Below are 114,976 nucleotides of genomic sequence, written 5' to 3'. Positions count from 1 at the left end.
TTGAGGCCCGTGGAGCTGTCGAAACAAGCTGCCCCCACGAGTCGTCTTTATCCAATACGTGGTAAGAACCTGGAACAACAGCGATACCGTTGCGTTGGAACTCTCCGGAATCCACTGCGTATGTGAGGATCAGTGCTAAGAAAACGATAGCGAGAAGAATGAGAGATGGATTTACCTGCTTAGCAGGACGATGTATCGAGTCTTCGCTCAAACGTGAACAATCGCTTGGCTGAGTCGCAGACGTTTTAGTAGTTTCAATCATTTTGTTGAACCCGAATTGGTGCGCAACGCGTGCAGGTGGGGGCAGAAATGCAAGGTGCACTGGCGAGCTTTGGCTCAGGCCAGAGAGCAAAGTCGGATTCGTTTGATCTGGTGGGAAAGAACGATGCGAAGGTCGGCATGACGGCGCTCTCATAATTGTTTTTGTGATGGCCCTGAAGGGCATACGGCGGACACTAAAACAATCGAACACCGCTCACAACGCTATGAGTGATACGGGTTGGGGTATGCAAAACGTGAGAGTCAACACCCTCAACCGATGCGAGATGCCACTTCGATCAGTCGCTCTTTAAGGTGTTCAGCGAAAACGCTGACTGCCTTGGAGCGTGGCAGGTCATTGCGAAAAATCAAACCGAAACGGTACGGCAAGGGTGGCGTCAGGGGCCGAGTGATTATGGGCAAATCGGAGAAGTCGTTGGCGAGCAATGCATTGATGATGGACACCCCGACCCCTTGAGCAACAAAGGCACAGGCGGCGCTGACGGAATGCACTTCAACCCGAACCTGGGGCGTGATCTGCGCGCTGCGAAAACGCTGATCCAGTTCGGTACGAAGGTTCCGTTGGCGCCCTAGCAGCACCAGAGGGACGTCCCTCAAGTCCTCGATCCGAAGTTCGGCGCTCTCGGCCAGCGGATGGCCCACCGGCAGGACACAAACACCTGCGGTTTCTAGCACAGGCTCAACATCGAAACCCTCTAAGTCAGTGGGTAGTCTGACAAAGGCAAAATCAGCCGTACGATCCAGTACTGCTCTTTCAAGCGTGTCATACGATCCAGTCAATAGCTCGATGACGACGTCTTCACGATCTTTCAAAAACTCTGCCACTATCTGAGGCAGTAAGTGCTGGGTCATGCTCGTGGGCACCGCGACCTTGAGCAAGGTGCGACGGGAGCGTCCCACTCGCAACTCATCGGCAAGCCGCTGTACACGCTGAAGGTTTTCCACCAGCCCTGATACCTCAGTAACAAACTCCTCCGCCTCTGGAGTAGCAGTCAATCGCCCCTTGCGACGAAGGAACAGCGCAAACCCCAGTGACTCCTCCAACTGCCCGAGCAGTCGACTGACCGCCGATTGCGATAGCCCCAGCCGAGTGGCAGCACCGATCGTAGAACCGGTCGCCATGATCGCCTTGAAGGTTTCGAGCTGTTTTAGGTTCAACGGATAACTCCACAGGTTGGTTTGGGGCAGCACAGCACATTTCGCATAGCCCGATGCGATTCACTCATAACGTTGCGTGTTGATTTAACGCCGATTAGTGTCCGCCACCAAGCGCTCACCAGTCCAGAGGCGCAACAAAATCAAGATTAAAGCCGACCATCTTACTGCTGCCAAAAACTATAACACCCAGCTGAGGATCCTTCATGCGTACACACATTCCGACCACCGCATTAGCTTGTGCTGGTTCTTTGATATCGATAAGCCCGGTGGTAATTGCGCAAGGGTTTTTCGAGGACTCTCATGCAAGTCTTTCTATGCGCAACTACTACTTCAACGACGACTATCGCGATGGTGGTAACGACCGTCGGGAATGGGCGCAAGGCTTCCTGCTGAACATGCAGTCAGGCTATACCCAGGGCATCGTCGGCTTTGGTGTGGATGTGCTGGGACTGTCAGGCCTCAAGCTTGACTCAACACCAGAGCATGCTGGCACAGGCCTATTACCAGTGCATGATGATGGCCATGCTGCTGATGAGTTTTCCAGTCTGGGATTGACCGCGAAAATAAGATGGGGCGACGCACTTATTAAAACCGGAACACTGCTACCCAAGATCCCCGTACTGGTCTACAACGACGGCCGTCTGCTACCGCAGACATTTCGTGGGAGTCAGATCGAATACACCGGCATCGACAAGCTATATCTCCATGCCGGCCACTTGGATGAGTTCAAGGCGCGTAATTCCACCGACAGCGTCGATATTTTCCCGCAAGGCTACACCGGATCCAAGGGTACGGATTTTGATTTTGGCGGCGCGACCTACTCTTTCACCAAGGATCTCAGCGCAACTTACTACTATGGCGAGATGCGGGAGTTTTACCAGCAGCAGTTCCTCGGCCTGGTCTACAAACTTTCGGTCGGGCCCGGCAACCTGACCACCGACTTACGGTATTTCAACAGCGCGGACGTCGGAGCCGCACGCAACGGACAAGTCGAAAGCGATATGTTCAGCGGCCTACTCACTTATCGGCTACAAGGCCATGCATTGAGCCTCGGATACCAGAAAGTTTACGGCGATACAGCTTTGCCCTACGCGAGCGTGAGCACGGTGTACTCGTTCTCGAATGCAGGGGTAGGAAAATTCATCCAGCCTGGAGAACAAACCTGGATGCTGCGTTATGACTATGACTTCGCGCCGTTAGGCATCCCTGGGTTGAGCTTCATGACGCGGTACTACAAGGGTGCCGACGGAGACTACAAAGGTCTGCTGGCGCGTGAGCACGAGCTAAACACCAACCTCAAGTATGTCGTCCAGGCGGGCAGCCTCAAAGGCTTGGGAGTAGAGTATAGAAACGCTGTATCACGCTCGACCTACGCCAGTGATCGAGACAACAACCGCTTGTACATAACGTACACGTTCAATCTCTGGTGATTCAAAACCGTGATGGATCCGCCTCGTTCTGATGAGTGTGCCCGTCTCGGTAGTGGGCAGCTCCAAGCAGGCGGGCTTTTATGTATCTGCTAGGCTTTCCTCATCATCCAGAGAAATACTATACCCGCACTTCCCGACGACCCACCACCTGCCCTATTAAACCGATTGAACCAAGACATAAACACACTGGGCTTGCTATCGAAGAAATTGGAGTCTGGATCGATTAACGCAATCGCTAACGCACTAGTAGGACTGCAAGTAAAAGCCAACTTCTGAGTCAATTGAATCTGAGGCGGGTTTGCGCTACTACCCACCAGGTTCTGCGCTTGTTGACTGTAACACTGTCATCAGAAACGACAGCGCTCATGATCATTCGCACCCAAAAACGCCATGATGGCACGATTATTTCTGGCTATAACCCATACAACGCCGATACCCCATGAGACGCTTCTCTCAGGTAACAACGATGGAATATGAGATGTTTTTTGTCATTGATCTCATGGGTACGTTCGTCTTTGCCCTGAGTGGCGCCGTGGCGGCCATTGACCGAAAACTGGATATTTTTGGGGTTTTGGTCATCGCCTTTGTAACAGCCTGCGGCGGCGGGGTAATTCGCGATCTATGTATTGGTGCCCTACCACCCGCCGGTCTCATCAACCTCGAGTACTTGAGCGTCGTTGCGCTGGCGGTCGCCTTGGCCGCCTTTTTCCAGCATCTATTACTCAAGCTGGCCCAACCCACCTTGTTCTTCGACGCCGTAGGGTTAGGTTTTTTTTCTGCATTCGGCGTTCACAAAGTCTATGCCCTCATACCGAACATAGAACTGGCCCTCCTGTTAGGTGTTATTACCGCAGTGGGCGGCGGCATTATCAGGGACGTGCTGCTCGGGCGTGTACCCGTGGTATTGACCAAGGAGATATACGCCTCCGCGGCGCTGCTGGGAGCACTAATCCAACTACTCGGTGAGTTACAGGTGATTGATCATCAAGTGGCGCCCTGGGCTGCAATTGCGCTCTGTACCCTGATACGAATGCTGTCGTTGAAATACCAATGGAACCTGCCCGCGATCAAAAAAAAATCGTGAGCCGACCCTATAACCGATAAAACATCAGCGGGAACGTCACAGAACGATTTTTAGTCAAAGGGACTTACCATTTTGTAACTATTAGCTTGATTGGAGGGGCAGATGGAAACTTTGGCTCGTAAAGAAAGCATGTCAAAAATGTCCGGCGATATTCGCAAGGTGCTGCCGACCCTTGAGGCAATATACAAAGATCTCCATGCCCATCCTGAGCTTTCGATGCAGGAAACCCGTACGGCGGCCATAGCGGCCTCGTTTATCAAGAAGTTAGGGTATGACGTCCACGAACAGGTTGGTGTAACTGGCGTCGTCGGCCTATTGAAAAACGGTGAAGGTCCCACGGTCATGCTACGTGCCGACATGGACGCCTTGCCAATGGCCGAAAAGACTGGCCTACCTTATGCCAGTCAAAAGAAAGGACAGACCGCTGAAGGAGACACGGTGGATGTGGCACATATGTGTGGTCACGATCTGCATGTTACGTGGTTGATGGGCACCGCACAGTTGATGGCGGATCATCGTGACTTATGGAGCGGTACCTTGATGCTGGTCTTTCAGCCTGGCGAAGAAACCGGGAAGGGAGCAAAGGCCATGATCGACGACGGAATGATTGATCGTTTCCCAAAGCCGGATATCATTTTGGGACAACACGTCATGGTTGGTGAAGCAGGTACGGTTGGACATCGTGCTGGTGCTATTCTGGCGGCTGGAGACAGCCTGCATATCAAACTGTATGGCCGCGGTGCCCACGGTTCCATGCCACAAAATTCAATTGATCCAGTGATCATGGCCGCGGCGACTGTCATGCGCCTGCAAACAATTGTCTCCCGCGAATTATCGCCTCTGGAAAGCGGGGTTTTGACCATTGGCGCTCTGCAGGCCGGGACCAAGGAAAATATCATTCCAGATGACGCGGTCATCAAACTGAACATGCGTACCTATGATGAAAATGTGCGCCGCAGGATGCTCGACTCGGTACATAGGATCTGCAGCGCGGAATGCCAAGCCTCCAACGCTGACCATCCGCCGGAATTTACCACCATTGACAGTTATCCAGTCACCGAAAACGACGCCGTCGCCACTGCCCAACTAGCGCAAGCTTTTGATGATCACTTCGCTAGTCGGTCATATGAAACTGCGCCGGCATCGGCCAGCGAAGACTTTAGTATTTTCGGGCGAGAGTGGAAGGTTCCCTACGTTTTCTGGTTCGTAGGAAGCACCGAAAAGTCGATATGGCAGCAGGCCTTATCAAACGCTAACATCAATCAAATCCCCTCTAATCATTCATCGAAATTTAATCCACAAATACATCCAACTCTTGAGACCGGATTGGAAACGATGCTGGTTGGAGCACTGACTTGGCTGAATGCGCCCTCTTGAGAACAGTGGGAATATGCGCCTGAGCACCCGTGTATCAAAGACAGCATTTCATTGAATCGCCCCTTGTTTCGTAAGCACCTTCCAAAAAATGCGGAACACATCCCCCCTTTTTCGCAGGCATAAAAAAACCCCGCAGACCGTGATCTGCGGGGCTTTCGAAGGTGGAGGCCGAAGCCGGAATCGAACCGGCGTGGGCGGATTTGCAAACTAGACCGGGATTATCGACGCCTGTTGTGCTGAACATTGTTTTTCGTTCCGGTATTTTACAGGACACGACAGGCTGAAAAGTGCAGGCTAGAAGGGTTGGATTTTGGGTTCCGGAATGGTTTTCTGCCCGCTGGGAAGACCTGCCGCTCGCGATTTTGAATGCCCTGGATTTAGTGAATTTATGTTTGATGAGTATTTGAAACGATGGGATCTGACCATTGATGGTGATGCTTTTGCCTCACTGAACGGCAATCTGCTGCCCGTTCGCCAACGCGGCATACCCGCGATGCTGAAAATCTCGCAAGTTGTTGAGGAACAAGCTGGCGGCTTGCTGATGGCATGGTGGGACGGCAAGGGTGCTGCGCCCGTTCTTGCCCATGACGACCAGGCTTTGCTGATGGTGCGCGCACAGGGCCCCGACTCGCTTGTGCAAATGGTCAGTTGTGGGAGGAATGACGAGGCCACTCGCATCCTGTGTAGGGTAGTTGCCCAACTGCATGCACCAGTTGCCAAGCCGATCCCCACTCTGGTTCCACTGGAACAATGGTTCGAAGCGTTATGGGACGCGGCAGCGATGCACGGCGGTATCCTTGAGCACTGCGCAAGAACCGCACGCGAACTCCTGGCTGCACCGCGTGATATCACAGTACTGCATGGCGACATCCATCATGGCAATGTTCTTGATTTCGGTCCGTCAGGCTGGCTCGCCATCGATCCAAAGGGGTTGTACGGCGAGCGGGGGTTTGATTACGCGAACATCTTCTGCAATCCCGACAGTGAAAGTGCCCTGGCTCCGGGATCGTTCGCGCGTCGAATAGAAATCGTGGCAAACGCTTCAGGCATCGATCGCCTGCGACTGCTGCAATGGGTACTCGCGTGGGCGGGATTGTCGGTCACCTGGATGCTTGAAGACGATGTTGAACCAGGCACAAATCTCGGGGTGGCTAAACTGGCTGCAGCGGCCCTCGGCATCGGTGATTAGTCAGCTGCGCGATTCATGACAGGCTATTCGATTTCATCGGACAGCACTTCCTGACCAATGTGGCACCCAGCATAAAGCGGGGGCCACACCGCAAGAACGACCGCTATTAATGGACTGTTCCCTCACGCAACGTCAAAACCCCAAGCAAGTCGCATCCCTCCTGCAAGAGCAACGCTGATGCCTCACAAACACAGCTCAAATCATGAGGATGGCTACTGTTGCCGTTCATAAGCGACAAGCATTGCAGCAGGTTTTTTGCAGCCCTTATGCGCTGGTCGGCACAGATCAGCAAGGCAGGAATCGAAGCATGGGTATCAATGAACAAAACGCTAAAACCATCAGGGTTATCGGTTTGTGGCAAATAGTGCGACATAGGTATCTCCTAGATGAAGTTTTACCGTCTTGCCTGCTTGCACACAGACAAAAAGGTGGCGGCTGCACGCGGGTGTGCAAGACCGGTCTAGGAACCCGGCAGATCCGAAGATCTCCCGCGTGCAACCGCCAAAACGCCGACCGAAGGTACTGATCCTACTAGGCGAAATGACAAGTTGAAATCCTAGTCACAGGCTTGCACACCTAATCGCTGATGAAGTCGGCGATGGCTGGAAATGTATGCAGCCTCCTTGGGATATGACAATAGCGATCCGCCAAACCCAGATGAATCCTACTCAAACGAGCGAACCGTCTGAGTGGATCAATTCTGTCTGCTGGGTCGCACCGGGTATCTTGTTCAAGGTGTCGGCAAGACTGGATGCAGTGACACTTCCACTATCTGACCCTGCCATACACCTTGGCGGCGACGCGCAATAACCAGGCAATCTCCCGTACCGGTTGCACTCGCCACCAGATCCCCACCTGGAGACCAGAACGCGCTGCGCCCTGCACAGGCCCAGCCTCCAGAAGGGCCGCCGTGATTGGCCATCAATACCCCCATCGAATGCTCTTTGGCATAGCCCTGCAGCAACTCGCTGTCGCGCGCATAACCGTTTTCACTGATCAGCACGCTGGTCGCATACACACCTGCACCCTTAAGTGCGGCGGCATGGGCGTGGCTGGGGTGGGTAAAGTCGGCGCAGATAGACAGAGCAACGCGCTCAGATCCGATTCCCAGCAACGCGCCACCATCGCCTAGCGTGAACACAGCCTCTTCACCCGAGTGAAGGTGCTGTTTGGTATAGGTTGCCTGCGAGCCGTCAGCGGTAAAAACTAATGCTCCGATCATGATGACGTCACTACCAGGTTGGCGCAGCGGCAGCCCAACGACAGTTGTCATTGCCAAGTGCCTGGCCAGCTCGCGCAACGGCTGCAAGATTTCCGCGTCAGGTGCTTGCGCAAGCTCACGGGCGAGTGACGGCTCATAGCCAGTCAGGGATAACTCCGGAAACAACAAAAAATCGACGCCATGCTTAGCGGCGAGCTCCATTAGCTGAATATGGCGGGCAATATTGGCGTTGAGGTCGCCTGATGCTGAGCAATACTGGGCTGCGCAAATATCGAGATTTGTCATCAAGCCTTACGTCATTAAAAGGAGGGGCCAGGGATCTTGAGTGAGGATTCAGCATTTTGGGAAGCGGCATTAAAGCTTAAACCCAGCACAAAGCATCCGGCAGTGCAGGTTGTCGTACTTGAAAAGTTAAATCTAGGAGCAGGCAGAACCCTAGCACCCCATTCTCGCTCATAAAATAACGCAAGCCATTATTAGTAAAAGATAAATTATTTTATTCGGGGTGGTAAAATCAGCAGTATTTCGTGCATTGGCAAACAGTAAACCATGACCTTCAGGGTGGGTTTTGCGCATTTTTTGCCCCCCTACCCTCCAGCTTTTGGTTACTGCCACACAAAGCCGATGAGCGCTGAACTGTCTGCTTTCGGCAGAAGAGGAAATCAAGGCCAAGCCAAGAGTGCAGGCGTAGAAGATGGAGAATTTACCCAAAATAGCATTCGCGCCTTGGCAAACGATAAACCGTAGCCAACAGGCTAGATTTGCGCCTGCTGTCACATCTGCACCAGTAATTTATCCTCCTCTTACAGCCAATAGATGCGTAAATCACTACAGTTAGAAATGTAGGGATGGCCGTCTACTAAAGAAGCGGCGACCGTCTGTCTGATATGCTTGCTCGTTACAAAAATGTAGTGACATAACGGTGGCACATTTGGTCAGAGGATATAGAGTCAGCGGATAGACCCATCCGAAACTCGAGCACCAAAAGACCAGAGCACGCCCAAGAGGGCAAAACAATGAAGCGTAACCAACAGCATCACCGTCATGACCCGTATTCTAAAGAGGTCATGCTCTCCCTTACCTTGCGAGTATCGTTATATTGTGCAGAGGTTGCGGCCGTACCGAGTGTTGAGTCGGACAGTAGCCTAGAAACCACTAATAGCGAGAGATATGTTGCTGAAAACACAAAGATTCGCACCGCAATTAAGGAAGCTATTGTCAGCTTAAATGAGCTTAATGACTTTGTGTTTGACGCAGGACGTACCATGCTCACAAACATGCCATCACGGCATATGATAGAAGAAGAAAGATTTTCCGAGGTAGCCTGCACATTACGCGCGTTAGAATCAGTAATAGCTAAGAAGGCAGAGCTGTATTTAAACTTGCCAACCATGAGCGACGAATACCTAGCGCTACGGCGTAATTTGGCTACTACGCGCTCGCGGACAGCCCAGAATGCTATGATTCTTAAACAGATGATTCACGTCCCGGAAAGCTACGAGAGCTCAATAGATATGAAAGGGTTGGAAGCATTGACTTCCATTTCGACAGAACGTCTCCATCTTCTCATGGGCTAACGCAGTATGACGTTAATTGTCGAGTATAGCCCAGACACATACGATGATTTCTTTAAGGACGTTTTGTCCACTCATCCTACTATCTTAAACTCTTTACGCGACGACTTTCATACTTATATCGCGTCAAATAGAATGACCCTACCTACATATTTCGGGTGTGACGTGCCTTACACACACCCACATGAAGCTTATATCACGGGCTTGATGCACATCCACATAGCTATCCCTCCATCGGTGTTTCCTACGAGCAAACCTCAGTTTGACCGAAAGTGCCCTCTAGGCGACCCAAATAAAGATGCTGCATTGGTGTATGCTCAAGGGCTATACGATGAGGACAGATACGTTCTCATCGCCATGCTTCACCCTGGCGCCCACGACAAAGCCCGTACCGAAAGAATAATTAAACAACTAGCAGGTGTAGCAAAGCGCTTTCGCGATACCTATTAGCTTAATTAGATACTTACCGTAACAGCTTACTTCAAACCCTTTAGCTTTTGCATCCCCCATCAGCTTCTGTACAACTAGCCTTTCTCTACTACCCCCCCTTTACGAAAAGAGCAGCTTACAAATCGAAATTAGCACAGTAGCTTGCAATACACACAGAAGTAATTTAAACCCTTTAAACATAGCCGCCATTTCTGATCCTCGCTGCAATCGAACAGCCATAGATACATACAGGTGCGCAATTCGTCACGCAATCCTTGAGCAACTCCAAAGGGTCTGCCGGACAAATAGAGTACACTTTATTTACTGAACCAACACAATTTAACTTCAAGGGTCTATTTCAACCAAAATTGTGACAATCTAAAAGTAGTTTAAACCAGACCTTCGTAGCTGGCTAGTTGCGCCCTGGGGCAGACGCTACTTAAACTTCACCTGGCGCTGGAAAGATCAGCCACCTCATTACAATAGAATAGCAATGATGGCTTGACCCAACGAAGCCATTCCATCAGATGCAGAAAATGTAGCGCCTCGATAGGAGGCGCGCGAGGCTAGAGGTGTTATTCCGTACTAGCGTCCAACTGGATCATCTTCAGGGTTGATAGGTGGCCCTTCCTCATCTGGTCTGCTCATCGGAGTTTCCGCGGGCGGGGTGATCGCAGAAGGCATTACTTGCAGTAAGTGCTCAACAGACGATTCCGGCTGTTCCTCTATCACCTCAGCAGGCGGCGGGGCAACAGGATTGGCTGTCCGAAAAATTGAATCGACCAATCGGCTTCCCGCTCCAACTACCTTTGCAAGAACCCGAAGCTGCTCGCTACACGCAATATTTTCGGTTGGTGATGGGTAGTTTAAAGTGTGGTCAACTTCCCCCCAGATCTCCTCAAAAAGCGTTCGCACTTGAATCTCACATACAACGTCTGAGTCGATTTTTGGACGAATGACGTAATGCAAGCTTGTGTAGTGGCTCTCTTTTAATTCCGTGTGAATCTCTAATTTCTTAAAGAACTCAACCGACTCTGGATCCCAAGTATATGCTTTCGGAGGTTCAATCAGGCACCAGTCATTGCTGGTTTTTTTTAAGAGCTCGGCGTGCAATGCAGTAAACTGCTCCTGGTGAAGCAGTAACACTCTCACCCCGGACAGATCAGTAAGACGTCGAAACATGTCTTCAGCATGCGGCTGATCGGGTAAATCGACGAGTTTCCGGACAACTTTTTCTTCAAGGTGCAGACGATCTTTCAAGCGACTTTTTACGGAATGAATAGTAGGAAACGAACATCTTGTTAACTTGGGATGCGTTTCAAACCACGAACGAACTGTCGTCATAAATATTGACAATTCATGATTTATTTCATCATACCGTTCAAGACAATGCTTAATAAGCGGTTCGGCATCTTTCATGATCAGCCCAACCTTTCAATTCTTGTAAGCAGATCTTTAGAAAACGCCGTATATTTTTCTAAGGTCGCTTCGAAAACCCTCCTACTACCCATTACTGTGCTTACGTCATCCCCCAGATTTTCCTTGGAAGGGACCTTCCACATTGGGACATGATACTTTTGTGACATCCCTGTCAGGGTATTATGAGTGTGCATGATTGCCGTTCCACCAATGGGCTCACTCAGAATATCTTCTGGAATTACATTCCTAACAGATTCAGGAACACACGTCATAATTTCGTTTGGGATCTGAAGCGCGTAGTGGTAATGCGCTTTGGCAAGCTCCCATGGCTGGTTACCAGCATATTTTTTTGCGTTATATATGGTAAAACCTAACAGCTTCACAAAATCCTCAGGAAAATTTTTGCGTTTTTCTTCTGAAAGCAAATGAAATATAGTACTGAATTGCTTTTGCCAAACAGAGAGTGCGCTGCCGAGGTTTCGGATTCCATATAATGAAAACATGTCTGGGGCGCAAGGAATTATAAAGCCGTCGGTTGTGGATATAATAACTTTGTTCAACGCACCGATGCTGGGCGACGTATCCATAATTACGTAATCGTATCCATAAGCAGCAGCGTACTCCTCTGCAAGCTTTCTGATTCTCGTAATTGTTCTAATCGCGAGGGGGTCGCCTTGATACACATCACTCCACCGACTTGAAATCTTTTCCTCGTACAAGTGCATTGTCAACCTGCCCGGTATAAGATGCAGATTTGGCGCAAGGGCAACAGGTGGCGGAAGGACGCCAATCTCTGCTGTACCTTCTTGTGTTGGAGTTAAAAGGTAATGAATCGATCTAACATTTTGATTTAGTCGTTCAAACTCATGATCCGAACATTGCTCACGAGTAGCTTTAAAGTCTTCAATGTATGCATTTTCTTTAGCCCAAACTTCCATAAGCCACTCTTGGGGCACTGACAGGGTTGAAATGTTACATTGAGGATCCAAATCTATAATAAGGATTTTCTTCCCCATTGCCGCAAGCGCGTGCGCCAAGTGAAATGTGAGAGTGGTTTTGCCGACCCCGCCTTTGTTATTAAATATTGAAATCGTTTTCATATTGACCCTGTGATCGACTGCAAATGCATGATGGCGAAAAGCCGCATAGAAGACCATACGTCTGAAAATTGTGCAATGAGCGTGCTATATCAGCCACTGCGCTTAAGCATCTTCCCCAGCGTCCGGCCGATCGAATACCACCCCTCCTATCTACAAGACACCCGCCAAAGTTGCTGCATCTGCGTTGTGTAGCTCTGACTCATTATCTCCCTCCTCATTCCCCAATCGGGATTTCTCGGCACACTTGCAGCACGCAGAGTACCCCCTCCCCCAGCGACCATTGATTTCATCCAGCACACCCACAACCCGGGATGCTTCTGCCGGTTGGTTAACGGCAAAAAGATCGTCCGAAAACTCACCAGGCTGCCGAAGGTCCAGCAGCAACACCTCTGCCTTGCTGTATTTGAATCCAGGTTGAAATATATGGTCGAGCGCATCCACTGCAGCCCTTGTCAGCAGACGTACATCGTCTGTGGGGTAAGGAAGCGTTACCACCACTCCCTTTGCGTATTTGGCTTCATTAGGATTGATCATGCCGGTGCGGATACTGACCCGAACCTTTTTACAGTAAGACTTCGGGGGCGCGCAGCTTCTCCGAGGCGCGCATCATGTAGGTGGCCACCGCCGCTTTTATTAGTGCCAACTCAGTCAGTCGTTTGCCGAACATGCGGCTTCAACAGATTTCCTGCTTTGGCGGATCGGGCTCGTCCAGCTCAAGACAAGGTGTTCCGGCCAACTCGCGAGCAGTCTTCTCAATAACGATGCTGAATTTCTTGCGCAGCGTCCACGGATCAGCCTTGGCCAGGTCAATAGCAGTACGAATGCCCATTGTCTCAAGGTGCAAGGTCATTCGCCGCACTACTCCCCACACCTCAGACACAGCTGTATTGCGCAGCACCCAGTTGCGCTCGAAGTCCTCGCAAAGATTCACGACCCCACCGGTTTGTGCCTGCAATCGCTTTGCAGGATGGTTGGCCAACTTGGCCAGGGTTTTGGTATGAGCAATCCCTACACCGACCGGGATGCCGGTACATTTAAATATGCGGCTGCGTATTTTCGGCCCATAGCCGAATCGTCAGCTATGCCGATCAGGTCAGCGAATGACTCATCTATGCTATAGATCTCCACCGCCGGAACCATCGCTTCGATCAAGCTCATAACCCGCTCGCTCATGTCGCCGTACAACGCATAGTTGGATGAGAAGGCGACAATGCCCAGCTTCTCCAGGCGATTCTTGATCTGGAAATACGGCTCGCCCATTTTCACGTGGGGTTTCGCGTCATAGCTGCGAGCAATCACGCTGCCATCGTTGTTACTCAGCACCACAATGATCAGCTGGCATAGAAACTGTTGCAGTCTATGAGCGCGAAAACTGGATCTGGCTTAATTGCCATGGCTGCGCACTATGTGAGTGATCACTCCCCAAATGGAAAGGTCGTTGCCTTCCAGCACATGTCGGTCTGGGTATTTCGAGTTTTCAGACTGGAGAATGACCCTCTTTTCTCGCATGCATAGACGTTTGCAAATCGGATCGTTGTTGAGCAGCGCGACAACCACATTGCTATGGACAGGTTCAATTGAACGATCAACAACAGCCAGATCCCCGGAATAGATCCCGGCGTCCTGCATGCTATCGCCATCGATTGATACCAGGTAAACGTGAGGAGCACGGATGTTCAGCACTTGGTCTTACGAGATGTGCTTCTCGATATGGTCTGCTTCAGGGGACGGAAATCCGGCTGGAACCTTGAAAGAGCAAAGAGGTAGGCGAGTGCCTCCTTCTGCAATTGGACCCTGAGAAGTGAAGATCATGACGCACACCTTAAGTTAGCTGTATGAATATATAGCCCGCTGCGGCGCGTGATTCACGTCAATTCATCTGTAGGAGTTTTCGACGATAGGAACACCCTGAGCACTTCAAGCTACGCTTCCTTCAGGCCCCCTTTGCAAGAGGTCAAAACGATGTGCGGACGATTTGTGCAGTATCAGAGCATGTCTGATTATCTGGAGGTTTTGGCGCCTGACCGGGTCGTCATGAGCGGGTACGACAATCAGCCCAAAGGTCGCTACAACGTCGCTCCTGGCACGCGTGTCAGCATTCTTCACGGCGGAAATGAGGGACTACGTATTGATCCCGTCCACTGGGGCTGGGCGCCGTTCTGGGCCAAGGGCAAACGCCCTGACCCGATAAACGCCAGAGTGGAAACAGTCACAGCCGGAAGGTTTTTCAAACAACTCTGGCCCAAAGGCCGGGCCTTGGTCATGGCTGACGGATGGTATGAGTGGGTCAAGGATTCGGATGATCCTAAGAAGAAACAGCCCTATTTCATTCGCCTGAAATGTCAGGAGCCAATGTTCTTGGCGGCGCTGGCCGAGGTACACCCAGGGCTGGAGCCTCATGAAGGGGATGGGTTTGTGATTGTCACTGCTGCCAGTGATCAGGGGATGGTCGACATTCATGATCGACGGCCTGTGGTTTTCAAATATCAGCACGCTCGTGAATGGATGGAGAGCGACCCTGATTCAGTGGAAGCAGAAGGACTACTTTTGAAGTGTTGTCAGCCCACTGAAGATTTTGAGTGGTTTCCCATAAGTAAGATTGTGGGCAATGTGAAAAACCATAGGCCCGAATTGATTAAGCCGCTTGTTTGATACCGTTTCATCCTTCCCCTAACTCCGCATTAGAAGGCCCTGCTTGGAAGTGCCAAATAGCGGTGTGACTCGTTCTTCATAATCAGGTAAAGGACCCACCGTGACCAGATCGGGGATGCCCATTGCGTTGCACCAGGTCAGGAACTCATTGGCCGCCGCGTATTCGGATTGCGGATGTTGGCGGTGAAAACTCCAGAAAGCGCAGCTGCGCCTGCTCGCCCGTGACGATTGCTGACAGACTCACTGGCGAGGAGGAAGCTAGCAGCTGGCTCACGCCCGCATGACCTTATTCCAGTCGATCTCGTGCCCAGCTGCTTGCAGCTCACGTCCGAGTGCCTGCCTCCAACTATTGCCGTCCATGGACTCCCAGACTACACCGGCAAAATCACTGGGGATCTCTACGATGCCACGCTTCAGCGCACAAACCTTGTCGCGGCCGAGGCGCCCTAGGAAATAACCTAACTCCAACAAGACGTTCTGGCGAGCACGTGGCTCGAGAGTGCCGCCCTTGGCACACCCCTCATCGTCGGGCGTCAGCAGCACTACGGCAAAATCCACCTGCCCGTGCGCTTCGACCTTCTCCATAACCGTCCGGCCCTGGTTGGCTTGCTCGTGCAAGATGATGGGGTCAAAGCCCAGCTGCATTAAAAAGCGGGCCACGGTTTCTCGTGCACCTTCATCATGCCCATGAACTATAAAAACTCGTCTTGAAAGCGATTGATGCTCAAGGCTAACTACCGGCGATAGTCGTTGTAAATCTTCGCAATCAGCTAGATCTTCCTCCAGAGTCCTTTGTCCCTCCGTCAACAAAGCAATAGCTCTCGCAATGCATTTTTCCGCGTATTGGGGGTAGTAGCTGTGATCCCTAATGCGGTTTAACGTGGGCTGCAAATGGCATGCAGAGTGGAAGCGCATAAAGCAGAGGTTCCGTTTCCGAAGCATCTCTCCAATGTGTCTTCGATAGCAGCTCCGAGAGCTCGGAGTGCCGGAGAAGGCACATTTGTTAAAACACGCACATCAAAGGCCTTCAGCTCAGTAATGCGGTCATCCAAGCGAGCTAGCCCTCGCTTTATTTGGTCAGGGGTTGCTTGAACCATCGGAGCGAATCCTTTCTCTAGCAATATTTGATAAGGACATTATCAAATATAAAGCCTATGCCTACGGCCAAAAAGAAAATTATTCCAATAAAAATGATTAATCATTACTAGCATCATAAATTAATCATTGCATGAATCATATAACGCCGATAGTCTGTGCCCATACCGACTGACCGAGAGCAGCAACGATGAGCACCTACTGGCGTAAACAATTCGAACATAACTTCATCGCCACCGAAAAAAATCTCGGCCTGGACGACATCCTCCAGGAAGCGCAGGACGCCTATTTGGGCTGGATGGGGGCTTCGCTGATGGCATTTCATGGCGAAATTGATCCAGCCAAACTCGATGCTCTGGATCAGATTTTCAATGGCGAAATCCCTATGCGAATGGCGGCCAATGATTGCTTCGACTACGCGATAAATGGGCGACTCAGACTGGCCAAGGATGGGACCGAGCAAAACCAGATGAATGATAGCTGGGGTCGCCTGGCCACTGTGGTGCTCTCCGCCCGGCCGGCTATTGAAGTGTTTTCGCCACGCATCCGAGGCAGGGAAATGCTGTTACCGACAGGACTCGAACACATCCTGCTCCATGCGCTGATCAGAGCCCGTCTCGACCTGGATACCCATCCGAAATTTGCGGATGAAGAGGCGCTACCGATGTTCTTGTCCGGGGAGGACAACATCGGCTACCTGACGCTAAAAGAGATCGCCCAGTTGGGGCAGATGTCCGAGCGGGCCGTGCGCAATGCCGCCCAACCCACGGCGGCGGATCGGCTTTACACCCGCAAGGAAAAAAACCAGACGGTGGTCGATGCAGATGAGGCGTTGCGCTGGTTGAAAGGTCGCCGGGGCTTTGTCGCCACTCGGGCGGATTAACACTCACCCACCCAACGCTCACTCGCCCATCGCCACAGGACTTCACCATGAGCCTCGAACAGTTCAGCCATTTGCTTTACGCCTCCACCCACAATTTCGCCACACTGCCATCCGAACTTTTGCTTGCATCAGAAGGTGGCCTGCAAACCTTCTATGCGCCCTTCGATCACATTAATACCGGTGCACGCGTCGTGCTGTGCGGCATTACACCTGGCTTACAGCAGGCCAGCCGCGCCTTGGATGAAGCGCGACAGCAGTTGCGCAATGGCGCCTCCATAGAGCACGCCAAACAGGCCGCCAAGGAAACGGCCAGCTTTGCCGGGCCCATGCGCAACAACCTGACCAACCTGCTTGATCACATCGGGCTGCATACGCTGCTGGACATCGATAGCTGTGCACGACTGTTTGATACGCAACGTCATCTGGTGCACTACACCTCGGCACTGCGCTACCCGGTCTTTCTCGATGGTCAGAATTACAGCGGCAGCCCCTCGATCCTCAGCCGCCCCAGTTTGCGCCATCAGGTCGACACGCACCTGGCTGAGGAGATTCGGGTACTGGGCCCGCAGTGCCTGTATATCCCGCTCGGCCCCAAGGTCACCGAGGTCTTTCAGCACCTGCAAGCTAAAGGCCTGTTAAAAGCCGAGCAGCTCTTGGATGGCCTGCCCCATCCCTCCGGCGCTAATGCGGAACGGATCAGCTATTTCCTCGGCACCAAGCCCCGAGAAAAGCTGTCGAGCAAAACCAACCCTGTGGTGTTGGATGGGGCCAAGGCGCGGATTTTGGCCAAGCTTACGACCCTACGTAGTGAAGGTTTCATGAGCTGAATCTGAGATCAACTCCCTGGAACAGGGAAGTGTTTCGACTGCAGTACGTTGTAGTAGTCACCGCCTGAGGTGGGGCGGAAGTACCCCTCTCTCTCGTCTCGCTGGGTTTGCCCAGCTTACTGCTCAGCAGTCCAGGCGGCCCTGTCTTCAGGGTCGCTTTTTTTGGTACGTCCATCTGGCAAGTTGCACGTACCTGCGACAGGGTTATGCGACAACTATTACAGGCCCCAAAAAACGGGGCCACGGCTTGTGTCGCAGCAGTTAGAGCGTTTGGTGGCCGGACTGGATGTTGACGCATCCAGCCTCGGTCGATCCTTTTACTTTGTGCCTGATACTTCTTTGGCATAGGCCTGACAGGCCTGCAGCGCGATCAATCCTTGGTCGCCGTCGCCGGTGATTCCGATAATTCGTTGAGCATGCGCCGGGTCAAGTTGGGCTCTACGGGCGCCATAAACCACGCCGCCGGTGCGGGTGGCGGTTTGCACTCCGTCACAATCAGTTGCGGTGGCGTCGAGTTGGACTGACAGCCGCAAGTCAGCAGTAGCAAGGCGATCACGCAAGCGTGCATGTTTGGTTTTTTCATCGGAAAGGGCTCGGTAATAGGCTTTTTCGCTGGCTACCAACCATTGCTCCAGGGCGAGGCGCTTGCTCTGCTCTGCCAGTACCAAAGCGGAGTTGGCATTGGCCAGACTTGTGCGCTCGGTTTGGTGGGCAGCTTCCTTGGCGGCCAGTCGCTGGCCGTAGGCGTTGGCCTGCCACGCCCATGCGGTCCACGCGCTGCCCGCCATCAGGGCAAGGATGATCAGCAGCGCTCCGCCCCACTTCACTGCATTGATCTTCACGCCAAGACCTTGAGTGCCCGGGCGTACAGCGCCTGCTGATCGGCGACGCCGTTCTGACCACCGTTGATGTGCTGGGTGATTTTGTTGAACTGGCCCGCATCGGCCAAGGTATTGAGTCCCTTGGTCACCCAGAACCATGCCGCTGACATACAGGCGTGTTGCGGCATCTCCAGCAACTCGGGGTGCGCCAGCAAGTTCAGGCCCAGCGCTTCACCGCACGCTGCGTAATTGGCGCGGCCAGTGATCTGGATCAGACCACGCCCCCGATACCTGAAACCATTTCCAGGCATGGTGTTGCCCAGAGCGGTACGTCCCTCATATCTGGCCTGAGCAGCGGTCGGCCCCCATACCTCTTTCAAGTACCGGAGCTGAACAGACTCATGCCCTATCTGGGCGATAAACGCTGCTATCCGTTTGGTACCAACAATCTGGTACCGACTCATCGCTGCATTCAGGACAGGAACGAAAACGCCAGCAACTGGGCCGGCGTTTGGTGGTACTTGAAGCAGTTGCTTCTCAGTAATGGCCATACAGCTTCTCCACATTGAGCCCCTGTAACTCAACCGCGATCATCATAAAAACGCGTTCGGCAGCGAAATTATTTGCCGGATAGTTCCTACAAGACTTCAAGAGCCAAACCATAGATACGAGCAATGACTCGAGTTTAATTTGCGTCGGCATAACACCTGTATGGGTACAAATTTGATAGGAAAGCACCAATGCACCGTCCACCGAGTATTCTTTTTCTTATTCCATACTTTGGAACTTGGCCGTTTTGGATGCCGCTTTTTCTCGAGAGTTGCCGACACAACCCTGACATTCAGTGGCTCATGTTCAGTGACTGCGACCAGCTGGATAACCTACCTGCCAATGTTTGTATCGAACCCACAAACTGGGTTGAATACTGCCAATTGGTTTCACAGCGGCTCGGTATTAACTTTGCACCTTCTTCGCCATACAAACTGTGCGACCTAAAGCCAGCCTTGGGTTTCATCCACGCGGACAGGCTGGAAGGTTTCGATTTTTGGGCATTCGGCGACATTGATCTGATCTACGGAAATCTCCGTGAGTACTTCACTGAAGCCCGTCTGGCCCGATATCACCTGTTATCGACCCATGAACGGAGAGTTGCAGGCCACTTGTGCCTGATTCGTAACACTGCCAGGGAAAGAGGGCTGTTCCAGCACATCAAGGATTGGTGTGAGCGCTTTGCTGACAACGAGCACTATGCGCTGGATGAAGGGGCTTTCAGTCGCGTGTTTTTGTGGCGTAAAAATCTTCCAGATCCTTTGTTCAAGTTCTTGGGAAATTTCAATCCTAAACGTCGTCGCAGCGAATTCGCTGAAGCTTTCAGCACTCCCAATGGCTGTATTAAATGGCACGATGGCAGCGAGGATTTCCCGTTGCAATGGCGCTGGCACCAAGGTCGTTTAACAAATGACCGAGATGGTGACCGTGCTTTTCCGTACTTTCATTTCGTCTGCTGGAAACGCAATGAATGGCAGGAGGTACCAAAACCATCCTTTGAGCAGGTAAAAAACTTGGCACTTAAACAACAATGGGCCATAGATGCGGCAGGCTTTCATTGAAAGATCATTGCATGAGGGCGCTGATCTTTTAATTTTAATACTTGATCACATACAGCAGCGCCACGCTCCTCGGGCGTGACTCATTCCCTCCCTATGTCGAAACATTTACATCATGGCTATGGTTGGCAACAGCCGAAACCGTAACTGCGTGGGTATGATCAGGTGCGTCCGCAATAGTCACCGAGTGGGTGTGATCTGGTGCGCCATCCGTAAAAATTGAATGAGTGTGCGCACCAGCCGCTCCTGAGTTCTGCGAAAGAGAATTCTCTACTGAAAAGTGCCCTGCACCATCCGAATTTTGAGTTTTGAGATTTCCTACGCCCAATCAGGAGCTGTCTGAATTGCTCAGTTGACCCACATTTCTTAACTTTCCCTTCCAGCGCCAGCATCCATGGCAGAAAGCTAAATCCTCGGGTATCAAAAAGCAGACCAAGCGCTGCCCTTCCCCTTGCAATAGTGCTTATCCATGAACAGTAATTTCAGAACCGATATCAACGCGCTGCGTGCGTTAGCCGTTGTGGCGGTCGTTTTATTCCACTTCAAAATTGCAGGCTTTGACGGGGGATTTGTAGGGGTCGATGTATTTTTCGTTGTCTCTGGTTTTCTGATGACGCAGATCATCTGCGGCGGCTTGGCGCAGAATCAGTTTTCGCTCGCAGGGTTCTATGCATCGCGACTCAGGCGCATTGTCCCTGCCTTGATCGGTCTTTGTTTGGCGGTTTTAGCCTTCGGTTTTATCTATCTACCGCTCGATGATTTTCGAGGTGCCATCAAAGCCATAAAAAGCAGTCTGTTATTTGCGTCCAATTTTTCATTTATGGCCAAGGGCGATTATTTCGACGCTCCGCAACAAGCCAACTGGCTACTCCACACCTGGTCTCTGTCGGTGGAGTGGCAGTTTTATATGATCTACCCGATCTTTCTCATGGTTTGCCGCAAACACCAGGAAGAGCAGAACACAAAGCACGCGCTGGTTATTGTCGGTCTGATTTCCCTGTTCGCATCGGTCTTTTTGAGCCGATCGAACCCATCCTTTGCGTTTTACATGCTGCCCACCCGAGCGTGGGAGTTGATCATTGGCGGGCTGGTTTTTCTGTACCCCATACGTCTCAACAGCAAGACCGGCAGTTGGCTCGCTGGGGTTGGAATTGCGTTAATTCTGCTCAGCATTTTCATCCTGTCGGAGCAGAATGCGTGGCCTGGTTATTTGGCTTTGCTGCCGGTGTCGGGTACCGCATTAATTCTTACCGCCAATAAGCACAGACTACTCAGCGGGTTCAAACCCGTGCAGTTTATCGGCACCATTTCTTACTCTGTCTATCTGTGGCACTGGCCGTTCGTGGTGTTCCTATACCAGTGTGGGCTGCTGAATAACGGACTTTATGTGTTGGCTGCAATAGCTCTTACATTTGTCCTAGGTACCCTCTCGTTTTACTTGGTCGAGTCAAAGGCTAAGAAATCTGACTTTAACTTCACGACGATTCTTAAATACTCGTCTGTCACCCTCGCAACGGTCGGCGTATCGGCTATTACCGCCTCGATCGCCAAGGACTACCCAAGCTCCCGGTTTGCTTATGTGGATCTTGGTCAACCTGAATACACCAGCAAAATGTACTCCCGTGAGTGCTACTCAAACCCATATGGCGCGGCAGACTGCATGCTTGGCAAAGGTGAGGTATCTGCCATTTTGTTTGGCGATAGCCACGCGGAATCAACCGCTGCAGCCTTCCAACCAGAAAACTCAGGCGCCGCATTACTCTGGGCACGAGGGGGGTGCCCGACATTATTGAATTTTGAAATGAACGATAAGGAACTGCAGAGTGCTTGCCGTGCCTTCAATGCTGACAAGGTTGAGGCGTTAAAGAACTCATATGCGGGTGTACCGGTCATCCTGTTCAGCCGCGCAGGGCTTTACTCGACCCAATCCAGAACCAATGGTTACAGCGTTTACTTCAATAAAAAACAGCAAACTGCCGAACAATCATTTGCTGAAACTTTCTCTGCCGAGTACGCGAATACGGTATGTTCCATTGCTCACAATCACCCGGTTTACATCGTCAGACCTATCCCCGAAATGCCTTTCAACGTGTACAAGGGGCTGAACCTCAACCAGCGAATCTTCGCGCAAAAAAGCGATATCTCCATCCCGGTTTCGGATTATCAGCAACGCAACCGTATCGCCAATAAGGCCATCGATCGAGCTGCGCGGCAATGCCCTGTCAAGGTACTGGACCCTACGCCTTACCTGTGCCCGCGGGGACAATGCATGGGTTCAAAAAATGGCCAGCCGCTGTATTACGATGACAACCATCTGATCGATTTCGGCAACGCCCAGCTTATAGGCTTGTTCGCCAATGTGCTGACAAAGGGTTGATGCCACTCGCTGCGTCAGTACTTGATCACATAGAGCAATGCCACGCTCCTGGGGCGACTCTCATGACCACCCGACGAAGAAACAGTCACAGCATGAGAGTGGTCCGGCACGCTATTAACGGTGACTGCATGAGTATGGTCAGGAGCCAAAGCTATGCTCACCGTATGAGTGTGATCCGGAGCCGCATCGGTGGTGATCGAATGACTGTGCGCTCCTGCAACGTTGGTGTACTGGGTTCCATATACCGAAGCACCACCCCCAAAGTAACCACTATCCAGGTTAGTCAAACCCATCGTAAGGCCGTGCCGGTGATCGCCATCAACGGTGGTCCCACCACTATGAGAGTGACCGCCCGCTACGCCCACTGTTGCCTGATGCCCGTGCCCGCCTGCTTCTGCAGCACTCGCCTCATGCTGGTGCCCACCTGCTGCTGCGGTCGAGGCTTCGTGACTGTGCAAAGCATTTTGCCCCTCCTGCGCACTCCCCAGCTCCCGGCCCGGATCAACACCACGCTCGTCATCCCAGCCCCGAACAAACTCCCCCCGCAGGTCCGGCAGCCCGAAGGTGGTGCTGCCATTGCCAGCGCCAAACCGCGTACCGATCACATCAAACAGCGCAGCATATTGCGTGCGCGAAACCACGGCACCGTTGCACTTAAGCCAACCCAATGGCGGCTCATCAGTGGCTACAGTTTTAACGTCCCCTACATCTGCGCCAGCCGCCAGGCCTGAGAACTGGCTCCAATAGGCGCTGTTTCCTGATGCCGGATCGCGCGCGCCACCATTGTTGGGGCCGCTTGGCTGCAGAGCGACATACAGATGGCCGTCAGTCGAGGCCACAAACGAAGGTGCTTGTGCCGCACCTGGGCCGTGATAGTCGATTTGGTCTGACCATGCCAGACCAGCAGTTTTGTTTACTACCTCCAGTAGTGAAGTAATCCGGAACATCACCTCATTGAATTCAGCCGAGTTCACCAGTCGCTGAAAGGGCCAACCCAAGCCGATGGTGGTCAGCCCGTTCACAGGATCACGGTAGGAAACCCCCGGCACCGGATTGGCCGGGATATTGGTTTGCGCATCCTCGGCAAAGATGCCAGGCGATAACGGGCGATCAGTGTTGGCCATGTAGATTTCTCCGGACGTAAAAAAACCGCCTTTTATGGCGGCTTCTGATGAACATTGAAGTCCTGTTGGGGCAATCAGTCTTTCATCTCGACGAGCACCTGCTTGAGCAAATCAGCTGTTGGCAGTTCCCCATTCACTCGAATGCAAGGCACATCCAACTGACTGAGCCATCGTTCATGCCGGGGTCGGCTGCGGCCTCCCTCGGTGCCCGCTTCATAGCTCTGCGCCCAGGCGACAAATGCCTGGTGATTGGCATGCATATCCCCACCCGGTAGCACACGATCACCATAGCTGCGCAATTCACGGGCCTTCAGACGCTCAATCCTGACGGCGGTTGGCGTCTCGATAAAAACGACCAGCTCTGCACGCTGAATAATTTCGTCCCCCCAGCCATCCATTGCGCTGGAAACAATCCACGGACCTTCAGCAAGCCTGTTGCTCAGCAAGTTGACACGCTCTGCAGGAGGTCGTGAATGTACAAAGGGAGGGTCGGTCGGGAACCAGTAATAATCGTCGACATCAACGTGAGGGACCTGAAGCTTTGCAGCCAGGGCCGCACCCAGTGTGCTTACCCCTGAGCCCGATGCACCACTTATGTAGATTCGTTTTGTCACGCTACATGGACTCTCTTACATGCTGCCTGTGGTTCTACCACAGCCTTGAGCCTGAGTTAGCCCGCAGTTTCAGGGGTATGACTGCCGCGCATGGAGCACACTGACCACTTCTATTCGATCGGGCGTAGCTCGGTACACAATGACGTAATTGGGGTGAGCAACTATTTCCCGTGTTCCAGCTATTCGACCAAGCGGATACAAATAGGGATGGGCTTTCACCGGGAGTAACGTGGAATCGAAGCGAGCTTTCAATCGGCGAGCAGCGCCAGGATTTTCAGCAGAGATGTAGGCCATGATTTCAAGCAAATCTGATATTGCATCGTCCAGCCAAACCACGGAGCGCATCAGGATTTTTCTTGCGCTTTGCGTTCAGCCTCCCGGATCACAGCATCCACTCGCGCCATCACCTCATCATGCGCTACGCCCGGTCCAGGACTGTCCAGGCTGGCCTGCACTTTTTTCCGAAACCATTGATCGTACTGAGCGGCCTGCTCTTCGGTCTCGAACTCGGACACGATGGGGGATATTTTGAGGCTCATCAGGGCTCTCCTGTGTTGATGACTGCCACTTTACCCCTGTAATCATTGAGTGTCGCCCCGTCTGGACGAAATGCACGTGGCCCATTTACCCTGAAACAAACCGAATCACCACAGTGACAGCCCCGCTATCCACCGCCCCACTCCCCATATCCGGCCCAAACCCGTTCCCGGGTCGCAGGATGATCCCCACCACCCGCGCCCCTGCAGGCAACGGCAGCAAATACTGATGATCAGCACGGGTGTTGCTGAACACGCTGGTCAATTCCTGCAGCAGATAACGGGGAATGTTGTCGCGCACCAGCAACACGCCTTCCAGCGGGCCGATGCGTTGCAGACCACAGTCGATACCAAACGCCTGACGCACAAACCACAGAATCTCCGGCAGCGAGCCATGCCGGGTATGGTTTTTGGCGATCTTGCCGTAAATGCGCAGGCGGAATTCATCGTCGTCGGCCAGTCGTTGACCGTACGACGGCACGCCTGCCAGCCACACCGGCGCGTTGTCCGGCGAACCCGGTACATCATCGGCACGCAGCCATTGATCCTCGCTACGGCTGACCACTTCGCGGCTCTGGCCAACGATCCGACCCAGCACGTCCAGTTGCTTGCCCTGCGCCCAACGCAGATCCCGGCCGATCAGCGTATCGAGCAGGGTGTCGTACAGCACCTGGGCCTGATCAATCTGCGCCTGTAATACTCCGGCACGCACCGTGGAGCGTTTTAGGCTGTAGAGCTGTCGATCACAAGCTTGTGCACTCAGGTCGCGGCCAAACTCGCTCTGATAGTCAGCCCGACTCATAGCAAGTTGACCTTGATCCGCGCCGGGTCAAACGAGGCCCAGGCATTCCAACTGATAGGAATATCGTCAGCAGACAAAACGCCTGACTCGGTACCGATGCGAATCACCCGCAACGCATGCCCCGGGACGCTGTTGATCGGTGTGTATAGGCGTGGCGCAACTACGCTTTCGCCCGGGACAATGCCGTCTTGATCGTAACCAGCCGTCACCGGAATGCCGAGTCCCGGCGCGCCAAAGCGTGAGTAGATGACGATGGCGTCGGCGATCCGCGCACCATAGTCATCTGTCAGTTCTCCGTCGCCCAATGACTGGATATCGATCTCGACAAATATTGGCACTTCAGTGGGCCGCACCCACTGCACCGGATAGGTATCGCCCAGATTGTCGGTGACCACAAACAGCGCGTTGCCGTACCACTCGTTCAACGCCGGGGAGCGTTCCAGCAGCACTCGGGCCACGTCCTTGTCCTCGCCGCCGACCACCACGGCGGCAATGGCCTTGGGTGGTATGCCGCGACTGTCCGTTACCAGGGTGTTGTTGATCAGCACCCGCACAAAGTCGACACCCGGCACATTGCGCAGGTTGGCGTAAATGGCTTCGACGGGCGAGCTGGCCGGGGCCATGGTCGATTGATCGCGGCGTTGGCGTAAGAGCGGGTCGCGCTCTTCGATGGCGCCCGGCACCGCTGACGCCGCGTTGCTGACAGCGTTCCAACCCACCACCGGGGTCAGGATCACGCTGAGCTGGCCCGGCATCGCCGTGTAGGCGCCCTTGTCTTCGGTGAGGGCGGTCACACTGCCCTGCCCTTCATGATCCAGTGTCACATCAGCCTGGGTAATCCACACGATCTGACGCTGCGCATCACTGACCCGCTGTCCCTTGCGGATGACCGTACCGGCCACACCTGTGAGTTGCAGTTGTACGGTCGAGGGTTTGCCCTCAGCCCGCTCAATGCCATTCAGGCGTACCAGACCGGACAAAGCCGCACCCGTTGCCGCGTCCGGATCGAACTGGCTGAACACGTTGTGCAGCAACGCCCACAGATCACCCACCGCCTCCAACGGGATCTTGACCACCTGCATGGCCGGGTCGGCGGCGGAAAAGTCCGGTTGCAGACGTTCCCCCGTCACCGGGTCCTGGATCAGCGCCAGCGCCGCACTGGCGTCGGCCAGCACATCGGCCAGACGCTTGATTTTAAGGCCATCGGGGGTCACGCCGTAGTCAGCCATTGAATACCTCGGACAGGGTGACGGTTTCATTGCGGCCCAGCAGGACTTCCTGCTCATTGGGCTGGGTTTTGATGATCACAAAGGGGTTGCGTGAATGGTTGGTCAGTTTCATGGGGGCGAGACTCCTCAAATGCCGTCGACATAGCGCCATGACAGTGGGTGCTTGATATGGGTGGGGCCAAAGATGTATTCGGCATACAGCTTCACGCCATAGCCCTGGGGTTGTGGCTCCAGCACCTGAAAGGTCAGTGGCATGGGCATCCACAAAGTTCTTTTGTTAAGGGTCGCGGCCGCCATGCGTGCGGTTTTGCCCGCCCCCGCGTCATCCAGATAACGCACCGGCACAATCTTCAAGGGCTGCTTGGTGCGGGTGGTGTAGAGGTTGGCTTTCTCGACGTATTCCAGCACCGAGATATCACTGTTCTGACTGACGCGCTGGGTCACAATCTGCCCGTAACGCTTGGCCGGGATCAGCAAGGTGCCTGCCAGATGCACGGTGTTCGATTGCAGCCAGACGCCGGTCAGGGCGTCGTTGACATCCGCCAGAATCTCGTCCGGATCTTTCTCCGGCCATTCGCTGGACGTGCCCGCCTGGTTGAGCGATGCGGGAGCAACCGGCACGCCCGGCAACTCGATCAGGCCGTTGTAATCCACCCTGTCCTCGCCATACCAGGTCACGCCTTCGATATGGCGCTCACTGCCTTCGCGCATCGACTCGCCCAGCTCGGTAAACAAACCGGGACCCTCGACACCGAACTCAATGGCCCGTGCATCCTGAATATCGAAATCAGCCCCCACGCCCGAGGCTTCCAGCGGGATGGTGACTTTATCCAGCGCTACACCCACGGTGGGCACGTCATTGGCCAGGCGCGCACGGAACTGGCCACGGCCCGAGCGATCGCGCACCAGATAGCTGGCAGCCCGGGCACCGGGATTGATGGACGTGTCCACGCACTCGGCCGGGATCACCTGACTCCAGAGGATTTCCGGCAGCTCGACATCCTCAATGCCGGAAACGATCTGCTCGAAGTTGCTCTGTACGATGTGCATCGCATTGACGCGACCGTACTGGAAGCTGTTGTTTTGGATTCGCATGCTGCTTTTCTCCCGGCCAGAAACGCGAAAACCCGCACAGGGCGGGTTGTTCGAGGGGCTGGCTGTTGATCAGAGGTTGATAACGGCCAATTGCGGACCGACCTGTTTATGCCAGGTCACCCCGGGCCATGCCAGCAGGCCCTCACCCGCCACGTTGGTAAAACAGCCCACCGGCAACCGGACCTCGTTGGTGGCATTGATGGCGACATACACCGGGTCGCCGTGGGCAATATTCAGCTCTTCTGGCTTGCTCACTAACACCAGCACATTCAGGCCAGGCTCGATCACCCCCACCAGGGATTTTTCGCTGAGAAAAGCCCAGCCATGGGCATCCACTTCGGCGGCGTAGGTGTAGGCAACGATGCCCACCAGTTGCGCAGCCGTGGAGTCGGCCAGCGGAGCCTTGATCGCGTAGGGGTTAAGCTCAAACTCATTGTGATTGAGCGTGCCCTTGACTACCGCCCGGCCCACGTACACATCGGTTTCGCTGACGAAGCTGGCGTGGGGGTCGCGGCTGACGCTGCGCATATCGGCCAGTTGGCCGGGAAAGCCCGCCACGCGGGCGCTGGGGTAGCCGTTTTGCACGGCAGGTCGGCTATTGCGAGTGGTCATTGTCTGGCTCCATAGAGTTTGTCGAAGCGTGCGCGGTTGTCAGCCGTGTTCATGGCCGACTGGGTCATCGCGCCGGTCTGCACCCGGCTGCCGTTGACCACGCGCTTCTGTCCCGGGCTATGGCGCAGACCTTCGTACAGACCGGCGACAAAATTGACGTCGGCCAGCTTGTCTGCCGGGATCTCGGGCAAACCGTTCTGGGCCCGGACGCGGGTCACAACTTCAGCACGCAGGGCATTGCCACTGAGCGCTTTCATGTCGTCGGGCAAGGTCTGGCAGTTCATCACCTGCGTGGCCTCCTCCCGCTGGTTGACGATGTCCTGCGCCGCCGTTTCCACCGCTGCCGGGGACATGGCCGCTTCGAGCTGCTCCTTGATCGATTGCAGTTCGCCGGTGACACGGGTGTAGTTGGCATCGGCTTCGTCTTTGGCCGCCGTGATGGTCTCCAGTTCAGCCAGCAAACCTTCAAGTCTGGATGCATCCGCGCCCGCGTTTTCGGATGCCTGCTCGATCTCCTCGACCGCTTGGGCGTCCTCTTCGTTCATCACTTGGATGGTCTTGCCGTTACGCAGACGCACCCGGATCGGATCAGCCATAACGGCCTCCTGCTGCTTGGGTTGTGTGGGTTTGGTGTTGAGAATCCGCACATCGTGGCCGCCACGCCCGGCACCAGCCGGGAGCAGCGCAACATGGTTGTAGCGGATCTGGGTCTGCCTGCCGACGTAGCGCTGACCGTCGTATTCGCCCGGTTCAGACACGCCGTCGGCGTCATAACCTGACGACACTTCCGAGACTTGCCGGGTCTTGATTTTGTCGATGGCGACACGGTCAGTGATAATCAAGTCAGCCAGCAAATAGGGCTCCTCAACCACTGGCGCACCAGCCACGTAACCGACAATGATCCCGGCTTGCGCCTGCGCGTCTTCAATCCAGGTGTGCTGATCGATCACCACCGGCACGCCTTCCAGACTGCGCAACGAACGAGATTCCGCCAGGCTGTCGAGGGCGACCAGCATGCCGCCGGAACCTGTACGCGCTCCACCGCGTCAGCAGAACCCTTGAAGCGTTCCGGATACAGAATGTGGATTTCGGTGATTTCGTTGTCGAACACACGGCACAGGCTTTCGGCCAGCGCCGTGGAAGCCCGCTGCACCCCGCGTTCGACACGGGACAGGTTGCCGGAATCCACGGCATCACCCAGTTGCGAAAGACGGGCCGAGACGTCGGCCAGCGTCCAGTTCCTGGCAATACGAGCACGCTTTAACGGAGTCATGACTAAGCGCCTTGAGAAAAAAGACATAGCCATTTTGCGCATAGCGCAAATCAAGCGCAAGCAAAATTTGCGCTATGCGCTTTGCGTGAAATGCAGATGACTATGAGAATCAAGTTATGGATATAGGAAAAATCATACGAGACGCGCGCAAAGCCAAAGGCTGGACGCTCGACGAACTCTCAAGTCGGATCGAAACGGACTCTGGCAATCTTTCACGCCTCGAGCGCGGCAAACAATTTGCCAGTAAAGATCTGCTGAATAAAATCATGACCGTACTGGATCTGGAGCTGGTTCCGGCTTACGACACAGCTGTGGGTTCTGAGGGCACACTCTCGCACGCTGCAGGCAAGAGCCAAAGAGACTCCCACGCTAATGTGGAAATCTCCAGAACAGTATTTCCTAGAACAAATTTGTATCCATTAATTGACCCCGACATGGTTAAAGCGTGGGCAGAATCGCCTGGTAACCTTAAACCGGACGATACCCACATGTACCTAGAATCTACTGAAGATGCCGGGGAGCGTGGATTCTGGATGGTTGTTAAAGGCGATTACATGGCCTGTAATGGCAATCCAAGCTTTCCCGAGGGTTCCTTGATCCTCGTGAAGCCCGAGTCTGAGCCCATCAGCGGCAAATACTATGTTGTGATACTTGAAAGCGGTGAGCAGACCTTCAAGCAGTATGTCGTAGACGCAGGCCACAAGTACTTGCGCCCTCTCAATCAAAACTATCGGACTATCGAGATAGACGATACCTGCCAGTTCATCGGTCGGGCGATTGATACAAAAATGACAGGCTTGTAACCCACCTGCTTAAAAGGAGCCCGCCTCGTGCGGGCTTTTTTACGTCCGGATTTTTATTTATTTGCGCTTGACGCAAACCACATTTTGCGAATAATGCAAATCATGAGTGTGCGCAACACGCAAATTTTACTCGAAGCGCACACCCTTCCCAAGTGAAAAGGTTTAGCGAGGTCGAACCTTGATCGACCCACGGGTAAACGCGACAACAGTCGTGCCTCGACCCGGCCGGAGCAGCATAGAACCACCGCCAACGCCTGCGCCGCCAGTACACCTGGCGAGGCGCTGCCATTGCCCTCCTTTTGTTCACTTTCTGGATTTTGGCCAGTTCGTACGCCAGCCAACTTACCCAATGACCATCACTACCCCGGCAACACCCCCTGCACACCAATCAACACGTTGACACCTACCCATCAGGAGAACTTGTCATGGTTAACCCGAAACTGATGCACCTAACCGCCTCACTGCTGGAACAACAGCCTGCCTTTACCGTTGGCGATATCGTCATCTTCAAGGAGGGTCTGGCAAACAAGCGTATCGAAGGCGAAGCCGTTGTCACCGAGCTGCTTGATCCTCTGATCCTGGCCGCTGGCGAACACCCCGGCAGCCCCTACTTCCGCGAACCTATGGACATGAAAGTGTCCTACCTGACCCCGGATGACGAGCTGATCGAAGCACATGTTGATTCACGGCGCTTCAGGCTGGCCTGATTCCCTCCCAAAGGCCGAGCCCTGCTCGGGCTTGGCCAACACACTCCAATTCGGAGGCGCCCATGAATACCGTAAATCAACTCACCTACTTCAAAGACAGTGGTCTCCCTCAGCCGGATTGGGACGATGACTACGCCAAAGACAACTGGTTGATCGACGCTGCTGAATCCTTGATTCACGGCGCGGACATCAACATCCAACGCCGCTACCGTCGAGCCCAAGGCGTACCGCACGCCCAGTTCCTGACCGCCGTGCAGATGCACTTGATCGACCGCCAGATAGCCGGTGAAGACAACGAAGACTGGTTCGCCCAGTTGGTAGTCGATGCCGCGACCGGAGCCCCCTGCAAAAGGGTTGCACTGCGGCTGTTGGGAGAAAGCCAGCACACTCACGGCATGCTGTTCGAAATCGCCGAAAAACTGCTCGAAACTCTGGCCCACGACGCTCTTATCGCTCAAGCCGAAGACAACGAACTGTAGCTCCACCCCCTCGCACACACCTTTCGCCACTGCGCCTTGCTGCGCGACAGGAGACAGCCATGTCCGCAAATACCCGGATCTGGGACCAGGTCAACACCACCGATCCCGACGCCACCAAGAGCTACACCGGCATGGGCGGTTTCAAGGGGACCGCCATCAAACCCACCTACCTGATGCGCAAAGCCACCGAAGTATTCGGTCCCTGTGGCGAAGGCTGGGGCTGGACCGTGCTTGAAGACCGTTTCGACGAGGGCGCCCCGCTGGTTGCCCCTACGAAGGAATGGCCCGAAGCACCCCGGATCAACGCCAAGCTGCACACCCTGAAAATCGAACTCTGGTACCTCGGCAAGGACGGCCAGAAATGCACGGTGCAGCACTACGGCCACACGCCCTTTGTCCTGCTCCAGGCCGGGAAAATCATTACCGACTGGGAAGCGGCTAAAAAGTCCCTGACCGACGCTATCGGCAAATGCCTGCAGCCTCTGGGGTTTGCTGCAGACATCCATATGGGCATGTTTGACGACCCCGCCTACATCGACACCGTGCGCAGTGAAATCGAACTGGAAAAGGCCGACGACAAAGACGCTGAAATGGCCCGGCAGAAACTGGAACGTGTGGATTGGTTGAATCGCTCTATCGAACTGCTGGCCAGCGCCGTCACCCTGCACGAACTGAATATCCTCAATGTACGTTTTGTACGCGAAGCCACCCGGCGCAGTGAACCTAAATTTATTGCCCGCCTGACCCGCGCATTTGAACAACGCAAAGCCGAACTCGCCACCCCCAAGGAGGACGCAGCATGACCCAGCTCTATGCGTTGACCGGTCAACTGGCCGAACTCCAGGCACTGCTCGACACCGACGACGAAAGCCTCAAGGAAGCCCTGCAAAACACCATGAATGAAATCCAGGGCGAATTCGAGATCAAGGCCGACAGCATCGTCAAACTGCGGCGCAATATCGAAAGCGACGTGGATGCCATCGACAAGGAAGTCGAACGCCTGAACGAACTCAAGCGCATCAAGAAAAACAGCATCAGCGCAATCAGCGACTACCTGCGCCGAAACATGGAAGCCGCCAACCTCAAGACCATCAAGCGCCCGCTGTTCACCATCACCCTCGCGTTGGCGCCCGAACGGGCAATCATCGACAACCTGGATGAAATCCCCGATGAACTGGTGGTGGTCAGCAGTGCCGTAGACCCCGACAAAAAAGCCATCCTCGCCCGGCTCAAAGTCATCAGAGACCACAACGCACAGATCCGTCAGCGCATGGCGTCTGGCGAAGACGTCGAGGCCGAACTGCTGGAACAACCGGCGTGGGCGCACCTGGAACGCGGTGAAAGCTCAATCCGGATCAAATAAGGAGGCCGCATGGCACGCGGAATCAACAAAGTCATCCTGCTCGGCACCTGCGGACAAGATCCCGTTGTCCGCTACCTGCCCAATGGCAATGCCCTGACCAACTTCAGCCTGGCCACCAACGAACAATGGACCGACAAAAAGTCCGGCGAAAAGGTCGAGCGCACGGAATGGCACCGGATCGTGCTGTTGGGGAAAGTGGCCGAGATTGCAGGGGAGTATTTGCGTAAAGGCGGTCAGGTTTATATCGAAGGAAAATTGCATACGCGGGAATGGCAAAAAGATGGCGTTCGCCGATTTACCACCGAGATTCTGGTGGATGGTCGGGGGACGCTACAGTTGCTGGGCGAGCTAATTGTGCAGTAGAAAGCACAAGCACCTTCACCTGCAGAATGCTGATTCCCCACGTCACTATAAGAGGGAACCCCCAATGGAGAGCGAACTCCTCACCCACGAAGAACTCATCGAAATCACGGGCTACAAGTCCACTGGATTTCAACGTCGCTGGCTGGAAGATCATCTGTGGCACTACGTCGAGAGCCGCAGAGGTCGCCCGCTGGTGGCGCGTGACTATGCGCGCATGAAACTGGGCATCCCCTTCCCAACCAGGACCGAACCACAGCCAGCACCTGCAACACCGGCATGGTCGCCTGATTTTTCCAAGGTGAGCTGATATGCGCCCCAGGAAAACAGAAAACCGGGATCTGCCACCCAATGTCTACAGGCGTAAACGCAAACGCAAAAGCGGCAAGGTCTGGATCGGCTATTACTACGAAACACCGTCAGGCAAAGAGATCTCGCTGGGTACGGATTTTGATCTGGCCCGCTTGAAATGGGCTGAACTGGAGTCCCAGGAAAAGCCGCTGGATCTTCGGACCATGAAAGGCATTTTCGCCCGCTATGTACGCGATATTCTGCCGAAGAAAGCGCCGCGTACCCAAAAGGACAATTTTGCCGAACTGCGCAAACTCAGCGCGGTGTTTGATGACGCCCCCATAGACGCAATTACCCCGGCGATGATTGCGCAGTACCGCGACAAACGCTCCGCAAAAACACGGGCCAATCGTGAAATCGCCCTGCTCTCGCATATTTTCAATATTGCCCGGGAATGGGGCCTCACGGAAAAGGCCAATCCCTGCCTGGGCATCCGCAAAAACAAAGAGCGGCCTCGTGACTATTACGCCACCGATGCTGTTTGGGCTGCGGTTTATGCAGAGGCTGTACCTGAACTTAAAGAAGCGATGGACCTGGCTTACCTGACTGGCCAGCGCCCAGCCGATGTTCTGGCGATGCGTCAGGATGATATCGATGGTGATTTTTTGCTGGTCAAGCAAGGTAAAACCGGCAAGCGCCTGAGAATCCTGCTGAAGATGGATGGCCAACTCAACAGCCTGGGCCTGCTGATCGAACGCATGATTGAGCGCAATAAAAAGCACATATCGCTGCACTTTATTCTCAATCAATACGGCAAGCGGGTCTCGCAGGAGATGCTGCGCAATCGCTGGGATGACGCCCGCAAAACTGCGCGACTCAAAGCGATTGATGGCAAACAAACCGAATTCGCGGCGCAGATTGCGCGTTTTCAGTTCAGGGACATTCGGCCAAAGGCCGCTTCGGAGATCGTCAGTGTGGCGGACGCCAGCCTGTTGCTGGGGCATTCGGAGGAAGGGATCACGGAGCGCGTTTATCGCCGTATCGGCGCTATCGCCAAACCCGCGAAATAGAATAGTTTCGGAACTCCACCCCCAAAAGTTTCGGAACTCTTCACTTTTTCGAAGCCATAAAAAAACCCCGTAGACCAAGGTCTACGGGGCTTTCGAAGGTGGAGGCCGAAGCCGGAATCGAACCGGCGTGGGCGGATTTGCAATCCGCTGCATAACCATTTTGCTATTCGGCCAATTGCGCTTGAAGCTTCGTGAGAAACATCAAAAACAAGAGTTTGTTACTGCGACTTGTCGCTACAACCATTTGATTCTTCAGCACTTCAGGTAGTTGCCCCGGGCTGATGGCGCGCATTATGTACTAGAAGGCTGAAGCTGGCAACCCCCTGAATTCTAATAATTTTTAGTTATTTTTCTGCCACGGGTTTTCAGATCACGACATTGCGTACAAACCGCAATGTCCCCTCGCCTTCGTTACGGTAGGCATGGGGTCGGTTGCTGGCGTACATATAGAACTCTCCCGCGCTAAATCGCAGTACCTGTTCGTCCATGACCAGGGTCAAACAACCTTCGAATACGTAGAGCTGCTCGCTCCAGCCTTCGGCATCTGCCTGGGAGTGGTATTCCTCTCCCGGCTCCAGGGTCCATTCCCACAACTCGACTTCGCGGGTGGCGGTGGCTTTGGACAGCAGGACGGCTTTGCTCCCCGCCTTCGCACCTGTCCAGGCCACTTCGTTGATGCGACTCGGGTCAGGTGAGCCCGGGGCCTGGATCAAATCACTGAAGGCTACGTTCAATGCCTCTGCAACTCGGTCAAGGGTGCTCAGGCTGACGTTCTTTTCGCCAGCCTCTATAGCCACCAGCATTCGCCGACTCACTCCGGACAGTTCGGCCAAGGTGCTCTGGCTCAGGTGCGCCAGCAATCTAAGGCGCCGTACGTTCTGACTGACGTGCTGCAAAACCGACGCACGTTGTGAATTTTCTTTGGGCACTATATTGCTCACCTTGTGGGACTGCGCAGTATACTGCCCAGCTTTGACGCATTGTGCGTCTCCATTCCTGTAGCACGCAAGGTTGCGACACCAATGAAATTTACCCGATTGCTGCCTTTGACCTCTCGCTTCAGTAAAGCGGAGTGCGTGCTGATTCTGATTACAATGGTGTGGGGCATCACCTTTCTGTTGGTGCAGCATGCACTGACAGCGAGCGGGCCTATGTTTTTTGTGGGGCTGCGCTTTGCCGCGGCTGCCGGCATTGTCGCTCTTTTTTCCATTCGCAGCCTGCGCGGCATTACGCTGTTCGAGCTCAAGGCGGGCATGTTTATCGGTGTCTCGATCATGCTCGGCTACGGCTTGCAAACCATTGGCCTGCAGACCATCCCAAGTAGCCAGTCCGCCTTCATTACCGCGCTTTACGTACCCTTTGTACCGCTGTTGCAGTGGCTGGTGCTGGGGCGCAGGCCCGGTTTGATGCCGAGCCTGGGGATCATGCTGGCCTTTACCGGGCTGATGTTGTTGTCCGGCCCAAGCGGCGCGTCCCTGGATTTCAGCCCCGGGGAGATCGCCACGCTGATTAGCGCCATTGCCATCGCTGCCGAGATCATTCTGATCAGTGCTTACGCAGGCAAAGTCGATGTTCGCCGGGTAACTGTCGTTCAGCTCAGCACGGCGTCAATTCTGGCGTTTTTGATGATTGTGCCGACACAAGAAGCCATTCCTGACTTTTCATGGCTATTGTTAGCCAGTGCGGTTGGCTTGGGCGCTGCCAGTGCGGCGATTCAGGTCGCGATGAATTGGGCCCAGAAAAGCGTTTCGCCTACCCGCGCCACTCTTATCTATGCAGGTGAACCGGTCTGGGCTGGCATTGCGGGGCGTCTTGCAGGTGAGCGCTTGCCCGGCATTGCGCTGCTTGGCGCGGCATTGATTGTTGCAGCGGTGATCGTGAGTGAGTTAAAAACAAAGGGTAAGAAGCTCGAAGAGCTTGAGCAAAAGCAAGGCGACCAAGCCTGCGATTAAAAACTGCAAGTCTAAGACGCAGTACGATTTTTTACTTAGAAGCGCTTACACGAGGAGAGAACTGTAGGAAACCCAACCGGTTATCGACAGACTTTGTAGGATTCAGCCACAGGTTCACTGTTGGTGATCTGCAACTCGCCACGTATGATCGCTTACAAACTCCTGCAGATTAGAAGCCTATGTCCCTGATAGTTCTACTGCTTCTGCCCTTCGTCGGCAGCTGTCTGGCGGCTGTTTTGCCGCACAACGCACGTAACAGTGAATCACTGCTGGCCGGTCTTATTGCTTTGATCGGCACTGTTCAAGTAGCCATGCTCTATCCACAAATCGCCCATGGTGGCGTCATTCGTGAAGAGTTCATGTGGCTGCCCAGTCTCGGCTTGAATTTTGTCCTGCGCCTGGACGGATTCGCCTGGCTGTTCTCGATTCTGGTGCTTGGCATCGGCACGCTGGTGTCGCTGTACGCCCGTTATTACATGTCCCCCGAAGACCCGGTTCCGCGCTTCTTTGCGTTTTTCCTGGCGTTTATGGGGGCCATGCTCGGCCTGGTACTGTCGGGCAATCTGATTCAGATCGTGTTTTTCTGGGAGCTCACCAGCCTCTTTTCATTCTTGCTGATTGGTTATTGGCACCACCGCTCGGATGCCCGACGCGGCGCTTATATGGCGCTGATGGTCACGGGCGCCGGGGGGTTGTGTCTGCTGGCGGGGGTCATGCTGCTTGGCCATGTCGTCGGCAGCTATGATCTGGATGCCGTGCTCGCGGCGGGCGACAAGATCCGCGCCCACAGCCTGTATCCAATCCTGCTACCCCTCATCCTGATCGGCGCCCTGAGCAAGAGTGCGCAATTCCCGTTTCACTTCTGGCTTCCCCATGCGATGGCGGCGCCAACCCCTGTATCGGCTTATCTGCACTCGGCAACGATGGTTAAGGCCGGGGTCTTTCTCCTGGCTCGTCTCTGGCCTTCCCTGTCGGGCAGCGAAGAATGGTTCTGGATTGTCAGTGGCGCCGGTGCCTGCACCCTGGTGCTGGGCGCTTACTGCGCGATGTTTCAAAATGACCTTAAAGGCCTGCTGGCCTATTCGACCATCAGCCACCTGGGGCTGATTACCCTGCTGCTGGGCCTCAACAGCCCGCTGGCCGCCGTGGCTGCGGTGTTTCACATCCTCAACCATGCAACGTTCAAAGCGTCTCTGTTCATGGCTGCCGGGATCATTGACCACGAGAGCGGCACACGGGACATTCGCAAGCTCAGCGGCCTGTTCAAGCTCATGCCCTACACCGCGACCCTGGCCATGGTGGCCAGTGCCTCGATGGCCGGGGTGCCGCTGCTGAACGGGTTCCTGTCCAAAGAAATGTTCTTTGCCGAAACCGTGTTCATCAATTCCACGGCCTGGGTAGAAATCGCCCTGCCGGTCATTGCGACCATCGCCGGCACGTTCAGCGTGGCCTACGCCCTTCGCTTTACCGTGGATGTGTTCTTCGGCCCGCCTGCGACCAACCTGCCACACACCCCGCACGAGCCTCCACGCTGGATGCGCGCCCCGGTCGAGCTGCTGGTGTTCACCTGCCTGATGGTGGGGATTTTCCCGGCACAAACCGTCGGCCCGCTGCTCGCCGCCGCTGCACAGCCGGTCGTGGGAGGCGAGTTGCCCGAGTACAGCCTGGCCATCTGGCACGGGCTCAATGCTCCGATGATCATGAGCCTGATCGCCATGTCCGGCGGTATCCTGCTGTATGTGCTGTTGCGCAAACAGCTCAAGCTCGATCGTTTCCCGTACCCGCCGCTGATCAAGTACTTCAATGGCAAACGCTTCTTCGAACGCAGCCTGGTGGTGATCATGCGCGGCGCGCGCCGGCTTGAACGACGCATCAGCACCCAGCGCCTGCAAACCCAGCTGTTCCTGTTGATTCTGGTTGCCGTTATCGCCGGGCTGATCCCGATGTTCTACAGCGGCCTGAGCTGGGGCGATCGCCCGAAAATACCGGGCTCGATTGTCTTTATCACCCTGTGGCTGCTGGCGATTGCCTGCGCACTCGGCGCCGCCTGGCAAGCCAAGTACCACCGTCTTGCAGCCCTGACGATGGTCAGCGTGTGCGGCCTGATGACCTGCGTCACCTTTGTATGGTTCTCGGCGCCGGACCTGGCCTTGACCCAACTGGTGGTCGAAGTCGTGACCACCGTGCTGATCCTGCTTGGCCTGCGCTGGCTGCCACGGCGTATCGAAGAGGTCTCGCCACTACCGGGCACTTTGCGCAAGGCGCAGATCCGTCGTTTGCGCGACTTGCTGCTCTCCACGGCAGTGGGTGGCGGCATGGCGTTGCTGTCTTACGCGATGCTGACACGCCAGACCCCCAACGACATTTCTTCGTTCTACCTCAGCCGGGCACTGCCTGAAGGCGGCGGCAGCAATGTGGTGAATGTGATGCTGGTGGATTTCCGGGGCTTCGACACCCTGGGTGAAATCACTGTTCTGGCCGCCGTAGCTTTGACCGTGTTTGCCCTGCTGCGTCGCTTCCGCCCCTCCAAAGAAAGCATGCAGCTACCTGCCCAGCAGCGACTCCTGGCCAAGGACGTGATGACCGATTTGGTCAACCCGCGTAGCGCCAGCGATACCGCCCTGGGCTTTATGATGGTGCCGGCCGTGCTGGTGCGTTTGCTGCTGCCGATTGCCTTTGTGGTGTCCATGTACCTGTTCATGCGCGGTCATAACCAGCCGGGCGGCGGCTTCGTCGCAGGCCTGGTGATGTCGGTGGCGTTTATCCTGCAATACATGGTTGCCGGCACACAGTGGGTCGAGGCACAGATGAGCCTGCGGCCGTTGCGCTGGATGGGCACCGGGCTGTTGTTTGCAACATTGACCGGACTGGGCGCAATCCCCTTGGGCTACCCGTTCCTGACCACTCACACCTTCCACTTCAGCGTGCCGCTGTTGGGCGATATCCATGTGGCCAGCGCCCTGTTCTTCGATATCGGCGTGTATGCGGTGGTCGTCGGCGCAACCCTGCTGATCCTCACGGCACTGGCTCACCAGTCCGTACGGGCCCATCGCCCGAGCAATCAGCTTGCCCCGCTGCCTGCCCTTCAATCCGCGCTTGCCACCAAAGAAGGAGCCGCCTGATGGAAGAAGTCATCGCCATTGCTATCGGAGTATTGGCCGCATCGGGCACCTGGCTGGTTCTGCGTCCGCGAACCTTCCAGGTGGTCATGGGCCTGTGCCTGCTGTCCTACGGTGTCAACCTGTTCATCTTCAGCATGGGCAGCCTGTTTATCGGCAAGGAGCCGGTGATCAAGAACGGCGTCCCCCAGGACTTGCTCAACTACACAGACCCATTGCCCCAGGCTCTGGTGCTGACCGCTATCGTCATCAGTTTCGCCATGACCGCGCTGTTTCTGGTGGTCTTGCTGGCCTCTCGGGGCCTGACCGGTACCGACCACGTAGATGGCCGGGAGCCTAAAGAATGAATTTGATGCCGCACCTGATCGTCGCCCCCATTTTGCTGCCACTGCTCACCGCAGCCTGCATGTTGATGCTGGGCGAGAAACACCGACCGCTCAAGGCACGGATCAATCTGATCTCGACCCTGCTCGGCCTGGGCATCTCCGTAATGTTGTTGCTTTGGACCCGCCAGCAAGCCATTCCGGCTTCGATTGGCGTTTACCTGCCCAGCAACTGGGAAGTGCCGTTCGGGATTGCCCTGGTGGTTGATCATTTGAGCGCCTTGATGCTGGTGCTGACCGGCATCATCGCCATCAGCGCCCTGCTGTTCGCCATGGCCCGCTGGGACCGCGCAGGAGCCAGTTTCCACGCGCTGTTCCAGATCCAGCTGATGGGCCTGTACGGGGCCTTCCTGACCGCCGACCTGTTCAACCTGTTCGTGTTTTTCGAAGTGCTGCTGGCCGCTTCGTACGGCTTGATGCTCCACGGCTCGGGCAAAACCCGGGTGTCTGCGGGGCTGCATTACATCTCGATCAACCTGCTGGCTTCTTCCCTGTTCCTGATCGGCGCGGCCTTGATCTATGGCGTCACCGGCACGTTGAACATGGCCGATCTGGCGCTGAAGATTCCCCTGGTGCCTGAAGCGGATCGCGGATTGCTGCATGCGGGCGCTGCCATTCTGGCTGTGGCCTTTTTGGCCAAGGCGGGCATGTGGCCGCTGAATTTCTGGCTGGTGCCTGCTTATTCCTCGGCCAGTGCGCCGGTGGCAGCCCTGTTCGCAATCATGACCAAAGTCGGGATCTACACCGTATTGCGCTTGTGGACCCTGCTGTTTTCCGGGCAGGCCGGAGCATCGGCGTACTTTGCAGGCGACTGGCTGATCTACGGCGGCATGGCGACCATTGTCTGCGCAGCCATTGCCATCCTCGCCGCCCAGCGACTGGAGCGCATGGCCAGCCTGAGCATCCTGGTTTCTGCCGGTATCCTGTTGTCGGCCGTGGGTTTCGCCCAGCCCAACCTGACCGCCGCCGCGCTGTTCTATCTGATCAGCTCCACCCTGGCCCTGAGTGCGCTGTTCCTGCTGGCCGAGTTGATCGAGCGTTCGCGCTCCTCGGCCGATCTGGTGCTCGAAGACGATGCCGAACCACAACCGAGTCTGACCGCCACCCCGCCGCCGCGCGGCAGTAACCTGGACGATGAGCAAAAAGTCGTTGTCGGCCAGATCATTCCCTGGACCATGGCCTTCTTGGGGCTGAGTTTCATTGCCTGCGCCCTGCTGATTATCGGCATGCCGCCGCTGTCCGGGTTTATCGGCAAACTCGGCTTGCTCAACGCCCTGCTCAACCCCCTGGGCCTGGGCAACTCATCGGACGCGCCCATTTCGACGGCGGCCTGGAGCCTGCTGGCGTTGTTGATTCTCTCGGGGCTGGCGTCATTGATTGCCTTTTCGCGCATGGGTATCCAGCGCTTCTGGACGCCCCTTGAGCGTGAGTCACCGATACTGCGCCGCATCGAATGCCTGCCCATCGTGTTGCTGCTCGGGCTTTGCGTTGTGCTGACGTTCAAGGCCGAGCCGGTCATGCGTTATACCCAGGCCGCCGCCGACACCCTGAACAACCCGGAGCGTTACGTGATGGCCGTGATCGGCACCCGTCCGGTGCCAAGCCCGCAAGCCAAGGCGGCAGCACAGGAGGTACAACCATGAAGCGTCTGTTCCCTGCTCCCTGGCTGTCCCTGGCGCTGTTGGCGCTGTGGCTGCTGCTCAACCTGTCCCTGAGCGCTGGCAACCTGCTGCTGGGGGCCGCGCTGGCCATTCTGGCGCCACTGATGTTCGCGCCGTTGCGACCGTTGCCTGTGCGCATTCGTCACCCACGGGTGATCATCAAGCTGTTCTTTCTGGTGGGCCGCGATGTGGTGCTGTCCAACATTGCCGTGGCCTGGGGCGTACTGCGGGCTGGCAAACAACCGCCACGCTCGCGGTTTGTGAAAATCCCTCTGGATCTGCGTGATGCCAACGGCCTGGCGGCCTTGTCGATGATCACCACCGTAGTGCCCGGCACCATCTGGTCGGAACTGGCGCTGGATCGCAGCGTGCTGTTGCTGCACGTGTTCGACCTGGAGGACGAAGCGCAGTTTATCGAGCACTTCAAGACGGCCTACGAACGCCCATTGATGGAGATCTTTGAATGAGTGCCCTGCTCTCCAATGCCATCCTGCTCAGCCTGTTTATCTTCAGCCTGGCAATGGTCCTGACCGTGATCCGCCTGTTCAAGGGCCCGTCGGCCCAGGACCGGGTTCTGGCACTGGACTACCTGTACATCCTGGCCATGTTGATGATGCTGGTGCTGGGTATCCGTTATGCCAGTGACACTTACTTTGAAGGCGCGCTGCTGATTGCCCTGTTTGGCTTTGTCGGCTCTTTTGCGCTGGCCAAATTCCTGCTGCGTGGCGAGGTGATCGAATGAATAGCGTCAGCGAGTTGTCGCTCTGGATCGAAATACCGGTGGCCCTGCTGCTGGTACTCAGCAGTCTGTTTGCCTTGTGCGGGGCCATCGGGCTGCTGCGCCTCAAGGAGTTTTTCCAGCGCATGCACCCACCGGCTCTGGCTTCGACCATTGGCGCATGGGGTGTTGCACTGGCATCGATCCTGTACTTCTCCGCACTTAAATCGACCCCGGTCTTGCATGCCTGGCTGATGCCGATCCTGCTGTCCATCACGGTTCCGGTGACCACCCTGCTTCTGGCCCGGACCTCGTTGTTCCGCAAACGCATGGCGGGTGAAGACGTACCGGCTGAAGTCAGCAGCGGCGGGCGCAGCGAAAACGGCAGCTGAACAGCCAGACCTGTAGTCGCTGACGAGGCACGAGGCTGCGATAAGGGCCGAAGGACCTTCAAACGCCGGGGCCGCTGCGCAGCCCATCGCAGCCTCGTGCCTCGTCAGCGACTACAATCGGTATCACATCCAGCCCAGCCAGCTCCAGTACGTTGCGGCAAACAGCAGCATCAGCAAGTACCCCACCGCCGTCACGATCAACCCGACCTTGGCGAACTGCTTGGCCGTGAAGGTCTGGGTGCCCAGGCACACCATGTTCTGCGGCGCGTTGATCGGCAGGATAAACCCGTAGCTGACCACAAAGCCCAGCAACATGGTCATGCCCAGGCGGTTGAATTCACCCGGCAAGGTTTGCAGCACGGCGATCAAGATCGGCAATAGCGCCGAGGTCAACGCCGTAGCACTGGCAAACCCCAGGTGAATGAGGATCAGGAAAGCCCCCAGGATTGCAAAAATCCCCACCGGACCGACCTGATCCAGACCGGTGTTCGCCACCACCTGCGTGCCCAGCCATTGCCCGGCCTGGGTGGTCAGCAGCGCGGTCCCCAGGCTGATCCCGACCCCGAACACGATCACCGTGCCCCACGGAATACGTGACTGCACATCTTTCCAGGTCATGACGCCAAATCGCGGCAACAGCAAAAACACCAGGCCGGCATAGGTGGTCGAAGTGGTATCAAAGCTGTGCAGTTTGCCCTCGGTGGCCCAGGCCAGCAGCAATGCGATCGAGACCCCCATCAGACGCTTTTGCGGCCCGGTCATTGGGCCCAGCTCTGCCAGTGATTGTTCGACCGCCTCCTTGCCGCCGGGAATGCTGTCGCTTTCCGGTGGCAGCAGTTTAAGCACCACAAACAGCAACACTGCCGACATGATGATGGCCCACGGCGCACCGGCGATCAGCCAGTCGAGCCAGTTCACCCGGGCGCCCAGCATTTTGTCCATAAACCCCACGGTCAGCAGGTTTTGCGCCGCGGCCGTTTGAATCCCCACGTTCCAGATACTGGTGCCCTGGGCCACGACAATCATGATCCCGGCCGCAATGTTGGAGCGCTTGTCCACGCCAAACGCCAGGATCACCCCCATCATGATCGGTACCACGCATGCACTGCGGGCCGTGGCGCTGGGCACCACCAGGCTGAGCAGAATGGTGACCGCAATCGCGCCCAACAGAATGCGCCGGGTGCTGGTGCCGATGCGCGACAGCGTCACCAGGGCAATGCGTCGGTCCAGGCCGGTATGGGTCATGGCTGCGGCGATAAACAACGCACCCGCTACCAACGCCAGGGCGGCATTGGAAAAACCGGTCAGGGCCATGGTGATACCGGCCGATGTGCCGTAGAGCTTTGAGGGGTCTGCCAGGGTGGGCGCCATGCCGATCAAAAACGCCATCAAGGACGTGATCATGATGGCACTGGCTTCGTACGACACCGCTTCGGTGATCCACACCACCACGGCAAACGCCAGAATAGCCAGCATGCGATGGCCGGCCACCGGCAAGTCGGCGGGCAATGGCAGCAGCAAAATGCCGATCATCACCAGGACCGCAATCACCAGGCCTATGGGCAGTTTGGCTTTTGCCGTAGCAGGCGTGGGGGTGGTTGCAGGTGCATTCATGGCCAGTTCCTTGTGCTGGAAAACCCGTGGAGCATAGGCCAAGGAAGCCCGGAGGATGTTGATACTCGTCAGGTGAGCGGCAAACCCTGTGGGAGCGGGCTGGCTCGCGATACAGGCGCCTTGGTCTTTCAGTCAATGCGCGTCGTTGCCATCGCGGGCAAGCCCGCTCCCACAGGGTTGTGCCTACCGTTACTGGATCTTGTAGTGAAAGGTATTGCGCACCCCCGGTACGGTCACGGCCTGACCATCAATCAACCGCGGTTGATAACGGAATGTCGCCGCCGCCACCAGTGACGGTCGGATAAACGCGGGATGGCAGTTGCCCACCACTTTGGGGTTGTCGACCTTGCCTTGCGGGGTCACCGAATACTCGACCGTGCAATCACCCTCAATGCCCTTGTCCAGTGCCCGCTGCGGGTAATCCGGGGCTTGCTTGCTGATGGGCAGGTATTGGCGCACATCCGATGCCGCTGCCGCCTGTTGCGCTCGCCTGGCGTTATCTGCTGCCACACGGGCCTGCTGCTCCGACGCTTCGGCCAGCGCTCGCTGGCGCTGAACCTCAACCTGCGCGGCTTTTTGTTGTTCCACTTGCGCCTGTCTCTGCTCCTCCACACGTTTGCGCGCAAGCGCCGCCTGTTCCAGTTTGCGCGCCTGTAACTGCGGGTCCACTTTAGGCTTTACCACCTCGGGTTTTGCCTCAACCACCGGCGCAGGGGCTACCACCGGCAGCGGCTCGGGCGCAGGTGGCGCCGCAGGCATTTCGGCGGGCAGCATCACCAGCCGGGTCTTCAGGGTCGACGGGGCGGGTTCCGGCAATGATTGCTCCATGCTCCAGCCCAGCACCAGAAAAGCCACCACGGCGCTGTGCAGGGCAACGCTCACCACCACGGCCTGGCTGTTGTGCCACAGCCGGGTCCAGGGCAACGGCGGTGCGGGCGCCAGCGCGCCATGCATCAACGCGGCACTCATTGCGGCGCCTCGGTCACCAGCCCCAGGTTGCTCACGCCACCTTGCTGCAGGGCCGCCATCGCCTTGACCACGCTGCCGTAACCCGCTTCGTTGTCGGCACGGATATACACCTGGGTGTCGCTGTTTTGCGCCACCACCTGACCGATCTTGGCTTGCAGCTCTTCAAGACTGACGGCACTGTCGGTCTGGTTTTTGGTGTCCAGTTCACTGCCCAGATTCCAGTAGTAACCGCCCTCGGCCTTGACTGACAGCGTGAGGATTTTTTGCTGGCTGTCATTGACCAGGGCTTCGCTGGCGACTTTGGGCAGTTCGATTTTTACCCCCTGAGTCAACATGGGCGCGGTCACCATAAAAATCACCAGCAGCACCAGCATCACATCGATGTAAGGCACCACGTTCATTTCGGCCTTGGGCCCGTGTTTGCGCTGTGGTCGAGCAAGCATGTTCAAACTCCCTTTCAAGCGACGGCGGACATGTTCCGCGAACCGGCATGCAAGCTGCGGTACAAGCGCATCTGCACTTCGTTGCCCAGGCTGTAATAACGGGTCAGCAGGGTCTGGCCACGGGCCGAGAAGCGGTTATAGGCAATCACCGCCGGAATGGCTGCAAACAGGCCGATGGCCGTGGCGATCAGGGCTTCGGCAATGCCGGGGGCCACGGTGGACAACGTCGCCTGTTGCACCTGCGACAGGCCGATAAAGGAATTCATGATCCCCCACACGGTGCCAAACAGCCCGATGTAGGGGCTCACCGAGCCAACGGTCGCCAAAAACTGCAGGCCTTTTTCCAGGCGGATTTCCTGCTCGCTGATGGCCACATACAACGCACGCTCAACCCCTTGCATCACCCCTTCGGCATCCACGGCGGGCTGCTGCCTGAGCTGGGCGTACTCCGTGTACGCGGCGACAAACACCTGCTCGGCGCCCGCGTCTTCATGGCTGACATCGCGGCTTTCGCGGTACAGCGCATTCAGCTCACCCTGAGCCCTTAGCCGTTGCGCAAAGCTGTCCATGTCGCGCTCGCTGCGACGCAAAATGGCGCTGCGCCGCACAATCAGAAACCAGCTCAACAGCGAGGCCACCAACAGGGTCAGCATTACGCCTTTGACCAGCAGACTCGCGTCGCTGATCAGGCCCCAGATCGTCATGTGTTCCATGGTTGCGTGCATGTTGTTACTCCATTGATCCGCGATTGAAGGATTGAAAAGCATTCAGATGACCGGGTTATGGCAAGTGCAACGCATTGGCCACATCGCTCCAGGGGATGTACTTGAAGTTCTGGGCTTGCTCGGGCATGCGTTTGCGGCCGTCCTGCACCACCAGCATGCCTTTGCTCCAGGGGCCACCGAGGTTGGCGGACGTCACATCCAGGCCATCGGTTTCCGACGCGCCATCGATGCCCGCTACAGCATTCACCCCAACCCGAAAAGCGCCACGCAGGGCGTAAGGCGGCTCGGCATCCACCACCACATAGCTGTCGTTGCCCTGGCTGGAGATCACCAGGTAGTTGTCTTTTTCGGTCTGATACAGCCCCATCCCTTCGATGTCGTCATGCACCTGCTCACCCACCCTGATCACGCTGGTGAGCGTTGCCGGCTGGTCGGGACGGGCATCCACCGCCCACACCGCCACGTCTTCTTCACCGAGAAACAGGCGCTGGCCGCGGTCGTCTGCCACACAACCTTCGGGCTGGGTTTGCACCTTGAACTGACGCACCAGTTCGCCCTCGACCGTATTGCCCCTGGCGACCAGGCGGTGCTGCACAAAGGTGCCGTCCTTGTCGTTGGCAAAGCTGTAGATTTCCCCCGAGGGCGCCTTGAACAGGCACAGGCCGTAGATGTCCGAAACCGGCGTGGCAATCTCGCCCGCCTCCTGCAAGGTGCCAGTGGCGCGGTCGATGCTGAACACGCTCAGGCTGTTGTGATCGCGATTGGTCGCCACGGCCAGATCCACTGTGCGCCCGCCCAGCTCGAAGCCCGGGCGCACATCGACGTTATTCAGCCGCCCGACCGGCAGATGCTGCACACGCTTGCCCTGCAGGTCGTACACTTCAAGGCCCTGCTGCTTATTGGTGCCCAATACACGGCTGAGGGCCGGTGTTTGCGGGTGAACCCAGATCGCCGGGTCATCCGCCGCATCGCCCTGACTCATCACCACCTCGGTTTGCACCGCAGGTTTTACGCTGACCAGCACAGGGGGCAGGCTGGCCGGTGTGGTTTTCCAGGCCAGTGTGCCTTCGTACAACTTGCTGCTGGCGCCGTCCTGCACCAGCAGTTGCAGACCCTGGGGTGTCTGGCGCAGGGCCAGGTGTTCAGGCTCGATCATCCCGTTCAGCGCCAGGCTGGCTACAGGCGACCAGCGTTTGCCCTGCTGCTGATACAGATTCAACTGCGCCGCTTGCGGGTCAAGACCGAGCATCCCGCCCGGTACCAGCGCCATGGCCCCTGCACTTTTCTTCACATTGCCGAAGGGCTCGACCATCGCCACGGGCACGCGCTCAACATCGGCTTCTGCGTGCGCCGGGTAAGCCCACCAGCCGACCTTTTCTTCGTTGACGAACAGGTTCTGCGCGCCATCGTCCACCTGACAAAACTTCGCCTGAGGCGGCAACGGCAGGCTGCGCACCAGCCGTGGTGCGGGCAAACGCTGGCTGTCGGCAGCTACCAGCCACTGCTCGCCCTTGCCTTCTTCGCCCACGGTGAACAGGTAGATATTGCGTGCGTCATCCTGGTACAGGCACACCCCTTCAACCCCATAGTCACGGGCGGGCAAGTACGTCGGGGGTTGCCATTGATGGCTCTTGGGGTCGAGGCTGAACAGCGCCACTTGCTGCCTGTCCTTGTCGTGACTGGCTACCAGAACCTGATCCCCCAGTGCACGGCTGTCCAGCCCGGCAAAAGCCCCCGGCACGCGGCTCAGGGTTTTGCCCTGTTTGTCGAGCAGCAACACACCCTCACGCTTGCTGACGGCCAGGCGTTCGTCCCCGGTGCCATTCGGCAAGTAACTCAGGGCCTGGGCCTTGCTGGTGGACCATTGCTGCAATGCCGGGGCGGCCACTTCGGTAGCCGCCTGCACGCTGCCTGCGCCCAGGCACACCAGCAATGGCAGTAGTCGGGGTGTGCGTTTGAATACATGGGTCATGGGTCATGCAATCCATAAGAAAATGGGGTTAAAGCCTGGTCTGTAGTCGCTGCCGAAGGCTGCGAAAAAGCATCGCGCAGCTTTTGGAGAACGGGTTGCTCCGCAACCCTTCGCAGCCTTCGGCAGCGACTACAGTGATTTGCCCAGCGCTTAGAAATGGGTGAAGGTCAGGCCTACGGAGTAGGTGGGGCCGTATTCTTCGTACTGGTTGTTGTAGCGACTGTTGCCGCTGTAGACGAAGTACGGCTGGTCCGTAAGGTTCTGGGCGTCGAACTTGATTTGCAGGTTTTTGGTCAGCGAGTAGCGGGCGCTGAAGTCGACAAACGTCTGGGCATCGACATGGGTGTCATGGGCCTTGTCGTTGACCCCCGCCAGTTCGTAGAGGTAGTCCGACTTGTAGTTGGCCGACAGGCGCAGGCTCAGCTTGTCGTCTTCCCAGCCGAGCATCAGGTTGCCGACGGTGTTGGACTGGTTCGGCAAATCAATATCGCGCTTGAGGCTTGCTCCGGTGGCTGCATCAACGCCCTTGATGCTGGCGCTGGAGCGGCTGAACGTGCTGTTGGCACCCAGGATCACGCCGTTCCAGGGCGCTGGCAGCCAGTCGAATTTTTGCGAGTAGGCCAGTTCCAGGCCGTAGAGCTTGGCGCTGTCGCCGTTGGCATAGCTGTGGGCCTCAGTGAAGTCGACCCACTCGCCACTGCCGGCCAGGTCGTTGTTGTAGACGAAGTTCTTGATGTCTTTGTAGAAGAGGAACGCCGACACCGTGCCCGCCTGCCCCATGAAGTGCTCAATGCCCAGGTCGAAGTTGCTCGACTCCAGCGGCTTGAGGTTGGGGTTGCCGAACTCGGCCTTGTCATCCTCGATAACAAAACCCGGGGCCAGCTGGCCGAAGGTCGGACGCACCACGGTGTTGGTCCAGGCCGCACGCACCTGGGTGTTTTTCGCCAATTGATAGCGGGCATGCAGGCCGGGCAACCAGTGGTGGTAATCACGCTGGGTGTCCTGATCTTCGAAAACGCCATCGCGCACACCCGTGCCCTTGGCTTCGAACTCGGTGCCTTCGTAGCGCATGCCGGCAATAAAGCGCCAGTCATCGATATCGACGGTGTTCATCAAGTAAGCCGCGTTGATGTCTTCGCGCATGGTGAAGTCATTGGCCCGCGAGTCTTGCTCGTTGTAGAAATCGTTGCGGTTCAAGCCGCCAATCAGATCCTTGATCGCACCGCCGCTGATGCCTGGTCCGAACCGGCCGAGGTTGTAGTGCAGGTTGCCCTTGTTGAACTGCTCGAGGCTGAGTTGCTCGTCACTGAAACCCAGATCCGAAAAGTCCTTGTAGGTCCAGGCATTGAGGTCATTGTCCTTGTTGCGACGGCTGACCTTGCCGCCGAATTTGACCTGGGAGGCATAGCCCTGCACGTCGTAGTCGCGGGCCAGGTCCAGGCGGATATTTTTCTCGGTGTCCTTGGTGTGTTGCTCTTGCCAGTCCACCTTGTCGAGGCTGAAATTGGCCGGGTCATAAAAGCCTGCGCCAATGATGGGCCGGGGTTTTTCGGTATCGTAGAACCCCCCTTCACCGATGCCGGAATTGCCTTTGAAGGTGGCCCCGGCAATGCCGCCCGGATTGTCTTCGCTGGATTCGCTGTAACCGGCCTGCCCGCTCAGGGTCCACAGGCCCATCATGCGTTCGCCGCCGAACACGTAGGACTGGATTTCCTGGGTTTCTTCGCGCTGTTTGAGCTTGCGCTTGGTCTTGGTCGGGCCCACTTCCCCTTCGGCCTGGGGGTCGGAAAATTCAAAACTGGTGGAGTTGCGGGTTTCGTTGTCTTCGAAGCGGCTGTACAGCGTGCGCAAGTACAGGCTGGTGTCGTCGTCGGGCTTGTAGTCGAAGTTGAGGCCGCCACCGGTACGCTCGCGGCTGATCTCATACACCCGCTGCTCGAAGCTGTTCAGTCGTGCACCCTCGCTGAAGTCCCAGTCGCCGCCGGTCTCGACGTTGTCAGAGCGAAAGTCGCGCTTGTTCCAGCTCAACGCTGCGGCGACACCAAAGTTGTCGACGCCGTCGCCCAGGCTGAAACGGTCACTGATGGCCCCCGACACCTTGGGGCTGGTCTTGTGGCTGTTCTTGTTGTACCCGGCCTCTGTGCTGCCCGTGTAGAACAGGCCCTTGTGGTCGAACGCGGACAGGCTCTGGACGTCCACCGTGCCACCCAGGGAGTTGGCGTCCATGTCCGGGGTCAGGGTCTTGATCACCGACAGCGACTGCACCAGCTCCGAGGGCAACACGTCCAGGGCCACGGCACGACGGGCGCTTTCCGGGGACGGCACCAACGTGCCGTTGATGGTCACACTGTTCAGGTCCGGCCCCAGGCCCCGCACGCTGACGAAACGGCCTTCGCCCTGATCCCGTTCAATGCTGATACCGGGCAGGCGTTGCACGGCCTCGGCGACGTTCGCGTCCGGCAACTGCGCCACGCCATCGGCATGCACCACGCTTTCAATGTTGTCCGAATTGCGCTGCTGCTTGAGCGCCTTGTCCAGGCTGACGGCCTGCCCGACCACTTCAACGTGTTCGGTGGCGCCGATACTCGATGCCTCGGCGGCGCTCAGGCGCTCACTGGCAATTGCCAGGGCCAATGCACTGACGGTAAAGCCGACCCACTGCGCCTTGCTGCGACACTTGTACATGTTTGTCCTCCCCCAAAATCGCCCATCAGGCCGGGCAAATGGCCCGACAACTTGGGAGCGAAAGCTAGGGTTGGTGGATGACAACGCTGTGACAGTGTTTGGCTAAAACCCCGAAACAGAGGCTTTTGAGCGGCACTTTGAAGGCAATTGAGCTGATATGACCCGCGTCAGCTACCCCGCACCCTGTGGGAGCGGGCTTGCTCGCGATAGCATCAACGCGGTGCAACTGAGCCACCCCGTCGCGTGCATCGCGAGCAAGCCCGCTCCCAGGGTCAAACAGGGGAATGTTCAAGGTTTTTGCACGAGACACCTGAGCTGATTCGACCCGCCCCCCCCGTCACACCGCTGTCACACACCTCTGTTCTGCTGACCGGCAATACGTTTTGGCAGAACTGAAATGACTTGGTTAAACGTTCTTAAACACCACCGCTACAAGCTCGGCCTGCTCCTGTTGGCGGCCAATCTTGCCGTACTGCTGAACCTGGCTTTTGGTACGCCCAAAGCCTTCAGCGAGTGGCATTGGCTGGACATCATCGGCGAAGGGGGAACAGCCCTGTTCATGCTGTTCTGGCTGGGGCTGGTGCTTAAAAGCCGGCCCACCGGACGGGTCACCAACTACCTGGCCTACGGTCTGTGCTTCATGTTTTTCTCCTGGTGGATGGACGTGCTGGACGAGTTTGTCCGCCTGCCCAAGCACATCGGCTGGGATCACTGGCTGGAATCGGGGCCAATGCCCATCGGCATGATTTTGCTGACCATCGGCCTGTTCCACTGGCACCGTGAACAACAGGCGATCAACCAGCACATGGAGAAACGCGAGCGGGTGTTTCGCGAGCATCGGCTGTTCGACAAACTGACTCCCCTGGGCGGCGCCGAATACCTCAAGCGCCAAGTCAGCGAATGCCTCGTGCAAAGCCTTGAGCAGCAACAGCCGCTGTCACTGCTGGCGCTGGATATCGACGACTTTGCCTCGATCAACCGGCACTACGGACACCCCGAAGGTGATGCCGTGCTGCAAGCCCTCAGCCAATTGCTCCTGCTCAACCTGCGCCGCCACGACCTGCTCTGCCGATTGGCCGGTGACCGCTTTGTCGTGCTGCTGCCCGGCACCGGAGAAAGTCAGGCCCGGTTGCTGGCCCTTGAGTTGCAACAGGCGGTTCAAAGCCTGGCCCACAAAACCCGGCAACATGGCGAGCGGGTCTATTTGTCGGCCAGCACCGCCGTGGTGATGGCCCTTGATGACGCACCCGATGAATTGCTCAAGCGGCTGAATCTGGCGCTGGTGCGCGCCAAGCCGCCACGGAGCAAACGCGCATGACGCTCCATACCCGCTGGTACGAAGCGGACAGCCGTTTTATTGCCGGGCATTACCAACCCGCCACTCTGATTGATCTGGCGCTATCACGGGACATCGACAGCCATCGCCTGCTGCGCGGTACCGGGCTGTTCTACGACGATATTGTGGCCGGCCACACCCGCCTCAGTCCCCAGCAGTGCTTTGGCCTGATTGCCAACGCCCAGCGCTTGCTCGAAGCCGATGACAGCAGCTTCCTGTTTGGCCAACGCCTGTGGCCGGGGCACTACGGCCCGGCCAGCCACGCCCTGCAACAGGCGCAGAATCTGCATCAGGCCCTGGAAACCCTGATCCATCACCGCGCCCTGCTCAGCCCGCTGCTGACGCCGCGCCTGTTGCTGGACGACAAGTACGCCTACGTGTACTGGCTCGACAGTTGCGGGGCCCGGGAGCAATTGCGTTTTGTGCTGGAGGCCAGCATGACGGCGCTGATGGCGATGAGTCAGTGGCTCAGCGGCGAACGCCTGCCGTGGGAGTGCAGCTTCAGTCATCCAGAGCCGCGCTATGTGGAGCAATACTGGGTGCATCTGGGGGAAAACACCCAGTTCGGCTGCCAGCTGGACATGATGCGCCTGCCCCGCGAATACCTGACGCGGCCCTGGCCCAACGGCTCGGCCATTGCCCGGCAGGTGGCGTACCAGCAGGCCCAGGAGCAATTGCATAGCCTGGGCTTCAGCGCCAGCCTGCTGGATCGGTTGTATGTGTACTTGCGCAACAATGCGCAACACGCCCCGAGCCTTGAGCAGGCGGCGCAGCACTTTTCAATGAGCCAGGCCACCCTCAAGCGCAAACTGAAAAAGCATGGCACGCACTTTCAGGCCCAGCAGGATCAAGCGCGCAAACACATGGCGCTGTACCTGTACCAGATCAAGGGGCTGAGTAACGAGGCCGTGGCCGAGCACCTCAACTTCAGCGACCCGGCAAACTTTCGCCGGGCGTTGAAGCGCTGGACGGGGTGTACGCCCAATCTGATCCGGCAGTTTCTGGCGCTATAAGTCACCAACCAACCTGATGCGCGCAGGTGGATTGTGGGAGCGGGCTTGCTCGCGATGCAGGCCACGCGGGGTTTCAGGCAAACCGCGGTGATGCTATCGCGAGCAAGCCCGCTCCCACAGGTAATCGGATCCTTCGTGCAGTTACCCCGCCAGCTCACGCAACCTGGCCAACTCTTCAGCGCCCAGCGGGATGCCTTCGTCCAACGATTTCGCACGTTCGATAAAACGACGGTCGCCGGGCATGCGCTCCAGGCCCACGGCGTGCATCTGACGCACCAGTTCTGCGCTGCGCAGGGCAAAGCTGTCGCCGCCGGATTTGCTCGGGTCGATCACGATCAGCAATTGGCCCGTCCACGGGGTTTGCGCACCCGGGTGTTTCGACCAGTCGAACTCAAACGAGAAGTTGCCACCCGTCAGCGCCGCCGCCAGCAATTCGACCATCATCGACAGCGCCGAACCCTTGTGCCCGCCAAATGGCAGCAAGGCACCGCCGTCAAGAATCGCTTTCGGGTCTTGAGTCGGCTCACCCTGTTTATCTACCCCCATACCGGCAGGCAACTGATGACCCTTGCGCGCGGCAATTTGCACATCGCCGTGGGCGATGGCGCTGGTAGCCAGGTCGAATACGATCGGATGACCCTCGGCGCGGGGTGCCGCAAAGGCAATCGGGTTGGTGCCAAACAAGGGCTTTTGCGCACCGTGGGGCACCACGCAGGTCATGCTGTTCACCACGCTCAACGCCACCAGACCTTCTTCGGCAAACGGTTCCACGTCCGGCCAAAGCGCAGCAAAGTGATGCGAGTTTCGAATCGCCAGTACCGCAATCCCGGCGTTGCGGGCTTTCTCGACCAGCAACTGACGGGCAGCAGCCAATGCAGGCTGGGCAAAGCCACCGGCAGCGTCCACGCGGATAAAGCCCGAGGCTACATCTTCCACGACCGGAACAGCCTGACCATCGACCCAATTACTGGCCAGCGAAGACAGGTAGCCCGGAATGCGGAATACCCCGTGGCTATAAGAACCATCGCGCTGAGCCCGTGCGCAGTTGTCAGCCAACACCCGAGCAACCTGCGGCGAGGTGCCATGACGCTCGAAAATCCGTTGCAGCAAGGCGGTCAGTTCGACCAGGGAAAGCGACTGCGTAGAAGACATTCTGGCGCTCCAATCTGATTATTTTTGTCTGTGGCAAACTATCCTTGGGTGACAGTTCTCTGTCAATTGTTGACTTAATGACAGAAAACATTCACTTTCTGCAACGCGCTGAAATAAAAACAGGAAGCAGTCGTGAGCCAGCCGATTAAACAACGCCTTGAAAGCAGTCTGTCAACCGCCGCACCTTCGGGTCGGGCGATTGCCAGCTACATGCTGGCCAATCTTTACGAACTGCCGTTTCAGACAGCCGCCGACATCGCCAGCAAACTGGGGGTCAGCGAATCCAGTGTCGGGCGTTTTTGCCGCTCGCTGGGCTACAGCCATTTCAAGGATTTGAAAAACGATCTCAAGGACGACCTGGGCGATGGCCCGTGGCTTGTCGGTGATCGCTTGCAAGAATTCCGCCAGCAGTCGAGCCAGAGCCCCCAGGCGTTGCCACGCAGTTTTGAGCTTGAAGTCGGCGCGCTGGTCAAGGTCTACGAATACAGCCTCACGCCGCAGTGGCGTGCGGTCAGTCAGCGCCTGGCCACGCGGCGCAAAGTGTTTGTCGCAGGGTTCCAGACCGAGCGCGGGATTGCCGCCTCCATGGTGCATTTGCTGCAATACCTGCGCGATGGCGTGCAACTGGTCGATGGCGCCGCCGGGCATTACGCCGACGTGCTGCTGTGCCCGCCCGCAGACTGTGCCCTGGTGGTGTTTGAAGCCCGACGCTACTCGCGCCACGCCCAGCTGTTGTGCCGCAAGGCACGTGAGGCCGGGATCGAGGTCACGCTGGTCACCGATACCTTCTGCGACTGGGCCGACCAGAGCGCCAATGAAGTGTTTCGCGTGCCCACCGAGTTCAACCTGTTCTGGGAATCCACCGCGGCCATGCTGTCGCTGGTGCATCTGCTGATCAATGAAGTGTGCAAACAACTGGGGCCGGACGTTGAGAAGCGTCTTGAGGCTACCGCGGCCTTACACAATGAGTTCGTGGGCTACACATCCTCACCCGGATCAAAACAATAAAACGAGGTGCTAGATGAAATACGTCATTCGCTTTGCAAGTGCATGTGCACTGGTGGCCGCCGTTGCAGCAAACGCGCACGCCGACACGCTGACTATCGCCACGGAGGGCGCCTACCCTCCCTTCAACACCACTAATTCGGACGGCACGGTGTCGGGCTTTGACGTCGACATCACCAACGCCCTGTGTGAACGCATGAATGCCCAGTGCAAGATCGTTGCCCAGGATTGGGACGGCATCATTCCGGGACTGATGGCTAAAAAGTACGATGCCATCGTGGCGTCGATGATCGTGACCGATGAACGCAAAAAGAAAATCGCGTTCACCAATCACTACTACCGCACCCCGCTGTCGATTGCCGTGCCAAAAGACTCTGACATCACCGATGCCCAGATCAACTTCAAGGGCCGCACCATCGGTGCCCAGGGCGCAGCGACCCAAGGTATTTACGCCGAGGATCACTACGAGAAAGCCGGCGCCAAACTCAACCTGTACCCCACGCTTGACGAAGCCAACGCCGAACTGAAAAACGGCCGCGTCGATGCCGTCATTGCCGACAAATTCCCGCTGCTGGAATGGATCAACAAGGCCAGCGACGACTGCTGCAAAATCATCGGTGACGTTGACGGCACCAATGCCGACGCGGCAATTGCCGTGCGCCAGAACGATAACGTCCTGCGCGAGCGCTTCAACAAGGCGCTGGACGAAATCGTGGCCGACGGCACGTATAAAAAGATCTCCAGCAAGTACTTCGACTTCGACATTTACTGAGTCGCCCGCCTTCGTTTGAGGGCTCCCTGCCAATGACCCTGCCCCGCGCACCTGACGTGCGCGGCGGCTGAATTTCGGCCCAATTTTGCCCGGGGATTCGAGCATGCTCGATCAACTCTCACTTCTTTCTTTCGCCAGTGGCGGCTGGGGCTCGGCCCTGCTCGCAGGCGCCATGGTGACCATTGCCCTGGCCCTGAGCTGCCTGCCTATCGGTTTGCCACTGGGCCTGGCCGTGGCCGTGGCGGCACGTTCCAAAAACCGCTGGGTGCGGGCGTGGGCAACCACGTTCTCCACGGTTTTTCGTGGTTTGCCGGAATTGCTGACACTGCTGATCATTTACTACGGCTGCCAGATCGCCGCGCAAAAGATCCTCGCCATGATGGGCTACGACGCGCAGGTCACGATCAATACCTTCGTGGCCGCGATGGTCGCCTTCAGCCTGGTGTTTGCCGCCTTCTCCAGCGAGATCTGGCTGGGTGCGTTCAAAACCATCCCCAAGGGCCAGTTCGAAGCCGCATCGGCACTGGGCCTGAGCAAATTCACCACCTTTCGCAAAGTGGTGCTGCCACAACTTGCGCGCATCGCCCTGCCCGGCCTGTCCAACAACTGGCTGTCACTGCTCAAGGACACCTCGCTGGTGTCGACCATCTCCCTGGTGGACCTGATGCGCCAGACCAACCTGGCGGTCAGCGTGACCAAAGACCCGATGCTGTTCTACAGCGTCGCGTGCCTGGGCTATCTGTTTTTCTCGGCGATTTCCGGGCGGCTGTTTGCCTTCCTTGAACGCTACTTCAGCCGCCATCAACGGAGCGCGCAGCCATGAGTCTGGCGGATCTGCAAAACATGTTTCTCAACCCCGACCTGCTTGAACGCTATGGCCCGCGCTTTATCGACGGGCTGCTGGTGACGGGCAAGCTGGTGGCAATTTCGTTCACCCTGGGTGCCTTGCTTGGCTTGCTGATTGCCCTGGGGCGCTTGTCCAGCAACCGCTTTTTGCGCAGCTTTACCGGCGCCTACGTGTACTTCTTCCGTGGCTCGCCGCTGCTGGCCCAACTGTTTTTGCTGTATTACGGCCTGGGCTCGTTCAAGGGCTTCTGGCAAGACGTGGGCTTGTGGTGGTTTTTCCGCGATGCCTGGTTCTGCACCCTGCTGGCCTTCACCCTCAACACGGCGGCGTACCAGGCCGAAATCCTGCGCGGCAGCATCCTGTCCGTTGCCCAGGGCCAGCGTGAAGCCTGCAAGGCGCTGAACCTGTCGCGATGGACGGCCTTTCGCAAGATCATCCTGCCGCAATCGCTGCTGGTGGCCATCGGCCCTTTGGGCAATGAGCTGATCCTGATGATCAAGGCCAGTGCCATTGCCTCCCTGGTGACCATTTACGATTTGATGGGTGTTACCAAAATGGCGTTTTCGCGCAGCTTCGACTTCCAGATCTATCTGTGGGCCGCCGTGCTGTATCTGCTGATCGTGGAAGTGGTGCGACGCAGCCTGAAGTTGATCGAAGGCCGTCTCGGCCGCCATTTGCAGTAAGCCCATTGTTCGGGCTGCGAACACGGCCCCTGTTTAAGGATTTGTTTATGCACTGCGACACTATCGTTCTGGGGGCCGGCATCGTCGGCGTCAGTACCGCGTTGCAACTCCAGGCCCGCGGGCGCAGCGTCGTGCTGCTCGACCGCGCAGCGCCTGGCAGCGGCACCAGCCACGGCAATGCCGGGCTGATCGAACGCGCCAGCGTTATCCCCTACTCGTTCCCCCGTGAAATTTCGCGCTTGCTGCGCTATGGCCTCAATCAGCAATCCGATGTGCGCTACAGCCTCAAGCACCTGCCAAAGGCCGGGCCGTGGCTGTTGAAATACTGGCAGCAGTCCGGCCCCAAGGAACTGGCCAAGGCCACCCGGGCCATGCTGCCGCTGATTGAAAAATGTGTGACCGAGCACGACCTGCTGGCTGAGCCGGCGGGTATGACCGAGCTGATTGACGACAGCGGCTGGATCGAGGTGTATCGCACCCAGGCCGACTTCGACAAAGCCCAGCGTGACGCCGCCGCCCTGAGCGAATACCAGCTCAACTATCGGGTGCTCGGCGAGCAGCAAGTCCACGCCCTGGAGCCGGGCCTGCACACCGATGTCATCGGCGGCATTCACTGGCTGGACCCCAAGACCGTCAGCGATCCGGGTGGCCTGACCCGTGGCTACGCCGAACTGTTCATCAAGCGCGGCGGCACCTTTGTGACCGGCAATGCCACCAGCCTGCGGGCAACGGCAGGGCAATGGCAGGTTGAAAGCCAGAAAGGGCTGATCGTCGGCAATGAAGTGGTGGTTGCACTCGGCCCACAGGCACGGGACATCTTCGAGCCCCTGGGCTATCGCATTCCTTTGGCGATCAAGCGCGGCTACCACATGCATTACGCGGCCAGGGACGGCCAGACCATGCAGCATCCGATCCTCGATTCGGTGGGGGGTTACGTGCTGGCGCCGATGGTGGGCGGCATCCGCCTGACCACCGGCATCGAGTTCGCCGACAGCGATGACCCGATCAACGAGATCCAGTTGCGCCGCTGCGAAGAGCGGGCCCAGCGCCTGTATCCATTGGGTGAACGTGTGGATGCCGAGCCCTGGCTCGGCCGACGCCCGTGCCTGCCGGACATGTGCCCGGTCATCGGGCCTGGCAGTCGCCACAAGGGCCTGTGGTTCAACTTTGGCCACGCCCACCACGGCCTGACCCTGGGCCCGGTCAGCGGGCGCCTGTTGGCCGAGATGATGACCGGCGAAAAGCCTTTCACCGACCCTGCGCCCTACAGCGCCGAACGTTTTCACTGATCACTGGAGACACACCATGCACGCACAACCTGCTTACGTTCACCCCGTGTCGCCAGTCACTGATACCCGCAAGGTAGTGGTGGATATCGCCGGGCTGAACAAGTACTACAGCGCCTTTCACGTACTCAAGGGCATTGACCTGAAAGTGCGCGAAGGCGAACGCATCGTGCTGTGCGGCCCTTCCGGCTCCGGCAAATCGACCTTGATCCGCTGTATCAACCGCCTGGAAATCGCCGAACAGGGCCGCATCCTGATCAACGACACCGACCTGTCACTGCCCACGCGCGAAGCGAGCAAGGTGCGCAGCGAAATCGGCATGGTGTTTCAGCACTTCAACCTGTTCCCGCACATGAGCGTAATCGACAACTGCATTCTGGCGCCGATGTCGGTGCGCGGGTTGTCGCGCAAGAAGGCGATCGAACTGGCGCAGCATTTTTTGACCAAGGTCGGGATTGCCAGCCAGGCCGACAAGTACCCGAGCCAGCTGTCGGGCGGCCAGCAGCAACGCGTCGCCATTGCCCGGGCGCTGTGCATGGAGCCGAAAATCATGCTGTTCGATGAGCCCACTTCGGCGCTGGACCCGGAAATGGTCAGCGAAGTGCTGGACGTCATGGTCAACCTGGCCGGCAGCGGCATGACGATGCTGTGCGTGACCCACGAAATGGGCTTTGCCCGTCAGGTGGCCGAGCGGGTGTTGTTCCTGGATGGCGGGATGGTGATCGAGGACTCGCCACCGGAAGAGTTTTTCAACGCCCCGAAAAGCCCGCGGGCCAAGGCGTTTTTAGCGCAGATCGTGCACTAGACACCACCCTGTGGAAGCGGGCTTGCTCGCGATCAAGGCGCCGCGGTATTGAAGTTGAACCGCGTCGATCCAATCGCGAACAAGCCCGCTCCCACAAAGGGCACACGCAGGAGTCTAGAGCTGCGCCGCCAGGCGCGAACCCTGATCAATGGCGCGCTTGGCATCCAGCTCGGCCGCCACGTCGGCACCCCCGATCAAATGCACGCTCTGCCCGGCCGCGACCAGGCCGTCGTGCAGCTCCCGCAACGGGTCTTGCCCGGCGCAAATCACAATGTTGTCGACCGGCAACACCTGCGGCTCACCCTCGCCAATGCGAATGTGCAGCCCTGCATCGTCGATGTTCAGGTATTCAACGCTTTTGAGCATGTGCACCTGTTTTTTTTTCAGCCCCGCGCGGTGGATCCAGCCAGTGGTTTTGCCCAGCCCGTCGCCCACCTTGCTGGCTTTGCGCTGCAACAGGAACACTTGGCGAGCAGGTGCGTGGACTTCTGGCTTTATACCGGCAACACCTCCCCGGGCTTCAAGCGCACTGTCGATGCCCCATTCTTTCCAGAACGCGTCACGGTCCTGGCTGGTGGACACGCCCTGATGCACGAGAAACTCGGATACATCAAAGCCGATACCGCCTGCGCCAATCACTGCCACTTTGGCGCCCACCGGCTTGCGTTGCAGGATCACGTCCAGGTAGCTCAGCACCTTGGGGTTGTCGATACCTGGAATGGCAGGCGTACGCGGCGCAATGCCGGTGGCCAGGATAATTTCGTCAAAGCCCCCGTCGACCAGTTGCTGCACATCCATGCGGGTGTTCAGGCACAGTTCGACACCGGTGGTTTGCAGCTTGCGCTTGAAGTAACGCAAGGTTTCGAAGAACTCTTCCTTGCCCGGCACACGCTTGGCCACATTGAACTGACCGCCAATCTCGCTCGCCGAGTCAAACAGCGTGACCTCATGCCCGCGCTCTGCCGCCACCGTGGCCGCTGAAAGACCGGCGGGGCCGGCTCCGACCACGGCAATTTTTTTGACCGCAATGGTCGGCAGGTAGTTGAGTTCGGTCTCGTGGCAGGCGCGGGGGTTGACCAGGCAGCTGGTCAGCTTGCCGCCGAAGGTATGATCCAGGCAGGCCTGGTTGCAGCCGATGCAGGTGTTGATTTCGTCACTGCGCCCGGCAGCCGCCTTGTTGACGAACTCGGGATCGGCCAGGAACGGACGGGCCATGGACACCATGTCAGCGTCACCTTCGACCAGGATCTGCTCGGCAATGTCCGGGGTATTGATGCGGTTGGTGGTAATCAGGGGCACGCTGACCGAACCGCGAAGCTTGGCCGTCACCTTGCTGAAGGCGGCACGGGGCACTTTGGTAGCAATGGTGGGGATGCGCGCTTCGTGCCAACCGATCCCGGTGTTGATCAAGGTCGCACCGGCCGATTCGACGGCCTTGGCCAGTTGCACGATTTCTTCCCACACGCTGCCGCCTGCCACCAGGTCCAGCATCGACAGGCGATAAATAATGATGAAGTTCGGGCCTACGGCTTCGCGCACGCGACGCACGATGTCCACCGCCAGGCGCATGCGGTTTTCGTAGCTGCCGCCCCAGCGGTCGGTGCGCTGGTTGGTGTGCGCCGCGAGGAACTGGTTAATCAGGTAGCCTTCGGAACCCATGATTTCGACACCGTCATACCCGGCGCTCTGGGCAAGTCGGGCGCATGTCACGAAATCGCTGATCTGCTTTTCAATGCCCGCTTCGTCCAGTTCCCTGGGCTTGAACGGATTGATCGGCGCCTGAATCGCACTCGGCGCAACCTGGCGCGGGCTGTAGGCATAACGCCCGGCATGGAGGATCTGCAAGCAGATCTTGCCGCCGGCATCGTGAACGGCCCGGGTGACGATTACGTGCTTTTCCGCCTCTTCGACCGTGCTCAGCTTGGCCGCGCCACTGTACACACCGCCCTCGTCGTTAGGCGCAATGCCCCCCGTCACGATCAAACCCACACCGCCTTTGGCCCGCTCGGCAAAGTAGGCAGCCATACGCTCAAAGCCACCGGGTTTTTCTTCGAGACCGGTGTGCATTGACCCCATCAGGGTGCGGTTGCGCAACGTGGTAAAGCCCAGATCCAGCGGGGCCATTAAATGCGGGTAGTGCGTGGCAGTCATCAGTCAGCTCCACAACGGTCTAAATCACGGAACGCGGGATGCTCTGCGGCTCCCGTCGTTTAATGTCCGCCAAGGTAAAGGCAGGATGGGCCCCACTCAATGACCCAAAGTTACAAATTATTAACCCAAATGCACATCCCCCCTTGGCAAGCCCGCAAGCGCCGCCTACCCTAGACATCGAATTCCGCTGAAAGCTGTCCGTTCTATTTATATGCGCAAACTTATTGGCTGCACCTTATTGATCGCCCTTGTCGCCGCTGCCGGCGGCTATGCCTGGTGGACCACGCAACGGGATGTTGGTCATTACCTCTCTGACCTGCGTATCGAGCTGGCCATAAACGAGGGTGTCAATAATGATCGTGGCAACCTGCTGGGTATCGAGCCGGACCTGTCACCCCGCGACTATCAAAGCCTGGCGCTGGTGCACCTGAAGCTGGCGGCTTATCTCGACACCGCTCGCGCTGCAGGTTTGCTCAATGACAAAACCGTCGTGGTGCTGCCAGAGCACATCGGCTCCTGGCTGATGTTTCGCGGTGAAAAAAGCGAGCTGTACCAGGCAGCCAACCTGAATGAAGCCATGCGCTGGCTGGCGGTGAGCAACCCGCTGGCCTTTGCCAATGCCTGGCTTCGTGCTGACGGCGAAAGCCGGATCAACGATGCTCACTTGCGCATGAAGGCCAGCAGCATGGCAGCCGATTACCAGACGCTGTTTGGCGGCCTGGCCAAAGAGTTCGGCGTTACCCTGGTGGCCGGGAGCATTGCCCTCCCTTCGCCGCGTATCGAGAACGGCACGCTGCTGCCCGGCACGGGCCCCTTGTACAACAGCAGTGTGGTCTTCGGCAGTGATGGCGCAGCGCTGGGCACTCCCCAGCGTCAGTTGCTGCCCACCTATGAAGAACAAAGCTACATCCAGCCCAGCCCCGACCATGAGTTGAATGTGGTTGATACCCCGGCCGGACGCCTGGGCATCCTGATCGGCAGCGACAGCTGGTACCCGGAGAACTACCGCACCCTGAACGAAAAACGTGCGCAACTGATCGCCGTGCCCGCGTTCATCGTTGGCAAAACCACCTGGGACAAACCTTGGGGCGGCTACAAAAGCGTATCGACACCCAGCGAAATCAGCCTCAAGCCCGGCGAAGTGACCGAAGGCGACGCCTGGCATCGCCTGACATTGATCAGCAGCCTGCCCAGCAGCACTGCCCAAGCCGGTGTCACCGTCTTCTTGCGGGGCAAGTTCTGGGACAAGCACAGCACAGGACTGGGCTTTATCAGTCACAACGGCCAGACCAGTGCGGATCAGCCCGGCACCGGTGCACGGCTGTTGAACGTCTGGCTCTAGCACGATGAAACCGCTGCCGATGCGCCTGGGCGATCTGTCGGTGGGGTTTGTCCAGGCCCTGGCCGATGCCGTGCACAGCTGCGGCAAAGACCCTGCGCCCCTGCTCGAACAGTTCGGCCTTGACCCCGCCCGTCTCGCCCAGCCGCTGGCGCGCCTGTCGATACCGCGCTACATGCGCCTGGGGCACGCGGCAATTGCCCTCACCGGCGACCCGGCACTGGGCTTGCGCATGGGCCAGCTAAGCCGCCTGAACCAGGTCGGACTGGCCGGTGTGACTGCGGCCCAGGCACCCACCGTTCGGGAGGCGGCACGCACCCTGATTCGTTTTGAGGCCCTCTACGGCTCCAACTATCGAGGGCAATCGAGCTTTCACGAAGACGCCCGGGGCGCCTGGCTGCGTTTTTATTCCATCAGCCCGTACAACGCCTACAACCGCTTTGTGGTGGACTCGATCATTGCCGGTTGGCTGCAACACCTGTCATCGGTCGCAGCCCACCCCCTGAGCTGCGAGCACATCGACATTGAGTTCAATGAACCTGATTACGCGGCACGCTACAGCGCGCTCGGCAGTTCGACAGTCCATTTTCGCGCCGAGACCAATCAGCTGCGCCTGAACCATGCCACGCTCGACCTGCGCAACCCGCAGCACTGTCCAAGTACCTGGACCTACCTGCTGCAGTTGTGCGAACGCGAACTGGAGCAACTGACCCGCACCCGCAGCCTGCGCGAACGCATCACACAACTGTTGGGGCCTTTGCTCAACGGTGGTCGTGAACCCGACCTGGAAGAAGTGGCGGCTCGCCTGAAGCTGCCGACCTGGACCTTGCGGCGCAAGCTCACGGAGGAAGGCACGCAGTTTCGCGCCATTCTCAACGACACACGCCGCGACCTCGCCATGACCTATATCCGCGATACGGAACTGGCCTTTGGCGAGATTGCCTATTTGTTGGGGTTTGCCTCAGCCGAGGCGTTTCAACGCGCCTTCAAGCGCTGGAATGCGCAGACGCCGGGGGAATACCGACGCCTTCAGCGCCAATCTGCGTAAACGTGCCTGGAGCTCAAAGCTCGGTCGCATCGTCAGCAGGTTCAAGCGGGTCGAGCTCAAAAGCCCGATACTCAAGCAGTTCTTCCTGATAATCGTCCATAGCAGCATCCCTTTTCAGTCTGTTTGTTTAAGTCATGCCTGAGCATAAAGTGCCCCCATGAAGGAAAAATGACACCTTCGCGGGCACTGTCACAACTCATTTATAAACGTAGCAGAGCTTTTGGGATTTACCGCACGGTTATTGAGGGGGCGAAGGCTCTACCGCAACAGGTACAGGGGTGATCGCAGACTCGCCCTGTGGCGCGACGGCCTTGGCCGGCTCAGGTTGTTCGGCTGCAGGCTTGATCTCGGGTACCGCCGCCGCAGGGGCTGCCTGGACTTCTACCGGGGAAATGGGCTCGACGTCTGCCGGTGGCACGACGGGCTCACTCACAGACTCGACAGCAGGCGCTGGCGGCTCAATGGCAGGCGCAGCGGCTTCGTCCTTGGCAGGCACTGCTTCGGGTACTCCCAGGTCGGGCTTGGGCGCTTCAGGGGCATGCACCGCCTTTTCCACTTCCTTGGGCTTGGGCAGAAATGCTTCTACCAGCGTGAAAAAGCGGTCGTAAAACTGAGGCGAAGAGACTGTCTCGCTGGCGACCTTGACCATCGAGTCATCGGTCGAGCCAATCGGCATCGATACCGACCCCAGCACACCAACCCCCAGGCTCGCGGAGTTGTTCACCTTTTTCAGCGCATAACGGTCCTGCAGGGCATTGGCAAACATGGTGGCGTGATGCTGTGAACCACCATCGTCGGCGCACACAATGTTGAAGCTGATCTCCAGATGGCTTTCACCCGTTTGCTGGAAGCTCTTGTGGCCACTGATGATTTTCGGATCGCTGCTGGTGATGATGTAGCCCTGGCTGAGCAACGCGCGGCGCGCAGCCTCACAGGAGGTTTTGTCGGTTACCGGGTAATTACGCGAGAACGTACCGGAATCATCGAAACTTTCATGTTCGTAGATCGCTGTCTTCTTCGATGAGCAACCTGCGAGTCCAGCCAGCACTAGGGCGACTACCACGGCACGCACGGGGAATGACATAAGCATTAAAGATCCTGAAGAGAACGGTACGGGGTGTATTGTGCATCAGTTCGCGTTTGGCGGGAGCAGTTTCCATGTGTAGCCGCTGCCGTAGAATTTCAGGCACAAAAAAAGCGACCCTAAGGTCGCTTTCTTTGTAGCTTCAGAGAGTTCAAGGGCTCTGAAGCAAATATGGCGCAGCGGACGGGACTCGAACCCGCGACCCCCGGCGTGACAGGCCGGTATTCTAACCGACTGAACTACCGCTGCGTATCGCTCGGACTTGCGTCCGTTTGAAACTTTCAAAACCTGTGACTGAAGAGCTTCGGTGCTTTTCAATCGCAAACCAGGCGAACCTGATTTGTACAAATATGGCGCAGCGGACGGGACTCGAACCCGCGACCCCCGGCGTGACAGGCCGGTATTCTAACCGACTGAACTACCGCTGCGCGTCGGTGGTTGTTCCTTTCAGAACGACCTTTCTCTTGCGAGAATCTCAAGAAGTGGTGGGTGATGACGGGATCGAACCGCCGACCCTCTGCTTGTAAGGCAGATGCTCTCCCAGCTGAGCTAATCACCCTTTGCTTCGTTGAGGCCGCGAAATTTACGCATCTATCGAAGCTAAGTCAAGGACAAGATTGAGTTTTTTTCAAAAAAGGCAAAAATAGTGGCCAGCCTGCAACAAGGCCTACTCGCCATAGATCATCTTTTTGCTCATCCCTCCGTCGACCACAAACTCCTGACCCGTCACAAACCCGGCATTACGTGACAATAACCAGGCAACCATCGATGCGACGTCCTCCACGGTCCCTACCCGGCCAGCCGGGTGCTGAGCGTGATCGGCGTCCGTCAGCGGCTCTGCACGCCTCACAGAGGGGTCCCGGGCATCAATCCAGCCCGGGCTGACCGCATTGACCCTAACCTGCGGCCCAAGGCTGATGGCCAGCGCATGGGTCAACGCCAGCAACCCGCCCTTGCTTGCCACGTAAGCCTCGGTATCAGGCTCCGACTGGCGGGCGCGGGTGGAAGCCAGGTTGACGATCGAACCATTGTGCGCACGCAGGTACGGCGCACAATGCTTGGCCAGCAACATGGGCCCGGTCAGGTTGACCGCCAGAACACGATTCCAGTGTTCCAGATCGAGGCTTTCAAGGCCCATGTTGTGCGGATCCGCAATGGCGGCATTGCACACCAGCCCGTCCAGCCGCCCAAACTGGCCAAGGACTTGCGCGACACACTGAATGACATCGGCCTCGACCGAAACATCCATCGTCACGAACCAGGCACTCTCACCCAGCGCCTTGGCCACCCTGGAACCCCGGGCGCGGTCAATGTCGGTCAATACCACTTGCCAACCTTCACTGACCAGCCAGGCAGCAATCCCCAGGCCAATGCCCCGCGCAGCACCCGTCACCAGCGCTACGCGGCCATTGCCGCCAACCGGTGTTTCGTCCATCCAGTCACTCACAGCGCAGCAAGACCTCGTGCGAGGTCGGCTTGCAAGTCGGCGACATCTTCCAGACCGACCGCGATCCGGATCAGGCTGTCGCGAATACCCGCCGCTTCACGCTCTTGTGGCGCCAGACGACCATGGGACGTGGTCGCCGGATGGGTAATCGTGGTTTTGCTGTCACCCAGGTTAGCGGTGATCGAGATCAGGCGGGTTGCGTCGATAAAGCGCCAGGCGCCCTCTTTCCCACCCTTGACCTCAAAGCTGACCACCGCACCAAAACCGCGCTGCTGACGCTGGGCCAGCTCATATTGCGGATGGCTCTTGAGACCGGCGTAGTGAACCTTTTCAACCCCGTCCTGCTGCTCCAGCCACTCGGCCAGCGACTGGGCACTGGCGCAGTGAGCGCGCATGCGCAGGTTCAGGGTTTCAAGACCCTTGAGGAAGATCCAGGCATTGAACGGGCTCAGGGTCGGCCCGGCAGTGCGCAAGAAGCCGACGATTTCTTTCATCAGTTCGCCACGACCGGCAACCACACCGCCCATGCAACGGCCCTGGCCATCGATGAATTTGGTGGCCGAATGCACCACGATGTCCGCGCCCAGCTTCAGCGGCTGCTGCAAGGCAGGCGTGCAGAAACAGTTGTCGACCACCAGCAGCGCGCCCTTGGCGTGGGCAATCCCGGCCAGGGCGGCAATGTCCACCAGCTCGGCCAGCGGATTGGACGGCGACTCGACAAACAGCAATTTGGTGTTGGGCTTGATCGCCGCGTCCCAGCCAGCCAGTTCAGCCAACGGCACGTAATCGACCTGCACGCCAAAGCGCTTGAAGTACTTTTCAAACAGGCTGATGGTCGAGCCGAACACGCTGCGCGACACCAGAATGTGATCGCCGGCGCTGCACAGGCTCATGACCACCGACAAAATGGCCGCCATGCCGGTGGCGGTTGCCACGGCCTGCTCGGCGCCTTCAAGGGCCGCAATGCGCTCTTCGAAGGCACGAACGGTGGGGTTGGTGTAACGCGAGTAAACGTTGCCTGCCACTTCGCCCGAGAACCGTGCTGCCGCGTCAGCCGCCGTGCGGAACACGTAGCTGGAGGTCAGGAACATTGCATCACCATGCTCGCCCTCGGGCGTACGGTGCTGGCCAGCACGCACAGCCAAGGTGTCGAACGCTACGCCCTCAAGGTCGCTGTCCAGCCGACCCGCATCCCAATCCTGACTCATGCTGCCCACTCCTTGCTTTGTATTGGATGAACGCAAACCGGCCCATCAGGGCCGGTTTGGTGAACACTTAGTTGTTGTACAAGCCTATCGTCGCACCGACACCCTGGGCAACCACCTTGGAAGCATCATTGCGCGCACGCTCGATACGTTCCAGATAGTTGTCATCGATATCGCCGGTGACGTACTTGCCATCAAACACTGCGCAGTCGAACGCGTCGATCTTGATCTTGCCACCACCGACTGCTTCGATCAGATCAGGCAAGTCCTGGTAGATCAACCAGTCAGCACCGATCAACTCGGCCACTTCCTGGGTGCTGCGGTTGTGTGCGATCAGCTCGTGGGCGCTCGGCATGTCGATGCCATAGACGTTCGGGTAGCGAACTGCCGGGGCCGCCGAGCAGAAGTAGACGTTCTTGGCGCCAGCTTCACGGGCCATCTGAATGATCTGCTTGCACGTTGTACCGCGCACGATCGAGTCGTCCACCAGCATCACGTTCTTGCCACGGAACTCCAGTTCGATGGCGTTGAGCTTCTGGCGCACGGATTTTTTACGCGCTGCCTGGCCCGGCATGATGAAGGTACGGCCGATGTAACGGTTTTTGACGAAGCCTTCGCGGAACTTGACGCCCAAGTGGTTCGCCAGCTCCAGCGCCGCGCAGCGGCTGGTGTCCGGAATCGGGATAACCACGTCGATATCGTGATCCGGGCGTTCGCGCAGGATCTTCTCGGCGAGCTTCTCACCCATGCGCAGACGCGCCTTGTACACCGAAACACCGTCGATGATCGAATCCGGACGAGCCAGGTACACGTGCTCGAAGATGCACGGGGTCAATTGCGGGTTCACCGCGCACTGACGGGTGTGCAGCTTGCCATCTTCAGTGATGTAAACCGCTTCACCCGGCGCAAGGTCGCGAATCAGGGTAAAGCCCAGCACATCCAGGGAGACGCTTTCGGAGGCGATCATGTACTCGACGCCTTCGTCGGTATGACGCTGACCGAAGACAATCGGGCGAATGCCGTTCGGGTCGCGGAAACCGACGATGCCGTAACCGGTGATCATCGCAACCACGGCGTAACCGCCACGGCAGCGGTTGTGCACGTCTGTCACGGCAGCAAACACGTCTTCTTCAGTCGGCTGCAATTTGCCGCGCTGAGCCAGTTCATGGGCGAAGACGTTGAGCAACACTTCCGAATCGGAGTTGGTGTTGACGTGACGCAAGTCAGATTCGTAAATCTCCTTGGCCAGCTGTTCAACGTTGGTCAGGTTGCCGTTATGCGCCAGGGTGATGCCATAGGGCGAGTTGACATAAAACGGCTGAGCTTCAGCTGAAGTCGAGCTGCCAGCGGTTGGATAGCGTACGTGGCCAATGCCCACGTTGCCGACCAGGCGCTGCATGTGACGCTGATGAAACACGTCACGAACCAGCCCGTTGTCCTTGCGCAGAAATAACCGGCCATTATGGCTGGTCACAATACCGGCAGCATCCTGGCCGCGGTGCTGGAGGACGGTTAGCGCGTCATACAGCGCCTGATTGACGTTCGACTTACCGACGATACCGACGATGCCACACATGCGACGCAACCCCTACTTAATGGATCTGAACTGAACACCGCTCACTTGGGCTGGGTAGCCGGCAAGAGGTGCTCCTTGAACGGAATGTCAGCGGGTACGCTGATTCCGCTGGCCAGCCACTGACTGCTCCACCCCAGAATGAGGTTTTTGGACCAGTCGGCAACCAATAGAAATTGTGGCACGAGCCGCGACTCTTGCCACCATGAGTCTTGCTGTACCGGCCCCAGGCTAAGCAGCCCGACCGCAGTTACCACCAGCAACGCGCCACGCGCAGCGCCGAAGGCCATGCCGAGAAAACGATCGGTCCCGGACAAGCCGGTGACGCGAATCAGTTCGCCGATAAGAAAATTGATCATTGCGCCTACCAGCAAGGTGGCGACAAACATGATGGTGCACCCAACGATAACGCGGGCGGAAGGTGTTTCGATGTATCCGGAGAGATATTGAGACAGTGAACCGCCGAACATCCAGGCAACGACCCCGGCAATGATCCAGGTGCACAGCGACAATGCTTCTTTTACAAAGCCGCGCTTCAAGCTGATCAAAGCGGAGATGGCGATAATTGCAACGATCGCCCAGTCAACCCAGGTAAATGGCACAGTTCAGCCTACAGACAGATGAGGCGGCGCATTTTAGCAGAGCGCCGCCGCTCAGGTAAGGCGATTTATCCGTGCTTGAGCAATCAGATTGAACCTTTTTGCGCGCTCAACCGCGTTCAGGCTGGAAGCGCACCACAAAACCCTTGAGATTTTGCTGTTTGCCGAGCAAATCACGCAGGCGATCGGCTTCTGCACGCTCAAGCAACGGACCGACAAAAACCCGATTCATCCCGCCGGAAGATCGAACGTAAGCGTTATACCCTTGATTACGAAGGGTTTTTTGAAGGTTGTCCGCACTCGCCCGATTGGAGAGGCTCACCAATTGAACCGACCAGCTGATCGGCAAGCCGTTGGGATCAACACGCTTTTGCGTGGTATCCAGCTTGGCCGGTGCCTGGGCAACCGTTTGTGCCGGGGTGACAGCCGGTGGCTTTGGGGCAACTGCTGCAGGCTTTGCAACCACAGGCGCGACAGGAGCCGTCGCCACCTGCTGCTCGACAACCGGCAATTCTTCCGGGACCGGCTCTTGGGCAATGACTTGCGGCTCCGGCACGGCAACTGGCTCGACCTGAACCGGCTGCATGACCGGAATCTGTGGCGCCGTGGGTGCATCCACCTGGATTTGACGCTGCTCGTCCTGACGCGAGAACAACATCGGAAGGAAAATCACGGCCAACGCCACCAATACCAGGGCGCCTACCATACGCTGCTTGAATACCTTATCCAGCAAAGCCATTTGCAGCCTCCTCCTTGGCACGCCGCTCCAACCACTCGAGCGCTTGCGCGACACAATAAAATGATCCGAACAACAGGATTTCGTCTTCGGGCGTAGCCCGTTCGCATTGAGCTTCGAGCGCGGCATCCACACTGTCATGGGCCGAGACCGAAGCACCAAGCCCCTGCAGCGCAGCCTGAACCTCAGCCGCCGACCGTGTCCGCGAGGTATTCAGCGGTGCAACCGCCCAATGCTCGACCGACGACGCGAGCTGTGACACTACGCCATCAAGGTCCTTGTCTGCCAGCAGACCGAACACGGCCAGGCGCTTGCCAGTGACAGGCCGCTGCGCCAAACGCCGCTCAAGGTACTCGGCCGCATGGGGGTTGTGCCCCACGTCCAGCAGCACATTCAAGGCTTTGCCTTTCCAGTTGAATTGGCGGCGATCCAGTCGACCCGTGACGCGAGTGCCAACCAGTGCACTGATGATGCGCGCCGGCTCCCATGGCAGATCGGTCAACGCATAGGCCTGCACCGCAAGCGCTGCGTTCTCCATGGGCAAATCCAGCAGCGCAATGTCACGCAGCTCCAGAACCTGCCCTTTCGCATCCAGGCCACGCCAGTGCCACACCTGCTCTGAACTGGCCAGATCGAAGTCACGGCCGCGCAAGAACAGCGGACAGCCCAGCTCCCTGGCCTTGTCGAGCAGGGCGTGAGGAGGATTGAGGTCGCCACAGAGGGCTGGCTTGCCCGCACGGAAGATCCCGGCCTTCTCAAAAGCCACCGATTCGCGGGTATTGCCCAGGTACTCGACATGATCGACACCGATGCTGGTCACCAGCGCCAGGTCGGCATCCACCAGATTGACCGCATCCAGACGTCCGCCCAAGCCGACTTCCAGCACTACGGCATCCAGCTGGGCACGCTCAAACAGCCAGAACGCTGCCAACGTACCCATTTCAAAATAAGTCAGGGAAGTCTCGCCCCGCCCCGCGTCCAAAGCCGCGAAGGCCTCGCACAGCAGTTCGTCGCTGACTTCAACCCCGTCAATCTGTACGCGCTCGTTATAGCGCAGCAAGTGGGGCGAACTGTAAACCCCAACCTTGAGCCCTTGCGCCTGCAGCAACGCTGCCACAAACGCACAGGTCGAGCCCTTGCCATTGGTGCCCGTAACCGTCACCACCCGAGGCGCGGGCTTTTGCAGCCCCATGCGGTTCGTTACCTCGCGTGCGCGATCCAGCCCCATATCAATGGCGGCCGGATGCAGCTGTTCAAGATAGGCGAGCCACTCGCCAAGGGTGCGCTGGGTCATAGGTTTGCAGGTGCCGGTGGAACAACGATGGTTTCAACAGGTGCCGCGACGAACACAGGTGTTGGCAAGCCCATCATCTGTGCCAGCAGGTTGCCCAGGCGTGGACGCAGCTCCTGACGCGCAATGATCAGGTCGATTGCGCCGTGCTCCAGCAGAAACTCGCTGCGCTGGAAGCCTTCTGGCAGTTTTTCGCGAACGGTCTGTTCGATAACCCGCGGACCGGCAAAACCGATCAGGGCTTTAGGCTCAGCCACGATGACATCGCCCAGCATTGCCAGACTGGCCGAAACGCCGCCATAGACTGGGTCGGTCAGCACCGAGATGAACGGAATGCCTTCTTCACGCAGACGCGCCAGCACCGCAGAGGTCTTGGCCATTTGCATCAGGGAGATGAGCGCTTCCTGCATCCGCGCACCGCCGGAGGCTGCAAAGCAGATCATCGGGCAGCGGTTTTCCAGCGCGTAGTTGGCTGCACGCACGAAACGCTCGCCGACGATGGCGCCCATCGAGCCGCCCATGAACGAGAATTCAAAGGCAGACACAACCACCGGCATACCCAGCAACGTACCGCTCATGGAGATCAGCGCGTCTTTTTCGCCCGTCTGCTTTTGCGCGCCGACCAGACGATCCTTGTACTTTTTGCTGTCACGGAACTTGAGACGGTCAACCGGCTCCAGGTCTGCGCCCAACTCGGCACGGCCGTCGGCATCCAGGAAGATATCGATGCGGGCACGCGCACCAATGCGCATGTGGTGATTACATTTCGGGCAAACGTCCAGGGTCTTTTCCAGCTCTGGACGATAAAGCACAGCGTCGCAAGACGGGCATTTGTGCCACAGGCCTTCAGGTACCGAGCTCTTTTTGACCTCGGAACGCATGATCGAAGGAATCAGCTTGTCTACCAACCAGTTGCTCATGCTTTCTTTCTCCAGTACCGGTGGCCAGAACAGTTGAGTTCAGGCCCCGTGTATGCCCTTGAGCTAAATTCATTAGGTGTGTGGCGATGATTGCAGGAACTGCGGTCAGCACACGGCAAACCAGCGAAACCCTGTAACCCTCAGCCTCCCGACAGCACGCCCCAGAGCGGCCGCCACTTTAATTTCTGCCCGTCAAACCACCGGGCCCGCCTGCTTTGCAGAACGGTAATGATGGACGGCGGCAGACTGCCAGCCGTCACATCGGGCATCAGTTTGTTACACGCACTGCCTGCATAAAGGCGCGAATCTTGTCGTGATCCTTGATGCCCTTGCTCTTTTCTACTCCGCCACTGACATCAACGGCATAAGGACGCACCTGAGCAATGGCACCTGCAACGTTCTCGACCGTGAGGCCACCCGCCAAAATAATCGGCTTGCTCAGACCCTGCGGTATCAAAGACCAGTCAAACGCCTGACCGGTTCCACCGGGCACACCTTCGACATAGGCATCGAGCAAAATACCGCTGGCGCCTGCATACGCGTTGCAGGCACCGGCGATGTCATCACCGGCCTTTACGCGCAATGCCTTGATATAAGGACGGTGATAACCCTGACACTGCTCCGGTGTCTCATCGCCATGAAACTGCAGCAAATCAAGCGGTACGGCATCCAGGGTTTCGTTGAGCTCACAGGCACTGGCATTGACGAACAACCCGACCGTCGTCACAAAAGGTGGCAGGGCCGCAATGATGGCTCGCGCTTGCAACGCCGTTACGGCACGGGGGCTTTTTGCGTAAAACACAAAACCCAAGGCGTCAGCTCCGGCCTCGACCGCAGCCAGAGCGTCTTCTATGCGGGCAATACCGCAGATCTTGCTGCGAACAACGGACATCTCGATAACACCCCGAACGCGAAAGCCCCGGATGGTAACAAATGCTTATCCGGGCGTCAGCCGTCCAGTTCGGTAAAACCGGTCAAGAAATGTGGGCCTATGTAACGTTCCGGCAATTGGAACTCATCGCGGTATTCAACTTGCACCAGATACAAGCCATAAGGATGTGCCGTCACACCACCCGAGCGACGGGTTCGACTCTCCAGCACTTCCTTGATCCACTCTACCGGGCGCTCTCCCGTACCGATGGTCATCAGCACACCGGCAATGTTGCGCACCATGTGATGCAGAAATGCACTGGCGCGAATATCCAGTACGATCATTCGCCCGTGACGGGTCACGCGCAAATGGTGCATTTCCTTGATCGGGGACTTGGCCTGGCATTGACCGGCGCGAAACGCACTGAAGTCATGCACACCCAACAAGTACTGGGCAGCCTCGGCCATGCGCTCTACGTCCAGCGGACGATGATTCCAGGTGATTTCCTGATTCAAGTGCGCGGGGCGGATCTGGTCGTTGTAGATCACATAGCGGTAGCGCCTGGCAATGGCCTTGAAGCGCGCATGAAAATCCGCAGGCATGACCTTCGCCCAACTGACACTGATGTCATGGGGCAAGTTGATATTGGCGCCCATGACCCAGGCTTTCAACGAGCGCTCGGCCTGGGTATCAAAGTGCACGACTTGCCCGCAGGCATGCACACCGGCGTCTGTTCGCCCGGCGCACATCAACGAAACCGGAGAGGCCGCGACCTTTGACAAGGCGTTTTCCAGGGTTTCCTGGACAGTCAGCACACCATTGGCCTGACGCTGCCAGCCGCTGTAGCGCGAACCTTTGTATTCCACGCCAAGCGCGATTCGGAAAAAACCGTCGGCAGCCATTTCAGCGGCTGGGTTATCTATATTTGCCAAGGACTTACAGCCTGCTCATAAACGCAAAGGTGGCCATTATAAGGCGCACCCGGCAAGACGCCATGAAACATTTCACCCAATCAGGTCAACCGCGCCAGCATTTCCAGGGCTTCAGCCTGCTGCTGGGCATTACCCTCCTCCATGACTTCAGTCAGGATATCCCGCGCACCTTCGTCATCGCCCATGTCGATATAGGCCTGGGCCAGATCGAGCTTGGTGGCGGTTTCGTCGGCGCCCGACAGGAAGTCGAACTCGGGCTCATCATCGGCAAAAGGCTCAGCCAGGGTTGACTCTTCAAGGCTTTGGGACAGTCGATGCAGCTCGGCATTGACCTTGTCCAGCTCCAGAGAAAAGCTGTCAGGTTCAACACTCGCCGGGGCGCTTTCATCCGCCAGGGACAAGTCGAAATCCGCCGGCAGGCCCAGATCAAAGTCCGAGAGCTCTTCAAGGGCAGCCTGAGCTTCAGCCTGTTGTTCAAGAACCGCTTCAAAACTGTCGACTGCAGGCTTGTCCTTGCCCGGCAGATCGGCAGACACCACCGCAGGTGATGCGGCCTCAAGCTCGTCGAGGCTCAGGTCGAAATCGTGGTCAAACTCATCTACAGGAGGAGCAGTCACAGGCTCGGACTCTACCTCGCGATCGTCACGCATCATCTCCTGGACGAATTGTGCTTGAAGTTGCGTTGCCACGGCCGCCGTGGCGATGCCCGCCGCCGCAGCCACCAGCATGCCCGGATAGCGCTTTTTAAGCTGCTCGACCTCGGCGTGGTTCTTGCCATTGGCAACCAACTGGCGCTCTTGGGCGACAAAGGCTTCACGCTCACCCAGCTCGCCATAAACCTGCATCAGCTTGAGACGCAAATCACTGCGCTGCGGAGCCTGATCGATCGATGCCTTGAGCAGCGCTGCGGCTTCACGCAACTGACGTTGCTCGATCAGTTGCTCCGCCTGTTCCAGTACATCAGCAGCAGGTTTGGCCAACGACACGGGGGCAATCACGGGCGCTATCACTTCAGCTTCAGGTACTGACACTGGTGCCGGTGCCGGTGCCGCTGCCGCTGCCGGCTCGAGCCTGACGCTGCGCGATGGAGTCTCCAACCCTTCAAAACTGCTCTGCGGCATGTCCAGATCAACTGAAAAATCGGACTCCACTTCGAGTTCCCGAGCCATCCGCGCATGCTTTTCGGCTGCCTGCAGCGCTTTACGCCGACGCGCCATCAAGAGAAGAAGGAGCAGCAACAACACCGCCCCGCCACCCATCAGCCCAAGCAACATCGGGCTTGCCAGCAGATCCTGGATTTTTCGCTCCGCGCTTGGCGGTGCAGTGCTTTCAACAGGGCTTGGTGGGACTGCGGTAGCGGGTACACCCTCAAGCGCCGGGGCTATATCCGCTTCAGGCGCGTCCGCCGCCTGGGCGACGATTTGTGCCGGTATCGCCGCCGCCGGGTCGGCAGGCAGCGCTTTTTCGGCTTCAAGCTTGGCCAACTGATCATTCTTCAACACGATCAAACGCTGAAGCTTGTCCAACTGGCTTTGCAAATCTTTCATCCGGCTTTGCAGCTCGGCATTTTCACGGCGACTGGTGTCCAGCCCCTCCTGGGTCATTGCCAGCTTGTCGCTCACATTGCTGGCGTCCCCTGCAACACCCTTGCCTGCCGCCTTGCCCGCCTGGCCCGACACCAGGCTCAAACCGTCCCGCGCCACAGCCTTGGCAGGAGATGTCGATTCAGGCTTGCGACCGGTTGCATCCAGCTGCTGAGCCAGCGGCACCGTGCGACGGCCATTGCGCCAATCGGCATTTTGCGAGGCCACTTCGTTGACAGCCTTGGCCTGGGGCAACTGGACGCTTTGACCCGCGTCCGGCAAGCGCAGCACCTGACCGGTTTTAAGGCGGTTGATATTGCCGTTGATGAAGGCATCAGGGTTCAGGGCCTGAATCGCCAGCATGGTCTGCTGCACCGAGCCGCCATTGCGTGCCTTGGCCGCGATTTCCCACAAGGTGTCACGGGCCGATGTCGTGTAATGCGCTGGCTGCGCAGAGTCAGGCGCAGAGGTTGATGCCGCCGCTGCGGTCTGAGGCGAGAACTTTGCAGGGTCGAGCAACACGCTGTAGTCGCGCATCAAACGGCCGTTAGGCCACATCACCTGCACCAGGAATTTTACGAAAGGTTCGGACAAAGGCTGACTGGAAGTGACGCGCAATACGCTCTTGCCATCCGCGTTGATCACCGGAGTAAAACGCAGATCATCCAGAAATGCCGGACGCGGCACCCCTGCCTTGCTGAACTCCTGCTCGGGAGCCAGGCTCGGCACCACTTGCGCTGCGGTCAGATCCTTGACGTCCAGCAGCTCGATTTCTGCAAGCAATGGCTGGTTCTGGGTCGACTTGAGCGTCAGCTCCCCGAGCCCGAGCGCGTGTGCCATACCGGATGACAGCGCCGAAGCGGCGGCGATTGCTAACACTAATTTGCGAACCTGAACCATAGCCTCTTCCTTATTGGTACAGGCCTCGTCCCGCGAGACCTGTAGAGCTGCTGCCTGAAAGCAACCTGACTGCGACGACCGGCGCTGGAACCCTGTGACAACCTGCTACAAATTGGCGCCAAGTATCTTTTACAGCAGGTCTTTTATCAACAACTCAGCCAACTGTACGGCGTTCAACGCAGCACCCTTGCGCACGTTGTCCGAGGTCAGCCACAGATTGAGCTGCGAAGTGTCGTCCACACCGTGACGGACACGACCGACATAGACCACGTCCTGACCCACCGCGTCCCCTACGGCTGTAGGGTAGTCGCCCTCTTCAACCAGCTCGATACAATCGCCAGCTTCGAGCGCCGCATTGACCCCGGCCAGATCCACCGGCCCGGCCAGTTGCAAGGACACACTAAAGCTATCGCCAAAAAACACCGGCGCTTGAATGCATGTGACCGAAATTTTCAGTGCTGGCATGCCCAAGACTTCGCGCAACTCCGTCACCAGGCGTTTTTCCAGCGGAACATGGCCCTGGGCATCTGGTTTGCCGACTTGCGCCAGCAGGTTGAACGCCATCTGGCGATCAAAAAAGCTTGTTTCCAGCGGATGCAGATTCAGCAACGCCGTGGTTTGGCGCGCCAACTCGGAAACCGCTTCACGCCCCTGGGCAGACACTGCCAGGCACGCAGTCACACTCACCTGTTGAATGTCCAGCAAACCGCGCAACGGGGCCAGGGCTACTGCCAGGGCGGTGGCCGAAGGGCTCGGGCTGCTGACCTGCACAGGCTTTTGCAACGCTGCCAGAACCGGCGCATTCGCCTCAGGCACCACGTGAGGCGCTTGAGCCGAAGGCAGTGCACCTGACAAATCGATCACAATGCAGCCGGCTGCGCTGGCTTTGGCGGCAAAGCTCAAGGTCACGCCAGGCCCTGCGGCAAAGAAAGCCAACTGAACCTTGCTGAAATCGAACTCGTCGACTTCGCGCACTCTCACGTTCTTGCCGCGAAAAGGCACCGAATGCCCAACTGACTCACTGCTGGCCAGCAGGTGCAAATCCGCAACCGGGAAATCCCGTTCTTCCAGGATCTGTACGATGGTTTCGCCGACGGTGCCGGTGGCGCCAACAACGGCGATATCAAAGGACTGGCTCATGTGTCTACCTCAGGCGAAACGTGGGGAGCGGCACTTTACCGGTCGCAACTGCGACAGGCAACGCAACCGACATATTTGATCCTGCCAAGTTGACTGCGGGAGCGGGCTTGAGCAAGGCTACAGATGCACGGAGTTCTCATGTCCTGCCCAATAAAAAACCCGCCACTCTTGCGAGAGGCGGGCCTTTTACTTGCCAGGAAGCATTAACGCTCCAGCAAGATCCGCAGCATGCGACGCAACGGCTCAGCCGCACCCCACAGCAACTGGTCGCCTACGGTGAAAGCACCGAGGAATTGCGAACCCATGTTCAGCTTGCGCAGACGGCCAACCGGTACATTCAGGGTACCTGTCACCTTGGTCGGGCTCAGCTCCTGAATACTGGCTTCACGCTGATTCGGCACCAGCTTGACCCACGGGTTGTGCTGGCTGATCAGGTCTTCGATATCAGCAATCGGCACATCCTTGTTCAGCTTGATGGTCAATGCCTGGCTGTGGCAACGCATTGCACCGATACGCACGCAAATACCGTCCACCGGAACCGGGTTCTTGAAGCGCCCCAGGATCTTGTTGGTTTCAGCCTGCGCCTTCCATTCTTCGCGGCTCTGACCGTTTGGCAGCTCTTTATCGATCCACGGGATCAAGCTGCCGGCCAGTGGCACGCCGAAGTTCTCGGTCGGGTACGCATCACTGCGCATGGCTTGCGCAACACGACGGTCAATGTCGAGGATGGCGCTGGCCGGATCAGCCAGTTGATCTGCGACCGCAGCATGGGTCGCGCCCATTTGCTTGATCAGCTCACGCATGTTCTGCGCGCCGGCGCCCGAGGCCGCCTGGTAGGTCATGGCACTCATCCATTCCACCAGACCCGCTTCGAACAGGCCGCCCAGGCCCATGAGCATCAGGCTGACGGTGCAGTTGCCGCCGATGTAGTTCTTGGTGCCCGCATCCAGTTGCTGGTCGATCACCTTGCGGTTGACCGGGTCCAGAATAATGACCGCGTCATCCTGCATCCGCAGGCTCGAAGCCGCATCGATCCAGTAACCTTGCCAACCCGCCTCACGCAGCTTGGGGAACACCTCGGTGGTGTAGTCGCCGCCCTGGCAGGTCAGAATCACATCGAGGGTTTTCAACTCTTCAATGTTGTAAGCATCCTTGAGCGGGGCAATCTCTTTGCCCACGGACGGACCTTGTCCACCGACATTGGAGGTAGTAAAAAACACGGGCTCAATAAGATCGAAATCCTGCTCTTCCAGCATCCGCTGCATGAGTACGGAACCAACCATACCGCGCCAACCGACCAGACCTACACGCTTCATCACAACGACACCTTTAACAAAAAGTGGGGTCGTTACTTCCACCAACAGGAAGTAACGGGCCAGAGAGATTACAGATTCTGTAGCGCGGCGACTACTGCATCGCCCATTTCCTGTGTTCCAACCTTGGTGCAACCCGCCGACCAGATGTCACCGGTACGCAAACCCTGATCCAGAACCAGGCTCACCGCCTGCTCAATGGCATCGGCCGCAGCACTCTGATTGAAGCTGTAACGCAGCATCATCGAGACCGACAAAATGGTTGCCAGCGGGTTGGCAATGCCCTGCCCCGCGATGTCCGGCGCCGAACCGTGGCACGGCTCGTACATGCCTTTATTGTTGGTATCCAGGGACGCCGACGGCAGCATGCCAATCGAGCCTGTGAGCATCGAGGCCTGATCGGACAGGATGTCGCCGAACATGTTCTCGGTCACGATCACGTCAAATTGCTTGGGCGCACGCACCAGTTGCATGGCAGCGTTGTCGACGTACATGTGGCTCAGTTCAACGTCCGGGTAGTCCTTGGCCACTTGCTCGACCACTTCACGCCACAGCTGGCTGGAAGCCAGCACGTTGGCCTTGTCTACCGAGCACAGCTTTTTGCCGCGAACACGGGCCATGTCGAAACCGACACGGGCGATGCGACGGATTTCACTTTCGCTGTACGGCAGCGTGTCATAGGCCTGACGCTCGCCGTTTTCCAGTTCGCGGGTGCCACGTGGCGCGCCGAAATAAATGCCGCCAGTCAGTTCGCGAACGATCAGGATATCCAGGCCCGCGACGATTTCAGGCTTGAGGCTCGAAGCATCCGCCAGCTGCGGGTACAGGATGGCCGGACGCAGGTTGCCGAACAGGCCCAATTGGGCACGGATTTTCAGCAGGCCGCGCTCAGGACGAATGTCGCGTTCGATCTTGTCCCATTTCGGGCCACCCACGGCGCCCAGCAGTACAGCGTCCGCAGCACGGGCGCGTTCCAGGGTCTCGTCGGCCAGCGGCACGCCATGCTTGTCGATGGCAGCACCGCCGATCACGTCGTGGGTCAGTTCAAAGTTCAGGTTGAACTTGTCGTTGGCCAATGCCAGCACCTTGACCGCTTCGGCCATGATTTCCGGACCGATACCGTCGCCAGGGAGAATCAGAATCTGCTTGCTCATGGGTTCCTCTTTTCTTGTCTGTTGATGCCCCCGCAGGCGCATCCTGAAATATTGGGATTACTTCTCGGCCCACAGCACCAGCACATCGGTGCTGAACGTGCCATCGGCTTCAATCTCGAAATACTCGCGAACCTCGCTGCCCATCGCCTGCTGCAGTTGGCGAATGGCCGCGCTCATGACCTGCGGCGTGCGCATGCGCTCGATCCAGGAGCTGAACTCTAAACGCAAACGCTGACGCTGTGTGCTGCGCGTATGCAAACCGGCTTCACTGACCTGACGCAGCCATTCGCCCGCCGAGTAGTTGCGCACATGGCTGGTATCGCGCAGCACCTCGACCGCTTGCAGGTAAGTGTCCAGCAACGCACTGCCCGGAGACATCACATCAATAAACACCGCTACACCACCGGGCTTGAGTACCCGGCGAACTTCGCGCAGGGCCAGGCCGACGTCGTTCCAGTGATGGGTCGAATAACGGCTGAGTACGTAATCGAATTCACCGTCGGCAAAAGGCAGGCGCTCGGCCGCACCGCACACGGTGGTGATGTTGCCCAGTCCGCGATCGGTTGCCGCTGCACTGACCACATCGAGCATTGGCTGCGACAGGTCGTAGGCCACGACGTCCTTGACCAGTGCTGCCACGTGAAAGCTCACATGACCCGCGCCACACCCCAGGTCCAGCACCCGCGCCTGCGGTTTGTCAGCCAGCTCAGCCTTTAGCAGGCCGAACTCAGTGCCTTGCGCGTGCACGGTACTGCTCAGATAGGCCGACGCCTGTTCGCCGAACTGCTTTTGTACAACCTGGGTGTGCTGGGCGGTGCTGGTCATGTTGATGTCCTTGTTGAATCTGTAGTCGCTGCCGCAGGCTGCGATAGGGGTCGCGGAGATTCCAGAAAACGGGTTGCTACGCAACCCTTCGCAGCCTGCGGCAGCGACTACCAAGGCGTGTTATGCGTCGCGGAACAACCACGGCTGGCTTGCACGGTGCTTGCTTTCAAATGCGGCAATCGCTACGTCGTCCTGCAAGGTCAGACCGATATCGTCCAGGCCGTTGAGCAAACAATGCTTGCGAAACGCATCGATCTCAAAGCTCAAGACCTTGCCATCAGGACGGGTCACGGTTTGTGCTTCAAGGTCGATATTGAGCTGGTAACCCGGCTCGTCTTCGACCTGGACAAACAGTTCATCCACTTCGGCGTCGCTCAAAATGATCGGCAACAAGCCATTCTTGAAGCTGTTATTGAAGAAGATGTCGGCATAACTCGGCGCGATGATGCTGCGAAAACCGTACTCTTCCAGCGCCCAAGGAGCGTGCTCACGGCTGGAGCCGCAACCGAAGTTTTCACGGGCCAGCAATACACTGGCGCCCTGATAACGCTCGGCATTGAGTACAAAGTCCTTGTTCAGCGGACGCTTGGAGTTGTCCTGATAAGGCTGCCCCACATCCAGGTAGCGCCATTCATCAAACAGGTTCGGACCAAAGCCGGTGCGTTTGATCGACTTCAAAAACTGCTTGGGAATGATTTGGTCCGTGTCCACGTTGGCTCGATCCAAAGGCGCGACCAAACCGGTGTGCTGAGTAAAAGCTTTCATGCTGCGCTCCTTAGATCAATTCGCGGACGTCGATGAAACGACCGTTCACAGCGGCGGCGGCGGCCATTGCCGGGCTCACCAGGTGCGTACGGCCACCGGCACCCTGACGGCCTTCGAAGTTGCGGTTGGAGGTCGATGCGCAATGCTCGCCGGACTCCAGTCGATCCGGGTTCATCGCCAGGCACATCGAGCAACCTGGCTCACGCCATTCAAAACCGGCCTCCAGGAAAATCTTGTCCAGCCCTTCCGATTCAGCCTGGGCCTTGACCAGGCCCGAGCCCGGCACCACGATCGCCTGCTTGATGGTGGACGCCACTTTACGGCCTTTGGCGATCACGGCTGCAGCACGCAAGTCTTCGATTCGAGAGTTGGTGCACGAGCCGATAAACACGCGATCCAGCTGGATATCGGTGATCGCCTGATTAGCCGTCAAACCCATGTACTTCAACGCACGTTCGATCGAGCCGCGCTTGACCAGGTCGGCTTCCTGCGCCGGATCCGGCACGTTCTGATCAACCGCCAATACCATCTCGGGCGAAGTACCCCAGCTGACTTGAGGCTTGATCTGGGCAGCGTCGAGTTCAACCACGGTGTCGAAGGTTGCATCGCTGTCGGAAACCAGGTCTTTCCAGGCTTCGACTGCCATGTCCCATTCGGCGCCTTTAGGAGAGAACGGGCGACCCTTCACGTAATCGACCGTCTTCTGATCCGCCGCTACCAGACCTACGCGGGCACCGGCTTCAATGGACATGTTGCAGATGGTCATGCGGCCTTCAACCGACAAGTCGCGGATCGCGCTGCCGGCAAACTCGATGGCGTGACCATTGCCGCCTGCTGTGCCGATCTTGCCGATCACTGCCAGTACGATGTCTTTGGCTGTCACGCCGAACGGCAATTGCCCTTCGACCGACACCAGCATGTTCTTCATTTTTTTGGCGACTAGACACTGCGTGGCGAGCACATGCTCAACCTCGGAGGTGCCGATGCCGTGGGCCAATGCACCGAATGCACCGTGGGTCGACGTGTGCGAGTCGCCGCAGACCACGGTCATGCCCGGCAAGGTGGCGCCCTGCTCCGGGCCGATCACGTGAACGATGCCCTGGCGCACGTCGTTCATCTTGAACTCGGTAATGCCGTACTCGTCGCAGTTGTCGTCGAGGGTCTGGACCTGCAAACGGGAAACTTCGTCAGCAATCGCTTCGATTCCGCCTTTGCGTTCCGGCGTGGTCGGTACGTTGTGGTCCGGGGTGGCGATGTTGGCATCGATGCGCCAAGGCTTGCGCCCGGCCAGACGCAGACCTTCAAAGGCCTGCGGCGACGTCACTTCATGAATGATGTGACGGTCGATATAGATCAGCGCCGAGCCATCGTCGCGCTGCTTGACCAAATGCGAATCCCAGAGCTTGTCGTAGAGCGTTTTGCCGGCCATCAGACGGTTTCCTCATCAGCTACTTTTCTGTGCCAATAACCACTTGGCTTGTGAGGTCGATCCTATGGGGTTACAGTTAATAACTCAAATTCATAATTTTCATGCTTTGGATAACCAACAGGAATTCGAATAGATGGATCTCGCGAATCTCAATGCCTTTATTGCCATTGCTGAAACCGGCAGCTTTTCCGGGGCCGCCGAACGGCTGTTCCTGACCCAGCCCGCCATCAGTAAACGCATCGCCAGTATCGAGCAGCAACTCAAGCTCAGGCTGTTCGACCGGCTGGGGCGTGAGGTCAGCCTGACCGAGGCGGGACGGGCATTACTGCCACGGGCCTATCAGATTCTCAACGTGCTGGATGACACCCGCAGGGCGCTGAACAACCTCAATGGTGAGGTCAGCGGGCGTCTGACCCTGGCCACCAGCCATCACATTGGCCTGCACCGTCTGCCGCCTTTGCTGCGCGAGTTCACCCGCACTTATCCCAAAGTCGCGCTGGACATTCAGTTCCTGGATTCAGAGGTGGCCTATGACGAAATTCTCCATGGCCGCGCCGAACTGGCCGTGATCACCCTCGCACCGGAACCTCACTCCCTGATTCGGGCCGTCCCCGTTTGGGATGATCCCCTGGACTTCGTGGTCGCCCCCGAGCACAGCCTGACCCGGAAAAAGGCGGTCAGCATGGCGGATATCGCGCGTCATCCGGCGGTGTTCCCTGGCGGCAATACCTTCACCCACCATATTGTCCATCGCCTGTTTGAAGCCCAGGGCCTTACCCCCAATATCGCCATGAGCACCAACTACCTGGAAACCATCAAAATGATGGTCTCCATCGGGCTGGCCTGGAGCGTACTGCCGCGCACCATGCTCGACGAGCAAGTGGCATCGATTGCCTTGCCCGGCATCCAGTTGACGCGCCAGCTGGGTTATATCCTGCATACGGAGCGAACCCTGTCCAATGCGGCCCATGCCTTCATGACCCTTCTGGACAGCCAGGTCGACACCCGGCCCCTTCAAACGGACGACGCACCACCAAGCAGACCCGTGAAATAATCCGGCGCATTTGGCCCACTAAAACAACAAGGATCCGCCATGCAAGCTCCTGACATTTTCATCCTCAGCGCCCAGCGAACGGCCATTGGTACGTTTGGTGGCGCACTCAAGGACGTACCTCTGGCCGACCTGGCCACCACCGCCGTAAAGGCTGCGTTGCTGAGCAGCCAGGTCGATCCCGAGCGCATCGGCCACGTGGTGATGGGCAACGTGATTCCAACCGAGCCCCAGGATGCCTACCTGGCGCGAGTCGCCGCGATCAATGCCGGGATCCCCAAAGAAACCCCGGCCTATAACGTCAATCGCCTCTGCGGTTCCGGCTTGCAGGCCATTATTTCGGCCGCCCACACCCTGATGCTCGGCGATGCCGAATTTGCCATTGGCGCCGGGGCCGAAGCCATGAGCCGTGGCCCGTACCTGCTGCCTGCTGCCCGTTGGGGGGCGCGCATGGGGGATGGGAAGATGCTCGATTACATGCTCGGCATTCTGCACGACCCGTTCCACGGTATTCATATGGGCGTCACCGCCGAGAACATCGCCCAGCGCAACAGCATCAGCCGCCAGACCCAGGATGCCCTGGCATTTGAAGACCAGCAGCGCGCAGCGCGCGCCATCGCCCAGGGGTACTTCGACAGTCAGATCGCCGCAGTTGAGGTACGCAGCCGCAAGGGCAGCGTGATGTTCAGTCAGGATGAACACCCGCGGGCCACCACCCTGGAACAGCTGGCGCAGATGAAACCTGCGTTCAAGAAGGACGGCAGCGTGACCGCAGGCAACGCATCAGGGCTCAATGACGGTGCAGCGGCGCTGGTGTTGGCCAGTGGCGCTGCGGTACAGGCTGGCAACCTGACACCAATGGCCCGCCTGGTGGCGTATGCCCATGCCGGGGTAGAACCCGAATTGATGGGCCTTGGACCGATTCCGGCAACGCGCCTGGCGCTTAAACGGGCGGGGTTGAACATTGAAGACATGGACGTCATCGAAGCCAATATAGCCTTCGCCGCCCAAGCCTGCGCCGTGATGCAGGAGCTGGACATGGACCCGGCCAAGGTCAACCCCAATGGCTCGGGGATCGCCCTGGGGCACCCGGTTGGCGCCACCGGCGCGATCATCGCCACCAAGGCCATCCATGAACTGCACCGGATCAAGGGCCGTTACGCCCTGGCAACCATGTGCATCGGCGGCGGCCAGGGCATCGCGGTGATTTTCGAACGGGTTTGAACCCTAGTACATGAGTGGGAGCGGGCTTGCTCGCGATGCAGGCCCCGAGGTCTGTCAGGTAAACCAGGGCGATGCCATCGCGGGCAAGCCCGCTCCCACAGGTCGCATGGCACTACGCAGGCATACGGCCAAACTTGCCCGACTGGAAGTCAACAAATGCCTGCTGGATCTCGGCATCCGTGTTCATCACAAACGGGCCATGCCCCACGATCGGTTCGTCGATCGGCTCACCACTCAGGATCAGCAGCACCGCATCGTTATTGGCCTCAAGCCGGACTTGCGAACCGTCACGCTCGAACAGCGCCAACTGCCCTTCGCGCACCACTTCCTGACCGTTGACCTCAACCGCACCGTGCAACACCACCAGCGCCGTGTTGCGCCCCTGATGCACATCGAATGTCGCCGACTTGCCCGCGTTCAGGCGGATGTCCCACACGTCGATATCGGTGAAGGTCCGCGCCGAGCCCCGTGTGCCATCGAACTCACCGGCAATCAGGCGCAACCGACCGGCATCGTCCTTGAGCGCCAGATCAGGAATATCCCGGTCCACAATGCCCTGATACCCCGGCGCCGACATTTTGTCCCTGGCCGGCAGGTTGACCCATAGCTGCACCATTTCCAGCGGGCCGCCACTGCGGGCAAACGCCTCGGAATGAAACTCCTCGTGCAGGATCCCCGAGGCCGCGGTCATCCATTGCACATCACCAGGGCCGATCACCCCGCCGTTACCGGTGGAATCACGGTGCTCAACTTCGCCTTTGTAGACGATGGTCACGGTTTCGAAACCACGATGGGGGTGCTGACCCACACCACGACGCTCTGTGGTTGGCGAGAACTCGGCTGGCCCAGCGTAATCAAGCAGTAGGAACGGGCTGATGTATTTGCCCATGCTGTCGTAGGAAAACAACGTGCGAACCGGAAAGCCATCGCCGACCCAATGGGGACGGGGAGCTGTGTACACACCCAGAATCTTTTTCATGTTGCACCTCCTGTCAATCATGGGGACAAGCTTAGATTCGATTCATCCATAAGACTAGACAGTGTTTTTGACACTAATCGTCCCACTAACAGAACAATCTATTGCACTGTGGGAGCGGGCTTGCTCGCGATGGCATCAATGGGATCAATCAGGCAAACCGAGTCGCCTGCATCGCGAGCAAGCCCGCTCCCACAAAGGCCCCGACTGTGGCCATCAGCTAAACACAACTATTTGAAAAACCTGTTTCTGGTTTCTCCACCGCGCTGCGTCTAATAACTATTCCCATTAACAAAAAAGAAATTCCCCACTTCGGAGCCTAGGCACGCGATGCAACGACCCAACTTGAGCCGGACCCCTCTTTCGATCGCTACCCAGCGCCAGACTGTTCGCCGCACCCTGCTGTCCAGCGCCTTTGTAGCCTCGGTATTGCTGGGTTCATCCATTGCCCAGGCGGCGCCGGTGGCCTTGAATATTCCGTCTCAATCCCTGGCCAGCGCGCTGAATGAACTGGGCAAGCAAGCCAATCTGCAAATCCTGTATAGCCCGGATCAGGTTCAAGGCATCACGTCCCGCCCCGTGTCCGGCTCGCTCGAACCGGTCAAGGCTCTGGAGTCACTGCTGCAAGGCAGCGGCATTTCGTATCAGCTCAATGGCGACACGGTGATTCTGAGCGCCCCCCAAGGCAAAGGCCTGGAATTGGGTGCGACCACTGTTTCCGGCCAGGGTCCGGGCGACTCGCTGACCACCGAAGACACCCGTTCATACACGACCGGGGCCAGCAACAGCTCGACCAAACTGGCCCTTTCATTGCGCGAGACCCCGCAAACCGTGACCGTAGTCACCCGCCAGATGATGGACGACCAGGCCGCCCAAAGTATCGGTGACGTGCTGCGCAATGCGCCGGGTGTGTCCACCCAGGCCTACGACAGCGACCGGATGGAGTACTCGGCCCGCGGCTATGCAATCACCAACTTCCAGTACGACGGTGTCAACACGCTGTATGACGGGGTGTTCGATGAAGGCGCAACCAAGGTCGACATGGCCCTGTATGACCGGGTAGATATCGTCAAGGGTGCCACCGGCCTGCTGTCCGGCTCGGGCGAGCCTTCGGCCACGGTCAACCTGATCCGCAAAAAGCCGACCCGCGACTTCAAGGCCTCGATCTCGGCCAGCGCAGGTTCGTGGGACAACTACCGCACCGAAGGCGATATTTCGGGGCCGCTGAATGAAGATGGCAGTGTGCGCGGTCGCATGGTGGCGGTGTACCAGGATGCCGATTCGTACCGCGATCACTATTCAAAAAAGAATGATGTGATGTACGGCATCATCCAGGCCGACCTCACCCCCGACACCCTGCTCACCTTTGGCATGGACTACCAGAACATCAAGCCGCGCGGCTCGTCCTGGACCGGCAACCCGTACTACTACTCCAACTACACCAAGACCGATTTCAGCCGCTCGTTCAACCCGGCCACCGACTGGAGCCGTCGCGACGTTCAGATCCAGACGACCTTCGCCTCCCTGGAGCACCGCTTTGCCAATGACTGGAAAGTCAAAGGCAGCCTGACCCAGCAAACCAACGACCACGACACCCTGCTGGGCTCGGCCAGTGGCGGCCTGCCTGATCCGGTGACAGGCGACGGCATGTCCTTCTACTGGGGTCACTGGGAAGGCCATCGCGTCCAAAACACTGTCGATATCAATGCCACCGGCCCGTTTACCCTGTTTGGCCGCGAGCATGAACTGGTGGTCGGCGCCACGTCCCAGTCCTCCCGCCAGACCGGGGCGACCTTCGACAGCAGCGAATATCGTGTGCTGTCCGAAAGCATCTTTGACTGGAACGGCAACTACCCACGGCCGGACTTCCCGAAGAACGGCAAATATGAAACCAACCAGAATCAGAACAGCGCCTACATCGCCGCACGCTTCAAGCCCGCGGACGACTGGTCGATTATCCTCGGCAGCCGCCTGAGTGACTTCCAGTACAACAGCACCTACCGGTATTACCAGCAGAGCAGCAACTTCCAGGACAACAAAACCTCTGCCAAGCAACACGGCGAGGTGACGCCCTACGCTGGCGTGGTGTATGACATCAATGAAAACTACTCGGTGTATGGCAGCTATACCTCCATCTATAAACCCCTCACCGAGCAAAGCCGTTCTGGAGCCACTCTGGCGCCCACTGAAGGCAACAGCTACGAACTCGGCGTCAAAGCCGAGTACTTCGATGGCCGCTTGAATGCCAGTGCGGCGGTGTTCCGTACCGAACAGAAAAATGTACCCATCCAGGTGGGCACAAACGCAAACACCAACCTGGGCATCTTCGAATCCCTGGATGGTGCAACCACCAACGGCATTGAACTTGAGTTGTCCGGTGAGCTGATGCCGGACTGGAACCTGATGGCAGGCTACACCTACGCCAGAACTCGCTCCGATGATGGGGAGCGTGTCTATGGCTACCCGCTGGAAACCACCAAACCGGAAAACGTGGCGCGGGTGTTTACCACCTACCGCCTGCCGGGCGTGATGAACAAGGTGACCGTGGGCGGTGGCGTGAACTGGCAGAGCCCGTTCTACGGCAAGATCTACAACTCGGCCAAAGAAGACTACGACATCATCGAGCAGCAAAGCTTTGCGCTGGTCAACCTGATGACCCGCTACGAGTACAACGAACACCTGTCGTTCAACCTCAACGCCAACAACGTGTTCGACAAGAAATACCTGTCGGGCCTGGGCAACTTCAGCACCACCTACTACGGCGAACCTCGCAGCCTGATGCTGACCTCCAAATACACCTTCTAAGCTCTTATCCGTAAACCCTTCATATGGGATCCATAAACCTCACCGGCTCAACGATGGGGTTTATGGATCTCACGCCCTGCCCTCATTCCAGATCAGCAGGACGCGTGCTGGGGCCGTCGGCTTTCAGCGTTCAGTCACAACACGCAGCGCGAGAGCCATATCCCAAACGGGCTAGCTAAACGAATCAATATCGAAATTGAAGGGTGTTCCCGCAACGCGGACTCCGATAATGGTTGCTATCGCCCGCTCATCATCGTCGGCAGATGGCGGAGCCATTGCCAGATGTTCCTCCTTACGGTTCTCTGCATGAGCTTTCCAGCGAGGCAAATCCTCATCAGTCAGTTCGGGTAGTCCCGCGAACACGCCATACACATCGGCCTCACTGACACGGCTAACCCGTAACTCGCTCAGCCGCGTGCGCGTGATCTCTATGTTGCGGAACTCTTGTTGAAGAGCGGCCATCGCCGCGGCTTGATGACGGACATATCTGTCGGAGCTCGCCGCCAGGCGGCTCTCCAGGGTGAGTACTTGCCGCTTGGCATTGGTTAATGCCTCATCCACCTGCTCAAACTCATCAATAGTCACCAATGAGCGATTGGACTCCTGAGCATCCTGCCAGCGGCGCAGGCAGGCCCAGCAGTTGGGAATGTAGCTGACGACCATTTTGTGGTGGGCATTATCAATCACCTGCCGCAAGAATGATCCACGGGAGGGCAGGCCGTCGGTTGCCTTCAGCGCTACGGCACACCCGTGGTCGTTGATGGTGCTGCACCCGGTTTCCAGAGGATCGAGGACATGATGCCCGCGTTAAAGTAGACCGGCATGAAGTGTCGCAGTGTGCCGTGGTGAGCGTAGGGCTCACCGGTCATGTTGACCATGCCCAGTACCAGCGATGCCACCCCGATAGCCGGGTTCAGCACGGTAACGATACCCTGTGCCATGTACTCCCGCTGGGTGGACGTATTCATCCATGTCGATGGAACGCTTGGCACCGGATCGAAAGAAGAATCAGCGCATCATGGTGAGTGATAAAGGCTTGGGTATCGGTGCCACCGTCATATGCACGATCATCAAGCCAGTGAATAGTCGCCGGATTTTCCTGCTTCTCCCCCAGGCTCGAGCTATTAACCTGCGGGTAGAGTGCCGGGTCGAAAGGCACCACCTCCAGGCGTCTGGAGTACGGCACCTCCTCATACAACGGGTAATACGCCTTTCCTCCAGCCTGCGCGGCATCCACCTGCCAAAGCTCGTCAAATTTTGCTAGCGCGTCAGCAAACCAATTGCCGATGCTCGGCTGTAGCGGAAAGCTCACTGTGTCGGTTTCTACCGGATGATCGATGGGTTGCTGGGCAAAGTCGCTGTAACTCAGTGTCGACATCAACGCCGCAGTAGTGGTTTTCCACTTTCCCGGAGCCTGTCGCATCCAGCTTGCCGGTGTAGATAATGTCTTCGTAGTCGATGATCTGATAGGTCAGCCCGGCATAAGGTTGTCCATCCCCGAACTCGTCCACTAACTGAAAACTGGTCGAGTGTTCCCGTAAAGGGCAAGCGTGAATTGTGCCATCCATGGATGACCTGTCACGTTCTGGCAGTGCACGGATCATGGGGTCACCTCCTTGTTTTCCGTGCAACCGGGGTAAATGGTGCAGGTGTCGCGACCATCCGGCATGCGAAAGGTGCTGAAGTCTTTGTAATTGCCATAGCAAAAGGCATGTTGGTCTTCAAAATTGTCTCCCATACAGCGTTTCCATCCACCGGGCACCTTGACCCAGGTGTCCTTCATGTAAGGTCTTTCCTCATCGGCCAACTTGATTTTCAGTTTCACGGTTTTGCCCGGTAGCTGATCAAGGGTGTACGCGGCGAACGGACGACCTTTGGTGACATTGCCCTGGGCATCGGTGTTTTTGCAGGAGAGGATTTTTCTTAGAATTCGAGTTTTACCCGAGGTCCGAAATAACCACTGGCACTCCCCCAAAATCTGGCTTTCGCCAGCAACATTGAAGGAGCCTTTGTCGCGAGCGTCGAGATAATCGCGCACCGCAATAAACCCGGAGTCACCACCAAAATCCCCTCGATCTTTCCCATACGCCGCGTTGATATCGAGTTGAATGCTGTACAGCACCAACTCGCAGCCTTTGCGGGTGCGGTGTATTTCAATCTGCGCATCAGGCTTGTATTCAGTTCGCCACTCGCGGTTGAACTGCTGTTTCACATTGTTATACCTGCCCAGGTTGCAAGATTGACCGGGGACAGGTACGTAGGTCACTTTCGCGACATAGGCAAAGCCCGGTGGCATGTCGGCGGTCAGGGTAAAAGTGTCGGACTTTCCTGTGGCTGAGCAGCCGCCAGCCAGGGCCAGGCAACTGCCGAGAATTAAATTGTGAATAACGCGTTTCATACGGGGCCATCCCCCTGCCAATACAGCGCTTGCTGATAAACCCGGTCAAAGTGCATCGCCGGAGTTTCGTTTGACCGGGGTAGCCAGTTTTTGGGTGGGTTGCAATCCGACGCCTGCAAGCTTTGCATCAGCAAAAAGTGAATGCTGTCGGGTGCCTGCCAGCCCCAGGTATGGGCCAGGTCGAGTTGGCCCCGTAGCCAGGCATCAATGTCTTGTTCTCGGGCCAGATCGAGCAGCGTGTCGAGGCGTTCGCGGACCAGGTAACGGCGCGTATTGTCGAACTGTATGCCCATGAAGTTTTCTTCAGGCGTAGGTGTATGGCACCGGTGCCGTCCCTGCCGGGTTTGCTCTTGCAACCATTGCTCAAGGGTACTCATGCACTCTCTCCAATGTTGAAGCAGCTGATGGTTTCAGCGCCATCAAAAGCCAGGACCTTGAAGTCGTTGCAAACAGAAGGGATCAGGAACGTGAGATGCGCAGCATTCACCGGCGCGAACATAGGCTTGTCCTTAAGCTGGGAGATAAAGGGGGAGTTGCGATACCTGAGCCTGAACAGGCTCAAAAGTGCGGCGCCAAGCTAGCAGGGCGACAAACTGATAGATGTAAGACGCTTCCTAAAGAAGGAGAGAGTTTTCCTTTCCGGTACATGCAGAAACCCGCTCCCGCAGAGGTTTGAGGGTGAGCAGCAGCCTGTTCTCCCTTACACTGAACGCCCCTTGCTCACTGGCGCGTTTATGGACCTCGACCTGGCTCGCACCTTTCTTGAAATCGTTCGCTACGGCAGCCTGGTCGGCGCTGCCGAAAAACTGCATGTCACCCAGACTGCCGTGACCGCGCGGGTGCACAAGCTCGAAAGCCTGCTGGGCGTGACCCTGTTTATTCGCAATCGCGCAGGCGCCAGGCTGACCCCCGAGGGCGAGGCGTTTGTGGTGTACGCCAATCAATTGCTGCAGACCTGGGAAGCCGCCCGCCGAGACCTGCCACGACCCGAAGGCCTGCATCAATTGCTGCACATCGGCGGTGAAGTCAGCCTGTGCAATCCGCTGATCCTGAACTGGGCCAAAGTCCTGCGCCAACACCTCACCACCCATGCCCTGCGCATACAGATCAGCGACGCCGAGCAGTTGCTGCGCCAGGTTGAAATGGGCCTGCTGGACGCGGCACTGGTCTATCAACCCGCCTACTGGCCCGGGGTACAGGTGGAGCAGTTACTGGAAGAAAAACTGATCCAGATTCGCCGTCCCGAGCAGCCCGAACCCTATGTGTACATCGAATGGGGCGAGGACTTTCGCCGCCAGCATGATGCCGCCCTCCCCGACAAGGCGCGGGCAGCCATCAGCTTCAACCTGGGGCCGGTGGCGCTGCATTACATTCTGGAAAACGGCGGCAGCGGCTATTTCCGCACACGGGTGGTCAAGAGCTACCTGGACAGCGGCGCGCTGGAACGCGTCCCGAAAGCCCCCGAATTCAGCTACCCCACTTACCTCGTGTACTCACGGGAAAGGGACTGCGCCGCCTTGCAACACGCCATCGCGCTGTTGCGCGAGATCGTCAAGCAAGACAGCGACTGGTCGCAGCGCTGGGAGCCGGAAATTTAAGCCAGTGACCCTGAGATGAAAGCTTTCAGCTTTATGCCCGATCCCTTAGTCTGCGAGCGTTGAATAACGAATAAGAACACTACAGGTGGCACATGACCGACCTCACCCGGACCAACGAAAGCTGGCTCACCAGCGCACCCCATCAACAGTGGCTGCGCGATCAGGGCCAGTCACTGCTGGACTTCGCCAAGGCGGCGCGCGTGCCATCTGGCTTCGCCCAACTGGACCGGTTTGGACGACGACCGGATGATGCCCCGGCTGACACCATCACCACGGCACGCATGGTGCACAGCTTTGCCCTTGCCCATATTCAAGGCCTGCCCGGCTGCGCCCCGCTGATCGACCACGGCCTGGCAGCACTGGCCGGCCCCCTGCGCGATGCGGTGCGGGGTGGCTGGTTTGCCACCCCCAACGCCCAGGATGGCAATACCCGCAAAGCCGCGTACCTCCATGCTTTTGTAGCCTTGGCCGCCAGTTCCGCAGCGGTCGCCGGACGGGGCGGCTCAGCCGAGCTGCTGGGTGATGCCGTGCAGATCCTCGAAAACAATTTCTGGTCGCAAGAAGAAGGCGCCTTGCTGGAAAGCTTTGCCAGCGACTGGAGTGACTGCGAGGCCTATCGCGGGGCCAACAGCAACATGCATGGCACCGAAGTCTTTCTGGCCCTGGCCGATGTGCTCGACGAAGACTTGTGGCTCGATCGTGCCTTGTGCATTGCCGAGCGGGTCATCCACCAGCATGCCGCACAGTCCGACTACCTGCCCGTAGAGCATTTCGATGCCCTCTGGCAGCCGTTGCCCGACTACAACCGCGACAACCCGGCAGATGGCTTTCGTCCTTTTGGTAAAACCCCGGGTCACGCCTTTGAATGGGCGCGTTTGTTGCTGCACCTGGAAGCAGCCCGTAAACAGCGCGGCTTGTCGGCGCCCCAGTGGTTGCTCGAAGACGCACGCCAACTTTTCAACAGCGCGTGCAAACATGGCTGGAATGCCGATGGCGGCAGCGGAATTGTCTACACCCTGGACTGGAACAACCAGCCAATGGTGCGCGAACGCCTGCACTGGACCCTCGCTGAAGCCGCAGCTGCGGCCGCAGCGTTGTTGCAACGCACCGACGAGCATGAGTACGAAGTCTGGTATCAAACGTTCTGGGACTATATCGACCTGCACATGATCGATCGTGTGAACGGCAGCTGGCACCACGAACTGGGGATCGACAACCAGCCTTCGGAAAACATCTGGCCCGGCAAGCCGGACCTTTACCATGCTTACCAGGCCACCTTGCTGCCCCGCCTGCCGCTGGCCATCAGCCTGGCCAGTGCACTCAAATTGCGCCGCTGAAAAAAAACCGGCCGGTAGCCGCTGAGGAGCGAAGCGAGGCAGCGATCGAGCGCGAAGCGATCGCTAATGCAGACGCCTCGATGTCTCTGATAGATCGAGGCGTCTGCATCGCAGCCTTCGTTCCTCGGCAGCGACTACAGATTCGCCACGAACTCCGTGTTGTAGTCGCTGACGAGTGGAACGAGGCTGCGATCGAGCGCGCAGCGATCGCTAATGCAGACGCCTCGATGTCTCTGATAGATCGAGGCGTCTGGATCGCAGCCTTCGTTCCTCGGCAGCGACTACAGATTCGCCACGAACTCCGTGTTGTAGTCGCTGACGAGTGGAACGAGGCTGCGATCGAGCGCGAAGCGATCGCTAAAGCAGACGCCTCGATGTCTCTGATAGATCGAGGCGTCTGCATCGCAGCCTTCGTTCCTCGGCAGCGACTACAGGTCGATGGCGATGGCAGTGACATCACCAGTCGTATTTGACTTCCAGCGCCGCCGTCCTTTGCTGCCCGTAGTAACAGCCGAAACTGTAGTTGCACGAGGACACGTACTCGCGATCAAACAGGTTCTGCACGTTGAGGCGGGTGCTGACCCCTTTCAGGCTCGAGTCCAGTGCCGCAAGGTCATAGCTGAGCGTGGCGTCATACACCACAAACGAAGGCGTCTTGAAGGTGTTGGCCGAGTCGCCGAAGTTTTTCCCGGTGTAACGGGCACCGCCGCCCAGGGTCACGCCTTCAAGTGCCTGCCCGGTAAAGTGATAGTCCGCCCACACACTGGCCGCCCACGGTGATTGAGCCTCGCTGCGGTTGCCTTCGTTGCCGTAGTTGGACTTGGTATAGATCACATCCAGATACGACACAGACGCGATCAGGTCGATGTTGTTGAAGCTGCTTTTGCCTTCCACTTCAATGCCCCGCGACCTGACTTCACCTGCCTGGACTTGATATTCCAGGTACTCAAGGTCGCCCGTAAGGACATTTTGCTGGGTGATTTCGAACACCGAGGCGGTGAGCAACGTCGTGTCATTGGGCTGGTACTTGACCCCCACTTCATATTGCTTGCCCGTCATCGGCTCGAATGCCTTGGCGCCACGGTCTGGCGCCGAGGTGCCCACTGACGGCAAGAACGACTCGGTGTAGCTGATGTACGGCGCCAGGCCAAACGAGGTGACGTAGGTCAGGCCCACGCGGCCGGTGAATTTGTTGTCGTTTTGCGTCTCCCGGGAACGGGCCAGCAAATCGTTGTTTTCGACTTTTGCCCAGTCGTGGCGACCGCCAATGGTCAGGATAAAGTTGTCCAGCTTAATCTGGTCCTGCACATACAGCCCGGTTTGCTTGACCCGGTTATCCCACTTCGTGGTCAGGGTCGGCACGCCCGTGGTGCGGTAGTTGGTCGGATTGTAGAGGTCGATGACTTCGCTGCCGGACAGGTTGTAGCCCTGATACTTGCGGGCGAACTGACGGTAGTCCAGACCCACCAGCAAGGTGTGCTGCAGGGGGCCGGTGGTGAAGTCGCTTTGCAGATGGTTGTCGAAGCTGTACGAGCTGTTCTGCTGGCGCCAGTCGAGCTTGGTCCGGCTGGCATGGGTGTCGGTAGCACCGTCCGGGGCCGTGACAAAACGGTTGAGATAAAACCCCTTGTAGCGGTCATTGACGTCGATGTAGCTCAGGCTCTGGCGATACGTCATGACCTCGTTGAAGTCATGGGAAAACTGATAGCCCACCCCATATTGGTCGCGCTTGTAGTCGTTCCATTTCGAGTCGCCCAAAAACGTGTCGCGGTCGATCTTGTTGCCCTGGGAGTTGCGGTACAGGCTGCCCACTGCGGGCAAGGCCTGATAGTCGGCCAGGGCGTCATCACGCTGCAACTGCGCATACAGTGTCAGTTCGGTGCTGTCATTGGGGGCCCAGGTGAAGCTGGGCGCCAGCAGCATGCGCGAGTCTTCGGTGTAGTCCACCTGCTCGCTGCCGGTATTGCTCACACCGATCAGCCGATAGCTCAGGGTTTTGGCATCGTCCAGCGGGCCGGTGGTATCAAAGGCCAGGTTGTAACGGTCAAAACTGCCGGTGCCGACCTTGACCTGGTGCCTGGCCTCGGTGCCCGGACGCTTGGAGACCATATTGATCATCCCCCCCGGCTGGTTTTGCCCATACAGCACGGAGGACGGGCCCTTGAGCACTTCGATACGCTCCAGGGTGTAGGGATCGATCTGCGGGGTGCCGCCCAGGCTGCCGGCTGACGGCAGGTAGGCGCCATCGAGATAGAGCAGCGTGGGGGCAAAACCCCGACTGGTGATTTCATCAGCGATGGTGTTGCGATCGGTGTAGCCATTGGTGCTCACCCCCGGGGTGTAACGCAACGCTTGTGTCAGGTCGCGGGCGCCCTGCACCTGCACCTGATCAGCAGTGACCACGTTGATGGTCTGGGGGATCTCCAGAATCGGTGTGTCGGTTTTGGTCGCGGTGGCCGAACGGGTGGCGACAAAGCCGTCAACGTGACCACGACCCTCTTCGCCCACACGCGCCGACACGTTGGTCGCACCCAGGTTCAACGCGCCCGCCTCAGCCTGCGGGTAAACACTCAAGGCGCCGCTGTCGGTCACGCTCAGGCCCAGGCCACTGCCCGCCAGAGCACGTTCGGCAGCCTGTTGCGGTGTGTACATGCCGTTCACCGGCGCGGAGTTCCTGCCCTGCAGCAAGGCAGGCGCAACGGACAGGGTCAGGTTGCTGTCACGGGCGATCCGGCTCAGGGTCACGCCCAAAGGCGCGGCAGGCAGGTCAAAAAACCGAACGGCACTTTGCTCACTGTGCACCGCTTCAGCCACCGCACTTGGCAAGTGACCCGCAATGCTCAGGGTGATGGTCAGTGCCAGCAGGCAAGGTCTTAGCGGGGCATACGGCATGGGGCGTCCTTTCTCGTTGCAAGGTAGGCAGTTGTAACCTTGACCAACGAGCAAGGATTTCCCCTCACACTATTTGCAATTAATTCCCATTCGGCTGGTTTACCGATTCACATCAATCAGGGTCAACCACGGCCCGTAACGCGTGACCTTGATCGGCAAGGTTTGCGCCAGCGCGCTCAGGGTTTGGGCTGTGTTGTTCAGGGGGAACACCCCGAACACCCGCACCCGTGCAGCCTCGGGACTGATGCGCAACACCCCCGTCTGGTAAGGCGCAAGCGCGTCGACCAGGGCTGACAACGGTTCGTCATGCAGCTCTACACGGCCGTGGAGCCAATCGGTCTGGCTACGGGACGTAGGGGTTTGCGGGTCAATCTGGCTGGCCGTGAAAGACACGGCCTGGCCGGTGTCTATACGCCGCTGCTGACCACCCAGGGTGTTCAGTTGCACACTGTGCTGTTGCACGCTGGCCAGGCTTTCGCCCGTCCCCTGACGCACCATAAAGCGCGTTCCAAGGGCCTGCACCTGGCCTTGGGCCGTGACCACCACAAACGGGCGCCCGGCATCGGCGGCCACCTCCACCTGCAACTCGCCTTCGCGCAGTCGCACGCGGCGCTGACCATCAGTGAACTCGATATCGACTGCGCTGCGGGCGTTGAGTGTGAGCAGGCTGCCATCCATCAGCTCGATGGTTTTGCGCTCACCGGTTGCCGTGTGCTGGTCGGCCATCAAACCCGTCAGTGGGGTCACGCGATCCACCAAGCCTGCGGCACCCAGGCCAAGCAGCAACAGTAACAGGCCGCCTTGCAGGGTCTTTTTACGCGCCGGAGAAGTCCCGGCCAACAGTGCCCGGCGTGCGGCCTGCATTTGCCCGGGGCTGCGCCGCTCTACCGATTGCAAATCAGCCACAGGGGCTTTCAGAACGCCAGCCACCCGCTGCCATGCGGCCATGTTTTCGGGGCTTTCAGCCAGCCATGCCTTGAACACCTGCCGCTCCGAAGGGCAGGCCTGCCCGGACTCCAGGCGCAGCATCCAGTCAATGGCTGCACGGGTAATCGGATCAACTCTGGTTGTACTCACAGGACCGGCTCCGTTTGCCCCAGACAATGAACAAAGGCGCGACGCAAATCACGTTCGACCGTGGCCAGCGATACCCCCAACTGGTCAGCGATGGCTTGCTGGGGCATGCCTTCAAGGCGATTGAGCAAAAAGGCCCGTTTCACCCGTGACGGCAGCCCTTCAAGCACCCGGTCAATGGCTTCAATCGCCTCGCGAACCAGGGCAATGTCTTCGGCAGAAGGTGCATAGGCCTGGGGCAAATCGGCCAGTTGATCCAGATAGGATTGCTCGAGTTTGCGGCGACGCCACAGTGAACACAGCAAGCGGCGGGCGACGGTACTCAGATACGCCCTGGGCTCCTGGATACGCTCCAGTTGCCGGGCGTCCCAGGCGCGCAGAAATGTGTCCTGGGTCAGATCAGCCGCATCCTGTGGGCAACGCACCTGTCGCGACAGCCAGCCGCGCAGCCACGCATGATTGTCGTGATACAGACTTGCCAACAGGCTTTTGGGGTCCACAGGGCTAGACACGATAGATAACCAGACTTAAATAGCAATAAGTCGCATTATCGTCGGATGGGAAGTAATTGCAAGTTACAAAACTTGTGGAAGTGGCTGGCTCACGATGGTCGCAACGGGACAGGCCAGAAACTGCGCGCCGCCCTCATCGCGAACAAGCCCGCTCCCACAGACTCAGCGCCCGCCGCCCAGATCCAGAAAGGTGCCAGTGGTGTAGGAAGCCTTGTCCGAGAGCAGCCACACAATCGCTTCGGCCACTTCTTCGGGGCGCCCGCCGCGGCCCATCGGGATGATCGGTTCAAGTTTGCTGACCCGGCCCGGATCGCCGCTCAGGGCGTGAAAGTCGGTGAATATATACCCGGGGCGCACTGCATTGACCCGGATCCCCTCACCCGCCAGTTCCTTGGACAAGCCCAGGGTGAAGGTGTCGAGCGCGCCCTTGGAGGCCGCGTAGTCGACGTACTCACCCGGCGAACCCAGGCGCGATGCCACCGACGACACATTGACGATATTGCCGCCCTGCCCGCCGTAGCGTGGCGACATGCGCAGCACCGCGTGCTTGGCACACAGGATCGGGCCCAGCACGTTGGTTTTCAGGGTATGCATGATGCGCAGTTCGGTGAGCTCGTCGACCCGTGACTTGAGCCCCACGGTGCCCGCGTTGTTGACCAGCGCCGTGACCGGCCCCAACTGCTCGTCGACTTCAAGAAACAGGCGAATGATTTCATCTTCGTCACTCACATCGGCACGCACCGCGATGGCTTTTGCGCCCAGGGCACGAACCTGCGCCAGCACCTCATGGGCTGCCGCATCATCCGTCAGGTAATTGATGCAAATCCGATAACCCTGTTGCGCCGCCAGCACGGCGGTGGCGGCACCTATGCCGCGGCCGCCGCCGGTGATCACGATGACTTTATCCATAAATACGTGCTCCCCTTACTACGATCCAAGTCTGGGGGGCAGAATAACCGCGAAGGCTTTAGTTTGTCAGGTCAGTGTCGATTTTCTGTCCGTGACGGGCTCGGCGCGATGGATTTCCTGCATGAATTGCTCGGCAGGCAGAGGCTGACCCAACAGAAAACCCTGCAGTGAATCGCAGCCCAGGGTAGTCAAAAAGCTTTGCTGGGTATCGGTTTCCACACCTTCGGCCACAATCCGCAGCCCCAGTGCCTGGCCCAGCGCAACAATGGCCGAGACAATCGCCGCATCGTCGCTGTCATGCTCCAGGTCACGAACAAAACCACGGTCGATCTTCAATTCATTGGCCGGCAGACGCTTGAGGTACATCAGGCTGGAGTAGCCGGTGCCGAAGTCATCAATGGACAGGTCCACGCCCATCTGCGAAAGGCGCTGCAGCACCACCATGCTTGCATCGGCGTCGCTCATGGCGGTGGTTTCGGTGATTTCCAGGGTCAGGCTGTTGGCTGGCAACCGATGCCGTTCCAGCGCCTCGACAACGCTGTCGACCAGCCCCGTGTGGCAGAACTGCAATGCCGACAGGTTGACCGCAATGCGCCAGCCGCTATAACCCTGATCGAACCACACGCGCATCTGGCGGCACGCCTCGTTAAGCACCCAATCGCCAATAGGGATGATCAGCCCGGTTTTCTCCGCGAGGTCGATAAAGCTCTCCGGCAACAGCAAACCCTGCTGCGGATGCTCCCAGCGCAACAAGGCCTCGGCACCTACCGGCTGGCCAGTGCCCGCGTCGAACTTGGGCTGGTAATGCAAACGGAACTGTTGCAGCACCAGGGCCTGACGCAAGTCTTGCAGCAGTTGCAACTGTTTGCGGGCGTTGAAGTTCATCGAGGCATCGAAAAAACTGTAGCCATTTTTGCCCGTGCCCTTGGCGTGATACATCGCCGCATCGGCGTTCATCAGCAGCTCTTCGGCACTCAGACCGTTGCCGGGATACAGCGCGATGCCGACACTCGCGGAAATCAGCAAATCATGCTCGTCGACCCGGAACGCCTTGGACAACAGACTGACCTGGCGCGCCGCCACTTGCGGGGCATCGTCCGGCTCAAGCAGGCGCACCAGCAATACAAATTCATCGCCACCGATTCGCGCCAGGGTGTCCTGGCTGCGCAACTGCTCGCGCAAGCGCAACGCCACTTCACGCAACAGGCGGTCGCCCAGGTGATGACCAAAAGCGTCGTTTACCGGTTTGAAACCATCGAGATCGATAAACATCAGCGAGAAGCATCCGCCCTGCTCCGTCACCTTGCTCATCGCCTGACCGATGCGGTCAGCCAGCAGGATACGGTTAGGCAGCCCGGTCAGGGTGTCGTGCAGCGCCAGTTGCGTAAGCTCCTCATTGGCCAGGGTCAAAGAGTCGGCAAGGACCGCCGTACGGGCATTGAGCCGGTCATCAAAAACCGAGGTCAACAGAGCAATCACCAGCACGGCCAGGCTGGACACCAGCACCAGATTATCCAGCCCCTTGCCGCTCAAGCCATCCACGGCGGCCCCGCAAAAACTGCCAATGGGAAAATTCGCCGCCGCCATGCCGGTGTAATGCATACCGACGATGGCCAGCCCCATGATGACCGCAGCCCCTCCCCGGATCAGACGCACATAAGGGGTTTTCTTGCGCAGGCGAAACGCAATCGACAACGCGGCGGCAGAAGCGCCTACCGCGATCAGCAACGACAGGGCAAACAGCGTCGGGTCGTAACCAATCCCCGGCTGCATGCGCAACGCCGCCATGCCGCTGTAGTGCATGGCACTGATGCCCGCACCCATGATCAAGGCGCCGAACAACAATTGCAGTGCCGGCAAGTGCGGCTGACTGACCAGCCACAAGGCAAAGCCTGACGACAGGATAGCCACCAGCAAAGACCACAGGGTAAGCCCCAGGTCGTACCCCAGGGTCAGCGGCAACTCCAGCGCAAGCATCCCGATAAAGTGCATCGACCACACGCCAAACCCCATGGCCAGTGCCCCGCCACCGATCCATAGATACACGGCCCGGCCCCTGGCAGTGGCAATACGACCGCTCAGATCAAGGGCGGTGTACGACGCCAGAATGGCAACACACAGGGAGATAAAAACCAGCGAGGGAGAGTAGCTTGCAGAAACCATGGACCTTCTCGTAAGCGGGTGCCGAACAGCATCCATGCCCGGTAAAGGGGCGCGATTGTACTGCTTCCAGACGCTAACGCACCTATGAATGCGAGGAAATCCTGCTGGCCTGTTGTTCGTGCGCACTGACGCGCTTTACCTGTTCGATATAACGCGTCACCGCCGCCGATTTTTCAAATCGACGGTAGATCAACGACAGCCACGACTGCGCCTCACACCCTTCAATCGACCGGTAAATGACATTGGGCAGGCTGATATGGCCGACCACTGATTCAGGGACCACCGCCACGCCCTGACGCAGTGAAACCAGGGCAATCACAGCCACCAGCCCTCCCGGCTGGGGCCCCAGCGCGGGCGCAAAGTCGCCTTGGGCAGCCACCTGCAACGTACCGCTGATTTGCTCCGGCAAAATAAACGTCTCGTTTTGCAGATGCTGCGCACTGACGCTTTTAAGACGCGCCAGCCAGCTGTCTGCAGCCAGGGCGAGAACAAATCCCTCGGCCTTGAGACGAATCGCCTCCAGCCCCTCGGGCAAGGTCATGGGTGAGCGCACATAACCCAGATCGAAGCGGCCTTCAGCGACCATCACCGGCAAACTGGCCATCGGTGCTTCACGCACACTCAAACTGACCTCGGCGCATTCATTGGAAAACCCCTGCACCTGCTGCTGCAAAACCCCTGAGTACACCGCCGATGCCACGTAACCCAGTTCGATATGGCCTGTCTCTCCACGCCCGGCCCGCTGGGCATTGCGCTGGGCAAATTCGAACTGGCGCACCGTGGCCTCCGCCTCGGGCAACAGGGCCCGCCCAGCTTCGGTCAGGCTGATCTGTCGCTGCTGGCGCACAAACAGGCGCACGCCCAGGGCGCATTCAAGGTCCTGGATTTGCCGCGTCAAGGTCGGCGGCGCAATGCCCAGTACTTCTGCGGCCCGGGTGAAATTGCCCTGCCGGGCAACGGCCAGGAAATAACGGAAATGGCGTATGTCCATAGCAGCATTAGCTCAAAGGTAATGAAGTTCGGGTTTCAGGCTAACAAGCACCGCAGTGCCCGCCCCTACACTGGGGCCATCGCCGCACTGAAGAGACGTGAGCATGACCGTAAAATTAATTGCCTGCAAAGTAATGCCTGAACCGGGTCAGGGGCTAAAACGATGAAAGCTGTCAGCCCGCGCCTCACCCTGCTCACGGCCAGCGGGGTGTGCTCACTCATCGTGCTCGACACCAACATCGTCGCCGTCACCCTGCCCAGCATCGCCCGGGATCTGGGGGCCAGCTTTGTCGATATCGAATGGGTCGTCAGCGCTTACATGCTGGCGTTTGCCGCCTTGCTGTTGCCGGCCGGGAGCATTGCCGACCGCTTCGGTCGTAAAAAGACCCTGCTGTGGGGCTTGAGTATTTTCATCCTTGCGTCCCTCGGCTGCGGCGCGGCGCCCAACAGCCTGCTGCTGGAAATCGCCCGCGCCGTAAAAGGCGCAGGCGCGGCCTTGCTGCTGACCTCGGCGCTGGCCTCGATCGGGCATGCCTTTCACGATGAGGTCGAACGGGCCAAAGCCTGGGCCTTCTGGGGTGCCTGCATGGGGGTGGCCATGACGGCGGCGCCCACCCTTGGCGGGCTGATCACCCAATACCTGGGCTGGCGCTGGATCTTTTACCTCAACCTGCCGGTTGGCCTGCTGATGATGCTGCTGGTCAGGCATGCCATCGCTGAATCCCGCGACCCGCAATCGGCCCGACTCGACCCCTGGGGCAGCCTGGCCTTCAGCGCCAGTCTGGTGTGCCTGATCTGGGGCCTGATCGAAGCCAATCGCATTGGCTGGAACGCCCCGCTGACCTATGCCCGGATAAGTGCCGGTGTGCTGTTGCTGGTTCTGTTTGTGTTGATCGAATCACTGCAGCGGCGCCCCATGATCGACCTGCAACTGTTTCGCCATCCGCGCTTTATCGGCGCCCTGCTGGGCATGTTTGCCTATGCGGGCTGCGCTCAGGTGATGATGACCTTGCTGCCGTTCTATCTGCAAAACGGCCTGGGCTTGAGCGCTGTCACTTCGGGCCTTGGGATGTTGCCGTTTGCCCTGGCCATGCTGCTCTGCCCGCGTATCGGCGCCCGCCTGGCGTCCCGTTACAGCCCTGCCAGCATGATGGCCGCCGGTTTGACCCTGGTAGGTTGCGGCAACCTGCTCAGTGCCTGGGCGGTGGATCATGGCGGCTACCTGAGCTTTGCGCTGACCACTGCGGTAACGGGTGCCGGGGCGGGTTTGCTCAATGGCGATACGCAGAAAAACATCATGGCCTGCGTGCCACGTGACCGTGTGGGGATGGCGTCCGGCATGAGTACCACCATGCGCTTTAGCGCCATTGTGCTGGCCATCGGCGTATTTGGAGCCCTGCTGGGGAGCCACACCGAGCAACACTTGCGCGCCAGCCTCAAGCAGGACGCCGGGCAGTGGCTGGGGCAAAGCCACTTCATTGCTTCGCGGGTAGTGGCCGGTGACATGCCGGGGGCGCTCAGCCAACTGCCACTGGAGGCACACGCACAGATCCAGTCTTTGGCGACTAGCGCCTTTGTGGCGGGGTTTAGCCTGGTCTTGTGGGTAGCGGGGGTGATGGGGCTTCTGGGCGCCCTGGTGGTGGGCACGCTGATGCGCAATCCGATACCGCAATCACGCCTGGCCATAACCCGATAGCCGCCGCACCCCCACGATCAAAAGCGCTTCAGTCCAGCTCGAACAACCCTGCAGCCCCCATGCCGCCGCCGATGCACATGGCGACCACGACAAACCGGGCGCCACGGCGGCGGCCTTCGAGCAGGCTGTGGCCCACCATCCGGGCTCCCGACATGCCGAACGGATGACCAATGGAAATCGCCCCGCCGTTAACGTTCAGGCGGTCGTTGGGGATCTGCAGGAAGTCGCGGCAGTACACCACCTGGCAGGCGAACGCTTCGTTGATTTCCCACAGGTCGATGTCCGATACGGTCAGGCCAAACCGCTTGAGCAGTTTTGGAATCGCGAACACCGGGCCAATCCCCATTTCTTCTGGCGCACAGCCACTCACCGCGATCCCGCGATACACGCCCAATGCTTCGATCCCGCGCTGTTTGGCTTCGGCACGGCTCATCATCAAGACCGCCGAGGCGCCATCGGAGAACTGCGAGGCGTTGCCCGCCGTGATGAATTCCCCCTGCTGGACCCATTTACCGTCCTTCCAGACCGGCTTGAGTGCTGCCAGATCCTCAAGGGTGGTGGACGGACGATTGCATTCGTCGCGATCCGCGATCACGTCCTGATAACCGCTGGGCTTGCCTTCTTTGTCAAAGCACAGCTTGCGCGCAGCCAGCGGGACGATTTCGTCGCCGAACAGACCACCCGCCTGGGCGGCGGCAGTGCGCTGCTGGCTTTGCAGGGAATACTGGTCCTGTACTTCACGGCTGATGTTGTAGCGGCGAGCCACGATTTCAGCGGTTTCGAGCATCGGGATATAGGCCGTGGGCATGCATTCAAGCACCGCCTCGGACTGTGCACGGTAGGTGTTTTTGTACTTATTCTGGGTCAGGGACAATGACTCCACACCACCGGCCACGGCGATCGACATTTCGCCGGTCATGATGCCTTTGGCTGCCACCCCGATACTCATCAGGCCCGAGGCGCACATGCGGTCTATCGCCATGCCCGGTACGGTATTGGGCAAGCCGCCGGTGTTGGCACACAAGCGTCCGATGTTGTAGCCCTGGGTGCCTTGCTGGGCAGCGGCGCCCATGATCACGTCTTCCACCGAGCCCGGTTCTATCCCGGCGCGCTCGACGACGGCGCGCACCACGTGCCCGCCCAGCACCGGCGCTTCAGTGTCGTTGAACGAGCCCCGGAAAGACTTGGTCAAGGCAGTTCGGGCCGTGGATACAATCACAACGTCATTCAGATTCATGTTCAGGGCTCACTTCTCAATAGGGTTGAAGGTGTAACGGCTGATGGTGTCCACCACGCAGCCGGGGCGCTCGCTGCCCTCGATCTCGACGCTGATGCGAACCACTGCCTGCAATGCCTGGCCCAGTGCCTCGACCTCCACGATCTGGCCATGCCCGCGCACCCGCGAACCGACCTTGACCGCAGCCGGAAAGCGCAACCGGTCACTGCCGTAATTGACACCCATTGCCAGGTTTTCGAACTGCATCAGTTGCGGCATAAACAGATTGGCCAGTGCCAGGGTCAGGTAGCCGTGGGCAATGCAGGCACCGAACGGCCCCTTGGCTGCACGCTCAGGGTCAACATGGATCCACTGGTGATCGCCCGTGGCCTCGGCAAACAGGTTAATCCGCTCCTGGGTCAGCACAATCCAGTCGGTGTGCCCCAGGTCTTGTCCACGTGCGGCGAGCAGCTGCCCGGCGCTGCGAAATAGCGTACTCATGGTGTGATCCTCAGGCCTGTTGCGAGCTGACAGGCAGCACTTCGCCAACCATGTATGAGGCGTAATCACTGGCCAGGAACACCATGACGTTGGCCACTTCCCACACTTCAGCGGCGCGACCGAAGGCTTCGCGGCTGGTCAGTTGCTCCAGCAGTTCACTGCTGGAGGCTTTTTTCAGGAAGTCATGCAAGGCAATGGACGGCGCCACGGCGTTGATCCGCACCCCGCTCTCGGCCGCTTCCAGCGCACTGCAACGGGTCAGGGCCATGACCCCGGCCTTGGCGGCGGCGTAGTGGGCCTGTTCTTTCTGCGCCCGCCACCCCAGCACCGAGGCGTTGTTGACGATTGCCCCGGCGCCACGGCGCTCCATGTGCGGAAGCATGGCGCGGGTCATGCGCATGGTGCCGGTCAGGGTGATATCCAGCACGGAGGACCACTGTTGATCGGTCATTTCGGTGAGGCGTACCTGGCCGCCAAGACCTGCGTTATTGATCAGCACATCGACCCCGCCCAAGGCATCTTCAGCTGCGGCGACCAACGCTTGTACATCGGCTTCGACGGTGACGTTGCACAGCTGGCCGTACACCGCCTGCAATCCGGTTTCCGCCTTGAGGCGCTCGACCGCTTCTTCGAGGCGGCGCGGATGAATATCGGAAATCATCAAGGCGCGGCAGCCTTCTTCGGCGCAGCGTTTGGCAGCGGCATAACCGATACCTGCGCCAGCGGCGGCGGTGATCAAGATCGACTTGCCGGCGAGCAACTGGTGGCCGGGCACGTAAGGAGGCGCTTGTCTCATGGTTGAAGTCTCTGGTTAAAACGATAGCCCCGCTGTGGGAGCGTAATTAAGAGCAACGCTGCTCAAGTGTGGGAGCGGGCATCACTCGTCAGCTGCCCCACACCCTTTGCGGTGCAGGTGCTTCTGCCAGGATCTGGCCCATGGCTACACCGACTTCTTCTGGCTGCAGTTGCGCACCCTTGTCGCGGGTCACGCCGGTGCGCCAACCATCGCCCACGGACAATCGCCCGCCCTGGCTTTCGATGATTTGCCCGGTCACATCTCCCGACAGTTCGCTGCCCAACCACACCACCAGCGGTGCAACGTTTTCCGGGGCCCAGGCGTCGAAAGCTCCGTCTTCGGGCTTTTTCACCAGGTCCGGCATCGCGCTCTCGGTCATCGAGGTGCGTGCCGCCGGGGCCAGGGCATTGGCGGTAACGCCGTAACGCGCCAGTTCAGCCGCCTGCACCAGGGTCAGCGCTGCAATGGCGCCTTTGGCAGCGCTGTAGTTGGACTGCCCGACCGAGCCCTGCAAGCCCGCTCCCGACGTGGTGTTAATGATTCTTGCGGCCACCGGCTGGCCGGCCTTGGCCAGGTCACGCCAGCGTTTGCCAAGGATGTTGGCCAGGCAGAAATGCCCCTTGAGGTGCACGCGCATCACGGCATCCCAATCGTCCTCGCTGAGGCTGATAAACATGCGGTCGCGCAAAATACCGGCGTTGTTGACCACCACATGCACTTCGCCGAATGCAGCCAGGGCCGCATCCACGATCTGTTGTGCCGTGGCCAGGGTGGTGATGTCATCCGCGTTGGCGATGGCCTGGCCACCTGCCTCGCGAATCTGCGCAACCACTTCTTCAGCGGCTTCGCGGCGAATATCGTTGACCACCACGTTGGCACCCTGCCCGGCGAAAGCCAGCGCATAGGCACGACCCAGTCCACCGCCCGCGCCCGTGATGATGACGGTACGTCCTGCACAAATTGCCATGTCAATGCTCCTAGAGGCGTTCAATAATCGTCACGTTGGCTTGCCCACCGCCTTCGCACATGGTCTGCAGGCCATAGCGGCCGCCGCTTTGCTCCAGCTGGTTAAGCAGGCTGGTCATCAACCGTGCCCCGCTGGCACCCAATGGATGCCCCAAGGCAATTGCGCCGCCGTTGGCATTGGTTCTGGCCGGATCAAAATCCAGTTCCTTGGCCCAGGCCATGACCACCGAGGCGAATGCTTCGTTGATCTCGACCCGGTCAATGTCAGCGATGTTCATGCCGGCTTTTTTCAGCGCGGCGCGGGTGGCGGCAATCGGCGCGGTCAGGTGCCAGATCGGGTCGTCGCCCAGCACCGAGAGGTGGTGGATCCGCGCCCGTGGTGTCAGGTTGTAGCGCTTGAGTGCCGCCTCTGAAACCACCAGCAAAGCGGCCGAGGCGTCGCAGGTCTGGCTGGAAACCGCAGCAGTGATCGACGGAAACTCGGCAGACACCGGCTCCAGCTCGGCCATTTTTGCCAGGCTGGTGTGGCGCGGCGTTTCGTCGTCCCATACCCCTTCACAGGGCACGATCTCGTTCACCAAACGGCGCCCGGCAATGGCATCCAGCGCCCGGCGATGGCTTTCAAGTGCATAGGCTTCCATTTGCTGGCGGCTGATATTCCAGTGATCCGCAATGCGCTGGGCGGCGTAAAACTGGTTGACCGGCTGATCGCCAAAGCGCGCCCGCCACCCCTTACTACCGGAAAACGGGTCACTGAAACCCAGCGGCTGACCGGCCAGCATCGCCGACGAAATCGGGATCTGGGTCATGGTCTGTACGCCGCCTACGGCAATCACATCCTGGGTGCCACTCATCACGGCTTGCGCAGCAAAATGCAGTGCCTGCTGCGAGGAACCGCACTGGCGGTCAATGGTGGTGCCAGGCACGTTGAGTGGCAGACCTGCAGCCAGCCAACTGGTGCGGGCGATATCACCGGCCTGGGAGCCGATGGTGTCGACGCAACCAAAAATCACGTCGTCATATTCGTCCGCCGGGATCTGGTTGCGCTCGACCAGTGCCTTGAGCACATGGGCCCCCAGATCGATTGCATGGACATGGGCCAAACCGCCCTTGCGCTTGCCGGTAGGGCTGCGCAGCGCGTCAACAATATAGGCTTGGGGCATCGGTCAATCCTCGAACGTGTGACCGGGGCCCAGAGGCGCCGCACCACTCAATACATACTCGGCCACACGGGTCTTGTGCAGCGCACGGTCGCCCCAGGCGCTGTCCAGTGCCCAGGCGCGTTTCATGAACATCTGCAGGTCGACTTCCCAGGTGTACCCCATCGCGCCGTGTACCTGAATACCGTGGCGAGCCGCCAGCCAGCTTGCTTCACAACTGGCCAGACGCGCCTGGGACACCCACACGGCTGCATTCGGCTCGTTATGAGCCAGGGCGTAAGCGGCGCGATACAGCACCGGCTTGGCGAATTCGAGCTGGGTGGCAACGTCGGCCAGGTGGTGTTTGACCGCCTGAAAACTGCCGATCGGCTTGCCGAACTGTTTACGCTGCGCGGCGTAATCCACCGACAGATCCAGCATGCGTTGCGCCAGCCCGAGCAACTGTCCGGCCACCGACAGCGCGCCACGGTTCAGCGTCTGCGACCACAGTTCACGACCCTGTTCGCCCTGCGCCACCCGCGTCGCAGCACAAGGTTGCCAGCTGACCTGCGCCAGACGCCGAGAGGCATCAAGGCTGCTGTGACCCTGGACATCCACCTGGCTGCGAGGTACGGCGTGAACGTCATCGCCATGGGCCAGCAGCAACAGATCAGCATGGGCGGCATCCGCCACCAGCGGATTGACCGGGTGCCCGATGGCAACCCGCAAGCTGCCATCGGCTATACCCTCCAGCCACTCGCCACGCTGGGCAACGCTCTCGGGCAAGCCCGCGATCAGGGCGCTGGCCACATAAGCGGTATCGGCCAGCGAATCAGGTATGGCGTAGTAACCCAACTCCTGCGTCATCAAGGCCCAGGCCACGTCATCCATGCCCAGGCCACCAAAGGCTTCAGGAATCGACAGTGCCGTAAGGCCCTGCTCGGCAATTTTGTTGCGCAGATCCGGGGAACGGCCGACATCGGTTTCCCAGATTTCACGGAGCATTTCCGGCGCGGCTTCAGTCATCAGAAAACGGCTGATGGCTTCGCGGAAGGTTTGCTGGTCATCGGTAAAGGTAAAGTCCATCCCCGGCCTCACTTCGGCAGACCGAGCATGCGCTCGGCAATGATATTGCGCTGAATCTCGTTGGTGCCTGCGTAGATGGGACCTGCCTGAGCAAACAGAAAGCCCTCCAGCCAGTCGTGGCCGTCTGCCGATTTACCGGTCAGTTCGCCACTGGCACCCAGGATGCGCATGGCAGTTTCGTGCATGCGCAGATCAAGTTCCGACCAGATGATTTTGTTGGTGCTCGACTCAGCGCCAATCTGCGCCCCACGGCTCAGCCGGCCCACGGTGTGGTAGGCGGACAAGGCGTAGGCTTGCGCATCCATCCAAGCCTTGCACACCGCATCACCCAGGCTCGGGTCACGGTCGGCACTGGCACGGTTGGCCTGATACAGCTCCACCAATTTGCGCGCCGTGTACTGAAAACGCGCCGGTGAACGCAGCAGCAGGCCGCGCTCGAAACCGGCAGTGGCCATAGCCACATGCCAGCCCTGCCCTTCATCACCAATGCGATTTTCCAGCGGGATGCGCACGTCATCGAAGAACACTTCGGCAAATGCGTCCTTACCGTTCAGGGCCTTGATGGGACGCACCGTCACACCCGGCGCATTGAGCGGCACCATGACAAATGACAACCCGTGGTGACGGCTGGAAGTCGGATCACTGCGAAACAGGCCAAACAGCCAGTCCGCAAAAATGGCCCGTGTCGACCAGGTTTTCTGGCCGTTGAGCACATAGCCCTCGCCATCACGGGTGGCCTTGCTGGTGATCGCAGCCATGTCGGAACCGGCGTTTGGCTCGGACCAGCCCTGGGCCCACATGTCCGCACTGGCCGCCATGCGCGGCAGAAAGCGTTTTTTCTGTGCTTCGGTGCCGAACTCCATCAGGGTGGGCCCGAGCAATAACTGGCCGTTCTGATTGACCCGCATGGGGGCGCCCGCACCGTAATATTCTTCTTCGAAAATCAGCCACTCGATCAGATCGCAGCCACGGCCACCCAGTTCGGTGGGCCACATCACCATCGACAGACGACTGTCGAACAACTTGGCTTCCCACTGGCGATGCTGCTCAAAGCCTTCGCGGGTGTCGTAACTGGCGAGGGGTTCGGACGGCAGATTAGCCGCCAGCCATTGCCTGACCTCCTGACGGAAAGCCTTTTGTTTGGGCGAATAAGTCAGTTCCATGGTCGGTTCCTCAGAACTTGGCGTCGCGTTTTTCAACGAACGCACGGCGAGTTTCGGCGGAGTCCGCACTGGTGTAGGCCTGAAGCGTAAAACCCTGCTCCCAGCGATATTTGTCTTCCAGGTTGCCGTCTTCGATACCGTTCAACGCTTCTTTGGCGATGCGGATCATGGCGGGGCTTTTGCCCGCGATTTTGTGGGCAATGTGCAGCGCGGTTTCACGCAGTTGCTCACGGGGTACTACGCGCTCGATAAAGCCGTACTGCTGGGCTTCTACAGCGCCGATCTTGTCGCCGGTAAAAAACAGATAACGCACTTTTTGTACCGGGAACAAACGCTGTAGGTGGGCACCACCGCCCATCGCGCCGCGGTCTACTTCCGGCAGGGCAAACGTGGCGCAATCGGAAGCCACGACGATATCGGCGGCGCCGGTAATCCCGATCCCGCCACCCAGTACAAAACCGTGAACCGCGACAATCACCGGCACCGGGTTGCGATGCACCGCCTTGAAGGTGGCGTAGTTGCCTGCGTTGACCTTGACGATCAGTTCCGGGTGGGCGTCGAGCTCCTTGATATCGACCCCTGCGCAAAAACCGCGGCCCTCGGCACGAATCACGATCACACGGACCTCAGGATCCTGGCCAAGCGCTTCCAGGGTATGCGCCAGGTCCAGCCACTCCTGGCTGTTGAGGGCATTGACGGGTGGCCTGTCGATCACCAGTTCAGCGACGCCTGCGTCGATACTGGTGTGAAATGCGGTATGAGTTGCGCTGTTCACATGTGCTCCCGGGTTGGCAAAGGCATGGGAGCAGTATGGGAACGCGCCGGGGGTGGATCATCGTCCGTTGAGACTAACGGGTGCACAGGCTGTTTAGCTGCCGAAGAGCTTGGCAAGCCTGAGCTCCCCGGCAGCTATGGGTTGTATCACGCGGGGTTACTCAAATCTGGCAGGGCCGTCGACGATGGCTTTTGCCGTGTTATTGAGCAAGTCATGCACACGCTGGATCTCGGACGGGCTCCACAGCCCCTGATGCAGTTGCAGGGCATGGCGCAGGTTATGCACGGCCTCGTGTATTTCTTCGGGCCGGTGCTGGCTGCGTAGCGAGCGCCTGCTGACATCGATGCGCATCCGAACGCCACTGAGTGCAACGTGCTGCTGGGCAAGAAAAGCACGACCGATGTCGGTAATGCTGTAGCTCTTTTTTTCGCCCTCCATAGTGGGCACTACCAACTCGCCCGCCTCCAGAAACGCCATGGTCGGATAAATAACACCCGGGCTGGGACTGTAAGCACCATCGAAAAGCGCTTCGACTTGCTGGATCAAATCATAACCATGGCGTGGTTGTTCACTGACCAGCGACAATAACAACAACTTCAAATCCCCTGCCGCGAAGACCCTCGGATTTCGACTCCCTCGCTCACGTCCTGACCGTCTGTCCAAACCCTCGCCAAGATCGCTCTCAGGCTGATACTTATATGGGCTGTTCATAATCGCACTCCATTTAATTCAACAGAGCCCACGTTAAAACACACCTAAATAGGCAACTCAAGCCAATAAAACTCTCACACCAACAACATGATTATAATTCAACCAAACAATATAACTCAGCCTGTTCCTTCGACATAACAAACACTTTGGCCACGATATAGCACCCGCCATAATTCCATCCGCAATCTGGCAATCTTCCAATTACACCACCTTGCGAACCACAGCAGCTGTCAGGTGGGAACAGCGCATCCATTTGATACAGCTAAAATTTCTCAACAAG

109 protein-coding genes, 4 tRNA genes and 3 pseudogenes (1 of these 116 only partly in view) are annotated in these 114,976 nt (G+C 58.1%); 43 read left to right on the top strand and 73 right to left on the bottom strand.

Features of this window, described 5'->3' with window-relative positions:
- Both KO536_RS05710 and KO536_RS05705 read right to left on the bottom strand, forming a co-directional pair.
- Positions 1-262, bottom strand: the 5' portion of a protein-coding gene (locus KO536_RS05710; protein ID WP_219261385.1) for a YfcC family protein. The gene continues 1,190 nt to the left of window position 1, outside the view; the window shows 262 of its 1,452 coding nt (coding positions 1-262); its start codon is at positions 260-262; its stop codon lies beyond the left edge, outside the window.
- A gap of 269 nt (positions 263-531) precedes the next feature.
- Complete coding sequence (locus tag KO536_RS05705; protein ID WP_133078333.1) at positions 532-1,437, bottom strand: LysR family transcriptional regulator; 906 nt, start codon at positions 1,435-1,437, stop codon at positions 532-534.
- 203 nt (positions 1,438-1,640) lie between these two features.
- On the opposite strand from KO536_RS05705, the gene KO536_RS05700 reads away from it, so the two are divergent.
- From KO536_RS05700 to KO536_RS05685, 4 genes are all read left to right on the top strand, one after another.
- On the top strand, positions 1,641-2,867 hold the full coding sequence (locus KO536_RS05700) for an OprD family porin (protein ID WP_133078332.1): 1,227 nt from the start codon (positions 1,641-1,643) through the stop codon (positions 2,865-2,867).
- Between the two features lie 466 nt (positions 2,868-3,333).
- Positions 3,334-3,951 carry a trimeric intracellular cation channel family protein gene (locus KO536_RS05695; protein WP_133078331.1) on the top strand — a complete coding sequence of 206 codons (618 nt, stop codon included), beginning with the start codon at positions 3,334-3,336 and terminating at the stop codon, positions 3,949-3,951.
- A gap of 102 nt (positions 3,952-4,053) precedes the next feature.
- Positions 4,054-5,328, top strand: a complete 1,275-nt coding sequence (locus KO536_RS05690; protein ID WP_257622811.1) for a M20 family metallopeptidase — start codon at positions 4,054-4,056, stop codon at positions 5,326-5,328.
- 388 nt (positions 5,329-5,716) lie between these two features.
- Positions 5,717-6,517, top strand: coding sequence for an aminoglycoside phosphotransferase family protein (locus KO536_RS05685; RefSeq protein ID WP_219261384.1), 801 nt, complete (start codon positions 5,717-5,719; stop codon positions 6,515-6,517).
- A 106-nt stretch (positions 6,518-6,623) separates the two neighbouring features.
- On the opposite strand, the gene KO536_RS05680 is transcribed toward KO536_RS05685, so the two are convergent.
- On the bottom strand, positions 6,624-6,890 hold the full coding sequence (locus KO536_RS05680) for a hypothetical protein (protein WP_219261383.1): 267 nt from the start codon (positions 6,888-6,890) through the stop codon (positions 6,624-6,626).
- A gap of 357 nt (positions 6,891-7,247) precedes the next feature.
- Entirely contained in the window at positions 7,248-8,024 is a 777-nt protein-coding gene (locus KO536_RS05675) for a carbon-nitrogen hydrolase family protein (protein WP_219261382.1), read from the bottom strand.
- Between the two features lie 731 nt (positions 8,025-8,755).
- Here KO536_RS05675 and KO536_RS05670 point away from each other — a divergent pair.
- Positions 8,756-9,316, top strand: coding sequence for a hypothetical protein (locus KO536_RS05670; RefSeq protein WP_219261381.1), 561 nt, complete (start codon positions 8,756-8,758; stop codon positions 9,314-9,316).
- 6 nt (positions 9,317-9,322) lie between these two features.
- Positions 9,323-9,763: a type II toxin-antitoxin system YafO family toxin gene (locus tag KO536_RS05665; protein ID WP_219261380.1), complete on the top strand. Its 441-nt coding sequence runs from the start codon at positions 9,323-9,325 to the stop codon at positions 9,761-9,763.
- Positions 9,764-10,327: 564 nt separating this feature from the next.
- On the opposite strand, the gene KO536_RS05660 is transcribed toward KO536_RS05665, so the two are convergent.
- From KO536_RS05660 to KO536_RS05645, 4 genes and pseudogenes are all read right to left on the bottom strand, one after another.
- Positions 10,328-11,161: a RelA/SpoT domain-containing protein gene (locus KO536_RS05660; RefSeq protein ID WP_219261379.1), complete on the bottom strand. Its 834-nt coding sequence runs from the start codon at positions 11,159-11,161 to the stop codon at positions 10,328-10,330.
- A gap of 2 nt (positions 11,162-11,163) precedes the next feature.
- Positions 11,164-12,261 carry a ParA family protein gene (locus KO536_RS05655; protein WP_219261378.1) on the bottom strand — a complete coding sequence of 366 codons (1,098 nt, stop codon included), beginning with the start codon at positions 12,259-12,261 and terminating at the stop codon, positions 11,164-11,166.
- 146 nt (positions 12,262-12,407) lie between these two features.
- Positions 12,408-13,655 (bottom strand): annotated as a pseudogene (locus KO536_RS05650) (DUF4113 domain-containing protein).
- Positions 13,645-14,073: pseudogene (locus KO536_RS05645) on the bottom strand (LexA family protein). Before KO536_RS05645 ends, KO536_RS05650 begins: the two co-directional pseudogenes overlap by 11 nt.
- A 150-nt stretch (positions 14,074-14,223) precedes the next feature.
- On the opposite strand from KO536_RS05645, the gene KO536_RS05640 reads away from it, so the two are divergent.
- Complete coding sequence (locus KO536_RS05640; protein ID WP_219261467.1) at positions 14,224-14,913, top strand: SOS response-associated peptidase family protein; 690 nt, start codon at positions 14,224-14,226, stop codon at positions 14,911-14,913.
- A gap of 270 nt (positions 14,914-15,183) precedes the next feature.
- Here KO536_RS05640 and KO536_RS05635 read toward each other — a convergent pair whose 3' ends face one another.
- Entirely contained in the window at positions 15,184-15,828 is a 645-nt protein-coding gene (locus KO536_RS05635; RefSeq protein WP_219261377.1) for a TIR domain-containing protein, read from the bottom strand.
- 370 nt (positions 15,829-16,198) lie between these two features.
- Between KO536_RS05635 and KO536_RS05630 the strand changes: the two genes are divergently transcribed.
- Positions 16,199-16,891: a hypothetical protein gene (locus KO536_RS05630; protein WP_219261376.1), complete on the top strand. Its 693-nt coding sequence runs from the start codon at positions 16,199-16,201 to the stop codon at positions 16,889-16,891.
- 47 nt (positions 16,892-16,938) lie between these two features.
- Positions 16,939-17,718, top strand: a complete 780-nt coding sequence (locus tag KO536_RS05625; protein WP_219261375.1) for a hypothetical protein — start codon at positions 16,939-16,941, stop codon at positions 17,716-17,718.
- Positions 17,719-18,035: 317 nt separating this feature from the next.
- Here KO536_RS05625 and KO536_RS05620 read toward each other — a convergent pair whose 3' ends face one another.
- Both KO536_RS05620 and KO536_RS05615 read right to left on the bottom strand, forming a co-directional pair.
- Positions 18,036-18,560: a lysis system i-spanin subunit Rz gene (locus KO536_RS05620; RefSeq protein WP_219261374.1), complete on the bottom strand. Its 525-nt coding sequence runs from the start codon at positions 18,558-18,560 to the stop codon at positions 18,036-18,038.
- A complete protein-coding gene (locus KO536_RS05615) occupies positions 18,557-19,090 on the bottom strand; it encodes a glycoside hydrolase family 19 protein (protein ID WP_219261373.1) in 534 nt (177 codons plus the stop codon). Before KO536_RS05615 ends, KO536_RS05620 begins: the two co-directional genes overlap by 4 nt.
- Before the next feature lie 189 nt (positions 19,091-19,279).
- Between KO536_RS05615 and KO536_RS05610 the strand changes: the two genes are divergently transcribed.
- Both KO536_RS05610 and KO536_RS05605 read left to right on the top strand, forming a co-directional pair.
- On the top strand, positions 19,280-20,149 hold the full coding sequence (locus tag KO536_RS05610; RefSeq protein WP_219261372.1) for a DUF6625 family protein: 870 nt from the start codon (positions 19,280-19,282) through the stop codon (positions 20,147-20,149).
- A 466-nt stretch (positions 20,150-20,615) separates the two neighbouring features.
- Positions 20,616-22,523, top strand: coding sequence for an acyltransferase family protein (locus tag KO536_RS05605; RefSeq protein ID WP_219261371.1), 1,908 nt, complete (start codon positions 20,616-20,618; stop codon positions 22,521-22,523).
- A gap of 14 nt (positions 22,524-22,537) precedes the next feature.
- On the opposite strand, the gene KO536_RS05600 is transcribed toward KO536_RS05605, so the two are convergent.
- The 10 genes from KO536_RS05600 to KO536_RS05555 form a co-directional block, all read right to left on the bottom strand.
- A complete protein-coding gene (locus tag KO536_RS05600) occupies positions 22,538-23,647 on the bottom strand; it encodes a phage tail protein (protein WP_219261370.1) in 1,110 nt (369 codons plus the stop codon).
- A gap of 74 nt (positions 23,648-23,721) precedes the next feature.
- Positions 23,722-24,261, bottom strand: coding sequence for an adenylate kinase (locus KO536_RS05595; RefSeq protein WP_219261369.1), 540 nt, complete (start codon positions 24,259-24,261; stop codon positions 23,722-23,724).
- A 69-nt stretch (positions 24,262-24,330) separates the two neighbouring features.
- Positions 24,331-24,606, bottom strand: a complete 276-nt coding sequence (locus KO536_RS05590) for a type II toxin-antitoxin system RelE/ParE family toxin (protein WP_219261368.1) — start codon at positions 24,604-24,606, stop codon at positions 24,331-24,333.
- On the bottom strand, positions 24,606-24,800 hold the full coding sequence (locus tag KO536_RS05585) for a stability determinant (RefSeq protein WP_219261367.1): 195 nt from the start codon (positions 24,798-24,800) through the stop codon (positions 24,606-24,608). The genes KO536_RS05590 and KO536_RS05585 overlap by 1 nt, the downstream gene beginning before the upstream one ends.
- A gap of 85 nt (positions 24,801-24,885) precedes the next feature.
- Positions 24,886-25,599 (bottom strand): DUF2612 domain-containing protein, encoded by a 714-nt coding sequence (locus KO536_RS05580; RefSeq protein WP_219261366.1) that lies wholly within the window; start codon positions 25,597-25,599, stop codon positions 24,886-24,888.
- Entirely contained in the window at positions 25,596-26,828 is a 1,233-nt protein-coding gene (locus KO536_RS05575) for a baseplate J/gp47 family protein (RefSeq protein ID WP_219261365.1), read from the bottom strand. The genes KO536_RS05580 and KO536_RS05575 overlap by 4 nt, the downstream gene beginning before the upstream one ends.
- A gap of 126 nt (positions 26,829-26,954) precedes the next feature.
- A complete protein-coding gene (locus KO536_RS05570) occupies positions 26,955-27,923 on the bottom strand; it encodes a major capsid family protein (RefSeq protein WP_219261364.1) in 969 nt (322 codons plus the stop codon).
- Positions 27,924-27,992: 69 nt separating this feature from the next.
- The gene (locus KO536_RS05565) at positions 27,993-28,535 is read right to left on the bottom strand and encodes a hypothetical protein (RefSeq protein ID WP_219261363.1); all 543 of its coding nucleotides are present in this window, start codon (positions 28,533-28,535) and stop codon (positions 27,993-27,995) included.
- Positions 28,532-29,551, bottom strand: a complete 1,020-nt coding sequence (locus KO536_RS05560) for a DUF2213 domain-containing protein (protein ID WP_219261362.1) — start codon at positions 29,549-29,551, stop codon at positions 28,532-28,534. Before KO536_RS05560 ends, KO536_RS05565 begins: the two co-directional genes overlap by 4 nt.
- The gene (locus tag KO536_RS05555) at positions 29,482-29,808 is read right to left on the bottom strand and encodes a helix-turn-helix domain-containing protein (protein ID WP_257622810.1); all 327 of its coding nucleotides are present in this window, start codon (positions 29,806-29,808) and stop codon (positions 29,482-29,484) included. The genes KO536_RS05560 and KO536_RS05555 overlap by 70 nt, the downstream gene beginning before the upstream one ends.
- Positions 29,809-29,924: 116 nt before the next feature.
- On the opposite strand from KO536_RS05555, the gene KO536_RS05550 reads away from it, so the two are divergent.
- The 8 genes and pseudogenes from KO536_RS05550 to KO536_RS05515 all read left to right on the top strand — a co-directional run bounded on the left by KO536_RS05550 (position 29,925) and on the right by KO536_RS05515 (position 34,881).
- Positions 29,925-30,611: an XRE family transcriptional regulator gene (locus KO536_RS05550; protein ID WP_219261361.1), complete on the top strand. Its 687-nt coding sequence runs from the start codon at positions 29,925-29,927 to the stop codon at positions 30,609-30,611.
- Between the two features lie 425 nt (positions 30,612-31,036).
- A complete protein-coding gene (locus KO536_RS05545) occupies positions 31,037-31,318 on the top strand; it encodes a hypothetical protein (protein ID WP_219261360.1) in 282 nt (93 codons plus the stop codon).
- Between the two features lie 62 nt (positions 31,319-31,380).
- Positions 31,381-31,797, top strand: a complete 417-nt coding sequence (locus KO536_RS05540) for a hypothetical protein (protein WP_257622809.1) — start codon at positions 31,381-31,383, stop codon at positions 31,795-31,797.
- Between the two features lie 59 nt (positions 31,798-31,856).
- Positions 31,857-32,600: a hypothetical protein gene (locus tag KO536_RS05535; RefSeq protein ID WP_219261359.1), complete on the top strand. Its 744-nt coding sequence runs from the start codon at positions 31,857-31,859 to the stop codon at positions 32,598-32,600.
- The gene (locus tag KO536_RS05530) at positions 32,597-33,160 is read left to right on the top strand and encodes a siphovirus Gp157 family protein (protein ID WP_219261358.1); all 564 of its coding nucleotides are present in this window, start codon (positions 32,597-32,599) and stop codon (positions 33,158-33,160) included. Before KO536_RS05535 ends, KO536_RS05530 begins: the two co-directional genes overlap by 4 nt.
- Before the next feature lie 9 nt (positions 33,161-33,169).
- Positions 33,170-33,505: pseudogene (gene ssb / locus KO536_RS05525) on the top strand (single-stranded DNA-binding protein); the annotation flags it as partial.
- A gap of 82 nt (positions 33,506-33,587) precedes the next feature.
- On the top strand, positions 33,588-33,830 hold the full coding sequence (locus KO536_RS05520) for a DUF4224 domain-containing protein (protein WP_048358216.1): 243 nt from the start codon (positions 33,588-33,590) through the stop codon (positions 33,828-33,830).
- A gap of 1 nt (position 33,831) precedes the next feature.
- Positions 33,832-34,881, top strand: coding sequence for a tyrosine-type recombinase/integrase (locus KO536_RS05515; RefSeq protein WP_219261356.1), 1,050 nt, complete (start codon positions 33,832-33,834; stop codon positions 34,879-34,881).
- A gap of 99 nt (positions 34,882-34,980) precedes the next feature.
- Here KO536_RS05515 and KO536_RS05510 read toward each other — a convergent pair.
- Together KO536_RS05510 and KO536_RS05505 are read right to left on the bottom strand one after the other, a co-directional pair.
- Positions 34,981-35,054, bottom strand: a tRNA-Cys gene (locus tag KO536_RS05510).
- Positions 35,055-35,246: 192 nt separating this feature from the next.
- Entirely contained in the window at positions 35,247-35,810 is a 564-nt protein-coding gene (locus KO536_RS05505) for a helix-turn-helix domain-containing protein (protein WP_133079383.1), read from the bottom strand.
- 93 nt (positions 35,811-35,903) lie between these two features.
- Between KO536_RS05505 and KO536_RS05500 the strand changes: the two genes are divergently transcribed.
- The 7 genes from KO536_RS05500 to KO536_RS05470 all read left to right on the top strand — a co-directional run bounded on the left by KO536_RS05500 (position 35,904) and on the right by KO536_RS05470 (position 43,106).
- Positions 35,904-36,833: a DMT family transporter gene (locus KO536_RS05500; protein ID WP_257622808.1), complete on the top strand. Its 930-nt coding sequence runs from the start codon at positions 35,904-35,906 to the stop codon at positions 36,831-36,833.
- Positions 36,834-37,012: 179 nt separating this feature from the next.
- The gene (locus tag KO536_RS05495; protein ID WP_095024535.1) at positions 37,013-39,955 is read left to right on the top strand and encodes a monovalent cation/H+ antiporter subunit A; all 2,943 of its coding nucleotides are present in this window, start codon (positions 37,013-37,015) and stop codon (positions 39,953-39,955) included.
- On the top strand, positions 39,955-40,299 hold the full coding sequence (locus KO536_RS05490) for a Na+/H+ antiporter subunit C (protein ID WP_019829081.1): 345 nt from the start codon (positions 39,955-39,957) through the stop codon (positions 40,297-40,299). Before KO536_RS05495 ends, KO536_RS05490 begins: the two co-directional genes overlap by 1 nt.
- Positions 40,296-41,978, top strand: a complete 1,683-nt coding sequence (locus KO536_RS05485; RefSeq protein ID WP_095024534.1) for a monovalent cation/H+ antiporter subunit D — start codon at positions 40,296-40,298, stop codon at positions 41,976-41,978. Before KO536_RS05490 ends, KO536_RS05485 begins: the two co-directional genes overlap by 4 nt.
- Positions 41,975-42,463 (top strand): Na+/H+ antiporter subunit E, encoded by a 489-nt coding sequence (locus tag KO536_RS05480; RefSeq protein WP_095024533.1) that lies wholly within the window; start codon positions 41,975-41,977, stop codon positions 42,461-42,463. The genes KO536_RS05485 and KO536_RS05480 overlap by 4 nt, the downstream gene beginning before the upstream one ends.
- The gene (locus KO536_RS05475) at positions 42,460-42,738 is read left to right on the top strand and encodes a K+/H+ antiporter subunit F (protein ID WP_016780538.1); all 279 of its coding nucleotides are present in this window, start codon (positions 42,460-42,462) and stop codon (positions 42,736-42,738) included. The genes KO536_RS05480 and KO536_RS05475 overlap by 4 nt, the downstream gene beginning before the upstream one ends.
- Entirely contained in the window at positions 42,735-43,106 is a 372-nt protein-coding gene (locus KO536_RS05470; RefSeq protein ID WP_095024532.1) for a Na+/H+ antiporter subunit G, read from the top strand. The genes KO536_RS05475 and KO536_RS05470 overlap by 4 nt, the downstream gene beginning before the upstream one ends.
- Positions 43,107-43,229: 123 nt before the next feature.
- Here the strand turns inward: KO536_RS05470 and KO536_RS05465 are convergent, their stop codons facing one another.
- From KO536_RS05465 to KO536_RS05440, 6 genes are all read right to left on the bottom strand, one after another.
- Positions 43,230-44,720: a DASS family sodium-coupled anion symporter gene (locus KO536_RS05465; RefSeq protein WP_133079386.1), complete on the bottom strand. Its 1,491-nt coding sequence runs from the start codon at positions 44,718-44,720 to the stop codon at positions 43,230-43,232.
- Between the two features lie 189 nt (positions 44,721-44,909).
- Positions 44,910-45,689 (bottom strand): energy transducer TonB, encoded by a 780-nt coding sequence (locus KO536_RS05460; RefSeq protein WP_095024530.1) that lies wholly within the window; start codon positions 45,687-45,689, stop codon positions 44,910-44,912.
- Positions 45,686-46,132: a protein TolR gene (gene tolR / locus KO536_RS05455; RefSeq protein WP_095024529.1), complete on the bottom strand. Its 447-nt coding sequence runs from the start codon at positions 46,130-46,132 to the stop codon at positions 45,686-45,688. Before tolR ends, KO536_RS05460 begins: the two co-directional genes overlap by 4 nt.
- A 14-nt stretch (positions 46,133-46,146) precedes the next feature.
- A complete protein-coding gene (gene tolQ, locus KO536_RS05450; protein WP_133079388.1) occupies positions 46,147-46,857 on the bottom strand; it encodes a protein TolQ in 711 nt (236 codons plus the stop codon).
- A 55-nt stretch (positions 46,858-46,912) separates the two neighbouring features.
- Positions 46,913-48,829 carry a phytase gene (locus KO536_RS05445; RefSeq protein WP_219261354.1) on the bottom strand — a complete coding sequence of 639 codons (1,917 nt, stop codon included), beginning with the start codon at positions 48,827-48,829 and terminating at the stop codon, positions 46,913-46,915.
- Between the two features lie 150 nt (positions 48,830-48,979).
- Positions 48,980-51,514: a TonB-dependent receptor gene (locus tag KO536_RS05440; RefSeq protein ID WP_219261353.1), complete on the bottom strand. Its 2,535-nt coding sequence runs from the start codon at positions 51,512-51,514 to the stop codon at positions 48,980-48,982.
- Between the two features lie 397 nt (positions 51,515-51,911).
- Between KO536_RS05440 and KO536_RS05435 the strand changes: the two genes are divergently transcribed.
- Positions 51,912-52,832 (top strand): GGDEF domain-containing protein, encoded by a 921-nt coding sequence (locus tag KO536_RS05435; protein ID WP_219261352.1) that lies wholly within the window; start codon positions 51,912-51,914, stop codon positions 52,830-52,832.
- Complete coding sequence (locus tag KO536_RS05430; protein ID WP_219261351.1) at positions 52,829-53,863, top strand: AraC family transcriptional regulator; 1,035 nt, start codon at positions 52,829-52,831, stop codon at positions 53,861-53,863. Before KO536_RS05435 ends, KO536_RS05430 begins: the two co-directional genes overlap by 4 nt.
- Before the next feature lie 141 nt (positions 53,864-54,004).
- Here the strand turns inward: KO536_RS05430 and KO536_RS05425 are convergent, their stop codons facing one another.
- Entirely contained in the window at positions 54,005-55,015 is a 1,011-nt protein-coding gene (locus KO536_RS05425) for an Ldh family oxidoreductase (protein ID WP_219261350.1), read from the bottom strand.
- A gap of 132 nt (positions 55,016-55,147) precedes the next feature.
- Between KO536_RS05425 and KO536_RS05420 the strand changes: the two genes are divergently transcribed.
- From KO536_RS05420 to KO536_RS05395, 6 genes are all read left to right on the top strand, one after another.
- Positions 55,148-56,023 (top strand): MurR/RpiR family transcriptional regulator, encoded by an 876-nt coding sequence (locus tag KO536_RS05420; protein ID WP_133079396.1) that lies wholly within the window; start codon positions 55,148-55,150, stop codon positions 56,021-56,023.
- A gap of 13 nt (positions 56,024-56,036) precedes the next feature.
- Positions 56,037-56,792, top strand: a complete 756-nt coding sequence (locus KO536_RS05415) for a transporter substrate-binding domain-containing protein (RefSeq protein ID WP_133079397.1) — start codon at positions 56,037-56,039, stop codon at positions 56,790-56,792.
- Between the two features lie 103 nt (positions 56,793-56,895).
- Positions 56,896-57,615, top strand: coding sequence for an ABC transporter permease (locus KO536_RS05410; RefSeq protein ID WP_046810349.1), 720 nt, complete (start codon positions 56,896-56,898; stop codon positions 57,613-57,615).
- A complete protein-coding gene (locus KO536_RS05405) occupies positions 57,612-58,322 on the top strand; it encodes an ABC transporter permease (RefSeq protein ID WP_133079398.1) in 711 nt (236 codons plus the stop codon). Before KO536_RS05410 ends, KO536_RS05405 begins: the two co-directional genes overlap by 4 nt.
- Before the next feature lie 47 nt (positions 58,323-58,369).
- Positions 58,370-59,611, top strand: a complete 1,242-nt coding sequence (locus KO536_RS05400) for an FAD-binding oxidoreductase (protein WP_219261349.1) — start codon at positions 58,370-58,372, stop codon at positions 59,609-59,611.
- 16 nt (positions 59,612-59,627) lie between these two features.
- On the top strand, positions 59,628-60,413 hold the full coding sequence (locus KO536_RS05395; protein ID WP_257622807.1) for an amino acid ABC transporter ATP-binding protein: 786 nt from the start codon (positions 59,628-59,630) through the stop codon (positions 60,411-60,413).
- Between the two features lie 114 nt (positions 60,414-60,527).
- Here the strand turns inward: KO536_RS05395 and KO536_RS05390 are convergent, their stop codons facing one another.
- A complete protein-coding gene (locus KO536_RS05390; protein ID WP_219261348.1) occupies positions 60,528-62,564 on the bottom strand; it encodes an NADPH-dependent 2,4-dienoyl-CoA reductase in 2,037 nt (678 codons plus the stop codon).
- A gap of 211 nt (positions 62,565-62,775) precedes the next feature.
- Between KO536_RS05390 and KO536_RS05385 the strand changes: the two genes are divergently transcribed.
- Both KO536_RS05385 and KO536_RS05380 read left to right on the top strand, forming a co-directional pair.
- Positions 62,776-63,906: a carbon-nitrogen hydrolase family protein gene (locus KO536_RS05385; protein ID WP_133079401.1), complete on the top strand. Its 1,131-nt coding sequence runs from the start codon at positions 62,776-62,778 to the stop codon at positions 63,904-63,906.
- Positions 63,907-63,910: 4 nt separating this feature from the next.
- A complete protein-coding gene (locus tag KO536_RS05380; protein WP_219261347.1) occupies positions 63,911-64,951 on the top strand; it encodes an AraC family transcriptional regulator in 1,041 nt (346 codons plus the stop codon).
- 238 nt (positions 64,952-65,189) lie between these two features.
- Here KO536_RS05380 and KO536_RS05375 read toward each other — a convergent pair whose 3' ends face one another.
- The 20 genes from KO536_RS05375 to leuC form a co-directional block, all read right to left on the bottom strand.
- Positions 65,190-66,041 (bottom strand): DUF2242 domain-containing protein, encoded by an 852-nt coding sequence (locus KO536_RS05375; protein WP_219261346.1) that lies wholly within the window; start codon positions 66,039-66,041, stop codon positions 65,190-65,192.
- A gap of 166 nt (positions 66,042-66,207) precedes the next feature.
- Positions 66,208-66,284 (bottom strand) — tRNA-Asp (locus tag KO536_RS05370).
- A 102-nt stretch (positions 66,285-66,386) separates the two neighbouring features.
- Positions 66,387-66,463 (bottom strand) — tRNA-Asp (locus KO536_RS05365).
- Between the two features lie 55 nt (positions 66,464-66,518).
- Positions 66,519-66,594 (bottom strand) — tRNA-Val (locus KO536_RS05360).
- 108 nt (positions 66,595-66,702) lie between these two features.
- Positions 66,703-67,470, bottom strand: coding sequence for an SDR family oxidoreductase (locus tag KO536_RS05355; protein WP_219261465.1), 768 nt, complete (start codon positions 67,468-67,470; stop codon positions 66,703-66,705).
- Positions 67,471-67,478: 8 nt separating this feature from the next.
- Positions 67,479-68,690 (bottom strand): O-succinylhomoserine sulfhydrylase, encoded by a 1,212-nt coding sequence (locus tag KO536_RS05350; protein WP_133079405.1) that lies wholly within the window; start codon positions 68,688-68,690, stop codon positions 67,479-67,481.
- 67 nt (positions 68,691-68,757) lie between these two features.
- Positions 68,758-70,263: an amidophosphoribosyltransferase gene (purF, locus tag KO536_RS05345; RefSeq protein WP_133079406.1), complete on the bottom strand. Its 1,506-nt coding sequence runs from the start codon at positions 70,261-70,263 to the stop codon at positions 68,758-68,760.
- A gap of 41 nt (positions 70,264-70,304) precedes the next feature.
- Positions 70,305-70,862 (bottom strand): CvpA family protein, encoded by a 558-nt coding sequence (locus KO536_RS05340; protein ID WP_095028330.1) that lies wholly within the window; start codon positions 70,860-70,862, stop codon positions 70,305-70,307.
- 106 nt (positions 70,863-70,968) lie between these two features.
- Positions 70,969-71,598: an SPOR domain-containing protein gene (locus KO536_RS05335; protein WP_133079407.1), complete on the bottom strand. Its 630-nt coding sequence runs from the start codon at positions 71,596-71,598 to the stop codon at positions 70,969-70,971.
- Positions 71,582-72,889 (bottom strand): bifunctional tetrahydrofolate synthase/dihydrofolate synthase, encoded by a 1,308-nt coding sequence (gene folC / locus KO536_RS05330; protein WP_219261345.1) that lies wholly within the window; start codon positions 72,887-72,889, stop codon positions 71,582-71,584. The genes KO536_RS05335 and folC overlap by 17 nt, the downstream gene beginning before the upstream one ends.
- On the bottom strand, positions 72,886-73,806 hold the full coding sequence (accD, locus tag KO536_RS05325; protein ID WP_095028327.1) for an acetyl-CoA carboxylase, carboxyltransferase subunit beta: 921 nt from the start codon (positions 73,804-73,806) through the stop codon (positions 72,886-72,888). The genes folC and accD overlap by 4 nt, the downstream gene beginning before the upstream one ends.
- Before the next feature lie 268 nt (positions 73,807-74,074).
- A complete protein-coding gene (locus KO536_RS05320) occupies positions 74,075-74,698 on the bottom strand; it encodes a phosphoribosylanthranilate isomerase (protein WP_219261344.1) in 624 nt (207 codons plus the stop codon).
- A gap of 56 nt (positions 74,699-74,754) precedes the next feature.
- A complete protein-coding gene (truA, locus tag KO536_RS05315; protein ID WP_133079419.1) occupies positions 74,755-75,579 on the bottom strand; it encodes a tRNA pseudouridine(38-40) synthase TruA in 825 nt (274 codons plus the stop codon).
- Positions 75,580-75,689: 110 nt separating this feature from the next.
- Positions 75,690-78,092: a FimV/HubP family polar landmark protein gene (locus KO536_RS05310; RefSeq protein WP_219261343.1), complete on the bottom strand. Its 2,403-nt coding sequence runs from the start codon at positions 78,090-78,092 to the stop codon at positions 75,690-75,692.
- A gap of 129 nt (positions 78,093-78,221) precedes the next feature.
- Complete coding sequence (locus KO536_RS05305; RefSeq protein ID WP_219261342.1) at positions 78,222-79,232, bottom strand: aspartate-semialdehyde dehydrogenase; 1,011 nt, start codon at positions 79,230-79,232, stop codon at positions 78,222-78,224.
- A 203-nt stretch (positions 79,233-79,435) separates the two neighbouring features.
- Positions 79,436-80,548: an aspartate-semialdehyde dehydrogenase gene (gene asd / locus KO536_RS05300; RefSeq protein WP_133079412.1), complete on the bottom strand. Its 1,113-nt coding sequence runs from the start codon at positions 80,546-80,548 to the stop codon at positions 79,436-79,438.
- 68 nt (positions 80,549-80,616) lie between these two features.
- Positions 80,617-81,699 (bottom strand): 3-isopropylmalate dehydrogenase, encoded by a 1,083-nt coding sequence (gene leuB / locus KO536_RS05295; protein ID WP_133079413.1) that lies wholly within the window; start codon positions 81,697-81,699, stop codon positions 80,617-80,619.
- A gap of 57 nt (positions 81,700-81,756) precedes the next feature.
- Complete coding sequence (locus KO536_RS05290) at positions 81,757-82,524, bottom strand: class I SAM-dependent methyltransferase (protein WP_219261341.1); 768 nt, start codon at positions 82,522-82,524, stop codon at positions 81,757-81,759.
- Positions 82,525-82,644: 120 nt separating this feature from the next.
- Positions 82,645-83,289, bottom strand: a complete 645-nt coding sequence (gene leuD, locus KO536_RS05285) for a 3-isopropylmalate dehydratase small subunit (RefSeq protein WP_219261340.1) — start codon at positions 83,287-83,289, stop codon at positions 82,645-82,647.
- A gap of 10 nt (positions 83,290-83,299) precedes the next feature.
- Positions 83,300-84,718 (bottom strand): 3-isopropylmalate dehydratase large subunit, encoded by a 1,419-nt coding sequence (gene leuC, locus KO536_RS05280; protein ID WP_219261339.1) that lies wholly within the window; start codon positions 84,716-84,718, stop codon positions 83,300-83,302.
- Between the two features lie 133 nt (positions 84,719-84,851).
- Between leuC and KO536_RS05275 the strand changes: the two genes are divergently transcribed.
- Together KO536_RS05275 and KO536_RS05270 are read left to right on the top strand one after the other, a co-directional pair.
- Positions 84,852-85,772 carry a LysR family transcriptional regulator gene (locus KO536_RS05275; RefSeq protein ID WP_219261338.1) on the top strand — a complete coding sequence of 307 codons (921 nt, stop codon included), beginning with the start codon at positions 84,852-84,854 and terminating at the stop codon, positions 85,770-85,772.
- Positions 85,773-85,811: 39 nt separating this feature from the next.
- Positions 85,812-86,993, top strand: coding sequence for an acetyl-CoA C-acyltransferase family protein (locus KO536_RS05270; RefSeq protein ID WP_219261337.1), 1,182 nt, complete (start codon positions 85,812-85,814; stop codon positions 86,991-86,993).
- Between the two features lie 112 nt (positions 86,994-87,105).
- Here KO536_RS05270 and KO536_RS05265 read toward each other — a convergent pair whose 3' ends face one another.
- Positions 87,106-87,972 (bottom strand): pirin family protein, encoded by an 867-nt coding sequence (locus KO536_RS05265; RefSeq protein WP_219261336.1) that lies wholly within the window; start codon positions 87,970-87,972, stop codon positions 87,106-87,108.
- A gap of 327 nt (positions 87,973-88,299) precedes the next feature.
- Between KO536_RS05265 and KO536_RS05260 the strand changes: the two genes are divergently transcribed.
- On the top strand, positions 88,300-90,774 hold the full coding sequence (locus KO536_RS05260) for a TonB-dependent siderophore receptor (protein WP_219261335.1): 2,475 nt from the start codon (positions 88,300-88,302) through the stop codon (positions 90,772-90,774).
- Positions 90,775-90,945: 171 nt separating this feature from the next.
- On the opposite strand, the gene KO536_RS24430 is transcribed toward KO536_RS05260, so the two are convergent.
- The 6 genes from KO536_RS24430 to KO536_RS24215 form a co-directional block, all read right to left on the bottom strand.
- A complete protein-coding gene (locus KO536_RS24430) occupies positions 90,946-91,470 on the bottom strand; it encodes a hypothetical protein (RefSeq protein WP_307876317.1) in 525 nt (174 codons plus the stop codon).
- Positions 91,471-91,511: 41 nt separating this feature from the next.
- Positions 91,512-91,742, bottom strand: a complete 231-nt coding sequence (locus tag KO536_RS24425; RefSeq protein ID WP_307876316.1) for a hypothetical protein — start codon at positions 91,740-91,742, stop codon at positions 91,512-91,514.
- Positions 91,739-92,152 carry a hypothetical protein gene (locus KO536_RS24420; protein WP_307876315.1) on the bottom strand — a complete coding sequence of 138 codons (414 nt, stop codon included), beginning with the start codon at positions 92,150-92,152 and terminating at the stop codon, positions 91,739-91,741. Before KO536_RS24420 ends, KO536_RS24425 begins: the two co-directional genes overlap by 4 nt.
- Before the next feature lie 222 nt (positions 92,153-92,374).
- On the bottom strand, positions 92,375-93,172 hold the full coding sequence (locus tag KO536_RS05250) for a hypothetical protein (protein WP_219261334.1): 798 nt from the start codon (positions 93,170-93,172) through the stop codon (positions 92,375-92,377).
- Entirely contained in the window at positions 93,169-93,549 is a 381-nt protein-coding gene (locus KO536_RS05245) for a hypothetical protein (RefSeq protein ID WP_219261333.1), read from the bottom strand. Before KO536_RS05245 ends, KO536_RS05250 begins: the two co-directional genes overlap by 4 nt.
- Positions 93,546-93,671: a hypothetical protein gene (locus KO536_RS24215; protein ID WP_257622806.1), complete on the bottom strand. Its 126-nt coding sequence runs from the start codon at positions 93,669-93,671 to the stop codon at positions 93,546-93,548. The genes KO536_RS05245 and KO536_RS24215 overlap by 4 nt, the downstream gene beginning before the upstream one ends.
- A 235-nt stretch (positions 93,672-93,906) precedes the next feature.
- Between KO536_RS24215 and KO536_RS05240 the strand changes: the two genes are divergently transcribed.
- The 3 genes from KO536_RS05240 (at position 93,907) to KO536_RS05230 (ending at position 96,580) form a co-directional block, all read left to right on the top strand.
- A complete protein-coding gene (locus KO536_RS05240; RefSeq protein WP_219261332.1) occupies positions 93,907-94,770 on the top strand; it encodes a LysR family transcriptional regulator in 864 nt (287 codons plus the stop codon).
- 92 nt (positions 94,771-94,862) lie between these two features.
- The gene (locus KO536_RS05235; protein ID WP_219261331.1) at positions 94,863-96,107 is read left to right on the top strand and encodes an AGE family epimerase/isomerase; all 1,245 of its coding nucleotides are present in this window, start codon (positions 94,863-94,865) and stop codon (positions 96,105-96,107) included.
- 227 nt (positions 96,108-96,334) lie between these two features.
- A complete protein-coding gene (locus KO536_RS05230) occupies positions 96,335-96,580 on the top strand; it encodes a hypothetical protein (protein WP_219261330.1) in 246 nt (81 codons plus the stop codon).
- Here the strand turns inward: KO536_RS05230 and KO536_RS05225 are convergent.
- From KO536_RS05225 to KO536_RS05200, 6 genes are all read right to left on the bottom strand, one after another.
- The gene (locus tag KO536_RS05225; protein WP_219261329.1) at positions 96,564-98,999 is read right to left on the bottom strand and encodes a TonB-dependent siderophore receptor; all 2,436 of its coding nucleotides are present in this window, start codon (positions 98,997-98,999) and stop codon (positions 96,564-96,566) included. The genes KO536_RS05230 and KO536_RS05225 overlap by 17 nt on opposite strands.
- A gap of 99 nt (positions 99,000-99,098) precedes the next feature.
- A complete protein-coding gene (locus tag KO536_RS05220; RefSeq protein ID WP_219261328.1) occupies positions 99,099-100,076 on the bottom strand; it encodes a FecR family protein in 978 nt (325 codons plus the stop codon).
- Positions 100,073-100,573, bottom strand: coding sequence for a sigma-70 family RNA polymerase sigma factor (locus KO536_RS05215; RefSeq protein WP_133079707.1), 501 nt, complete (start codon positions 100,571-100,573; stop codon positions 100,073-100,075). The genes KO536_RS05220 and KO536_RS05215 overlap by 4 nt, the downstream gene beginning before the upstream one ends.
- A 174-nt stretch (positions 100,574-100,747) precedes the next feature.
- The gene (locus tag KO536_RS05210) at positions 100,748-101,494 is read right to left on the bottom strand and encodes an SDR family oxidoreductase (RefSeq protein WP_219261327.1); all 747 of its coding nucleotides are present in this window, start codon (positions 101,492-101,494) and stop codon (positions 100,748-100,750) included.
- A 66-nt stretch (positions 101,495-101,560) separates the two neighbouring features.
- Complete coding sequence (locus tag KO536_RS05205; RefSeq protein WP_219261326.1) at positions 101,561-103,657, bottom strand: bifunctional diguanylate cyclase/phosphodiesterase; 2,097 nt, start codon at positions 103,655-103,657, stop codon at positions 101,561-101,563.
- A gap of 82 nt (positions 103,658-103,739) precedes the next feature.
- On the bottom strand, positions 103,740-104,648 hold the full coding sequence (locus KO536_RS05200; RefSeq protein WP_219261325.1) for a LysR family transcriptional regulator: 909 nt from the start codon (positions 104,646-104,648) through the stop codon (positions 103,740-103,742).
- Between the two features lie 162 nt (positions 104,649-104,810).
- Between KO536_RS05200 and KO536_RS05195 the strand changes: the two genes are divergently transcribed.
- Positions 104,811-106,343: an MFS transporter gene (locus tag KO536_RS05195; RefSeq protein ID WP_219261324.1), complete on the top strand. Its 1,533-nt coding sequence runs from the start codon at positions 104,811-104,813 to the stop codon at positions 106,341-106,343.
- A gap of 28 nt (positions 106,344-106,371) precedes the next feature.
- Here KO536_RS05195 and KO536_RS05190 read toward each other — a convergent pair whose 3' ends face one another.
- The 9 genes from KO536_RS05190 to KO536_RS05150 all read right to left on the bottom strand — a co-directional run bounded on the left by KO536_RS05190 (position 106,372) and on the right by KO536_RS05150 (position 114,696).
- Entirely contained in the window at positions 106,372-107,580 is a 1,209-nt protein-coding gene (locus KO536_RS05190) for an acetyl-CoA C-acyltransferase (RefSeq protein ID WP_133079697.1), read from the bottom strand.
- A gap of 9 nt (positions 107,581-107,589) precedes the next feature.
- Positions 107,590-108,060, bottom strand: a complete 471-nt coding sequence (locus tag KO536_RS05185; protein ID WP_219261323.1) for a MaoC family dehydratase — start codon at positions 108,058-108,060, stop codon at positions 107,590-107,592.
- A 10-nt stretch (positions 108,061-108,070) separates the two neighbouring features.
- Positions 108,071-108,856, bottom strand: a complete 786-nt coding sequence (locus KO536_RS05180; protein ID WP_048358316.1) for an SDR family oxidoreductase — start codon at positions 108,854-108,856, stop codon at positions 108,071-108,073.
- Positions 108,857-108,944: 88 nt separating this feature from the next.
- A complete protein-coding gene (locus KO536_RS05175; RefSeq protein WP_219261322.1) occupies positions 108,945-109,823 on the bottom strand; it encodes an SDR family oxidoreductase in 879 nt (292 codons plus the stop codon).
- A gap of 10 nt (positions 109,824-109,833) precedes the next feature.
- On the bottom strand, positions 109,834-110,985 hold the full coding sequence (locus tag KO536_RS05170) for an acetyl-CoA C-acetyltransferase (protein ID WP_133079694.1): 1,152 nt from the start codon (positions 110,983-110,985) through the stop codon (positions 109,834-109,836).
- A gap of 3 nt (positions 110,986-110,988) precedes the next feature.
- Positions 110,989-112,047 (bottom strand): acyl-CoA dehydrogenase family protein, encoded by a 1,059-nt coding sequence (locus tag KO536_RS05165; RefSeq protein ID WP_219261321.1) that lies wholly within the window; start codon positions 112,045-112,047, stop codon positions 110,989-110,991.
- 8 nt (positions 112,048-112,055) lie between these two features.
- Complete coding sequence (locus KO536_RS05160) at positions 112,056-113,210, bottom strand: acyl-CoA dehydrogenase family protein (RefSeq protein ID WP_133079692.1); 1,155 nt, start codon at positions 113,208-113,210, stop codon at positions 112,056-112,058.
- A 10-nt stretch (positions 113,211-113,220) separates the two neighbouring features.
- Positions 113,221-113,985: an enoyl-CoA hydratase family protein gene (locus KO536_RS05155; protein WP_219261320.1), complete on the bottom strand. Its 765-nt coding sequence runs from the start codon at positions 113,983-113,985 to the stop codon at positions 113,221-113,223.
- A 156-nt stretch (positions 113,986-114,141) separates the two neighbouring features.
- On the bottom strand, positions 114,142-114,696 hold the full coding sequence (locus KO536_RS05150) for a PadR family transcriptional regulator (RefSeq protein WP_219261319.1): 555 nt from the start codon (positions 114,694-114,696) through the stop codon (positions 114,142-114,144).
- Between the last annotated feature and the right edge of the window lie 280 nt (positions 114,697-114,976).

It is taken from the genome of Pseudomonas sp. NKUCC02_KPG, from assembly GCF_019345465.1.
Taxonomy (GTDB): domain Bacteria; phylum Pseudomonadota; class Gammaproteobacteria; order Pseudomonadales; family Pseudomonadaceae; genus Aquipseudomonas.
The sequence above is the reverse complement of the archived record's forward strand: the minus strand, read 5'-3'. Positions and strand labels throughout refer to the sequence as shown.

Coding starts and splice junctions, on each gene's coding strand:
- KO536_RS05700 (WP_133078332.1), top strand. CDS start 1,641: ATGCGTACACACATTCCGACCACCGCATTAGCTTGTGCTGGTTCTTTG.
- KO536_RS05695 (WP_133078331.1), top strand. CDS start 3,334: ATGGAATATGAGATGTTTTTTGTCATTGATCTCATGGGTACGTTCGTC.
- KO536_RS05690 (WP_257622811.1), top strand. CDS start 4,054: ATGGAAACTTTGGCTCGTAAAGAAAGCATGTCAAAAATGTCCGGCGAT.
- KO536_RS05685 (WP_219261384.1), top strand. CDS start 5,717: ATGTTTGATGAGTATTTGAAACGATGGGATCTGACCATTGATGGTGAT.
- KO536_RS05680 (WP_219261383.1), bottom strand. CDS start 6,890: ATGTCGCACTATTTGCCACAAACCGATAACCCTGATGGTTTTAGCGTT.
- KO536_RS05675 (WP_219261382.1), bottom strand. CDS start 8,024: ATGACAAATCTCGATATTTGCGCAGCCCAGTATTGCTCAGCATCAGGC.
- KO536_RS05670 (WP_219261381.1), top strand. CDS start 8,756: ATGAAGCGTAACCAACAGCATCACCGTCATGACCCGTATTCTAAAGAG.
- KO536_RS05665 (WP_219261380.1), top strand. CDS start 9,323: ATGACGTTAATTGTCGAGTATAGCCCAGACACATACGATGATTTCTTT.
- KO536_RS05660 (WP_219261379.1), bottom strand. CDS start 11,161: ATGAAAGATGCCGAACCGCTTATTAAGCATTGTCTTGAACGGTATGAT.
- KO536_RS05655 (WP_219261378.1), bottom strand. CDS start 12,261: ATGAAAACGATTTCAATATTTAATAACAAAGGCGGGGTCGGCAAAACC.
- KO536_RS05640 (WP_219261467.1), top strand. CDS start 14,224: ATGTGCGGACGATTTGTGCAGTATCAGAGCATGTCTGATTATCTGGAG.
- KO536_RS05635 (WP_219261377.1), bottom strand. CDS start 15,828: ATGCGCTTCCACTCTGCATGCCATTTGCAGCCCACGTTAAACCGCATT.
- KO536_RS05630 (WP_219261376.1), top strand. CDS start 16,199: ATGAGCACCTACTGGCGTAAACAATTCGAACATAACTTCATCGCCACC.
- KO536_RS05625 (WP_219261375.1), top strand. CDS start 16,939: ATGAGCCTCGAACAGTTCAGCCATTTGCTTTACGCCTCCACCCACAAT.
- KO536_RS05615 (WP_219261373.1), bottom strand. CDS start 19,090: ATGGCCATTACTGAGAAGCAACTGCTTCAAGTACCACCAAACGCCGGC.
- KO536_RS05610 (WP_219261372.1), top strand. CDS start 19,280: ATGCACCGTCCACCGAGTATTCTTTTTCTTATTCCATACTTTGGAACT.
- KO536_RS05605 (WP_219261371.1), top strand. CDS start 20,616: ATGAACAGTAATTTCAGAACCGATATCAACGCGCTGCGTGCGTTAGCC.
- KO536_RS05600 (WP_219261370.1), bottom strand. CDS start 23,647: ATGGCCAACACTGATCGCCCGTTATCGCCTGGCATCTTTGCCGAGGAT.
- KO536_RS05590 (WP_219261368.1), bottom strand. CDS start 24,606: ATGCGCTCCGTGGTTTGGCTGGACGATGCAATATCAGATTTGCTTGAA.
- KO536_RS05585 (WP_219261367.1), bottom strand. CDS start 24,800: ATGAGCCTCAAAATATCCCCCATCGTGTCCGAGTTCGAGACCGAAGAG.
- KO536_RS05580 (WP_219261366.1), bottom strand. CDS start 25,599: ATGAGTCGGGCTGACTATCAGAGCGAGTTTGGCCGCGACCTGAGTGCA.
- KO536_RS05575 (WP_219261365.1), bottom strand. CDS start 26,828: ATGGCTGACTACGGCGTGACCCCCGATGGCCTTAAAATCAAGCGTCTG.
- KO536_RS05570 (WP_219261364.1), bottom strand. CDS start 27,923: ATGCGAATCCAAAACAACAGCTTCCAGTACGGTCGCGTCAATGCGATG.
- KO536_RS05565 (WP_219261363.1), bottom strand. CDS start 28,535: ATGACCACTCGCAATAGCCGACCTGCCGTGCAAAACGGCTACCCCAGC.
- KO536_RS05560 (WP_219261362.1), bottom strand. CDS start 29,551: ATGCTGGTCGCCCTCGACAGCCTGGCGGAATCTCGTTCGTTGCGCAGT.
- KO536_RS05555 (WP_257622810.1), bottom strand. CDS start 29,808: ATGACTCCGTTAAAGCGTGCTCGTATTGCCAGGAACTGGACGCTGGCC.
- KO536_RS05550 (WP_219261361.1), top strand. CDS start 29,925: ATGGATATAGGAAAAATCATACGAGACGCGCGCAAAGCCAAAGGCTGG.
- KO536_RS05545 (WP_219261360.1), top strand. CDS start 31,037: ATGGTTAACCCGAAACTGATGCACCTAACCGCCTCACTGCTGGAACAA.
- KO536_RS05540 (WP_257622809.1), top strand. CDS start 31,381: ATGAATACCGTAAATCAACTCACCTACTTCAAAGACAGTGGTCTCCCT.
- KO536_RS05535 (WP_219261359.1), top strand. CDS start 31,857: ATGTCCGCAAATACCCGGATCTGGGACCAGGTCAACACCACCGATCCC.
- KO536_RS05530 (WP_219261358.1), top strand. CDS start 32,597: ATGACCCAGCTCTATGCGTTGACCGGTCAACTGGCCGAACTCCAGGCA.
- KO536_RS05520 (WP_048358216.1), top strand. CDS start 33,588: ATGGAGAGCGAACTCCTCACCCACGAAGAACTCATCGAAATCACGGGC.
- KO536_RS05515 (WP_219261356.1), top strand. CDS start 33,832: ATGCGCCCCAGGAAAACAGAAAACCGGGATCTGCCACCCAATGTCTAC.
- KO536_RS05500 (WP_257622808.1), top strand. CDS start 35,904: ATGAAATTTACCCGATTGCTGCCTTTGACCTCTCGCTTCAGTAAAGCG.
- KO536_RS05495 (WP_095024535.1), top strand. CDS start 37,013: ATGTCCCTGATAGTTCTACTGCTTCTGCCCTTCGTCGGCAGCTGTCTG.
- KO536_RS05490 (WP_019829081.1), top strand. CDS start 39,955: ATGGAAGAAGTCATCGCCATTGCTATCGGAGTATTGGCCGCATCGGGC.
- KO536_RS05485 (WP_095024534.1), top strand. CDS start 40,296: ATGAATTTGATGCCGCACCTGATCGTCGCCCCCATTTTGCTGCCACTG.
- KO536_RS05480 (WP_095024533.1), top strand. CDS start 41,975: ATGAAGCGTCTGTTCCCTGCTCCCTGGCTGTCCCTGGCGCTGTTGGCG.
- KO536_RS05475 (WP_016780538.1), top strand. CDS start 42,460: ATGAGTGCCCTGCTCTCCAATGCCATCCTGCTCAGCCTGTTTATCTTC.
- KO536_RS05470 (WP_095024532.1), top strand. CDS start 42,735: ATGAATAGCGTCAGCGAGTTGTCGCTCTGGATCGAAATACCGGTGGCC.
- KO536_RS05465 (WP_133079386.1), bottom strand. CDS start 44,720: ATGAATGCACCTGCAACCACCCCCACGCCTGCTACGGCAAAAGCCAAA.
- KO536_RS05460 (WP_095024530.1), bottom strand. CDS start 45,689: ATGAGTGCCGCGTTGATGCATGGCGCGCTGGCGCCCGCACCGCCGTTG.
- tolR (WP_095024529.1), bottom strand. CDS start 46,132: ATGCTTGCTCGACCACAGCGCAAACACGGGCCCAAGGCCGAAATGAAC.
- tolQ (WP_133079388.1), bottom strand. CDS start 46,857: ATGCACGCAACCATGGAACACATGACGATCTGGGGCCTGATCAGCGAC.
- KO536_RS05445 (WP_219261354.1), bottom strand. CDS start 48,829: ATGACCCATGTATTCAAACGCACACCCCGACTACTGCCATTGCTGGTG.
- KO536_RS05440 (WP_219261353.1), bottom strand. CDS start 51,514: ATGTACAAGTGTCGCAGCAAGGCGCAGTGGGTCGGCTTTACCGTCAGT.
- KO536_RS05435 (WP_219261352.1), top strand. CDS start 51,912: ATGACTTGGTTAAACGTTCTTAAACACCACCGCTACAAGCTCGGCCTG.
- KO536_RS05430 (WP_219261351.1), top strand. CDS start 52,829: ATGACGCTCCATACCCGCTGGTACGAAGCGGACAGCCGTTTTATTGCC.
- KO536_RS05425 (WP_219261350.1), bottom strand. CDS start 55,015: ATGTCTTCTACGCAGTCGCTTTCCCTGGTCGAACTGACCGCCTTGCTG.
- KO536_RS05415 (WP_133079397.1), top strand. CDS start 56,037: ATGAAATACGTCATTCGCTTTGCAAGTGCATGTGCACTGGTGGCCGCC.
- KO536_RS05410 (WP_046810349.1), top strand. CDS start 56,896: ATGCTCGATCAACTCTCACTTCTTTCTTTCGCCAGTGGCGGCTGGGGC.
- KO536_RS05405 (WP_133079398.1), top strand. CDS start 57,612: ATGAGTCTGGCGGATCTGCAAAACATGTTTCTCAACCCCGACCTGCTT.
- KO536_RS05400 (WP_219261349.1), top strand. CDS start 58,370: ATGCACTGCGACACTATCGTTCTGGGGGCCGGCATCGTCGGCGTCAGT.
- KO536_RS05395 (WP_257622807.1), top strand. CDS start 59,628: ATGCACGCACAACCTGCTTACGTTCACCCCGTGTCGCCAGTCACTGAT.
- KO536_RS05390 (WP_219261348.1), bottom strand. CDS start 62,564: ATGACTGCCACGCACTACCCGCATTTAATGGCCCCGCTGGATCTGGGC.
- KO536_RS05385 (WP_133079401.1), top strand. CDS start 62,776: ATGCGCAAACTTATTGGCTGCACCTTATTGATCGCCCTTGTCGCCGCT.
- KO536_RS05380 (WP_219261347.1), top strand. CDS start 63,911: ATGAAACCGCTGCCGATGCGCCTGGGCGATCTGTCGGTGGGGTTTGTC.
- KO536_RS05375 (WP_219261346.1), bottom strand. CDS start 66,041: ATGCTTATGTCATTCCCCGTGCGTGCCGTGGTAGTCGCCCTAGTGCTG.
- KO536_RS05355 (WP_219261465.1), bottom strand. CDS start 67,470: ATGGACGAAACACCGGTTGGCGGCAATGGCCGCGTAGCGCTGGTGACG.
- KO536_RS05350 (WP_133079405.1), bottom strand. CDS start 68,690: ATGAGTCAGGATTGGGATGCGGGTCGGCTGGACAGCGACCTTGAGGGC.
- purF (WP_133079406.1), bottom strand. CDS start 70,263: ATGTGTGGCATCGTCGGTATCGTCGGTAAGTCGAACGTCAATCAGGCG.
- KO536_RS05335 (WP_133079407.1), bottom strand. CDS start 71,598: ATGGCTTTGCTGGATAAGGTATTCAAGCAGCGTATGGTAGGCGCCCTG.
- folC (WP_219261345.1), bottom strand. CDS start 72,889: ATGACCCAGCGCACCCTTGGCGAGTGGCTCGCCTATCTTGAACAGCTG.
- accD (WP_095028327.1), bottom strand. CDS start 73,806: ATGAGCAACTGGTTGGTAGACAAGCTGATTCCTTCGATCATGCGTTCC.
- KO536_RS05320 (WP_219261344.1), bottom strand. CDS start 74,698: ATGTCCGTTGTTCGCAGCAAGATCTGCGGTATTGCCCGCATAGAAGAC.
- truA (WP_133079419.1), bottom strand. CDS start 75,579: ATGGCTGCCGACGGTTTTTTCCGAATCGCGCTTGGCGTGGAATACAAA.
- KO536_RS05310 (WP_219261343.1), bottom strand. CDS start 78,092: ATGGTTCAGGTTCGCAAATTAGTGTTAGCAATCGCCGCCGCTTCGGCG.
- KO536_RS05305 (WP_219261342.1), bottom strand. CDS start 79,232: ATGAGCCAGTCCTTTGATATCGCCGTTGTTGGCGCCACCGGCACCGTC.
- asd (WP_133079412.1), bottom strand. CDS start 80,548: ATGAAGCGTGTAGGTCTGGTCGGTTGGCGCGGTATGGTTGGTTCCGTA.
- leuB (WP_133079413.1), bottom strand. CDS start 81,699: ATGAGCAAGCAGATTCTGATTCTCCCTGGCGACGGTATCGGTCCGGAA.
- KO536_RS05290 (WP_219261341.1), bottom strand. CDS start 82,524: ATGACCAGCACCGCCCAGCACACCCAGGTTGTACAAAAGCAGTTCGGC.
- leuD (WP_219261340.1), bottom strand. CDS start 83,289: ATGAAAGCTTTTACTCAGCACACCGGTTTGGTCGCGCCTTTGGATCGA.
- leuC (WP_219261339.1), bottom strand. CDS start 84,718: ATGGCCGGCAAAACGCTCTACGACAAGCTCTGGGATTCGCATTTGGTC.
- KO536_RS05275 (WP_219261338.1), top strand. CDS start 84,852: ATGGATCTCGCGAATCTCAATGCCTTTATTGCCATTGCTGAAACCGGC.
- KO536_RS05270 (WP_219261337.1), top strand. CDS start 85,812: ATGCAAGCTCCTGACATTTTCATCCTCAGCGCCCAGCGAACGGCCATT.
- KO536_RS05265 (WP_219261336.1), bottom strand. CDS start 87,972: ATGAAAAAGATTCTGGGTGTGTACACAGCTCCCCGTCCCCATTGGGTC.
- KO536_RS05260 (WP_219261335.1), top strand. CDS start 88,300: ATGCAACGACCCAACTTGAGCCGGACCCCTCTTTCGATCGCTACCCAG.
- KO536_RS24425 (WP_307876316.1), bottom strand. CDS start 91,742: ATGAATACGTCCACCCAGCGGGAGTACATGGCACAGGGTATCGTTACC.
- KO536_RS24420 (WP_307876315.1), bottom strand. CDS start 92,152: ATGTCGACACTGAGTTACAGCGACTTTGCCCAGCAACCCATCGATCAT.
- KO536_RS05250 (WP_219261334.1), bottom strand. CDS start 93,172: ATGAAACGCGTTATTCACAATTTAATTCTCGGCAGTTGCCTGGCCCTG.
- KO536_RS05245 (WP_219261333.1), bottom strand. CDS start 93,549: ATGAGTACCCTTGAGCAATGGTTGCAAGAGCAAACCCGGCAGGGACGG.
- KO536_RS24215 (WP_257622806.1), bottom strand. CDS start 93,671: ATGTTCGCGCCGGTGAATGCTGCGCATCTCACGTTCCTGATCCCTTCT.
- KO536_RS05240 (WP_219261332.1), top strand. CDS start 93,907: ATGGACCTCGACCTGGCTCGCACCTTTCTTGAAATCGTTCGCTACGGC.
- KO536_RS05235 (WP_219261331.1), top strand. CDS start 94,863: ATGACCGACCTCACCCGGACCAACGAAAGCTGGCTCACCAGCGCACCC.
- KO536_RS05230 (WP_219261330.1), top strand. CDS start 96,335: ATGTCTCTGATAGATCGAGGCGTCTGGATCGCAGCCTTCGTTCCTCGG.
- KO536_RS05225 (WP_219261329.1), bottom strand. CDS start 98,999: ATGCCGTATGCCCCGCTAAGACCTTGCCTGCTGGCACTGACCATCACC.
- KO536_RS05210 (WP_219261327.1), bottom strand. CDS start 101,494: ATGGATAAAGTCATCGTGATCACCGGCGGCGGCCGCGGCATAGGTGCC.
- KO536_RS05205 (WP_219261326.1), bottom strand. CDS start 103,657: ATGGTTTCTGCAAGCTACTCTCCCTCGCTGGTTTTTATCTCCCTGTGT.
- KO536_RS05200 (WP_219261325.1), bottom strand. CDS start 104,648: ATGGACATACGCCATTTCCGTTATTTCCTGGCCGTTGCCCGGCAGGGC.
- KO536_RS05195 (WP_219261324.1), top strand. CDS start 104,811: ATGAAAGCTGTCAGCCCGCGCCTCACCCTGCTCACGGCCAGCGGGGTG.
- KO536_RS05190 (WP_133079697.1), bottom strand. CDS start 107,580: ATGAATCTGAATGACGTTGTGATTGTATCCACGGCCCGAACTGCCTTG.
- KO536_RS05185 (WP_219261323.1), bottom strand. CDS start 108,060: ATGAGTACGCTATTTCGCAGCGCCGGGCAGCTGCTCGCCGCACGTGGA.
- KO536_RS05180 (WP_048358316.1), bottom strand. CDS start 108,856: ATGAGACAAGCGCCTCCTTACGTGCCCGGCCACCAGTTGCTCGCCGGC.
- KO536_RS05175 (WP_219261322.1), bottom strand. CDS start 109,823: ATGGCAATTTGTGCAGGACGTACCGTCATCATCACGGGCGCGGGCGGT.
- KO536_RS05170 (WP_133079694.1), bottom strand. CDS start 110,985: ATGCCCCAAGCCTATATTGTTGACGCGCTGCGCAGCCCTACCGGCAAG.
- KO536_RS05165 (WP_219261321.1), bottom strand. CDS start 112,047: ATGGACTTTACCTTTACCGATGACCAGCAAACCTTCCGCGAAGCCATC.
- KO536_RS05160 (WP_133079692.1), bottom strand. CDS start 113,210: ATGGAACTGACTTATTCGCCCAAACAAAAGGCTTTCCGTCAGGAGGTC.
- KO536_RS05150 (WP_219261319.1), bottom strand. CDS start 114,696: ATGAACAGCCCATATAAGTATCAGCCTGAGAGCGATCTTGGCGAGGGT.